118 protein-coding genes (2 of these 118 running past the window's edge) are annotated in these 115,343 nt (G+C 29.6%); 74 read left to right on the forward strand and 44 right to left on the reverse strand.

Translation table 11 applies throughout. From position 1 onward, the window contains the following. From ACTT9P_RS01520 to ACTT9P_RS01550, 7 genes are all read left to right on the forward strand, one after another. Positions 1-570: the 3' portion of a TRAP transporter substrate-binding protein gene (locus ACTT9P_RS01520; RefSeq protein WP_440908930.1), read on the forward strand. 591 nt of this gene lie to the left of the window's left edge; 570 of the gene's 1,161 nt are visible here — the last part of the coding sequence; the start codon falls outside the window, past its left edge; the stop codon is at positions 568-570. Between the two features lie 94 nt (positions 571-664). Then, the gene (locus tag ACTT9P_RS01525; protein WP_440909960.1) at positions 665-1,255 is read left to right on the forward strand and encodes a TRAP transporter small permease subunit; all 591 of its coding nucleotides are present in this window, start codon (positions 665-667) and stop codon (positions 1,253-1,255) included. After that, positions 1,245-2,606, forward strand: coding sequence for a TRAP transporter large permease (locus ACTT9P_RS01530; protein WP_440908931.1), 1,362 nt, complete (start codon positions 1,245-1,247; stop codon positions 2,604-2,606). The genes ACTT9P_RS01525 and ACTT9P_RS01530 overlap by 11 nt, the downstream gene beginning before the upstream one ends. 11 nt (positions 2,607-2,617) lie before the next feature. Beyond that, positions 2,618-3,946 (forward strand): amidase, encoded by a 1,329-nt coding sequence (locus ACTT9P_RS01535; RefSeq protein ID WP_440908932.1) that lies wholly within the window; start codon positions 2,618-2,620, stop codon positions 3,944-3,946. 2 nt (positions 3,947-3,948) lie between these two features. Beyond that, a complete protein-coding gene (locus tag ACTT9P_RS01540) occupies positions 3,949-4,125 on the forward strand; it encodes a hypothetical protein (RefSeq protein ID WP_440908933.1) in 177 nt (58 codons plus the stop codon). An 11-nt stretch (positions 4,126-4,136) separates the two neighbouring features. Beyond that, positions 4,137-5,042 (forward strand): DMT family transporter, encoded by a 906-nt coding sequence (locus ACTT9P_RS01545; protein ID WP_440908934.1) that lies wholly within the window; start codon positions 4,137-4,139, stop codon positions 5,040-5,042. After that, positions 5,026-5,844 (forward strand): alpha/beta hydrolase, encoded by an 819-nt coding sequence (locus tag ACTT9P_RS01550; protein WP_440908935.1) that lies wholly within the window; start codon positions 5,026-5,028, stop codon positions 5,842-5,844. Before ACTT9P_RS01545 ends, ACTT9P_RS01550 begins: the two co-directional genes overlap by 17 nt. A gap of 1 nt (position 5,845) precedes the next feature. Here ACTT9P_RS01550 and ftsY read toward each other — a convergent pair whose 3' ends face one another. Both ftsY and dapF read right to left on the reverse strand, forming a co-directional pair. After that, entirely contained in the window at positions 5,846-6,763 is a 918-nt protein-coding gene (gene ftsY / locus ACTT9P_RS01555) for a signal recognition particle-docking protein FtsY (protein WP_440908936.1), read from the reverse strand. Then, on the reverse strand, positions 6,763-7,587 hold the full coding sequence (gene dapF, locus ACTT9P_RS01560) for a diaminopimelate epimerase (RefSeq protein WP_440908937.1): 825 nt from the start codon (positions 7,585-7,587) through the stop codon (positions 6,763-6,765). The genes ftsY and dapF overlap by 1 nt, the downstream gene beginning before the upstream one ends. 160 nt (positions 7,588-7,747) lie before the next feature. Here dapF and ffh point away from each other — a divergent pair, with 160 nt between their 5' ends. The 30 genes from ffh (at position 7,748) to atpC (ending at position 41,191) form a co-directional block, all read left to right on the forward strand. Further along, positions 7,748-9,109: a signal recognition particle protein gene (ffh, locus tag ACTT9P_RS01565; protein WP_440908938.1), complete on the forward strand. Its 1,362-nt coding sequence runs from the start codon at positions 7,748-7,750 to the stop codon at positions 9,107-9,109. Positions 9,110-9,119: 10 nt separating this feature from the next. Continuing rightward, on the forward strand, positions 9,120-9,536 hold the full coding sequence (gene rpsP, locus ACTT9P_RS01570) for a 30S ribosomal protein S16 (RefSeq protein WP_440908939.1): 417 nt from the start codon (positions 9,120-9,122) through the stop codon (positions 9,534-9,536). A gap of 14 nt (positions 9,537-9,550) precedes the next feature. Beyond that, a complete protein-coding gene (gene trmD / locus ACTT9P_RS01575) occupies positions 9,551-10,240 on the forward strand; it encodes a tRNA (guanosine(37)-N1)-methyltransferase TrmD (protein ID WP_440908940.1) in 690 nt (229 codons plus the stop codon). Positions 10,241-10,255: 15 nt separating this feature from the next. Further along, positions 10,256-10,804 carry a 50S ribosomal protein L19 gene (rplS, locus tag ACTT9P_RS01580; protein ID WP_440908941.1) on the forward strand — a complete coding sequence of 183 codons (549 nt, stop codon included), beginning with the start codon at positions 10,256-10,258 and terminating at the stop codon, positions 10,802-10,804. 10 nt (positions 10,805-10,814) lie between these two features. Then, positions 10,815-12,218 carry a 3-isopropylmalate dehydratase large subunit gene (leuC, locus tag ACTT9P_RS01585; RefSeq protein ID WP_440908942.1) on the forward strand — a complete coding sequence of 468 codons (1,404 nt, stop codon included), beginning with the start codon at positions 10,815-10,817 and terminating at the stop codon, positions 12,216-12,218. Next, positions 12,218-12,823 carry a 3-isopropylmalate dehydratase small subunit gene (gene leuD / locus ACTT9P_RS01590; protein WP_440908943.1) on the forward strand — a complete coding sequence of 202 codons (606 nt, stop codon included), beginning with the start codon at positions 12,218-12,220 and terminating at the stop codon, positions 12,821-12,823. Before leuC ends, leuD begins: the two co-directional genes overlap by 1 nt. Next, positions 12,816-13,922 (forward strand): 3-isopropylmalate dehydrogenase, encoded by a 1,107-nt coding sequence (leuB, locus tag ACTT9P_RS01595; RefSeq protein ID WP_440908944.1) that lies wholly within the window; start codon positions 12,816-12,818, stop codon positions 13,920-13,922. Before leuD ends, leuB begins: the two co-directional genes overlap by 8 nt. A 26-nt stretch (positions 13,923-13,948) precedes the next feature. After that, positions 13,949-15,712, forward strand: coding sequence for an acyl-CoA dehydrogenase family protein (locus ACTT9P_RS01600; RefSeq protein WP_440908945.1), 1,764 nt, complete (start codon positions 13,949-13,951; stop codon positions 15,710-15,712). A gap of 1 nt (position 15,713) precedes the next feature. Next, positions 15,714-17,330 carry a long-chain-fatty-acid--CoA ligase gene (locus ACTT9P_RS01605; protein WP_440908946.1) on the forward strand — a complete coding sequence of 539 codons (1,617 nt, stop codon included), beginning with the start codon at positions 15,714-15,716 and terminating at the stop codon, positions 17,328-17,330. A 7-nt stretch (positions 17,331-17,337) separates the two neighbouring features. Next, positions 17,338-18,114 (forward strand): alpha/beta fold hydrolase, encoded by a 777-nt coding sequence (locus tag ACTT9P_RS01610; RefSeq protein ID WP_440908947.1) that lies wholly within the window; start codon positions 17,338-17,340, stop codon positions 18,112-18,114. After that, positions 18,111-19,217, forward strand: coding sequence for a dimethylsulfoniopropionate demethylase (locus ACTT9P_RS01615; RefSeq protein ID WP_440908948.1), 1,107 nt, complete (start codon positions 18,111-18,113; stop codon positions 19,215-19,217). Before ACTT9P_RS01610 ends, ACTT9P_RS01615 begins: the two co-directional genes overlap by 4 nt. An 18-nt stretch (positions 19,218-19,235) precedes the next feature. Further along, on the forward strand, positions 19,236-20,243 hold the full coding sequence (locus ACTT9P_RS01620) for an aspartate-semialdehyde dehydrogenase (RefSeq protein ID WP_440908949.1): 1,008 nt from the start codon (positions 19,236-19,238) through the stop codon (positions 20,241-20,243). Continuing rightward, positions 20,233-20,616: a succinate dehydrogenase, cytochrome b556 subunit gene (sdhC, locus tag ACTT9P_RS01625; RefSeq protein WP_440908950.1), complete on the forward strand. Its 384-nt coding sequence runs from the start codon at positions 20,233-20,235 to the stop codon at positions 20,614-20,616. The genes ACTT9P_RS01620 and sdhC overlap by 11 nt, the downstream gene beginning before the upstream one ends. After that, positions 20,617-20,940, forward strand: coding sequence for a succinate dehydrogenase, hydrophobic membrane anchor protein (sdhD, locus tag ACTT9P_RS01630; RefSeq protein ID WP_440908951.1), 324 nt, complete (start codon positions 20,617-20,619; stop codon positions 20,938-20,940). It begins immediately after the preceding gene. Next, complete coding sequence (sdhA, locus tag ACTT9P_RS01635) at positions 20,937-22,712, forward strand: succinate dehydrogenase flavoprotein subunit (protein WP_440908952.1); 1,776 nt, start codon at positions 20,937-20,939, stop codon at positions 22,710-22,712. Before sdhD ends, sdhA begins: the two co-directional genes overlap by 4 nt. Then, positions 22,712-23,491: a succinate dehydrogenase iron-sulfur subunit gene (locus ACTT9P_RS01640; protein WP_440908953.1), complete on the forward strand. Its 780-nt coding sequence runs from the start codon at positions 22,712-22,714 to the stop codon at positions 23,489-23,491. The genes sdhA and ACTT9P_RS01640 overlap by 1 nt, the downstream gene beginning before the upstream one ends. Before the next feature lie 42 nt (positions 23,492-23,533). After that, positions 23,534-25,027 (forward strand): CoA-acylating methylmalonate-semialdehyde dehydrogenase, encoded by a 1,494-nt coding sequence (locus tag ACTT9P_RS01645; protein ID WP_440908954.1) that lies wholly within the window; start codon positions 23,534-23,536, stop codon positions 25,025-25,027. Between the two features lie 14 nt (positions 25,028-25,041). After that, positions 25,042-26,004, forward strand: coding sequence for a malate dehydrogenase (gene mdh / locus ACTT9P_RS01650; RefSeq protein WP_440908955.1), 963 nt, complete (start codon positions 25,042-25,044; stop codon positions 26,002-26,004). Next, complete coding sequence (sucC, locus tag ACTT9P_RS01655) at positions 26,004-27,164, forward strand: ADP-forming succinate--CoA ligase subunit beta (RefSeq protein WP_440908956.1); 1,161 nt, start codon at positions 26,004-26,006, stop codon at positions 27,162-27,164. Before mdh ends, sucC begins: the two co-directional genes overlap by 1 nt. After that, positions 27,164-28,039: a succinate--CoA ligase subunit alpha gene (sucD, locus tag ACTT9P_RS01660; RefSeq protein WP_440908957.1), complete on the forward strand. Its 876-nt coding sequence runs from the start codon at positions 27,164-27,166 to the stop codon at positions 28,037-28,039. The genes sucC and sucD overlap by 1 nt, the downstream gene beginning before the upstream one ends. 34 nt (positions 28,040-28,073) lie before the next feature. Then, positions 28,074-30,965: a 2-oxoglutarate dehydrogenase E1 component gene (locus ACTT9P_RS01665; RefSeq protein ID WP_440908958.1), complete on the forward strand. Its 2,892-nt coding sequence runs from the start codon at positions 28,074-28,076 to the stop codon at positions 30,963-30,965. A gap of 6 nt (positions 30,966-30,971) precedes the next feature. Continuing rightward, entirely contained in the window at positions 30,972-32,276 is a 1,305-nt protein-coding gene (gene odhB, locus ACTT9P_RS01670; RefSeq protein ID WP_440908959.1) for a 2-oxoglutarate dehydrogenase complex dihydrolipoyllysine-residue succinyltransferase, read from the forward strand. 1 nt (position 32,277) lies between these two features. Then, positions 32,278-33,678 (forward strand): dihydrolipoyl dehydrogenase, encoded by a 1,401-nt coding sequence (lpdA, locus tag ACTT9P_RS01675; RefSeq protein ID WP_440908960.1) that lies wholly within the window; start codon positions 32,278-32,280, stop codon positions 33,676-33,678. Positions 33,679-33,743: 65 nt separating this feature from the next. Beyond that, complete coding sequence (locus ACTT9P_RS01680; RefSeq protein WP_440908961.1) at positions 33,744-34,328, forward strand: dimethylsulfonioproprionate lyase family protein; 585 nt, start codon at positions 33,744-33,746, stop codon at positions 34,326-34,328. A 13-nt stretch (positions 34,329-34,341) separates the two neighbouring features. After that, positions 34,342-36,297 carry a replication restart helicase PriA gene (gene priA / locus ACTT9P_RS01685; protein WP_440908962.1) on the forward strand — a complete coding sequence of 652 codons (1,956 nt, stop codon included), beginning with the start codon at positions 34,342-34,344 and terminating at the stop codon, positions 36,295-36,297. A gap of 108 nt (positions 36,298-36,405) precedes the next feature. Further along, a complete protein-coding gene (atpH, locus tag ACTT9P_RS01690) occupies positions 36,406-36,963 on the forward strand; it encodes an ATP synthase F1 subunit delta (protein ID WP_440908963.1) in 558 nt (185 codons plus the stop codon). After that, entirely contained in the window at positions 36,964-38,496 is a 1,533-nt protein-coding gene (gene atpA / locus ACTT9P_RS01695) for a F0F1 ATP synthase subunit alpha (RefSeq protein WP_440908964.1), read from the forward strand. Between the two features lie 6 nt (positions 38,497-38,502). Beyond that, the gene (locus ACTT9P_RS01700) at positions 38,503-39,378 is read left to right on the forward strand and encodes a F0F1 ATP synthase subunit gamma (RefSeq protein ID WP_440908965.1); all 876 of its coding nucleotides are present in this window, start codon (positions 38,503-38,505) and stop codon (positions 39,376-39,378) included. 2 nt (positions 39,379-39,380) lie between these two features. Beyond that, positions 39,381-40,799 (forward strand): F0F1 ATP synthase subunit beta, encoded by a 1,419-nt coding sequence (gene atpD / locus ACTT9P_RS01705; protein WP_440908966.1) that lies wholly within the window; start codon positions 39,381-39,383, stop codon positions 40,797-40,799. Then, entirely contained in the window at positions 40,799-41,191 is a 393-nt protein-coding gene (atpC, locus tag ACTT9P_RS01710; protein WP_440908967.1) for an ATP synthase F1 subunit epsilon, read from the forward strand. The genes atpD and atpC overlap by 1 nt, the downstream gene beginning before the upstream one ends. Here atpC and ACTT9P_RS01715 read toward each other — a convergent pair. From ACTT9P_RS01715 to metX, 12 genes are read right to left on the reverse strand one after another with little or no spacing between them, the layout of a single operon-like run. After that, entirely contained in the window at positions 41,184-41,660 is a 477-nt protein-coding gene (locus ACTT9P_RS01715) for an RNA pyrophosphohydrolase (protein ID WP_440908968.1), read from the reverse strand. The two genes, atpC and ACTT9P_RS01715, sit on opposite strands and share 8 nt — an antisense overlap. Further along, positions 41,661-42,797 (reverse strand): S41 family peptidase, encoded by a 1,137-nt coding sequence (locus ACTT9P_RS01720; protein ID WP_440908969.1) that lies wholly within the window; start codon positions 42,795-42,797, stop codon positions 41,661-41,663. Further along, positions 42,794-43,144 (reverse strand): ribosome silencing factor, encoded by a 351-nt coding sequence (rsfS, locus tag ACTT9P_RS01725; RefSeq protein WP_440908970.1) that lies wholly within the window; start codon positions 43,142-43,144, stop codon positions 42,794-42,796. Before rsfS ends, ACTT9P_RS01720 begins: the two co-directional genes overlap by 4 nt. Positions 43,145-43,161: 17 nt before the next feature. Beyond that, the gene (nadD, locus tag ACTT9P_RS01730) at positions 43,162-43,689 is read right to left on the reverse strand and encodes a nicotinate (nicotinamide) nucleotide adenylyltransferase (RefSeq protein ID WP_440908971.1); all 528 of its coding nucleotides are present in this window, start codon (positions 43,687-43,689) and stop codon (positions 43,162-43,164) included. Continuing rightward, positions 43,670-44,920 carry a glutamate-5-semialdehyde dehydrogenase gene (locus ACTT9P_RS01735; protein ID WP_440908972.1) on the reverse strand — a complete coding sequence of 417 codons (1,251 nt, stop codon included), beginning with the start codon at positions 44,918-44,920 and terminating at the stop codon, positions 43,670-43,672. Before ACTT9P_RS01735 ends, nadD begins: the two co-directional genes overlap by 20 nt. Next, entirely contained in the window at positions 44,920-46,026 is a 1,107-nt protein-coding gene (gene proB / locus ACTT9P_RS01740; RefSeq protein WP_440908973.1) for a glutamate 5-kinase, read from the reverse strand. Before proB ends, ACTT9P_RS01735 begins: the two co-directional genes overlap by 1 nt. Then, positions 46,016-46,999 carry an Obg family GTPase CgtA gene (gene cgtA, locus ACTT9P_RS01745; protein ID WP_440908974.1) on the reverse strand — a complete coding sequence of 328 codons (984 nt, stop codon included), beginning with the start codon at positions 46,997-46,999 and terminating at the stop codon, positions 46,016-46,018. The genes proB and cgtA overlap by 11 nt, the downstream gene beginning before the upstream one ends. A gap of 28 nt (positions 47,000-47,027) precedes the next feature. Beyond that, a complete protein-coding gene (gene rpmA / locus ACTT9P_RS01750; protein WP_014952642.1) occupies positions 47,028-47,282 on the reverse strand; it encodes a 50S ribosomal protein L27 in 255 nt (84 codons plus the stop codon). Positions 47,283-47,290: 8 nt separating this feature from the next. Next, entirely contained in the window at positions 47,291-47,686 is a 396-nt protein-coding gene (gene rplU, locus ACTT9P_RS01755) for a 50S ribosomal protein L21 (protein WP_440908975.1), read from the reverse strand. A gap of 59 nt (positions 47,687-47,745) precedes the next feature. Continuing rightward, entirely contained in the window at positions 47,746-48,465 is a 720-nt protein-coding gene (gene gloB / locus ACTT9P_RS01760; protein WP_440908976.1) for a hydroxyacylglutathione hydrolase, read from the reverse strand. Position 48,466: 1 nt separating this feature from the next. Further along, complete coding sequence (metW, locus tag ACTT9P_RS01765; RefSeq protein ID WP_440908977.1) at positions 48,467-49,063, reverse strand: methionine biosynthesis protein MetW; 597 nt, start codon at positions 49,061-49,063, stop codon at positions 48,467-48,469. Continuing rightward, positions 49,060-50,184 (reverse strand): homoserine O-acetyltransferase MetX, encoded by a 1,125-nt coding sequence (metX, locus tag ACTT9P_RS01770; RefSeq protein ID WP_440908978.1) that lies wholly within the window; start codon positions 50,182-50,184, stop codon positions 49,060-49,062. Before metX ends, metW begins: the two co-directional genes overlap by 4 nt. Positions 50,185-50,363: 179 nt before the next feature. Between metX and hisC the strand changes: the two genes are divergently transcribed. After that, positions 50,364-51,446 (forward strand): histidinol-phosphate transaminase, encoded by a 1,083-nt coding sequence (gene hisC / locus ACTT9P_RS01775; protein WP_440908979.1) that lies wholly within the window; start codon positions 50,364-50,366, stop codon positions 51,444-51,446. Next, on the forward strand, positions 51,446-52,342 hold the full coding sequence (locus ACTT9P_RS01780; RefSeq protein ID WP_440908980.1) for a prephenate dehydrogenase: 897 nt from the start codon (positions 51,446-51,448) through the stop codon (positions 52,340-52,342). Before hisC ends, ACTT9P_RS01780 begins: the two co-directional genes overlap by 1 nt. Here the strand turns inward: ACTT9P_RS01780 and ACTT9P_RS01785 are convergent. From ACTT9P_RS01785 to ACTT9P_RS01795, 3 genes are read right to left on the reverse strand one after another with little or no spacing between them, the layout of a single operon-like run. Then, positions 52,339-53,094, reverse strand: coding sequence for a C40 family peptidase (locus ACTT9P_RS01785; protein WP_440908981.1), 756 nt, complete (start codon positions 53,092-53,094; stop codon positions 52,339-52,341). The genes ACTT9P_RS01780 and ACTT9P_RS01785 overlap by 4 nt on opposite strands. Further along, positions 53,084-54,460: an AmpG family muropeptide MFS transporter gene (locus tag ACTT9P_RS01790; RefSeq protein WP_440908982.1), complete on the reverse strand. Its 1,377-nt coding sequence runs from the start codon at positions 54,458-54,460 to the stop codon at positions 53,084-53,086. The genes ACTT9P_RS01785 and ACTT9P_RS01790 overlap by 11 nt, the downstream gene beginning before the upstream one ends. Continuing rightward, a complete protein-coding gene (locus ACTT9P_RS01795; RefSeq protein ID WP_440908983.1) occupies positions 54,461-55,900 on the reverse strand; it encodes a TrkH family potassium uptake protein in 1,440 nt (479 codons plus the stop codon). 88 nt (positions 55,901-55,988) lie between these two features. On the opposite strand from ACTT9P_RS01795, the gene ACTT9P_RS01800 reads away from it, so the two are divergent. From ACTT9P_RS01800 to ACTT9P_RS01815, 4 genes are read left to right on the forward strand one after another with little or no spacing between them, the layout of a single operon-like run. Then, the gene (locus ACTT9P_RS01800; RefSeq protein WP_440908984.1) at positions 55,989-57,551 is read left to right on the forward strand and encodes a lysine--tRNA ligase; all 1,563 of its coding nucleotides are present in this window, start codon (positions 55,989-55,991) and stop codon (positions 57,549-57,551) included. Next, a complete protein-coding gene (locus ACTT9P_RS01805) occupies positions 57,551-58,597 on the forward strand; it encodes a quinone-dependent dihydroorotate dehydrogenase (protein WP_440908985.1) in 1,047 nt (348 codons plus the stop codon). Before ACTT9P_RS01800 ends, ACTT9P_RS01805 begins: the two co-directional genes overlap by 1 nt. Before the next feature lie 60 nt (positions 58,598-58,657). Then, on the forward strand, positions 58,658-58,975 hold the full coding sequence (rpmB, locus tag ACTT9P_RS01810) for a 50S ribosomal protein L28 (RefSeq protein WP_440908986.1): 318 nt from the start codon (positions 58,658-58,660) through the stop codon (positions 58,973-58,975). Continuing rightward, the gene (locus tag ACTT9P_RS01815; protein ID WP_440908987.1) at positions 58,975-59,529 is read left to right on the forward strand and encodes a queuosine precursor transporter; all 555 of its coding nucleotides are present in this window, start codon (positions 58,975-58,977) and stop codon (positions 59,527-59,529) included. Before rpmB ends, ACTT9P_RS01815 begins: the two co-directional genes overlap by 1 nt. Here the strand turns inward: ACTT9P_RS01815 and speB are convergent. From speB to ACTT9P_RS01830, 3 genes are read right to left on the reverse strand one after another with little or no spacing between them, the layout of a single operon-like run. Further along, positions 59,526-60,401: an agmatinase gene (speB, locus tag ACTT9P_RS01820; protein ID WP_440909961.1), complete on the reverse strand. Its 876-nt coding sequence runs from the start codon at positions 60,399-60,401 to the stop codon at positions 59,526-59,528. The genes ACTT9P_RS01815 and speB overlap by 4 nt on opposite strands. 1 nt (position 60,402) lies before the next feature. Continuing rightward, positions 60,403-61,446 (reverse strand): 1,9-bis(guanidino)-5-aza-nonane synthase, encoded by a 1,044-nt coding sequence (locus ACTT9P_RS01825; RefSeq protein ID WP_440908988.1) that lies wholly within the window; start codon positions 61,444-61,446, stop codon positions 60,403-60,405. Continuing rightward, complete coding sequence (locus ACTT9P_RS01830) at positions 61,446-62,630, reverse strand: type III PLP-dependent enzyme (protein ID WP_440908989.1); 1,185 nt, start codon at positions 62,628-62,630, stop codon at positions 61,446-61,448. The genes ACTT9P_RS01825 and ACTT9P_RS01830 overlap by 1 nt, the downstream gene beginning before the upstream one ends. A 150-nt stretch (positions 62,631-62,780) precedes the next feature. On the opposite strand from ACTT9P_RS01830, the gene ACTT9P_RS01835 reads away from it, so the two are divergent. Continuing rightward, complete coding sequence (locus ACTT9P_RS01835) at positions 62,781-63,344, forward strand: ActR/PrrA/RegA family redox response regulator transcription factor (RefSeq protein WP_440908990.1); 564 nt, start codon at positions 62,781-62,783, stop codon at positions 63,342-63,344. Here the strand turns inward: ACTT9P_RS01835 and ACTT9P_RS01840 are convergent. Next, on the reverse strand, positions 63,337-63,888 hold the full coding sequence (locus ACTT9P_RS01840) for a biotin transporter BioY (RefSeq protein WP_440908991.1): 552 nt from the start codon (positions 63,886-63,888) through the stop codon (positions 63,337-63,339). The two genes, ACTT9P_RS01835 and ACTT9P_RS01840, sit on opposite strands and share 8 nt — an antisense overlap. 106 nt (positions 63,889-63,994) lie before the next feature. Between ACTT9P_RS01840 and polA the strand changes: the two genes are divergently transcribed. Genes polA through ACTT9P_RS01875 form a run of 7 tightly spaced genes read left to right on the forward strand, consistent with a single transcriptional unit; the run spans position 63,995 to position 72,473 of the window. Next, positions 63,995-66,766, forward strand: a complete 2,772-nt coding sequence (gene polA / locus ACTT9P_RS01845; RefSeq protein ID WP_440908992.1) for a DNA polymerase I — start codon at positions 63,995-63,997, stop codon at positions 66,764-66,766. Between the two features lie 49 nt (positions 66,767-66,815). After that, the gene (locus tag ACTT9P_RS01850; RefSeq protein ID WP_440908993.1) at positions 66,816-67,523 is read left to right on the forward strand and encodes a response regulator transcription factor; all 708 of its coding nucleotides are present in this window, start codon (positions 66,816-66,818) and stop codon (positions 67,521-67,523) included. Then, positions 67,523-69,064, forward strand: coding sequence for an ATP-binding protein (locus ACTT9P_RS01855; protein ID WP_440908994.1), 1,542 nt, complete (start codon positions 67,523-67,525; stop codon positions 69,062-69,064). Before ACTT9P_RS01850 ends, ACTT9P_RS01855 begins: the two co-directional genes overlap by 1 nt. Positions 69,065-69,106: 42 nt before the next feature. Further along, on the forward strand, positions 69,107-70,393 hold the full coding sequence (ahcY, locus tag ACTT9P_RS01860) for an adenosylhomocysteinase (protein ID WP_440908995.1): 1,287 nt from the start codon (positions 69,107-69,109) through the stop codon (positions 70,391-70,393). Further along, positions 70,377-70,847 carry a tRNA (adenosine(37)-N6)-threonylcarbamoyltransferase complex ATPase subunit type 1 TsaE gene (gene tsaE / locus ACTT9P_RS01865; RefSeq protein ID WP_440908996.1) on the forward strand — a complete coding sequence of 157 codons (471 nt, stop codon included), beginning with the start codon at positions 70,377-70,379 and terminating at the stop codon, positions 70,845-70,847. The genes ahcY and tsaE overlap by 17 nt, the downstream gene beginning before the upstream one ends. After that, positions 70,837-71,787 (forward strand): phosphotransferase, encoded by a 951-nt coding sequence (locus ACTT9P_RS01870; RefSeq protein ID WP_440908997.1) that lies wholly within the window; start codon positions 70,837-70,839, stop codon positions 71,785-71,787. The genes tsaE and ACTT9P_RS01870 overlap by 11 nt, the downstream gene beginning before the upstream one ends. Then, a complete protein-coding gene (locus ACTT9P_RS01875) occupies positions 71,784-72,473 on the forward strand; it encodes a sugar phosphate nucleotidyltransferase (protein WP_440908998.1) in 690 nt (229 codons plus the stop codon). The genes ACTT9P_RS01870 and ACTT9P_RS01875 overlap by 4 nt, the downstream gene beginning before the upstream one ends. On the opposite strand, the gene ACTT9P_RS01880 is transcribed toward ACTT9P_RS01875, so the two are convergent. After that, complete coding sequence (locus ACTT9P_RS01880; RefSeq protein ID WP_440908999.1) at positions 72,451-73,164, reverse strand: 2,3-bisphosphoglycerate-dependent phosphoglycerate mutase; 714 nt, start codon at positions 73,162-73,164, stop codon at positions 72,451-72,453. The two genes, ACTT9P_RS01875 and ACTT9P_RS01880, sit on opposite strands and share 23 nt — an antisense overlap. Positions 73,165-73,208: 44 nt before the next feature. Here ACTT9P_RS01880 and ACTT9P_RS01885 point away from each other — a divergent pair, with 44 nt between their 5' ends. Next, a complete protein-coding gene (locus ACTT9P_RS01885; protein ID WP_440909000.1) occupies positions 73,209-73,604 on the forward strand; it encodes a hypothetical protein in 396 nt (131 codons plus the stop codon). Further along, positions 73,588-74,187 carry a transglycosylase SLT domain-containing protein gene (locus ACTT9P_RS01890; RefSeq protein ID WP_440909001.1) on the forward strand — a complete coding sequence of 200 codons (600 nt, stop codon included), beginning with the start codon at positions 73,588-73,590 and terminating at the stop codon, positions 74,185-74,187. Before ACTT9P_RS01885 ends, ACTT9P_RS01890 begins: the two co-directional genes overlap by 17 nt. Here the strand turns inward: ACTT9P_RS01890 and ACTT9P_RS01895 are convergent. From ACTT9P_RS01895 to msrA, 4 genes are read right to left on the reverse strand one after another with little or no spacing between them, the layout of a single operon-like run. Continuing rightward, positions 74,177-77,305, reverse strand: coding sequence for an efflux RND transporter permease subunit (locus tag ACTT9P_RS01895; RefSeq protein ID WP_440909002.1), 3,129 nt, complete (start codon positions 77,303-77,305; stop codon positions 74,177-74,179). The genes ACTT9P_RS01890 and ACTT9P_RS01895 overlap by 11 nt on opposite strands. After that, complete coding sequence (locus ACTT9P_RS01900; RefSeq protein ID WP_440909003.1) at positions 77,306-78,175, reverse strand: efflux RND transporter periplasmic adaptor subunit; 870 nt, start codon at positions 78,173-78,175, stop codon at positions 77,306-77,308. It abuts the gene before it with no gap. Beyond that, positions 78,175-78,990, reverse strand: a complete 816-nt coding sequence (locus ACTT9P_RS01905) for a sulfurtransferase (RefSeq protein ID WP_440909004.1) — start codon at positions 78,988-78,990, stop codon at positions 78,175-78,177. Before ACTT9P_RS01905 ends, ACTT9P_RS01900 begins: the two co-directional genes overlap by 1 nt. After that, on the reverse strand, positions 78,990-79,433 hold the full coding sequence (msrA, locus tag ACTT9P_RS01910) for a peptide-methionine (S)-S-oxide reductase MsrA (RefSeq protein ID WP_440909005.1): 444 nt from the start codon (positions 79,431-79,433) through the stop codon (positions 78,990-78,992). The genes ACTT9P_RS01905 and msrA overlap by 1 nt, the downstream gene beginning before the upstream one ends. A gap of 35 nt (positions 79,434-79,468) precedes the next feature. Between msrA and ACTT9P_RS01915 the strand changes: the two genes are divergently transcribed. Then, a complete protein-coding gene (locus tag ACTT9P_RS01915) occupies positions 79,469-80,353 on the forward strand; it encodes a DMT family transporter (protein ID WP_440909006.1) in 885 nt (294 codons plus the stop codon). Beyond that, positions 80,346-80,981, forward strand: coding sequence for a DNA-3-methyladenine glycosylase family protein (locus ACTT9P_RS01920; RefSeq protein WP_440909007.1), 636 nt, complete (start codon positions 80,346-80,348; stop codon positions 80,979-80,981). The genes ACTT9P_RS01915 and ACTT9P_RS01920 overlap by 8 nt, the downstream gene beginning before the upstream one ends. Here the strand turns inward: ACTT9P_RS01920 and ACTT9P_RS01925 are convergent. Then, positions 80,978-81,265, reverse strand: coding sequence for a DUF1330 domain-containing protein (locus tag ACTT9P_RS01925; protein WP_440909008.1), 288 nt, complete (start codon positions 81,263-81,265; stop codon positions 80,978-80,980). The genes ACTT9P_RS01920 and ACTT9P_RS01925 overlap by 4 nt on opposite strands. Positions 81,266-81,292: 27 nt before the next feature. On the opposite strand from ACTT9P_RS01925, the gene ACTT9P_RS01930 reads away from it, so the two are divergent. Further along, entirely contained in the window at positions 81,293-81,835 is a 543-nt protein-coding gene (locus ACTT9P_RS01930; protein ID WP_440909009.1) for a phosphoribosyltransferase, read from the forward strand. A gap of 24 nt (positions 81,836-81,859) precedes the next feature. Here the strand turns inward: ACTT9P_RS01930 and ACTT9P_RS01935 are convergent, their stop codons facing one another. Next, on the reverse strand, positions 81,860-83,170 hold the full coding sequence (locus ACTT9P_RS01935; RefSeq protein ID WP_440909010.1) for an NCS2 family permease: 1,311 nt from the start codon (positions 83,168-83,170) through the stop codon (positions 81,860-81,862). A 126-nt stretch (positions 83,171-83,296) separates the two neighbouring features. Between ACTT9P_RS01935 and ACTT9P_RS01940 the strand changes: the two genes are divergently transcribed. Next, complete coding sequence (locus ACTT9P_RS01940; protein ID WP_440909011.1) at positions 83,297-83,602, forward strand: hypothetical protein; 306 nt, start codon at positions 83,297-83,299, stop codon at positions 83,600-83,602. Between the two features lie 38 nt (positions 83,603-83,640). On the opposite strand, the gene ACTT9P_RS01945 is transcribed toward ACTT9P_RS01940, so the two are convergent. Further along, positions 83,641-84,087 (reverse strand): Hsp20 family protein, encoded by a 447-nt coding sequence (locus tag ACTT9P_RS01945; RefSeq protein WP_440909012.1) that lies wholly within the window; start codon positions 84,085-84,087, stop codon positions 83,641-83,643. A 99-nt stretch (positions 84,088-84,186) separates the two neighbouring features. Next, positions 84,187-86,262 (reverse strand): S9 family peptidase, encoded by a 2,076-nt coding sequence (locus tag ACTT9P_RS01950; protein ID WP_440909013.1) that lies wholly within the window; start codon positions 86,260-86,262, stop codon positions 84,187-84,189. 15 nt (positions 86,263-86,277) lie between these two features. Here ACTT9P_RS01950 and ACTT9P_RS01955 point away from each other — a divergent pair, with 15 nt between their 5' ends. From ACTT9P_RS01955 to ACTT9P_RS01975, 5 genes are read left to right on the forward strand one after another with little or no spacing between them, the layout of a single operon-like run. After that, positions 86,278-86,781 carry a DnaJ domain-containing protein gene (locus ACTT9P_RS01955; protein ID WP_440909014.1) on the forward strand — a complete coding sequence of 168 codons (504 nt, stop codon included), beginning with the start codon at positions 86,278-86,280 and terminating at the stop codon, positions 86,779-86,781. 53 nt (positions 86,782-86,834) lie between these two features. Next, positions 86,835-87,719 (forward strand): dihydrodipicolinate synthase family protein, encoded by an 885-nt coding sequence (locus ACTT9P_RS01960; RefSeq protein ID WP_440909015.1) that lies wholly within the window; start codon positions 86,835-86,837, stop codon positions 87,717-87,719. Position 87,720: 1 nt separating this feature from the next. After that, a complete protein-coding gene (locus ACTT9P_RS01965; RefSeq protein WP_440909016.1) occupies positions 87,721-88,911 on the forward strand; it encodes a class I SAM-dependent methyltransferase in 1,191 nt (396 codons plus the stop codon). 26 nt (positions 88,912-88,937) lie between these two features. After that, a complete protein-coding gene (locus ACTT9P_RS01970; RefSeq protein ID WP_440909017.1) occupies positions 88,938-90,116 on the forward strand; it encodes a hypothetical protein in 1,179 nt (392 codons plus the stop codon). A gap of 5 nt (positions 90,117-90,121) precedes the next feature. After that, positions 90,122-90,415, forward strand: coding sequence for a hypothetical protein (locus tag ACTT9P_RS01975; protein ID WP_440909018.1), 294 nt, complete (start codon positions 90,122-90,124; stop codon positions 90,413-90,415). On the opposite strand, the gene ACTT9P_RS01980 is transcribed toward ACTT9P_RS01975, so the two are convergent. Next, positions 90,412-90,759 carry a DCC1-like thiol-disulfide oxidoreductase family protein gene (locus tag ACTT9P_RS01980; RefSeq protein WP_440909019.1) on the reverse strand — a complete coding sequence of 116 codons (348 nt, stop codon included), beginning with the start codon at positions 90,757-90,759 and terminating at the stop codon, positions 90,412-90,414. The genes ACTT9P_RS01975 and ACTT9P_RS01980 overlap by 4 nt on opposite strands. An 87-nt stretch (positions 90,760-90,846) precedes the next feature. Here ACTT9P_RS01980 and tldD point away from each other — a divergent pair, with 87 nt between their 5' ends. Genes tldD through ACTT9P_RS01995 form a run of 3 tightly spaced genes read left to right on the forward strand, consistent with a single transcriptional unit; the run spans position 90,847 to position 94,552 of the window. Next, entirely contained in the window at positions 90,847-92,259 is a 1,413-nt protein-coding gene (gene tldD, locus ACTT9P_RS01985) for a metalloprotease TldD (protein WP_440909020.1), read from the forward strand. A gap of 2 nt (positions 92,260-92,261) precedes the next feature. Next, positions 92,262-93,578, forward strand: a complete 1,317-nt coding sequence (locus tag ACTT9P_RS01990) for a TldD/PmbA family protein (protein WP_440909021.1) — start codon at positions 92,262-92,264, stop codon at positions 93,576-93,578. Beyond that, the gene (locus ACTT9P_RS01995) at positions 93,575-94,552 is read left to right on the forward strand and encodes an NAD(P)-binding protein (RefSeq protein WP_440909022.1); all 978 of its coding nucleotides are present in this window, start codon (positions 93,575-93,577) and stop codon (positions 94,550-94,552) included. Before ACTT9P_RS01990 ends, ACTT9P_RS01995 begins: the two co-directional genes overlap by 4 nt. On the opposite strand, the gene ACTT9P_RS02000 is transcribed toward ACTT9P_RS01995, so the two are convergent. Beyond that, the gene (locus ACTT9P_RS02000; RefSeq protein ID WP_440909023.1) at positions 94,545-95,225 is read right to left on the reverse strand and encodes a DUF6134 family protein; all 681 of its coding nucleotides are present in this window, start codon (positions 95,223-95,225) and stop codon (positions 94,545-94,547) included. The genes ACTT9P_RS01995 and ACTT9P_RS02000 overlap by 8 nt on opposite strands. A 48-nt stretch (positions 95,226-95,273) precedes the next feature. Here ACTT9P_RS02000 and yczE point away from each other — a divergent pair, with 48 nt between their 5' ends. Continuing rightward, positions 95,274-95,921, forward strand: coding sequence for a membrane protein YczE (gene yczE / locus ACTT9P_RS02005; RefSeq protein ID WP_440909024.1), 648 nt, complete (start codon positions 95,274-95,276; stop codon positions 95,919-95,921). On the opposite strand, the gene typA is transcribed toward yczE, so the two are convergent. From typA to groES, 4 genes are all read right to left on the reverse strand, one after another. Beyond that, positions 95,918-97,741, reverse strand: coding sequence for a translational GTPase TypA (gene typA / locus ACTT9P_RS02010; protein WP_440909025.1), 1,824 nt, complete (start codon positions 97,739-97,741; stop codon positions 95,918-95,920). The two genes, yczE and typA, sit on opposite strands and share 4 nt — an antisense overlap. Positions 97,742-97,972: 231 nt before the next feature. Then, a complete protein-coding gene (locus tag ACTT9P_RS02015; protein WP_440909026.1) occupies positions 97,973-98,560 on the reverse strand; it encodes a HupE/UreJ family protein in 588 nt (195 codons plus the stop codon). Between the two features lie 80 nt (positions 98,561-98,640). Further along, a complete protein-coding gene (gene groL, locus ACTT9P_RS02020; RefSeq protein ID WP_440909027.1) occupies positions 98,641-100,305 on the reverse strand; it encodes a chaperonin GroEL in 1,665 nt (554 codons plus the stop codon). Between the two features lie 22 nt (positions 100,306-100,327). Then, on the reverse strand, positions 100,328-100,618 hold the full coding sequence (gene groES / locus ACTT9P_RS02025) for a co-chaperone GroES (protein WP_014952699.1): 291 nt from the start codon (positions 100,616-100,618) through the stop codon (positions 100,328-100,330). Positions 100,619-100,743: 125 nt separating this feature from the next. On the opposite strand from groES, the gene ACTT9P_RS02030 reads away from it, so the two are divergent. The 6 genes from ACTT9P_RS02030 to ACTT9P_RS02055 are packed head-to-tail and all read left to right on the forward strand — an operon-like array spanning position 100,744 to position 107,164. Next, positions 100,744-101,562 carry a TIGR01459 family HAD-type hydrolase gene (locus tag ACTT9P_RS02030; protein WP_440909028.1) on the forward strand — a complete coding sequence of 273 codons (819 nt, stop codon included), beginning with the start codon at positions 100,744-100,746 and terminating at the stop codon, positions 101,560-101,562. A 2-nt stretch (positions 101,563-101,564) separates the two neighbouring features. Next, a complete protein-coding gene (locus tag ACTT9P_RS02035; RefSeq protein ID WP_440909029.1) occupies positions 101,565-102,482 on the forward strand; it encodes a bifunctional riboflavin kinase/FAD synthetase in 918 nt (305 codons plus the stop codon). Continuing rightward, positions 102,475-105,201 carry an isoleucine--tRNA ligase gene (gene ileS / locus ACTT9P_RS02040; protein WP_440909030.1) on the forward strand — a complete coding sequence of 909 codons (2,727 nt, stop codon included), beginning with the start codon at positions 102,475-102,477 and terminating at the stop codon, positions 105,199-105,201. Before ACTT9P_RS02035 ends, ileS begins: the two co-directional genes overlap by 8 nt. After that, a complete protein-coding gene (gene lspA, locus ACTT9P_RS02045) occupies positions 105,194-105,691 on the forward strand; it encodes a signal peptidase II (RefSeq protein ID WP_440909031.1) in 498 nt (165 codons plus the stop codon). Before ileS ends, lspA begins: the two co-directional genes overlap by 8 nt. Continuing rightward, complete coding sequence (locus ACTT9P_RS02050; RefSeq protein WP_440909032.1) at positions 105,684-106,001, forward strand: DUF3035 domain-containing protein; 318 nt, start codon at positions 105,684-105,686, stop codon at positions 105,999-106,001. Before lspA ends, ACTT9P_RS02050 begins: the two co-directional genes overlap by 8 nt. Further along, positions 106,001-107,164, forward strand: a complete 1,164-nt coding sequence (locus tag ACTT9P_RS02055) for a glucose-6-phosphate isomerase (RefSeq protein WP_440909033.1) — start codon at positions 106,001-106,003, stop codon at positions 107,162-107,164. The genes ACTT9P_RS02050 and ACTT9P_RS02055 overlap by 1 nt, the downstream gene beginning before the upstream one ends. Here the strand turns inward: ACTT9P_RS02055 and rsmD are convergent. After that, positions 107,153-107,719, reverse strand: coding sequence for a 16S rRNA (guanine(966)-N(2))-methyltransferase RsmD (gene rsmD, locus ACTT9P_RS02060; protein WP_440909034.1), 567 nt, complete (start codon positions 107,717-107,719; stop codon positions 107,153-107,155). The two genes, ACTT9P_RS02055 and rsmD, sit on opposite strands and share 12 nt — an antisense overlap. After that, positions 107,719-108,981, reverse strand: a complete 1,263-nt coding sequence (purD, locus tag ACTT9P_RS02065) for a phosphoribosylamine--glycine ligase (RefSeq protein ID WP_440909035.1) — start codon at positions 108,979-108,981, stop codon at positions 107,719-107,721. Before purD ends, rsmD begins: the two co-directional genes overlap by 1 nt. 21 nt (positions 108,982-109,002) lie before the next feature. Here purD and ACTT9P_RS02070 point away from each other — a divergent pair, with 21 nt between their 5' ends. Continuing rightward, positions 109,003-109,200, forward strand: a complete 198-nt coding sequence (locus tag ACTT9P_RS02070) for a DUF2093 domain-containing protein (RefSeq protein ID WP_440909036.1) — start codon at positions 109,003-109,005, stop codon at positions 109,198-109,200. 3 nt (positions 109,201-109,203) lie between these two features. Here ACTT9P_RS02070 and ACTT9P_RS02075 read toward each other — a convergent pair whose 3' ends face one another. From ACTT9P_RS02075 to ubiA, 5 genes are read right to left on the reverse strand one after another with little or no spacing between them, the layout of a single operon-like run. Further along, positions 109,204-110,064 (reverse strand): lysophospholipid acyltransferase family protein, encoded by an 861-nt coding sequence (locus ACTT9P_RS02075; protein WP_440909037.1) that lies wholly within the window; start codon positions 110,062-110,064, stop codon positions 109,204-109,206. Then, the gene (lpxK, locus tag ACTT9P_RS02080) at positions 110,061-110,993 is read right to left on the reverse strand and encodes a tetraacyldisaccharide 4'-kinase (RefSeq protein WP_440909038.1); all 933 of its coding nucleotides are present in this window, start codon (positions 110,991-110,993) and stop codon (positions 110,061-110,063) included. Before lpxK ends, ACTT9P_RS02075 begins: the two co-directional genes overlap by 4 nt. Further along, positions 110,962-112,224 carry a 3-deoxy-D-manno-octulosonic acid transferase gene (locus ACTT9P_RS02085; protein WP_440909039.1) on the reverse strand — a complete coding sequence of 421 codons (1,263 nt, stop codon included), beginning with the start codon at positions 112,222-112,224 and terminating at the stop codon, positions 110,962-110,964. The genes lpxK and ACTT9P_RS02085 overlap by 32 nt, the downstream gene beginning before the upstream one ends. A gap of 2 nt (positions 112,225-112,226) precedes the next feature. After that, positions 112,227-113,963 (reverse strand): ABC transporter ATP-binding protein, encoded by a 1,737-nt coding sequence (locus tag ACTT9P_RS02090; protein ID WP_440909040.1) that lies wholly within the window; start codon positions 113,961-113,963, stop codon positions 112,227-112,229. Next, positions 113,960-114,829 (reverse strand): 4-hydroxybenzoate octaprenyltransferase, encoded by an 870-nt coding sequence (gene ubiA / locus ACTT9P_RS02095; protein ID WP_440909041.1) that lies wholly within the window; start codon positions 114,827-114,829, stop codon positions 113,960-113,962. Before ubiA ends, ACTT9P_RS02090 begins: the two co-directional genes overlap by 4 nt. Positions 114,830-114,881: 52 nt before the next feature. Between ubiA and ACTT9P_RS02100 the strand changes: the two genes are divergently transcribed. Further along, a complete protein-coding gene (locus tag ACTT9P_RS02100; RefSeq protein WP_440909042.1) occupies positions 114,882-115,286 on the forward strand; it encodes a DUF2721 domain-containing protein in 405 nt (134 codons plus the stop codon). On the opposite strand, the gene ACTT9P_RS02105 is transcribed toward ACTT9P_RS02100, so the two are convergent. Continuing rightward, a protein-coding gene (locus tag ACTT9P_RS02105; RefSeq protein ID WP_440909043.1) for a quinone oxidoreductase family protein crosses the window boundary here: on the reverse strand, positions 115,283-115,343 show its end. The gene runs 911 nt beyond the window's last position; 61 of the gene's 972 nt are visible here — the last part of the coding sequence; its start codon lies off the right edge, out of view; it ends in the stop codon at positions 115,283-115,285. The two genes, ACTT9P_RS02100 and ACTT9P_RS02105, sit on opposite strands and share 4 nt — an antisense overlap.

Here is a 115,343-nt window from a genome sequence, read left to right on the forward strand (position 1 = left end):
CTTGCAACTAACGTTCTTACTGCAATGGGAATGGTAGTTAGACAATTACCAGGTGGTGAAATTCAGCCAGCTATGAAAACTGGTTTGATTGAAGCTGCTGAGTTTAACAACCCTACTTCAGACTCTCAGTTTGGTATGCAAGACGTTTCTAAGCATTATCACTTAGGAAGCTTCCACCAATCACAAGAGATGTTTGAAATTCCAGTTAACAAAAAAACATACAATAGCTTATCACCTGCACACCAAGCAATATTGAAAAATGCTGCTTACGCTGCAAACAGTGATAACTACTTTAAAGCTCTTGTAAGATACTCAGCTGACTTAGCTAAGTTAATGAACGAGCACAAAGTAAATGTTTATCAAACATCGGACGAGATCCTAGCTGAGCAATTAAAAGGTTGGGATAAAGTAATTGGTGATTTCAATAAGAAAGATCCATTCTTTAAGAAGATCGTTGATTCACAAAAAGCTTACGCTAAGAGAGTAATGAAATACTTACTGATGAATCAGCCGAACTACAAACTTGCGTATGAAAATGAGTTTGGTCCAATTGGAAAAGTTAAACTGTAGTTAGTTTAATTAAACTGATTTAAAGAGAGGGGGGCATTTGCCCCCCTTTTTTATTTGATTATTAAGAACAATACTTTATTAATTACAATTTATGATGAGATCCTACATTAAATTTGCTGACCGTTTGAGTGTTTCAATGGGGAAAGCATTTTCTTGGTGTATTGTGATTTTAATGGGTGGAACCTGCTATGAAGTTTTCATGGCATATGTTTTAAATGCACCTACTTTATGGAATTTTGATTTTAGTCTTCAAATGTATGGAGCAATATTTATGATGGCTGGTGCATATACTTTATGTACAGAGGCACATGTAAGAGGAGATGTCATTTACAGATTGTTTTCACAACGAACTCAGGCGTGGATTGACTTAGTATTATTTATAATCTTCTTTTTTCCAGGTGTATTAGCTTTAGCGTTTTATGGTTATGAATATGCAGCACTTGCCTGGAAGATAAAAGAAACGAGCTGGAACAGTCCTGCTCAAATTCAAATTTATATGGCAAAATCATTAATACCTTTATCAGGCGCACTTCTGTCTCTGCAGGGTGTTGCAGAAGTCTTCAGATGTATTATTTGTATTCAAACAGGATCTTGGCCTGAAAGATCTACACAAGGTGATGCTGAAGAAACAGAAAAATTATTAATGAGAACTTCTCAGGAAGGAAATAACAAAGATGTTGTTTAGTTTAACAAATCCTGAAATCGCAATCATGATGATGGGATTATTTCTGTTTGCGGTATTATTAGGCTTTCCAATTGCTTTCACATTAATGGCAATGGGATTAGGCTTTGGTTATTACGCTTATTTTGATCCAACTAAAATGGAACATCTTTTTGATAACAGGATATTCCAACTTTTTGTTCAAAACACCTATACAGTGATGGACAATAATGTATTGACTGCAGTCCCCTTATTTTTATTTATGGGTTATCTTGTTGAAAGAGCAGGAATTGTAGCCAAGTTGTTTTTTGCAATTAGATTAGCATCTCACAAACTACCAGCTTCAATGGCTGTAGCTGCACTTATTACATGTGCACTTTTTTCAACAGCAACAGGGATCATCGGTGCTGTTGTAACTTTAATGGGATTGTTAGCCTGGCCTGCAATGGTCAAAGCAGGTTATGATAAAAAATTTGCATCCGGAATAATTTGTTCAGGAGGATGTCTTGGTATTTTAATTCCACCAAGTATAATGCTTATTGTTTATTCTGTAATTGCACAATTATCACCACTAAGACTTTTTGCGGCAGCTATCTTTCCAGGACTAATGTTAGCTGGTCTTTATATTATTTATGCAATAACACGAGCTTACTTTAATCCTTCAATTGCACCAAAACCAAAGGCTGAAGAGATACCCCCAACGGCAGTTATTATGAAAGAAGTTTTAGTTTCTTTCTTACCGTTGTTTTCATTAATAATTTTAGTTTTAGGAACTATCTTAGCTGGTATAGCAACACCCGCAGAAGCAGCAGCTGTAGGAGCATTTGGTTCATTAGTACTCTCTTATTTTTACAAAACTTTAAAGTGGAAAAATTTTAAAGAGTCTGTGTTTTTAACTGCAAAAACAACTGCTATGATTATGTGGCTGTTTATTGGATCTTGGACTTTTGCATCAGTATTTTCTTATCTGGGAGGTCATGAAGTTTTTGAACATTTCTTTAAATCTCTTAACTTACAACCTTGGCAGTTCTTAATTATTACTCAATTGATAATATTTTTATTAGGATGGCCTTTAGAATGGACAGAAATTTTAATTATATTTGTACCTATATTTTTACCACTAGTAGAATTTTTTGGGGTAAATCCATATTTCTTTGCAATGTTGATTGCTTTAAATCTTCAAACTTCATTTTTAACTCCACCGATGGCGATGTCCGCATATTATTTGAAAGGTGTTCAGTCCAAAAATGTTGAATTGATGGATATTTTTAGAGGGATTATGCCTTTTTTAGCAATTGTTATTTTTGCTATGGTCTTAATGTATATTTTCCCAGGTATTGCCCTATGGTTACCAGAAACATTATTCGCAAATTAAGTCGTTTTTAAATGTCAGAAATTATTTCTTTAAGCTTAGAACAATTAGCATCTAAAATAAAAGACGCTCACTTATCTTCAGTGGATGTTTGTAAAGCTTTTATAGAAAGAATTGAAAAATTTGACAAAGAAATAAAAGCTTGGGCCCATTTTGATAAAAAAGTTTTATTAGAAAAAGCAGAAGAAGCTGACGAACATAGAAAATCCGGAAAACCATTGGGTTCTCTTCATGGGGTGCCTGTTGCAGTAAAAGATATTATCGGAACAATTGATATGCCTACTGAATGTGGAACTGTAATTAGGAAAGGTAAGTCTTATTCTCAAAATGCTGAAATAATTGATATGCTGCATTCAGCAGGCGCATTAGTGATGGGCAAAACTGCAACTTCAGAACTAGCATTTTTAGGACCATCAAACACGACTAATCCTCATGACAATTCAAGAACACCAGGTGGTTCATCAAGCGGTTCAGCAGCAGCTGTAGCATCTTTTATGGCACCAGTTTCAATTGGATCTCAAACAGGTGGTTCAATAATTAGACCGGCTTCTTATTGTGGTGTGGTTGGTTATAAGCCAACTTATGGATTGATCTCTCGAAATGGAGTTTTGCGAACATCTTATAATCTTGATCATATGGGTGTATTTGGAAGATCGGTCGAAGATGTTGCTATGTTGGCAAAAGTATTAATTAAAAAGGATAAATATGATCCTGCAACAATTCATTATTCAGCTTCTAATTTTGTAGAAGAGACAAAAAAGGGACCTTTATTTGAACCAAAATTTATTTTTTATAAAACTGAACATTGGAAATTAATTGATAAAAAATCCCAAGGGGCATTTGAATATTTTATAAAGTCATTTCCAAAAAATATTGAAGTATTTGATACTCCTTCTTATTTTAAAGATATTCATAAATACCATCAGATAATTCATGAAACTGATCTAGCAAATAATTTTTCTGTTTATTATAAAAAATATAAAAAGAAACTTTCTAAATATATGCAAGATGCAATTGCTAATGGCAACAAACATTCAGCTAAAGAATACGCAGAAGCTATCGATTTTATGAAAAGAAGTTATGAATCTTACCAGGAAGTATTTGAGGATTATCACGGCATCTTGTCACCATCTAGTCCTGGCGTTGCACCTAAAGGATTAAAGAGTACAGGCACAGCTGAGTTTAACAAAGTTTGGTCTTATATGGGCACGCCATGTATATCTCTTCCTTTACTTGAAGGAGAAAATAATTTACCATTGGGCGTACAAATGATTGGTGATAAATATGACGATCACCGATTTTTAGGTGTAGCGAACTGGTTAGAAAAGGAGTGTAAAGAATAATTATGAATAAAATAACAACAATAATTGGATTATCTTTTGCTGTATTTTTTTTAGTTGGATTAGCAACTACGCTTACAAGATCAATGATGATTGGTTTTTTAGATGTATTACCAGTTTATATTTTGATGGTTGCCGCAATCATTATGATGGTCTACGAAGCTTTTTTTGATAAAAGTTAATTTTCTTTAAATTGAAAGAGAAAAGTCAAAATTTTTTTGCATATTCACTTTTATTAATTCAGCCAATTTTTATGGCTAGCAATCTAGTTGTTGCAAGAGGTGGTGTGGAATATGTTCCACCAATTTCATTAGCATTTTGGAGATGGATATCGGTAGTGTTAATTCTTTTACCTTTTACTGCTCCTTTGTTGATAAAAAATTTTCAAACGATTAAGAAAGAGTTTAAGCAACTATTTTTTTTAGGTGCCATGGGATGCGGTGTTTGTGGAGCATTCCCTTTTTTAGCTGGTGAAACAACTACAATCACAAATATGGGAATTATTTATACATCCTCGCCAGTATTTATAATTATAATTTCATATTTTTTTTTTAATGAAAAAATTAATTCTTTAAGATTTGTTGGTCTCGTATCTTGTTTAATTGGTGTTTTTGCTATCATCATCAAAGGTGATTTTAATCTACTTGTTAATTTAAAATTCACCGTAGGAGACTTGTGGATGCTGGGAGCCGCTATTGGTTGGGCACTTTATTCTATCTATTTATTTTATTGGAAAACCGAGCTAGCAATTTTTCAAAGATTTACATTAGTTGCTTTATTTGGCGCATTTAGTTTAATGCCATTCTATTTGATTGAGCAATTTATATTTGAGACCACTAAATTTAATTCAGATTTTTTTGTGTGGGTAATTTTCGCTGCTATCTCTCCAGGCATAATAGCTTTTACTTTATATACGATGGCACAAAAAAAATTAGGTGCATCAATTACAGGATTTACTTTATATATTTTTACTGTTTACGGAGCGGTATATGGCTATTTTTTATTTGATGAAGAATTTGAATTTTATCATTTAATAGGGACTATATTAGTATTTTTTGGAGTTTTCTTAGCAAAGAGAAATAATGAAAAAAAAACTTAAGGATATTTTTTTGTATTTTTTAATTGTAATACCAACTGTTTATATTTTGTTGTTATTGTTTCTATATTTTTATCAAAGAAACTTATTATATCACCCAAATGAAAATAATTATTTTGGAGAAAATTTAAAAATAAAGATTGAAAAAATTAAAATACCAACATCTGATAATTTAAATCTTAATGCTTGGTATTATGAGAAAGATAAAAATAATTTTAAAACACTGCTATTTTTTCATGGAAATGCAGGCTTGTTGGAAAACAGAATATATAAATTAAATGCCCTTGATAATTTGGATTTGAACATTTTGATAATTGCTTGGCGTGGTTTTAGTGAAAATCAAGGCAGACCAAATGAGCAAGGTTTATATGAAGATGGTTTGAGTGCAATAAAATGGTTAATAGAACAAAATATTAAGGAAGAAGATATAATTCTTTATGGAGAGTCTTTAGGAACAGGTATAGCAACGCATCTTGCACAAGATAGAAATTTTGCAGCAGTAATCTTAGAAACTCCTTTTACTTCAATGGTTAATGCAGCCAAGATATTTTATCCATATGTGCCTGTTAACCTTCTCTTGAAGGATAAATATAAAAATGAAGATAAAATCAAAAACATTAATTCACCTATATTAATAATGCATGGAGAAAAAGATAATATTGTACCTCATTGGATGGGTAAAAAATTATATGAAATGGCAAATGAGCCTAAGTTTTTTTATTCTACAAAAACAGATGATCACATGATGGAATATGATCAAAACTTACTAGATACTTTAAATAAATTTATTAAAACTCTTAAATAAATTATTGAATATTTGTGAATGCTTCAGCAAATTTATCAGACTCAAATATTTGAAGATCGTCCTCTTGTTCACCAAGACCTAAAGCAATAATTGGTAGTTTAAATTTTTTAGACACTGCAAGGAGTATCCCACCTTTTGCTGTTCCATCTAATTTTGTCATAATAAGACCAGTGACAGGAATTATTTTATTAAATTCTTCTACTTGATTAATTACATTTTGACCAGAAGTAGCATCGAGAACCAAAATTACCTCATTAGGTGCATCAGGTTCAATTTTTTTAACTACATTGGCAATTTTTTTATATTCTTCCATTAAGTTTTTTTTATTTTGAAGTCTTCCAGCGGTATCAATTATCACTTGATTAAAATTCTCTGCTTTTGCTTTTTCTACCGCTTTATAAGCTATAGATGCAGGATCAGATCCTTGAGAGGATTTAGTAATGTCGACATCAATTCTATTTGCCCAATTATCTAATTGTTCTATTGCCGCTGCTCTAAACGTATCAGCTGCTGCTAGCATTACTTTATTATCCTTAGATTTTAAGATTTTACTTATTTTTCCTATAGTAGTTGTTTTACCCACACCATTTACACCAGAAATTAAAACAATATTAATTTTTTCTTTTTTCTCAAAAAAGACTTGGCTTTCAAGAGGCTTCATTAAATCAATAATATAATCTTTAAGTATTTTATTTATTTCAGAAGAAATTTCTTTACCCGGATCAATTTTTTTTTGAGAAATAATTTCCCTAATTTCTGACGCAGCTACAGTTCCTACATCTGATGAAATTAAATAATCTTCAATTTGATTAAGTGTTTTGTCATCTATTTCTTTTTTTACTACTATTTCTTTTAGACCAGATGTAAATGCATCTGCACTTTTTTTAAAACCACTTTTAAATTTTTCAAATAAACCCATTAAATTTCAAAATTAATCTCTTGAATATCAGAGACCGGTCCTTTCATATGAATACTATCTTTTTTATCAATAGATATTGAAAGAATCCCGCTAGTAAATTCAATATCAGTTTCATCGTTGGTAAGATTATTTATTTTACTAGCATAAGCGGTTGCACAAGCTGCTGTGCCACATGCTTTAGTAAGACCTGCTCCTCTTTCCCAAACATTAACTTTAAGGTGACGATCATTGATTTTCTGAGCAATTGTTACATTGCACTTTTCGGGAAACAAATTTGAAGTTTCTAATTCAGGCCCAATTTTAGATATGTCAAAATTTGTTAAATCATTTACAAAAAAAATTACATGTGGATTTCCAACATTTACCGAAGTTCCTCCAAAAAACTCTTCTTTATTGTTATCTAAAATTTTGATGTTTAGATTTTTAGTATCCATTTCTTTTGACAAAGGGATTTCTTGCCATTTTGTTTTTGGGATACCAATTTCTGTACTTACCATTTTTTTTCCTAAAATTTTTGAGGATAAATTGCCAGATGAAGTTGTTAAAACGATTGTTTCTTTATTGTTTTCTTTATTAATAAATTCTGCGATACATCTTGTGCCATTTCCACAAGCGCCAGAAATACTGCCATCAGAATTATAAAAGATTAAAGAAGCGTCTGTTTTTTGATTTTTTTGAATAATAATTAGTTGATCACAACCAATAAAATTTCTATCACAAATCTTGACTATTTGATCTTTGTTTAGTTCAACATTTTTTTCTCTTGCATCTATAATTACAAAATCATTGCCTAAACCATCCATTTTATAAGCTTTAATCTTCATATTTCTTTTTTAACTTATTTATTGACTTTTTGAACCTCTATTATAGGTTGCGGGAGTTTCCGCAAAAACATTAAATTTGCGGTGTCTTTGGTAACAAAGAGATCGACACTAGTCAGCGAGGGTTCGCCCACTAGTGCGGTTACTGCTGTGCGTAATAAATATGTTTGAAAATTTAACAAATAAATTTGAAGAAATTTTTTCTTCTTTAAAAAAAGCACCCTCACTTGATGAAAAACAAGTGGATGAGGGACTAAGAAGTATTAGACAAGCTCTTTTAGAAGCAGATGTTTCATTGGAAGTTGCAAAACAATTTGTAGAAACAGTTAAACCAAAAGCTCTAGGTCAAGAAATTATCAGATCAACTTCACCTGGAGATATGGTCGTAAAAATTGTTTATGATGAATTGGTTAACTTTCTAGGTGATAGCAACCAAGATTTAAATCTTAATGCTGTACCACCGGTACCGATGATGTTGGTTGGGTTACAAGGATCTGGAAAAACTACAACAACTGCCAAACTTGCAAAATTTATTGAGGAAAATAAGAAGAAAAAAGTAATGATGGTCAGCTTGGATATCTATCGACCTGCAGCTCAAGAACAATTAAGAACATTAGGTGAGCAAAATAATATTTTAACATTACCAATTATTGAAGGCCAACAACCTGCAGATATATGTAGAAGAGCTATTAGTGCTGCGAACCTAAATGGTGCAGAGGTAATCCTTTTCGATACAGCTGGGAGAACCCAAATAGATCTACAAATGATGTCTGAAATAAAACAAATTGAAAGTATTGTAAGTCCTTCAGAAACTATATTAGTTGCAGATTCTCTTACAGGACAAGTTGCGGCATCAGTTGCAAAAGAATTTAAAAGCACAGTAAATCTATCTGGAATTATCCTTACTAGAGCAGACGGTGATGCAAGAGGTGGAGCAGCAGTAAGTATGAAATATGTCTCTGAAGTGCCAATAAAATTTTTAGGGATTGGTGAAAAAATTGAAAATTTTGAGGTATTTCATCCTGACCGTATTGCTAACAGGATACTTGGAATGGGAGATATTGTTTCTCTTGTTGAAAAAGCGGCACAGGATCTAGGTGAAGAAAATATAAAAAAAGCAGAAGAAAATTTAAGAAAAGGTCAATTTTCTATGGAAGATTACTTATCACAATTAAGACAAATGAAAAAAATGGGAGGCATTGAAGGAATAATGTCTTTTATGCCTGGTGTTTCAAAGATGAAATCACAGATGGATGCTGCTGGAATAGATGAAAGTATAATTACAAAAAATGAAGCTATCATTTTATCAATGACAAGAAAAGAAAGAGAGAATCCAAAAATAATTAATGGTTCTCGAAAAAAAAGAATTGCTAATGGTTCTGGAACTGATCCAGCCACTATCAATAAGTTGCTAAAGCAATTTAAGATGATGTCTGAAATGATGAAAAAGATGTCAAAAGGAAATCTGAAAGGAATGTCTGACAAAGGAATTCCACCAGAATTATTTAATCAACTTAAACAATAAAGGAGTATAAATGTTAAAACTTAGATTATCTAGAGGAGGAACAAAGAAAAGACCTGTTTACAAAGTTGTTGTAGCAGATAGTCGTTTCGCAAGAGATGGAAGATTTATTGAAAAAGTAGGTTTCTTTAATCCGTTACTTCCAAAAGAAAAAAAAGAGAGAATTGGTCTTGAAGCTGAAAGAATAAAGTATTGGCTTGGACAAGGAGCTCAACCAACAACAAGAGTTGCAAGAATTCTTGGTGAAAATGAAATTATCCCAATGCCAGCTAATGGAAATAATCCAAATAAAGCTGTTCCAAAAAAAGATAGAAAAAAAGATGGTGAGTCAGCAGAAGCTCCTAAAGTAGATGCAGCACCAGCAGCAGAAGCTCCAAAAGAAGAAGCTCCTAAAGTAGATGCAGCACCAGCAGCAGAAGAAAAAAAATAATAAGATAAAATATTATGTGGCAAGCTCAAATATTTACACTTTACCCAGAGTTTTTCCCTGGTCCTTTATCTAAAGGGCTTTATGGAAAAGCAATGTCTAAAAATCTTTGGGATTTAAAAGTTGTAAATATAAGAGACTCTGCAACTGATAAACACAAAACAGTTGATGATACTCCATATGGTGGAGGCTCAGGCATGTTGATGAAACCAGACGTTCTAGCAAAATCGATTGATGATAATAAAAAAGATGGGGAAAGAATTTTTTATCTTTCTCCAAAAGGAAAGCTATTTGATCAAAATTTTGCAAAAGATCTTTCTATGGAAAAATCTATTTCATTGATATGTGGACATTTTGAAGGTGTGGACGAAAGAATACTTTCAACTAGAAACATCGAAGAGATAAGTTTAGGTGATTTTGTTTTATCTGGAGGTGAAACAGCTGCTATGGTGGTTTTAGACAGTGTTCTAAGGTTGTTGCCTGGAGTACTTGGCAATGAACAATCTACCGATGATGAAAGCTTTGAAAATGGACTTTTAGAGTATCCTCAATATACAAAACCTCAAATTTGGGAGGAAAAATCAGTGCCAAATGTCTTATTATCAGGAGATCACGCTAAAATTAAAGACTGGCGTTTATCTCAATCTGAGGCTATAACACGCGTCCGAAGACCGGATTTGTGGGAAAAATATAACAAGAAAAACTAAACAAGAATTATTAAAATGAAAACAATAGAAGAGATAAATCAAAGTAATGTTAAAAAAATTCTTTCTGAAAAGAAAATTCCAGCATTTTATCCAGGAGATGTTGTAAAAGTTGGAGTAAGAATTACAGAAGGTAAAAAAGAGAGAATTCAATATTTTGAAGGTGTTTGTATTGCTAAAAAAAGCAGAGACATCAATTCTTCGTTTACAGTAAGAAAGATTTCATTTGGAGAAGGTGTTGAAAGAACATTTCCATTATATGGTCCAGTGATTGATTCAATCAAAGTAATAAGATCAGGAAAAGTAAGAAGAGCAAAACTTTATTACTTAAGAGACAGAACAGGTAAATCAGCAAGGATCGCTGAGAAGATTAGAAAAAAAATTGGTATAGACGTAGATGTTAAACCAGAAACTGTAACTGAAGAGAATGTAGCACCACCGGCAGTAGAAGCTGAAGCTCCTACAAAAGACAATGTCGAAGCTACAGCAGCAGCTTCAGAAACAAAAGCCCAAGAAGTTAAGCAAGAAGCTGACGCAAAGCCAGAAAGCACTGAAGAAAAAAAATAATTCTGTCTAAATGGCACTAACACTTTACGATAAAATTTGGAGAGACCATCTTGTTGATATTCAAGATGATGGAACAGCATTACTATTTGTTGATAGACATTTAGTACATGAAGTTACTAGCCCACAAGCATTTGAAGGGTTAAGAAACTCTAATAGAAAAGTAAGACATCCTTCTCTAACATTAGCTGTAGCTGATCATAATGTTCCAACAACAGATAGAACAAAAGGTATTGCAGATGAAGATTCTAAAATTCAAGTTGAGACTTTAGAAAAAAATTGCAAAGAATTTGGTGTTCAATTATTTGGGATGGACGATAAAAGACAAGGGATAGTTCACATAATTGGACCAGAACAAGGTTTTACTCAACCAGGTACAGTCATTGTTTGTGGAGATAGTCATACAGCAACTCACGGAGCGTTTGGTGCATTAGCTTTTGGAATTGGTACATCTGAGGTAGAACACGTTTTGGCTACTCAAACTTTAGTACAAAAAAAGGCGAAGAATTTTAGAATTAATGTGAATGGAAAACTTCCTTTAGGAGTAACTTCCAAGGATGTTATTTTGCAAATAATTGGAAAAATTGGAACCGCAGGTGGAACAGGCTGCGTTGTTGAATATGCGGGTGATTTGATTAGTTCATTAAGTGTCGAACAAAGAATGACAATTTGTAATATGACTATTGAAGGTGGTGCGAGAGCTGGATTAATAGCTCCTGATCAAAAAATATTTGATTATTTAAAAGGAAAACCAATGTCGCCTTCAGGAACTAATTGGGATAAAGCAATTGAGAATTGGCAAAACTTAAAATCTGATGATGGAGCTTCTTTTGATAAAGAAATCAATCTTAATGCAAATGATATTAAACCAATGATTACTTGGGGCACTTCTCCACAGGATGTAATTACAATAGATGGTAAGGTTCCAAATCCAACCAACGAACAGGATGAAGATAAAAAAAATTCAATAGAAAGAGCTTTAAAATATATGGGTTTAAAACCTGATATGTCTGCTACAGACATTAAAATAGACAAAGTTTTTATAGGTAGTTGTACCAATGGCCGTATTGAAGATCTTCGAGAAGCTGCACAAGTATTGAAAGATAAGAAAAAAGCCAATCATGTTCATGCAATGGTGGTGCCAGGTTCTGGATTAGTAAAAGAACAAGCTGAACAAGAAGGTTTAGATAAGATTTTTATTAACTCAGGATTTGAGTGGAGAGAACCAGGATGTTCAATGTGTTTAGCTATGAATGCAGATAAATTAAAACCTGAAGAAAGATGTGCTTCAACTTCAAATCGAAACTTCGAAGGAAGACAAGGTCGAGGTGGAAGAACACACTTAGTTAGCCCAGGCATGGCAGCTGCAGCAGCAATATCTGGAAATCTTGATGATGTAAGAAAGTATAAAAATTAATGCAAAAATTTAACAAATTAAAAAGTATTCCTGCTTATTTACCAATAGTAAATATTGATACTGACATGATCATTCCAAAACAATTTTTAAAAACAATTAAAAGAACTGGTCTTGGTAAAAACTTATTTTTTGAAATGAGATATGATGAAAATGGTAAAATCATCAGTGATTTTATTTTAAACAAAGACCCACATTCAGATTCTAAAATTTTAATAGCTGGTAAAAATTTTGGATGTGGATCTTCAAGAGAGCACGCGCCGTGGGCTTTATTAGATTTTGGCATTACTTGTGTGATAAGCTCAAGCTTTGCTGATATTTTTTATAATAATTGTTTTAAAAATGGAATTTTACCAATTATTGTTGAAGAGGAAAAAATAAAAGAACTATCTGAATATTCAAATAGAAAAGAAGAAATTTCAATTAATCTTGAAGATGAAAAAATAATTTATGGAAATAACGAAATTAACTTTGAGATTGATCCCTTTAAAAAAAAATGTTTGTTAGAAGGTTTAGATGACATAGCTTTGTCATTAAAGAAATCTGATAAAATAGAAACATTCGAAAAAAATTTAAAAAGCCAGAAACCTTGGATTTTTAATGATTAAAGTTAAAAAAAGAAAAATTTTATTATTAGCAGGTGACGGAATAGGGCCTGAAGTAATCAGTGAAGTAAAAAAAATTATAAATTGGTTCAATTCAAAAAAATCTCTTGATTTTGAAATAGATGAGGATTTAGCTGGTGGTTGTTCTTATGACAAACATGGAATTCCATTAACAGATGAAGTTTTCTATAAAGCTCAGGAAAGTGCTGTTGTTATGTTAGGCGCTGTGGGTGGACCAAAATGGGATAATGTTGACTTTTCTAAAAAACCAGAAAGAGCATTATTGAAATTAAGAAAGGAATTAAAATTATTTGCAAATTTAAGACCTGCAATATGTTTTAAACAGCTTGTAGATGCATCTACATTAAAACCAGAGATAGTTTCTGGTTTAGATATAATGATTGTTAGAGAGCTTACTGGTGGAATATATTTTGGTGAACCAAGAGGAATTAAGCCAATTGAAAATGGCGAAAGAAAAGGAATTAATACCCACACTTATACAACAAGTGAGATAACACGTGTTGCAAGAATTGCTTTTGATTTAGCTAGAAAGAGATCAAACAGAGTAACATCATGTGAAAAATCTAATGTTATGGAAGCAGGTCAACTTTGGAAAGAAGAAGTTCAAACTTTACATGATAATGAATATAAAGATGTAGAATTAAGTCATATGTTGGCTGATAATTGTGCCATGCAGTTACTCAGAAACCCAAAACAATTTGATGTTATCGTAACTGACAATTTATTTGGAGATATGTTATCAGACCAAGCTTCAATGTTAACTGGGTCTTTAGGATTATTACCTTCTGCTTCATTAGGAGCGAAAAATAAAGATGGAGAAATGAGAGCAATGTATGAACCAATTCATGGTTCAGCCCCAGATATTGCTGGAAAAGGTATTGCAAATCCAATTGCAACTATTTTAAGTTTTGCTATGGCATTAAGGTATTCATTAGACCTGGATAAAGAGGCAGATTCTTTGGAAAATGCAGTTCAAGAGGTACTAAATGACGGATTAAGAACTAAAGATATTTTGTCTGAAGGAACTAAAGAAGTTTCTACATCTCAAATGGGTGACGCGATAATTTCGAAATTGAATTAATCATATTATTCCCCTAAGATTAAATTATGCCAAGTTATAATGCACCTGTAGAAGACATGATGTTTCTCTATGAAAAAATGAGAAATAATAAAAACTACAATGAGCTTGAAAAATATAAAGAAGTAACATCAGATTTAGTAAAAGATATTTTAGAAGAGGCTGCAAAGATTAATCAAAATTTAATTTTACCATTAGCAAAAGCTGGGGATGAAAGTCCAGCAGTTTTAGAAAATGGTGTAGTTAGAACACCACCAGGTTATAAAGAAGCTTATCAAAAATATATTGAAGATGGTTGGACGTCTCTTTCTTGTGATCCAAAGTATGGAGGACAAGGAATGCCAAAAACAGTAAGCGCTTTCTTCGATGAGATGCTATCATCAGCAAGCTTATCTTTTAAATTATATAGTGAGCTAAGTATTGGTGCCTATAATTGTATTAATCATCATGCAACTGATGAAATGAAGAATAAATATTTGCCAAAAATAGTTGAAGGTAAATGGAGTGGCACTATGTGTTTAACAGAACCAGTTTGTGGAACCGACTTAGGCCTTTTAAAGACAAAAGCAGTTAAACAAGAAAATGGTACTTATAAAATTTCAGGACAAAAAATATTTATTACTTCAGGAGATCATGATTTAACTGAAAATATTATTCAATTAGTTTTAGCAAGGGTAAGTGACTCTCCAGCAGGAACAAAAGGTATAAGTTTATTTTTAGTGCCTAAATTCCTTGTAAAAGAAGACGGCACCCTTGGTCAAAGAAACGGAATATCAACTGGTTCGATAGAAAGTAAAATGGGAATTAAGGGTTCAGCTACTTGTGTTTTGAATTTTGATGAAGCCGAAGGCTACATGATAGGCCAAAAAGATAAAGGTTTGAATGCAATGTTTACTATGATGAACTTAGAGAGAATAGTAGTTGGGATACAAGGTCTTGGAATTTCTGAAATTGCATATCAAAATTCATTAGCTTACGCCAAAGAACGTAAACAAGGAAAGACAAATAATTCTAAATCTTCTAATGGTGCAGATTTTATCATTGAGCATGCTGACATAAGAAGATCATTACTTAACATGAAATCAATTATTGAAGGTGAGAGAGCATTATGTTTTTGGTTATCACAACAAACAGAAGTTAGTTTGTATCATGATAATAATGAAATTAAACAAAGAGCTTCAAATTTTGTTTCATTAATGACGCCAGTTGTAAAATCTTTATTTACAGATTTAGGAATGGAAATAACAAATGATGCTATGCAAATATTCGGTGGATATGGTTATACAAAAGATCAAGGTATTGAACAGTTATACAGAGACAACAGAATTACACCAATTTATGAAGGAACAAATTCAGTCCAAGCGGCTGATTTAGTTTTTAGAAAATTAGTCAATAAAAATGGCGATATTATTGACGACTATTTAGATATGATAGAAAAGGAATGTGATATTGAGGAAAACAAGATGAAACTGTTTGTTGGTGATTTTAAAAAATCATTAACAACTCTTAAAGATTTTACATCTTGGATTAAAGATAAGATTAAAAATTCAAAGGATGACGCTAGTGCAGCATGTAATGATTATCTAAAAGCATTGGGGTATGTGTCAGTTGCTTTTGCATGGATAAAAGTTTTAGAAGTGTGTTTTAAAGAATACGATGAAAATAAAAAACTTTACGATGACAAGATTCAAACAGCGCAATTTTATTTTAACAGGATTTTACCAAGAGCAGAGGCACATTTTAATAGTGTCAAAACAGGCAGTGACTACATAATGAATTTTGATTTCAATTAATATGAATAATTACGAAAAAAATTTGGATAAAAATGATGCTAATTTTTTACCATTAACTCCACTTACTTTCTTAGAAAGATCAAAGGATATTTATCCTAATTACGAAGCATTGGTATACGAATCTAGAAGCTATACTTGGAGCGAGGTTTACAAAAGATGCACTAAGTTTGCCAGTGCTTTGGAAAAAATTGGTGTGACCACTGGGGACACGGTCTCAGTAATGGCAATGAATACCCCAGAAATTTTTGAAGCTCATTATTCTGTACCAATGACCGGTGCAATCCTAAATACTATAAATGTAAGATTAGACGCAAAAACTGTGCAATACATTTTAGAGCACAGTGAAGCAAAAGTTTTTATAGTTGATAGACAATTTCATTCAGTAATAGAAAAAGTAATAAATCAATTAAAAAACAAACCAATAATAATTGATATTCAAGATGATTTTGCAGATCAAAATTTATTAAAAAAAATTGGTGAGTATGAATATGAAGAATTTTTAAAATCAGGTGATGACAACTATGAATGGAAAAGACCAAAAGATGAGTGGCAAGCCATATCTTTAAATTATACCTCGGGCACAACTGGTAATCCGAAAGGTGTAGTTTATCATCATAGAGGCTCATATTTAATGTCAACAGGAAGTGCTGTTGCATGGAATATGCCTAATAGATTAAGTTTTTTAACGATCGTTCCTATGTTTCATTGTAATGGATGGGGATATCCTTGGACTATACCTATGTTAAACGGAAAAACGGTATGCTTACGTAATATAGATGTAAAAAAGATTTTTGAGTTGATTGTTAAACATAAGGTTACCCACTTTGGGGGAGCACCAATAGTTTTAAATATGATAACTGGAGCTTCTGAAAAAGATCAAAAAAAATTAGATCACAAAGTTTATGTTTTAACAGCTGGTGCTCCTCCACCAAGCATCATCTTTAAAAAGATGGAAGCTTTAGGTTTTGAAGTTATGCATGTTTATGGGCTTACGGAAACTTATGGTCATGTTTCACAATGTGCTTGGAATGAAGAATGGAATTCATTTGATGAAGATAAAAAAAATGAAATTAAAGCAAGACAAGGGGTAAGATACCCAAATACAGAAGACATTAAAGTTATGGATCCAGACAACATGAAGCCCGTACCGCAAGACGGAAAAACTATGGGTGAAATAATGATAAGAGGAAATGTTGTAATGAAAGGTTATTTTAAGGATAAGGCAGCTACAGAAAAAGCTATGGCGTCAGGTTGGTTTCACTCTGGTGATTTAGCAGTAGTTCATCCTGACGGCTATATTAAGATACAAGATAGATCTAAAGATATTATTATTTCTGGAGGAGAAAATATTTCATCTATAGAGATTGAAAACACATTATCAAAACATCCAGCAGTATCGATAGCAGCAGTTGTTGCAAAACCAGATGAAAAATGGGGAGAAGTCCCAGCTGCTTTTATTGAAAAAGTAAAAGATAAAGATGTTACAGACAAAGAATTAATTGATTTTTGTAGAGAAACTCTAGCAGGTTTTAAAATTCCAAAACATATAGAGTTTTGTGAATTACCAAAAACGTCTACTGGTAAAATTCAAAAATTTGAATTGAGAAAAAAATTTTAGGTTTTCCTTGATATTAGAAATTGAAAATAAAAAAGTACATGCATCAGATGCAGGACAAAATATTGACCCTAAAAAACAAACAGTAGTTTTTATCCACGGCAGTGGTTTATCTCATATAGTTTGGTCATTATCAGAACAGTTTTTATCAAACAAAGATTTTAATGTTTTGTCTGTTGATTTGCCTGGTCATGGTATTTCTGATGGACCATGTTTAAATTCAATAGAGGAAATTGCTGACTGGTTAGAAAAATTTTTCTCAGCTTTAAATTTAGAAAATGTAAATTTGATTGGTCATTCGCAAGGTTGTTTGGATATACTAGAATACGCTTATAAATATTCAAACAGGATCAACAAAATAGTATTTATAGGTGGATCTTACAAAATGCCTGTACATCCAGATTTAATTGATTTAGCAGAAAATGGGAACTCTGATGCAGTAAAATTAATGATGAAATGGGGATATGAGGGTTCAAAAAAATTTATTGGAGGAAATCCCGTAGAAAGAATAATTAAATCACCAAGAGATATTAGTGAAGTTTTAGCTGTTGATCTAAAAGCCTGCAATAATTACTCAAATGGATTAAATGCAGTTAATGCAATTAAGTGTTCAACTTTATTTATTTTCGGAAGCTTAGACAAAATGGTTAATGTAGAGAATGGAAAGAAGTTTTCTAATTTAATCAAAAATAACGAAGTTCATATAATAGAAAATTGTGGTCACATGATTATGATTGAAAAAGCATTTGAAATGAGAGAAAAGGTTCTGGAATTTTTAAAACAATGAAAAACTACTTTATTGCTAAATCAAGAAGATTGAGAAGTACCCCTTACACTTCAAGAATAGAAAACCAAGGTGTGACCGCTTATACAGTTTATAATCATATGCTTTTACCAGCTGCATTTGGCCCTCTTGAGGAAACATGCGATCATCTAAAAAAAGATGTTCAAGTATGGGATGTTGCAGCTGAAAGACAAGTAGAAATAATAGGTAACGATGCAGCAGAACTTGTTCAACTAATGACATGTAGAGATCTGAGCAAATCTAAAATTGGCAGATGTTATTATTGTCCAATCATTGATCAAGATGGAAAGATGGTAAATGATCCGGTTGTTTTAAAATTAGCAGAAAACAGATTTTGGATTTCAATTGCAGATTCTGATGTAATATTTTTTGCCAAAGGACTAGCACATGGGCATAATTTTGATGTTAAAATTTTTGAACCCAATGTTGATATTATTGCTGTACAAGGACCTAAATCATTTGATCTAATGAAAAAAATTTTTGGAAAAGAAATATTAGATCTAAAATTTTTTGGATTTGATTATTATGATTTTGAAAGCACTAAGCATTTAATTGCAAGATCTGGGTGGTCAAAGCAAGGAGGTTTTGAAATTTATGTTGAAAATACTAATTCAGGAGTTCAATTATATGACAAACTGTTTGAGCAAGGAAAAGACTTAAACGTTAAAGCGGGCTGCCCTAATTTAATTGAGAGAATTGAAAGTGGGTTACTATCATATGGTAATGATTTTGATAATAATGATAACCCGTTTGAATGCGGTTTTGATAAATATGTTAACATTGAAAGTAATGTTAATTTTTTAGGCAAAGAAAAATTAAAAGAAATTAAATCCCAAGGGATTGAGAGAAAATTAATGGGAGTTATTTTAGATATTAATAGTCTTTCAGTAACTAAATCTTTAGATATTAATTCTGATAAAGAATTAGTGGGTGAATTACGTTCGGCATGTTTTTCTCCTCATTTTAAAAAGGTAATTGGTATCGCAATGATCAATGAACCTTTTTGTAAGGCTTCACAAACAATTTCTATCAATATTGATAATAAAAAAGTTGAGGGAAAAGTTTGTGATTTGCCATTCATCTAGTATAAAACTCACATAATTATGAATATCGCAATTGTAGGTGCAACAGGAAATGTTGGAAGAAAAGTTCTAGAGGTATTAGAGAGAAAAAATTTACCTTTCACTGAAATTTATTTAGTTGCTTCACCTCGTAGTGCAGGTTCAAAGATTAATTTCAAAGGAAAAGATATTACAGTTGAGAATTTAGAAACTTTTGATTTTTCAAAATCAAAAATAACTTTTTTTGCTGCTGGAGGAAAGATATCGGAAAAATATGCGCCAGAAGCCGCCAAACATAGTTTTGTCATTGATAATTCAAGCTTTTATAGAATGGATCCAGACGTTCCATTAATAGTACCCCAGGTTAATGCAGATGATTTAAAGAATATAAAAAAAAATATTATAGCAAATCCAAATTGTTCAACAGCACAATTGGTTTTGCCTTTAAAAGCGATACATGATCTGTTTAAAATAAAGAGAATTATTGTATCAACATATCAATCAGTTTCAGGAGGTGGAAAAAGCCCGATGGATGAGCTCATGGAACAAACAAAATTAGCTTTAGAAAATAAAGAAATAAATTCAAAAAATTTTACCAAACAGATTTCTTTTAATTTAATTCCTCATATCGATGTATTTGCTGACGATGGTTACACTAAAGAAGAATTAAAAATGACAAATGAAACAAAAAAAATATTAGATCAAAATATAGAATTATCTGCCACATGTGTGAGAGTTCCGGTAATGGTATCTCATTCTGAGGCTGTAAATTTAGAATTAGAAAAAAATTTTACTTTAGACCAGATAAGAGAGTGCATTGAAAAAACTGAAAGTTGCAAAGTTATAGATGAAAGAGCAGATGGTGGATATTCAACACCACTTGAGGCTGCTGGAAAAGATGAAACATTTGTTTCAAGAATCAGAGAAGATAAAACAAAAAAAAATTGTTTAAATATGTGGATTGTTTCTGATAATTTACTTAGAGGCGCGGCCTTGAATGCAGTAGAAATTGCAGAAACTTTAATTAAAAATGATTTCTATGGAAAATAACAGACCTCTATCACCACATATTCAAATTTATAGATGGCATGTTTCATCACTCGTATCTATTTCACACAGAATTACAGGAATAATCAATATACTCGCAATAACATTGATTTGTTTATGGGCTTGCTCTCTTCTTTTAGGTGAAAATAATTACGAAATTACAAAATCTTTTTTAAACACTGTTATAGGTAAATTTATAATCATAGGTATTACCTGGTCTTTTAGTTTTCAGATATTAAGCGAAATAAGACATTTAATAATGGACTTAGGTTATGGTTTTGAACTTCAAACAACTAAAATTACAGGCCTGTTAGTTATTTTTGGATCAATTATTTTAACAATTTTATTTTACATATTAGGAAGAAATTTTTTTTAAATGATTAGTGCAACTAAAAAATGGTTATTCTTAAAAGTAAGTGGAGCAATACTAGTTCCACTAATGATTTGGTTTATTATTAATTTTGTATCAATTTATGATCAAGGTTATTTAGAAATAGTTAGTTTTTTTACATCCAAAACATCAAAGATATTGTTTAGTGTATTTATCATTACTGCTTTTTTCTTCTCAGCGATTAGTATTAGTGAGGTTTTTGAGGATTACATTGGGAATGATAAAATGAAAAATGTCGCAAACAAGCTTTTATATTTTTCTGCGGTAGTAATTCCATTATTTACAATTATATTAATAAATAGTTTATGAGTTCATACGAAATAATTGATCACGAATATGACGTAGTTGTACTAGGTGCGGGTGGATCTGGTTTGCGAGCTGCAGTTGGTTTAAGTGAAGCTGGTCTTAAAACTGCTTGTATTTCAAAAGTGTTCCCTACAAGAAGTCATACATCAGCTGCTCAAGGTGGTATTTCTGCTGCCCTAGGTAATATGGGTGAGGATGATTGGAGATGGCATATGTATGATACCGTTAAAGGCGCAGATTGGCTTGGTGATCAAGATAGTATTGAATACTTATGTAAAGAAGCTCCAAAGGCAGTAATAGAATTAGAAAAATATGGAGTTCCATTTAGTAGAACAGAGGATGGTAAAATTTATCAAAGACCTTTTGGTGGAATGACAAAAAATTATGGTAATGGAATTGTTCAAAGAACTTGTGCTGCAGCTGATAGAACAGGTCATGCAATATTACATACTTTATACGGACAAGCTTTAAAACATAAAACAGAATTTTTTATTGAATATTTTGCATTAGATTTATTAATGAAAGATGGCCAGTGCAAAGGATTAATTGCCTGGAATTTAAATGACGGAACCATTCATAGATTCAGAGCTCATACAGTAATTATTGCAACTGGTGGATATGGAAAAGTTTATTATTCTGCAACGTCAGCTCACACTTGTACAGGTGATGGAAATGCGATGGTTTTAAGAGCAGGTTTACCACTTCAAGATATGGAGTTTGTTCAGTTTCATCCAACAGGTATTTATGGACATGGAACACTTATTACAGAGGGCGCAAGAGGTGAAGGTGGATATCTTACAAACTCTAAAGGTGAAAGATTTATGGAACGATATGCTCCAAAAGCAAAAGATCTTGCTTCTAGAGATGTTGTTAGTAGATCAATGTCGATTGAAATTAATGAAGGTAGAGGTGTTGGTAAAGATCAAGACCATGTTCATTTAAATTTAAGTCATTTAGATAAAGATATTATTGAAAGTAGATTGCCAGGTATTACAGATGCTGCAAGATTATTTGCAGACGTAGACGTTACTAAAGAACCAATTCCAGTTGTACCAACGGTACACTATAACATGGGCGGTATACCAACTAATTACAAGGGTGAAGTATTAACTGTTAATGGTTCAGAAAAAACAGTCCCAGGTTTAATGGCAATTGGTGAAGCAGCTTGTGTTTCAGTTCATGGAGCAAATAGATTAGGATCAAATTCATTAATTGACCTTGTTGTATTTGGAAGAGCTGCTGCAAAAAGAGCAGCCGAAGTAGTAAAACCAGGAACACCACATGAAGAAATTCCAGAATCTGAAACTCAAAAATGTTTAGATAGATTTGATAAGCTAAGAAATGCTGATGGAGATACTGGTACGGCTGAATTAAGATTGGCAATGCAAAAAACAATGCAATCAAAGTGTGCGGTATTCAGAACTGACAAAACTTTAAAAGAAGGCGTTGATGAGATAAGAAAAACATATGATGGTTTAGGTTCAATTTCAGTTAAAGATAAATCTTTAATATTTAACACTGACTTAGTTGAAACATTAGAATTTGATAACTTAATAAGACAAGCTGTAACAACAGTTGATTCAGCTTATAACAGAAAAGAAAGTAGAGGAGCTCACGCTAGAGAAGATTATCCTAAAAGAGATGATGAAAACTTTATGCAACACACATTGATTTGGTGTGATGGCAAAGATACAAAAATTTCATATAGACCAGTTCATAAAACAACATTAACAAATGAAGTACAATATTTTCCACCGCAGGAAAGAGTGTATTAATGGTTCAGATAAATTTACCAGAAAATTCAAAAGTCAAAAAAGGTAAATATTTTAAAGATAAAACTGGCTCTAAAAATTTAAGAAAAGTAAATGTTTACAGATGGGATCCATCAACTGGTGAAAATCCAAGGGTGGATACATATGAAGTTGATATGGACAATTGCCCTTCAAAAGTCTTGGATGTTTTAAATAAAATTAAAAATGAAATTGACCCAACATTAGCTTACAGAAGATCGTGTGCTCATGGAGTTTGTGGCTCTTGTGCAATGAATATGGGTGGAAAGAATGGATTGGCTTGCACAAAACCTCATGCAGAAATTGATGGTGATATTGATATTTATCCACTGCCACACCTAAAAGTTAAGCGAGATTTAATTGGTGATTTAGATGATCTTTATAAACAATATCAATCTATAGAACCTTGGTTGCAATCTAATTCGAAGTCAGAATCAAAAGAAATATTTCAATCTCAAAAAGATAGAGAAAAACTTGATGGTGCTTATGAATGTATAATGTGTGCTTGTTGTTCAACATCTTGCCCAAGTTATTGGTGGAACGGTGATAAATATTTAGGACCTGCAGTATTGCTTCAAGCTTACAGATGGATAGTTGATAGCAGAGATGAGGAAAGAGAGAAAAGATTAAAAAAAGTTGCAGATGAACTAAAACTTTACAGATGTCATACAATTCTAAACTGCACTAACGCTTGTCCAAAAGGTTTAAATCCAGCAAAGGCAATTGCAGAAATTAAAAAAATGCTAGCTACGGCTAACATATAATTAATAGACTATTAAACTTTTTTGCTCTAAAAGATCGTATTCATGAAAATTATTGAACATTATGTTGGCGGTAAGCTAATATCTGGTAAATCAGATAGAAAAGGCAAAGTTTTTAATCCTGCAACAGGTGAACAAGAAAAAGAAGTTGTTTTAGCATCTAAAGCAGATCTTGATGATGCTGTAAAAGTTGCACAAAAAGCTTTTGAGACGTGGTCATTAAAACCAGCTCTTCAAAGAGCAAGAATAATTTTCAAGTTTAAAGAATTGATTGAAAAAAACTCAGACGAACTAGCCGAGTTAATTGTTGCAGAACATGGAAAAGTTTATGAAGATGCAAAAGGATCTTTAACTAGAGGTTTAGAGGTTGTTGAATTTGCTTGTGGCATCCCTCATTTATTAAAAGGAGAATTTTCTGAAAATGTTGGAACTAATGTAGATAGTTATTCAATGCGCCAATCTTTGGGTGTTGTTGCTGGTATTACACCTTTCAACTTTCCAGCTATGGTTCCAATGTGGATGTTTCCTATAGCTATTGCATGTGGAAATACCTTTATATTAAAACCATCAGAAAAAGATCCGTCTTGTTCAGTTAGATTAGCTGAATTATTTAAAGAAGCCGGTCTACCAGATGGAGTTTTAAATGTTGTACATGGAGATAAAGAATCTGTAGATGCAATTTTAACAAATCCGGATATCAAAGCTGTAAGTTTTGTAGGATCTACTCCAATAGCAAAATATATCTATGAAAACTCTGCTAAAAATGAAAAAAGAGTTCAAGCACTAGGCGGTGCTAAAAATCACTTAGTTGTAATGCCAGATTGTGATCTAGATGGTGCAGTTAATGGTTTAATGGGTGCAGCTTATGGTTCAGCAGGTGAAAGATGTATGGCTCAGTCTGTAGCTGTAGCAGTTGGTGATATTGGTGATGAGTTAGTTTCTAGATTAGCTAAAAAAGCTGAAGCTTTAAAAGTTGGTCCTGGTATGGATAAAACATCTGAGATGGGTCCTTTGGTTACTAAAGAGCATTTAGCAAAAGTAAAAAGTTATGTAGACCTTGGAGTAGAAGAGGGAGCTAAACTTGTTGTAGATGGAAGAAATTTAAAATTACAAGGTTACGAAAATGGATTTTTTATTGGTGGTTGTTTATTTGATCATGTCGAAAAAAATATGAGAATATACAAAGAAGAAATATTTGGTCCAGTGTTATCAGTTGTAAGAGTAAAAACTTTTGAGGAAGCGACACAATTAATTAATGATCATGAATATGGAAATGGAGTTAGTATTTATACAAGAGATGGCGATGCTGGAAGAACGTTTGCGAGCAAGATTCAAGTTGGAATGGTAGGAATTAATGTTCCAATCCCAGTGCCAATGGCTTTTCACAGTTTTGGTGGATGGAAAAGATCTTTGTTTGGAGATAGTGCAATGCACGGGATGGAAGGTGTTAAATTTTACACAAAATTAAAAACCATAACATCAAGATGGCCATCAGGAATTAGATCTAATGCAGAATTTATAATGCCAACAATGAAATAGAAGGAAAAGAAATAATGAAAAAAATATCTTTAATTGGAGCAGGTCAAATAGGTGGAACACTAGCGCACTTAATTGGAATAAAAGAACTAGTTGATGAAGTTGTTTTATTTGATGTAGCAAGTGGCGTTGCAAAAGGTAAAGCTTTAGATATTGCTCAATCATCTTCAGTAGATGGTTTTAATGTAAAATTATCTGGTACAGATGATTATAAAGATATCAAAGATTCTGATGTAGTAATTATAACCGCAGGTGTTCCGAGAAAACCAGGCATGAGTAGAGATGACCTTTTAGGAATTAATTTAAAAATAATTAAACAAGTTGCCGAAGGAGTTAAAAATAATGCTCCTAATGCTTTTGTTATTTGTATTACAAATCCTCTAGATGTGATGGTGATGGCATTTCAAAAATTTTCAGGTTTACCAGCTAATAAAGTAGTTGGAATGGCTGGAATTTTAGACAGTTCAAGATTTAAATTGTTCTTATCATTAGAATTTAATGTGCCAGTAAGAGAGATCGAAGCTATGGTGATGGGAGGTCATGGTGATACTATGGTCCCACTTCCAAGATTTACAAAAATTTCAGGAAAACCTTTATTAGATTTAGTTAAAGAGGGTAAAATTTCTGAAGAAAGAGTTGAAAATATTAATCAACGAACAAGAGATGGTGGAGCGGAGATTGTAAAATTTTTAGAAAAAGGATCAGCTTTTTATGCGCCTGCAGCATCAGGCGTACAAATGGCTGAAGCTTATTTAAATGATGAAAAAAAACTTTTACCATGCGCTGTTCATTTGGATGGAGAATATGGTGTAAATAATGTTTATGCCGGTGTTCCAGTAATCATTGGAAAAAATGGCGTAGAAAAAATTGAGGAAATAGACTTAGACGAAAAAGAAAAAAAAGAGTTTATGCATTCTGTAGACGCTGTTAAAAAATTGTGGGAAGCAGCATCAGCAATTGATGGTGATCTAGCAAAATAATGAATATCCACGAACACCAAGCAAAACAAATACTTGAAAAGTATGGGGCACCAGTTCCAAGAGGAGTTTACGGGTTAAGCGTAAGTGAAGCTTTAGAGAAAGCAAAAACTCTTAAAACAAAAAAATATGTTTTAAAAGCACAAATTCATGCTGGTGGCAGAGGAAAAGCTGGAGGAGTAAAAATACTTGATACTTTAGATGAGTTAGAAAAATCTGCTAATGAATTATTTGGAAAAGTATTAGTGACACATCAAACTGGTCCAGAAGGAAGAGAAGTAAAAAGACTTTATATTGAGGAATCTTCTGAAATAGATAAAGAATTTTATCTTTCTTGTTTGGTTGATAGAGCAAGTTCAAAAATTGCATTTATTTCAAGTGATCAAGGCGGTATGGATATTGAAGAAGTAGCAAGCAAAACTCCAGAAAAAATCATTACAACTAAAGTTGAATTTAAAGATGAAATTTCAGATAAAGAATGTGAAGAAATAATAAGTATCTTTAATTTAAGTGGTGATGCCAAAACTCAAGCAGTAAATTTAATTAAATCAATTTACAAAATGTTTATAAGTACAGATGCAAACATGGTTGAAATAAACCCACTAATTTTAACAAAAGATAATAAAATTATCTGCTTAGATGCAAAAGTAAATTTTGATGATAATGCATTATTCAGGCATCCAGAAATTTTAGAACTAAGAGATTTAAATGAGGAAGATCCAACAGAAATCGAAGCTAGCAAACATGAGTTAGCATACATTAAGCTAGATGGCAGCATTGGCTGCATGGTTAATGGCGCAGGTCTTGCAATGGCCACAATGGATATAATAAAATTATATGGAAAAGAACCGGCAAATTTTTTAGATGTTGGTGGTGGTGCTTCAAAAGAGAAGGTGGCTGCAGCTTTTAAAATAATTTTATCTGATAAAAATGTAAAAGGGATCCTGATCAATATTTTTGGTGGGATAATGAGATGTGATGTCTTAGCTCAAGGTGTAGTAGATGCTGCTAAAGAAATTAATATTTCAGTACCTTTAGTTGTTAGATTGGCTGGTACAAATTTTAAGGAAGGAAAGGAAATACTAGACAATTCAGGTTTAAAAATAATTTCTGCAAATGATTTAGATGATGCAGCCCAAAAAATAGTTGAGGCAATAAAATAATGTCTGTTTTAGTTAATAAAAACACAAAATTAATTTGTCAGGGTTTCACGGGTGCACATGGTACGTTTCACTCTGAGCAAGCAATAAAATATGGAACCAATTTAGTGGGTGGTGTTACTCCCAAAAAAGGTGGACAACAACATTTAGACAGACCAGTATTTAATACAGTTGCTGAAGCTAAAAAAACTGTTGGGGCTGATGCAACAATGATTTATGTTCCTGCAAAATTTGCAGCTGCTGCTATAATTGAAGCGATCGAAGCAGAAGTAGAGTTAATTGTTTGTATTACTGAAGGTATTCCTATCCAAGACATGCTTAAAGTTAGACAGATTTTGGATAGTTCCAAAAGTAGATTAATAGGACCTAACTGTCCTGGAATAATTACCCCAGACGAATGCAAGATTGGAATTATGCCAGGAAACATTCATAAAAAAGGTTCAGTTGGAATTGTTTCAAGATCTGGAACTTTAACATATGAAGCTGTAGCACAAACAACAGTAAATGGCTTGGGTCAATCAACTTGTATTGGTATTGGTGGTGATCCAATTAATGGAACAAACTTTATTGATTGTTTAGATTTATTTTTAAATGACCCAGAAACGGAATCAATATTGATGATAGGAGAAATAGGAGGCACAGCAGAAGAAGAAGCGGCTGAGTTTATTAAAAATCATAAAGTTAAAAAGCCAATTGTTGGGTTTATTGCTGGTATTACAGCTCCTCCAGGAAGAAGAATGGGACATGCAGGCGCAATAATTTCAGGCGGCAAAGGTGGTGCTCAAGATAAAATAAAAAAAATGGAAGAATGTGGAATAACAATGGCTAATTCTCCATCAAAAATAGGTGAAACTTTATTTAATAAATTGTCCAATTGAAAATTAGTTATTCAGGAATATACTAATTTAAAAGATGTCACTTACAAAAAATCTGGAATTTGAAAAAACTTCATTTTTAACAAAAACTAATAGCGCATTTATTGAACAGATGTATTTAAGATACATCAATAATGATCCTGAGTTGCCTGAAAGTTGGAAAGGATATTTCCAAGAACTTGGGGAAGAAATTGATATTATTGCAAATGAATTAAAAGGACCCACTTGGTCACCAATAAGAAAAGAAATTATTATTGATCCACAAATAAGCGAACCTAAAGAAGAAGAGGTAGATGACAATAAAAGTGTTGGATCAAAAAATCAAATTCAGAACAATATCGACTCAATCAAAGCAGTTGAGTTAATAAGAGCTTATCGATTAAGAGGACATTTATTAGCCAGATTAGATCCATTAGGTTTAAAAGAAACAGAATACTTAGAAGAACTACATCCAGAGTTTTATGGTTTTAAAAAAAGTGACTACAAACGAAACATTTATCTAAACGGAGTAACCAACAAAAAGAATTCAAATATTTCTGAGATTCTAAAATTTGTTAATGAAACTTATTGTGGCCCGATAGGTTATGAATACATGCATATTTCAAACCCAGAAGAAAGAATATGGTTAAGAAAAAGAATTGAAGAAGAAAAAGATCCAATAAGTTTCACTAAAAATGGAAAAGATGCAATTTTAAATAAGTTAATCCAAGCAGAAGGTTTTGAAAAATTTTTAGCAAAAAAATATGTAGGAACTAAAAGGTTTGGTCTTGATGGTGCAGAAAGTTTAATACCAGCACTAGAACAAATAATTAAAATAGGTGGCCAAAATGATGTGAAAGAAGTTAAAATTGGAATGCCACACAGAGGTAGGTTAAATGTTTTAGCTAATGTGCTTCAAAAATCTTATAAAAGAATATTTAATGAATTTGCTGGTGATATTTTATCATCTAAAGAATCGGCGGGTGATGTTAAGTATCATTTGGGAGCGTCATCAGATAGAGAATTTGATGGAAATTCAGTTCATGTAAGTTTGACTGATAATCCATCTCACTTAGAAGCTGTTAATCCAGTAGTTTTGGGTCAAACAAGAGCAAAACAATTTTTTCACAAAGATAAAAAAAGAAATCAAGTTATCCCAATACTTATTCACGGAGATGCAGCTTTTGCTGGACAGGGAGTTGTAGCAGAATGTTTTGCAATGTCAGGCTTACCAGGTCATAATACTGGAGGAACAATACACATAATTGCAAACAACCAAATAGGTTTTACAACTAGCCCAAGATTTGCAAGATCATCACCTTATCCATCTGATGTAGCTAAAATGGTTGAAGCACCTATACTTCATGTTAATGGAGATAATCCAGAAGCAGTTGTTTATGCAACAAGAGTTGCTACAGAATTTAGGTTAAAGTTCAATAGAGATGTCGTAATAGACTTATGGTGTTATAGAAGGTTTGGTCATAACGAAGGAGATGAACCATCTTTCACACAACCATTAATGTATAAAAAGATTAAATCGCATCCTTCAAGTGTGAAAATTTATGGAGATCAACTTGTTAGCGAAGGTATGTATTCAGAAGATGAATTAAAACAAAAGATTAATAATTTCAAAGATCTTTTAGATGAACAATTTAAGAGCGCTAAAGATTATAACCCTAAAATTACTTGGTTTGAGGGAACTTGGTCTAGATATAAACCTGAGCCAGGAAAAGATAAAAGAGGTGTAAGTGGCGTACATATTGAACAACTAAAGGCAATCTCAGATAGAATAAACGTAATTCCTCAAGAAATTAATCCTCATAAAACAATTTCAAAAATTTTTGAGTTAAGAAAAAAATCTATAGATGAAGGTTCTGGAATTGATTGGGCTACTGCAGAATCACTTGCTTTTGGCTCATTACTTCAAGAAGGTTTTCCAGTTAGATTAGTTGGTCAAGATTCAGGAAGGGGAACTTTTAGTCAAAGACATTCAGTTTTAAGAAATCAGGTTGATAATAGTAGATACATACCATTAAATCATATTTCTGAAGAGCAAAAACAATATGAAGTAGTAGACAGTTTTTTATCTGAAGAGGCAGTACTAGGTTTTGAATATGGATATTCACTTGTAGAACCTAATACCCTTACTTTGTGGGAAGCTCAGTTTGGAGATTTTGCTAATGGTGCACAGGTAATCATTGATCAATTTATTGCTTCAGGCGAAAGAAAATGGTCAAGAGCCTCTGGATTAGTTATGTTGTTACCTCATGGATATGAGGGACAAGGCCCAGAACATTCGTCTGCACGATTAGAGAGATATTTACAACTTTGTTCTAATGACAATATGCAAGTTCTAAATTGTACAACTCCAGCAAATTACTTTCATGCACTTAGAAGACAAATTAATCGGGACTTTAGAAAACCTTTGATAATTATGACTCCAAAATCTTTACTAAGAAATAAACATTGTGTTTCTAATTTAGTTGATTTTACAAGAAATAATTCATTTCATAGAGTTTTATGGGATCACGCCATAGACCCAGAGACAACAGGATTTATAAAATTAAAAGATCCTTCTAAAATGAGAAAAGTAATCATGTGTTCTGGTAAAGTTTATTTCGATCTTTTAGAGGCTAGAGAAAAATTGAAAGTTGACGATGTGGTAATTTATAGAATCGAACAACTTTATCCTTTCCCAGCAAAAACATTAGTAAATGAATTAAAACCTTACGCAAAATCAGCTAAATTTTATTGGTGCCAAGAAGAACCTAAAAATATGGGCGCGTGGTTTTCGGTTAGAGATTATATTCAATGGACATTAGATAATATTAGAGCTAATAATAACCAAATTTCTTATATTGGAAGAAGTCCAGACGCATCCCCTGCAACAGGATATGCAAAAAGACATATTGCACAACAACAAGAAATAATTAAGAAAGTTTTTGAATAAAAATAAATGAGTGAAAAAATCGTTGTTCCAGTCTTAGGTGAAAGTATCACTGAAGCCACAGTAGCAAAATGGTTAAAAAAAGAAGGTGATCAAGTAGAGTCTGATGAGCCGATTGTGGAGCTTGAAACTGATAAAGTAAATTTAGAGGTGCCATCCCCTATAGACGGTGTTTTGAGTGAAATAGTTTCAAAAGATGGCTCAGTAGTTGAAGTAGGAGCATTACTTGGATCAATAAGTCAGGAAGGTATTCCTTCTCCAAAAAAAGTAAAGACTCAACCAGTCAAGGCTCCAGAAAAAAAACCTGAACCTAAACCTGAACCAAAACCAGAACCAAAAAAAGTTGTAACTTTAGAAACTAGCTTAAGAAGAGAAGAACCAACTCAATTAAATGAGGAGAAACAAATAGAACCGATAGAAAAAAATATTGAAGAAACACCTCTAAAATTAGTTAAAGAAGTTCAGTTATCACCAGCAGTAAGAAAGATTGTTGAAGAGAAAAAAATTGATCTTAATAAAGTAAGAGGCACCGGTAAAAATGGCAGAGTCTTAAAAGGTGATCTAATAAGTTTAATGGGAGCGAACCCACCTCCATCTGAAAGAAAAATTCAATATGGCGAAGAAGAAAGAATAAAGATGAGCAGACTTCGTCTAACTATTGCAAAGAGATTAAAACAAGCTCAAGAAAGTGCTGCATTATTAACTACATTTAATGAAGTTGACATGACTGGCATAATGGAGATGAGAAAAGAAAATCAAGAGGATTTCCAAAGCAGATATGGAATTAAACTTGGTTTTATGTCTTTTTTCGTCAAAGCGTGTGTGGCTGCTTTAAAAACATACCCAGCTGTAAATGCAGAAATAGACGGTGAAGAAATTATATATAAAAACTATTATAATATAAGTTTTGCTGTTGGAACCGACAAAGGTTTAGTTGTACCAGTGCTAAGAAATGCTGATGAACTATCGTTTGCTGATATTGAAAAAAATATCAAAGTCATTTCTGAAAAAGCTAGAGATGGCAAGCTGACTATAGAGGATCTTCAAGGCGGTACTTTTACTATAAGCAATGGTGGAGTTTATGGCTCTATGTTATCAACGCCTATACTTAACCTGCCTCAATCTGGTGTATTAGGAATGCATAATATTGTTGAAAGACCCGCTGTAGTAGATGGTGAGATTAAAATAAGACCAATTATGTATTTAGCACTTTCTTATGATCATAGAATTATTGATGGTAAAGAATCAGTTTCATTTTTAAAGATGGTTAAAGAAAACTTAGAAGATCCAAGAAGGTTATTTTTAGATATTTAAAATGGCAGAAAAATTTCAAGTAGTTGTTATAGGTGGAGGTCCAGGTGGATATGTTTGTGCAATTAGGTTGGCTCAATTAGGACTAAAAACTGCATGCATAGAATCTAGAGGTGCTTTAGGTGGCACATGTTTGAATGTAGGATGTATACCTTCAAAAAGTTTGCTTAATCTTTCAGAAGAATTCCACAAAGTTAAATTTCTATCGAACAAGGGTATTGAAGTAGGAGATGTGAAATTAAACTTAGAAAAAATGATGAAAAGTAAAGATAAAGCCGTTACGGTTTTAACAAAAGGTGTCGAGTTTTTACTTAAAAAAAATAAAGTTACTTATTTCAAAGGTCATGGGAGCTTTAAATCCGCGAACGAAATTTTAATTAAAAATGAAAAAGGTGAAGAAACTTTAATTGAGTCTGAAAAAACAATTATTGCAACAGGCTCTGTACCAGTATCACTTCCAGGAATAGAATTCGATGAAGGAATAATAGTTTCTTCAACAGGTGCGCTTAAACTTAATAAAGTTCCAAAAAAATTAGTAGTTGTAGGTGGAGGCTATATAGGTTTAGAGATGGGATCAGTTTGGTCAAGACTTGGAGCAGAAGTTCATGTAGTTGAGTTTCTTGATCATATTACACCTGGCATGGATAAAGAGATTTCAAAAGAATTTATGAAAATACTTAAAAAACAAGGAATTAATTTTCATATGCAACACAAAGTAGAAGAGATTAAAAAAAATAATTCTGGAGCATTAGTATCAACTACAGACAAAGATGGTAATACAAAAGATTTTGATTGCGATGTTGTTTTAATTTCAGTGGGAAGAAAAGCTAACACTAATGGATTAAATTTAGAAATGACTGGTGTAGAGTTAGATGAGAGAAATAGAGTTATTACAGACAAGAATTTCAAAACTAATATCGAAAATATATATGCAATTGGTGATGTTATTCAGGGTCCGATGTTAGCTCATAAAGCAGAAGACGAAGGTATAGCTGTTGCAGAAATAATTGCAGGTCAATCAGGCCACGTAAATTATGATACTATTCCAGGAGTTGTTTATACAACACCAGAAGTTGCATCAATTGGTAAAACTGAGGAACAATTAAAAGATAAAAATGTGAGTTACAAAATTGGCAAATTTTCTTTTATGGCAAACTCAAGAGCTAAAGCAATCGATGATGCAGAAGGATTTGTTAAAATTTTAGCTGATGAAAAATCAGACAAAGTTTTAGGTGCACATATTATTGGTCCACATGCAGGCGAGTTAATAGCTGAGATTGGAATTGCTATGGAGTTTGGAGCTAGTTCAGAGGATATTGCAAGAACTTGTCATGCACACCCAACCTTTTCTGAAGCAGTAAAAGAAGCAGCCTTGTCTGTTGATAAAAGAGCAATACACTCTTAATAATCATTAAGTTTAATCATTACCTTTTAATTAAATTATTAATAAGATAATTTAATTAAAACAGTATGAATGAGAATTTATTTAAAAATTTATATGATGAATTAATAAAGTTATGGAAAAATAATACCTCATTATCAAGTTTTGTTAAACTTCCTGAAAATTTAAACTTTAAAGATTTGCCTCCAAACTACATTAAACCAGCAATGAAGTTATCAAATTGGGAAACAAATTCTGAAAAAAATATTACAATACACAATTTAGTTAAAGAGCTCTCACCTAAAATATCTTGGAAACAAACATATAACGAAGAAGATGTAGGAAAAAAATTCTTAGAAAATTTTTGTTATTTTGAATTAATTGGTCCAGAAGGATATTTTTTTTCAAATGAAATGAGTGTTTATTTAATATATTTCGATAAGAATACATTTTACACTTGGCATAATCATGAAGCAGAAGAGATATATTTTGTACTAAATGGTAACGCAAAATTTGAGAGCATTGGAGACACACCAGAAATATTAAGCTCAAATCAATCGAGATTTCATAAAAGTTTTCAACCGCACTCTTTATCCACAGAGAAGGAGATGTGTTTATCTTTAGTTGTTTGGAGAGATAAACTTAGTTCAGAGGTCTCTGTTGTAAAAATATAGTTTAATTGTCAAAATGAAGTTTCCAATTTTATTACCCAATATATTCAATCATCCTTTCACATATGAAAGTGATATTAAACTTTTTCCTGGAGATTACGTTTTAGTTCCATTCGGTAAATCTAATATGACAGGTGTGGTTTGGGATGAGTTTGAAAAAAAAAATAATAAAATATTTAAGACTAAAAAGATAATAAGAAAATTAGATCTCCCTCGATTAAATCAAAACTATATTAAATTTCTTAATTGGTTTTCAGAATACAATTTAATTCCAAAGGGTATGACTTTAAAATTGCTTTTATTAAGCAGTAAAGTTGTTGAAAAAATTGATAAAAAGAACTTTGAGGAATTTGATAAAAAAGAGCTGCCTTTAGATTTTGTCCTTAATGAAGAACAATCTAAGTCTTTAAAAGAATTAAATAAAACTAATGAAAAATTTAGAGTACACGTTTTGCAAGGAACAACGGGCTCAGGTAAGACAATAGTTTATTTTAATGCTTTAAAAGAAATTCTTAAAAAAGATAATCAAGGTCTCATATTGCTACCAGAGATAGGCTTAACAAATCAATTTGAAAAAAAATTTTATGAATTTTTTGGATTTAAACCAGCTGTTTGGCATTCTGGAATTTCAAAGAAAAAAAAGGAAACAATATGGAATGGTGTAACAAACGGTAAAATAAAGGTCGTGATAGGAGCAAGGTCATCTATGTTTTTACCCTTTAAAAATTTGAAAATGATAATCATTGATGAAGAACATGATCAGTCATTTAAACAGGATGAAGGAGTAGTTTATCATGCAAGAGATATGGCTATCTCAAGAGCTTCTTTTGAAGATATTCCTGTAAATTTGATTACAGCAGTTCCATCAGTTGAAACTTTTGAAAATATTAAAAAGAAAAAATATTCGGTTTCAAAATTAATTAGTAGATATAAAAATGCTGCTCTCCCTAATTTTGAAATAATTAATTTGAATAATACAAAGTTAGAAAAACAATCTTGGCTTTCAAATGAAATCATAACAAAAGTAAATGAGCATTTAGAAAAAAAAAATCAGATATTATTTTTTTTAAACAGAAGAGGATTCTCGCCTAGTGTAATATGTAAAAAATGTTTTAAAAAATTTGAGTGCCCATATTGTTCAATAAATCTTGTTTATCATAAATCAAAAAATAATTTGTTATGTCATTATTGTGGACACAAATCATCATTAGATAGAAAATGTTCAGAGGATAGCAAATGTGATTATTATTTTAGTGGACCTGGTGTTGAAAGAATTTTTGAAGAAGTAAAAAAAAAATTTCCTAATAGATCAATTGAAATCTTTTCAAGTGATACGATGAATAAAAAAGGATCAAAAGAGAAATTAAATAAGATAATAAATAATGAAACAGAAATTTTAATTGGTACTCAATTAATTTCTAAAGGATTTCATTTTCCAAGTTTAAATTGTATAGTTGTAGTCGATATTGATTTTTCTACACAGGGACATGATTTAAGAGGTGCAGAAAAAAATTTACAGTTATATCATCAATTAGCAGGAAGAGCTGGTAGAGCTGGAAAACCTGCAACAGTATATTTTCAAACATATAATAAAAATATGAAAATGGTTTCAGAGCTGACTAATGAAAATCCCGAAATTTTTCTTGAAAGAGAAATACAAATAAGAAAATCAAATAATTTGCCACCTTTTCAGCGATTTATATCTTTAATTTTATCCAGTAGTGACCAATCAAAATTAAAAAAAGAGTCACATAAACTAAAAGAATATTTGATGAATAAAATTTCAGGCAAAATTTTAGGCCCTGTGGATGCACCTATCTATAAGATTCAAGGAAAATTTAGAGTAAGATTTTTAATTAGAGGAGCAAAAAACATTAAATTACAGAATTCATTATCTGAGATAATTTCTAATTATAAGTTTTTAAATGGAATAAAACTTTCAGTTGATGTTGACCCTATTACGTTCAATTAATCCCATAAAAAAAGGGATTTTTGCATAATGTGCAGCTTGAAGATATGTCGACCATATGTTAATTAGACCGTGATTTTTATAAAATTGCTTTCATTATAGGTAAATAAATTGAGTTCAAACAACGAATTTTCTGGAACTTCATCTAAAAGATACGCCCTAGCTTTGTTTGAATTATCCGATGAATCAAAAAAATTAGAGGCAGTAGAGGAGCAGGTAACAGCGCTGTTAAAACTTGTTTCAGATAGTAAAGATTTTAGTAATTTAATCAAAGACCCAACTAGCAATCAAGATGATTTGATTAAAGTAATAACAAAAATTTCTGACAGTTTTAATTTAGATAATTTGATAAAAAATTTCTTAATCTTTTTAGTAAATAAAAGAAGATTCTTTTATGTTGAACAAATAATGAAAAGCTTTGTTGAAATTTGTTCAGAAAAAAGAGGTGAACTCAAAGCAGAATTAAAATCTGCTAAAGAACTTTCTAGTGATGAAATAAATAAAATTACAGATGAACTAACTAAGAATTTTAGTTCTAAAATAAAATTAAACTACAAATATGATAAAAGTTTAATTGGAGGATTAATCGTACAAGTTGGCAGCACAATGGTTGATACTTCCATAAAAAACAAACTACAACAAATCGAAAATAGAATGATAGAGGCATAAATGGAAATAAATCCTTCAGAAGTAACAAAGATATTAAAAGAACAAATAAAAGATTTTGGAGATAAAGCAGAGGTATCAGAAGTTGGTCAAGTTTTATCTGTAGGAGATGGTATTGCTAGAATATATGGACTAGATAATGTTCAAGCTGGTGAGATGGTAGAATTCTCTGATGGATCAAAAGGTATGGCCTTGAACTTAGAAAGCGAAAATGTTGGTGTTGTAATTTTTGGTGACGATAGAAACGTTAAAGAAGGAGACGTTGTTAAAAGAACTGGAAATATTGTTGATACACCAGTTGGAAAAGAATTATTAGGAAGAGTTGTTGATGGTTTAGGGAATCCAATCGATGGTAAGGGTGCATTTGATAAAAGTGTTAAGAAGAGCAGGGTTGAAGTAAAAGCACCAGGAATTATTCCAAGAAAATCAGTAAGTGAACCTATGCAAACAGGATTAAAATCAATTGATAGTTTGGTTCCAATTGGAAGAGGTCAAAGGGAGTTAATTATTGGTGATAGACAAACTGGTAAAACAGCTGTTGCGATTGATGCAATTATCAACCAGAAAAAAATTAATGAGTCTGGCGATGAAAAACAAAAATTGTATTGTATTTATGTTGCAGTAGGTCAAAAAAGATCAACTGTAAGACAAATTCAAAAAACTTTAGAAGAAGCTGGTGCAATGGAATATACAACTATTGTTGCAGCAACTGCCTCAGACTCTGCGCCATTACAGTTTTTAGCTCCATATACTGGATGTGCAATGGGTGAATTTTTTAGAGACAATGGCATGCATGCATTAATAATTTACGATGATTTATCAAAACAAGCTGTTGCTTATAGACAAATGTCTCTTCTATTAAGAAGACCTCCAGGAAGGGAAGCTTATCCTGGTGATGTATTTTATCTTCACAGTAGATTATTAGAAAGAGCAGCAAAATTAAGCGATGAACATGGTGGTGGATCACTAACTGCATTGCCAATAATTGAAACACAAGGTGGTGACGTTTCAGCTTTTATTCCAACAAACGTTATATCAATTACAGATGGTCAAATTTTCTTGGAAACAGAATTATTTAACCAAGGTATTAGACCTGCTATTAACGTAGGACTTTCTGTATCAAGGGTTGGTTCATCAGCACAAACAAAAGCAATGAAAAAAGTTTCAGGATCAATGAAATTAGAATTAGCTCAATACAGAGAAATGGCAGCATTTGCTCAATTTGGATCTGATTTAGATGCTTCAACACAGCAATTATTGAATAGAGGCTCAAAATTAACTGAATTGCTTAAGCAAAGACAATACTCTCCTATGACAGTAGCAGAGCAGGTAATATCAGTTTTCTGTGGTGTAAAAGGTTATCTTGATGATATTGAACTTAAAGATATCGCAAGTTTTGAGTCGAAAATAATTGAAAAATGCAAATCTGAAAAACCAGAGATTATTGATGGTATTCAAAGTTCAGGAAAACTTGAGGAAGATACTGAAAAATCATTAGTTGATCTAATCAAACAATTAAAAGAAAGCTTAAAATAAAAAATAATGGCAAGTTTAGATGATCTTAAAAAAAGGATAGCCAGCGTTAAATCTACGCAAAAGATTACTAAGGCTATGAAGATGGTTGCAGCAGCTAAGTTAAGAAGAGCTCAAGAAAGTGCTGAAAAAGGCAGACCATATTCAGAAAAGATGAATAATGTCATTTTAAATTTGTCGAGTGGTATCTCAGATAAAGAAAATGCTCCAAGACTACTTGCAGGAACTGGTAATGATAAAGTTCATTTATGTGTTGTTATGACATCTGATAGAGGATTATGTGGAGGTTTTAACACTAATATAATTAAAAAAGCAAAAGCATATTTTTCTAAAATCAGTGAACAAGGCAAAGAGCTTAAAATAATTACAGTTGGTTCTAAAGGTAATGACCAATTAAAAAGAGCTTTTGGTGATAAAATAATTGAGAATATTTCTTTTAAAAATTCAAAAAACGTTAATTATTTTGATGCTGATAAAGTTGGAAAAATAATAATTGAAAAATTTGAAAAAGAAGAATTTGATGTTTGCACAATTTTTTATAACCAATTTAAAAATGTAATAACTCAAATACCTCAAGCTCAACAAATAATACCTTTAGAGGCAGAAAAGAATGATCAAGATCAAGAAGGTGGAAGCTATGAGTTTGAACCAGATGAAGATGAAATTTTAAGCAATTTATTGCCAAAAAATATTTCAACACAAATATTTAAGGCAATGTTAGAGAATTCAGCTAGCGAACAGGGCTCAAGAATGAGTGCGATGGATAATGCAACCCGAAACGCAGGTGAAATGGTTGATAAGCTTACTATTGAGTATAATAGAAGCCGTCAAGCAGCAATTACAAAAGAACTAATAGAAATCATATCAGGAGCAGAAAGTTTATAATTATGAGCAAAGGAATAATTACACAGGTTATTGGAGCCGTAGTCGACGTTAAATTTGAAGGTGAATTACCAGAAATTTTAACTGCATTAGAATGTAAAAATGGAGATAACAGACTTGTTTTAGAGGTAGCACAGCACTTAGGAGAAACTACTGTTAGAACAATCGCTATGGATGCTACTGAAGGATTAAAAAGAGGTGATGAAGTAGTAAATACAAATGCTCCAATTCAAGTGCCTGTTGGTCCAGAGACTTTAGGAAGAATTATAAATGTTATTGGTGAACCTATTGATGAAAGAGGAGATGTTAAAACAAAAGAAACATGGCCTATTCATAGAGCAGCTCCAGAGTTCAATGATCAATCAACTGAAACAGAAATTTTAGTTACAGGAATTAAAGTAATTGATTTGCTAGCACCTTATGCCAAAGGGGGAAAGATTGGTTTATTTGGTGGAGCAGGCGTTGGTAAAACTGTACTTATCATGGAATTAATTAACAACGTCGCAAAAGCCCACGGTGGTTTTTCAGTTTTTGCCGGGGTTGGAGAAAGAACTAGAGAAGGAAATGATCTTTATCACGAAATGATAGATTCAGGAGTAATTAAAAAAGATGGTGCCGGATCTAAAGCAGCATTAGTTTATGGTCAAATGAATGAACCTCCAGGAGCAAGAGCAAGAGTTGCTTTAACAGGTTTAACAGTAGCTGAATATTTTAGAGATCAAGAAGGTCAAGATGTGTTATTTTTCGTAGATAACATATTCAGATTTACCCAAGCTGGTTCAGAGGTATCTGCCCTTTTAGGAAGAATCCCTTCAGCAGTAGGTTATCAGCCAACTTTGGCAACAGATATGGGTAATCTTCAAGAGAGAATTACTACAACTAACAAAGGATCAATTACATCTGTACAAGCTATTTATGTACCAGCAGATGACTTAACTGACCCAGCGCCAGCAACTTCATTTGCTCACCTTGATGCAACAACAGTATTATCAAGACAGATAGCGGAAATTGGTATTTATCCAGCAGTAGATCCACTAGACTCTACATCTAGAATTCTGGATCCAAGAATTGTTGGTGACGAACATTATAGAGTTGCAAGAGAAGTGCAAAAAGTTCTCCAAACCTATAAATCATTGCAAGATATTATTGCAATCTTAGGTATGGATGAGCTTTCTGAAGAAGATAAATTAATTGTAGCAAGAGCAAGAAAAATACAAAGATTTTTATCTCAACCTTTCTTTGTTGCCGAAGTGTTTACTGGATCACCAGGTAAACTAGTTGATTTAGAATCTACAATTAAAGGATTTGCGGCTATTTGCAGAGGTGAGTACGATCATCTTCCTGAAGCAGCCTTTTATATGGTTGGTACAATAGAAGAAGCTGTAGAAAAAGCTGAAAAAATGGCTAAAGAAGCAGCAGCTTAATGAGTGAAGAATTTAAAATAGAGATAGTAAATCCCGAGAAATCTTTTTTTTCAAAAGAAGATGTAACTGAGGTAATGGTTCCAGCTTACGAAGGAGAGATGGGTCTTTTAAAAGATCATATTTCAATTATCTCATTTTTAAAACCAGGAATTATAAAAGTTAATTCTAAATCAGGTGAAGAAAATTTTTATGTTGAAGATGGGATTGTTGAATTTAAAGATAATAATCTTTCAATTTTGACAAGCTCCATCTTTAATATGAAAGAGATGAGCAAAGATAAAACTAGTGAAATGCTGAAATCTGCTGAAGAAGCGTCTGCTAGAGATGACTTAACCGATCAAAATAGATTTATACTTGATCAAAAAATTGAAGTTCTAAAAACAATTAATTAAGTATCTTTTTAACTTTATCTTTCACTTCTTTGTAAAGTTCTAACTTAAACTTAACAACCAAGTCAGTTATTTGGTCTAACTCAACCCATTTCCACTCTAAAAATTCTGGATGTTTAGTTTTGATGTTTATTTCTTCTTCATTTCCAGTAAATCTCATTAAATACCATTTTTGTGTTTGGCCTTTGTATTTTCCTTTCCAAATAATACCCAACAAATGATCAGGCAAATCATAAGTGATAAGCCCATCCAATTCACTAATTAGCTCTACAGATTTTATGCTAGTTTCTTCTTCAAGTTCTCTATAAGCCGCTGATAAATAATCTTCATTTTTATCGACACCCCCTTGAGGCATTTGCCAAAAATTTTTTGGATTATCTATTCTTTTAGCAACAAAAACTTTATTATCCTTATTTAATACAACTATTCCCACACCACTTCTATATGGCAAATTTTTAAACTCATCTTTCATTTATCCATTCAGAAGTTTAATTGCGTAATTTAATTGATTGTCTGTTTCTGTTTTTATTTTAAAGTCGTCATTCTCTTCATCTACTTGAATATCAGGTGTAACCCCAACCTCCGAAATTGATGTACCAGATGGAAGATAGTATTTTGCAATTGTAAGTCTAATAGCACCATCATTTCTTAAAGGAATTATTGATTGAACTGAACCCTTGCCATAGCTTCTATCACCTAGAATAATTGCTCTTTTATGGTCTTTGAGTGCACCTGCAACTATCTCAGAAGCAGAAGCAGATCCATAATTAATTAAAACTATTATTGGTTTTCCATCTGTTAAATCACCTTCTTTAGCGAACCATCTTCTATTTTCAGAACTTTTTCTTCCCTTTGTTGAAACTATTTCTCCATTATCAAGAAAAAAATCTGTTATCTTAATTGCTTGTGATAACAATCCTCCAGGATTATTTCTTAAGTCTAGAATATAACCTTTTAAATTTTTTTCCTTGTCAAAATCAGTAATTCTTTTTTTTATCTGTTGTGAGCTATTTTCATTAAATGAAGTAAGTCTTAAGTACCCAATATTTTTATCAAGTAAATCAGATTTAACTGATTGAATTTCTATGATTTCTCTTGTTAGGTTAAACGTTAATGCTTTTCTTTCTCCTCTTCTTCTAACTGTCAATTCTATATCTGAACCTACTGGACCTCGCATTAATTCAACTGCTTCTGTTAGACTTTTGCCTTGTACCTGAATATTGTTTATTTTAACAATGTAGTCCCCAGCTTTAAGGCCAGCTCTTGATGCGGGCGTATCATCTATTGGAGAGATAACTTTAACAACACCAGATTCCATACTTACTTCGATACCCAAACCCCCAAATTCTCCACTTGTTTCTGTTTGCATTTCTTGAAAATTATCAGGAGATAAATATGAAGAGTAGGGATCTAAAGATTGTAATAAACCATTGATAGCAGAGTCCATACTTTCTGATTGATTGATTTCATCAACATATTCTTCATTGATTTTTTCTAGCACCTCACCAAATAAATCTATTTTTTTATAAATATTGCTTTCACTACACAATGCTACAGAGGAAAAAAAAGACACAATTATAGCCAGCAAAAATAATTTACTTTTTTTCATATCATTACTTTTTCTTTTGGAATTAACTCAGACCACATTTTTTCAAGTTCATAAAATTTCCTTTTTTCAGGATGAAAAATATGAACTATTAAATCAATACCATCAACAAGTTTCCACTCAGTACTATCTTTCCCTTCGATTCTGGAGTCTGCTAATCCATTTTTTTTAAACTTATCTAATACTTGTTCAGATAGCGCCTGTATATGTCTAGAAGAGGTTCCGCTCGCTATTATCATATATTCAGCCATTGAGCTTTTATCTTTAAGGTCAATACTTATTATGTCTTGGGCTTTGTTTTGATCAAGTGTATCTAGAACCACTTGTTTTAGAGAATCAATTTTATCCATTAATTACTTTTAGATTATCAAATTTTTCTTAATTGAGAAGATGAAATGTTAACTTTTTTAAACTCCACAAAAGTGAGTTGGTCAGGTTTTTTGTTAATGTAAGTCTTTGATTTTAATGATTTTCTTTTATAACCCTGTCGATCGAATACCAGTATGTTACATTTTTTTGAAATTTCTTTTGATTTATACCATTTGTGAAAATTTATTAAGTTATCTGCTCCCATAATAAAATAAATATCAATTTTATCATTTTTTTTTAAATAGTTAATCAAATCAATAGTTTTATTTGATTTTATTATTTTTTCGTAAAATTTTATTTTTATATATTTCTTATCTTTTGTTACTTTTTTACATTCTTTAATTCTTTTAGATAAAGAGTTTTGACTTTTATTTTTAAGTGGGTTCTTTTCAGTGATAGCCCATATGATTTCTTTAAGACGAAATCTTTTTTTAGCTTCAATAGATATTGCTAAATGACCTTTGTGAGCAGGATCAAAAGAACCACCTAGTATACCTACTTTTTTTTTAGTCTCTGATCGAACCATTACTTTTAATTTGGTATTTATATGAAACTAATTGGTTTAGACCAACAGGCCCTCTTGGTGGTAATTTATTAGTAGAAATGCCGACTTCACCACCATAACCAAATTCCCCTCCATCAGCAAATTGAGTAGATGTATTATGCATTGCAATTGAGCTTTTTACATTATTTAAAAATCTTTGTGCTTTGATTTTATTTTTTGTAATTATCGCATCTGTATGCATTGTTCCAAATTTATTGATATGTCTGATCGCTTCATCTAAATTCTTGACAGTTTTAACTGAAACAATTGGAGCAAGATATTCAGTTGTCCAATCTTTATCTTTTGCAATTTGAACATTTCCTTTAAATTTTTTTTTAAACTTTAAATCACCTATTAATTTACAATTTTTTTTATAAATTTTTTCAAAGATTAAATTAATATTTTTTTGTGAAATTTTATCATTAACCAAAATAGTTTCAGTAGCACCACAAATTGCCGTATTTCTCATTTTGCTATTAAAAATTATTTTTGCTGCCATATTCATATCTGCTTCACTATCTATGTAAGTATGACAAATACCTTCTAGATGTCCAATTGTTGGTACTTTTGAAAATTTTTGAACTTTCTCAACAAGGCCTTTTCCTCCTCTTGGTATGATGACATCAATGTAGTTTTGCATTTCAGACAACATCAAATCTACAAAATTTCTTTTTTTAGAGTTGATAAATTGAATGTAATCTTTGTTAATATTATTTCTTTGTAATGCTAAACGAAATAAATCTGAAAAAACTTTATTAGTATTAATTGCCTCAGATCCTCCTCTGAGTATTACGGCATTTCCTGATTTAAAACACAGCGCTGAAACATCTGATGTTACATTAGGCCTGCTTTCATATATTACACCAATGACACCTAAAGGAATTGTAACTTTAGAAATATTAAGACCATTAGGTCTTTTCCAACTTTCTAAAATTTTGTTACAAGGATCTTTAAGTTTAATAATATTATTAATTGAAATTAAAATTTCATTAATCTTCTTTTCATTAATTTTTAAACGTTCAATTAGATTATCTTTAATTTTTTTACTTTTTGCGAAATTTAAGTCTTTATCGTTAGATTTCAAAATTTTGCTTTTATTTTTCTTAATTAAGTAACAATAATCTTTTAAAACTTTATTTTTAATTTTTTCGCTTATATTTTCTTGCAGAGCTAATTTTGATTTTTGTCCAATATTAAAAAGAGTTTTTTTCACTATAGACTCACCATATCATCTTTATGAATTACTTCAGATTTAGATACATATCCTAAAATTTTTACTATTTCAGTAGAATGCCTTCCTAATATTTTATTTATTTCCTCTGAAGAAAAAGATGTAAGACCTCTTGCAATTTCATTATTTTTTTTATTTAAAACTTTTATATGATCGCCTTTGTTGAATTTTCCTATAACCTTTTTTATACCAGCAGCCAATAAACTCTTTCCATTAGCTAAAGCTTTATTTGCCCCATTATCTATCACAACGGAACCTTTTGGTGAAATTGAACTTAAAATCCATTTTTTTCTAGCATCCAATTTAGAAATTTTCGGTTCGAATAAAGTATAATTATCGGTGTTCAATATATTTTTAATAGGATCATCTTTTAAGCCGTTTGTGATAATCATGTTGCATCCTGAAAGTTGACAAATTTTTGCAGCTTCGATTTTTGTTTTCATTCCACCACTTCCGTACTCATTTATGCCTTTTATATTTATTCCTTTTAAATCTTTATCAATATCTTTTATGATTTTAATTAACTTTGCTTTAGTGTTCTTTTTTGGGTTATCAGTATAAAGACCATCTACATCTGAAAAAATTATTAGATTATCAGCATTGACTATTTGAGCAACTCGCGAAGCAAGCCTGTCATTATCACCATATTTTATTTCACTTGTTGCTGTTGTGTCATTTTCGTTAACAATTGGCATATAATCAAGATTGAATAAGTTTTCAAAAGTTCGTCTTGCATTTAAAGACCTTCTCCTTTGTTCTGTATCTTCCAAAGTTAATAGTATCTGTGAAATATTAATTTTATATTTCTTAAATATTTCACTAAACAAATTCATTAATTCAATTTGGCCTATAGATGCCATTGCTTGACTTTTATCAAGTTTTAGATTTCTTTTTATAATATTCATTTTTTTACAACCCATAGCGATGGCACCAGAGCTGACTATAACAATTTTTTGATTTAATCTTTTTAATTCATTTACATTCTTAGCAAAGTTTGACAGCCATTTTTTTCTTATCTTTCTATTCTCATCAATTAATAAAGATGACCCAATTTTAAGAACTGTTATTTTTGAATCTTTAAGATGCATAATTTATAATTTTAGATTTTAATTTTGCTACTGAGTCTTTATTTAATGTAGACAAAGTTATGATTTCACAATCTATATTTTTAGAAAATTCCGAAATAATTTCATTCTGAATATCTTCATCAATTAAGTCTATTTTATTTAAAACAATTATTTCTTTTTTTTTTAACATTTCTGAACTGTAGCTTCCCAACTCTTTTTTCACTTGATCATAGGATTCTTTGATATCTAAATTAGTTATATCAATTAAGTGTAATAAAGACTTACATCTCTCTATGTGTTTAAGAAACTGAATTCCTAAACCAACTCCTTCATGAGCTCCTTCTACTAAACCAGGTATGTCCGCAAGAACTACTTCTTTATCATCGTAATTAGCAACACCTAAATTTGGGTTAAGAGTTGTAAATTTATAGTTTGCAATTTTAGGATTTGCATTAGTTATCGCAGCAAGCAAACTTGATTTGCCTGCATTAGGCAGTCCAATTATTCCAATATCGGCTATGGTTTTTAATTGTAACCAAATAGTAAACTCTTCTCCTTTAGTGCCTTTTGTTATTTTTTTTGGTGCTCGATTAGTTGAGCTTTTGAATCTTGTATTTCCTAAACCACCTTTGCCACCAGAGGCTGCAACAAATTGTTCGCCCTCTTTTTTAAAATCAAAAATTAATGTTTTGTTATCCTCTTCAAAAACTTGGGTACCAATTGGAACCTTTAAAAATAAGTCTTCTCCACTTTTTCCAGTTCTATTTTGACCAGCACCATTATCACCTCTTTGTGCTTTATGATGTTGCTGATATCTATAATCAATTAATGTGTTAAGATTTCTTTCAGAAGTTAAAATGATGGATCCACCATTTCCTCCATCTCCACCATCAGGTCCACCAAATTCAATAAACTTTTCTCTTCTAAAACTCGGTGATCCATCACCACCATTACCAGCTTTTATATATATCTTAACTTGATCTAAGAATTTCATAATACAACCTGTTTAAGTAGTTGTACTATTAATTGGGTTTTACTGAAACAAATGTTCTGTCTGATTTTGTTTTTTTGAATACAACTTTACCCTTGATCACTGAAAATATTGAATGATCTTTACCCATTCCAACATTTTCTCCTGGAAAAATTTTTGTACCTCTTTGTCTAACAATAATGTTTCCTGGGATTACAGACTCGCCACCATATTTTTTTACACCAAGTCTTCGACCAGCACTATCTCGGCCGTTTCTAGATGATCCACCTGCTTTTTTTGTTGCCATAATTTACCTTACTTTGAAGCCTCTTTATTATCAGTTTTCTTTTCAGTCTTCACCACTTTTTCAGCTTCAGATAAAACTTTTCCATCTTTTGAAAAGATTTTATTAATTCTTATTTTTGAAAACTCTTGTCTATGACCGTTTTTTCTTCTTGAGTTGTGTCTCCTTCTTTTTTTGAAGATTAAGATTGTTCTATTTTTACTATTTTCAATTAATTCAGCTTCTACTTTAGCGCCAGATACTATTGGAGCTCCCAATTCAATACTTTTGTCATCGCCATATGCAAGAATTTCATTAAATTCTATTTTAGAATTAGGTTTAGAATCTTGTAATTTTTCAATTTTTAAGATTTCACCAGCTTTTACTTTGTACTGTTTTCCACCTGTTTTAATTACTGCGTAAGACATATTCTGAATTTTTTTTAAGGCAATATAGTCTGAGAAGCCTTTTAGTCAAGCTGAATAACTTAAAAATTATCCTTTAAATCTCGAAGTTTTGAGAAATTTTCAATATCTTTAGCTCTTAGAAATATGTTGGTTGCAATTTCATCTTCTAAAGTAGTTGGAATCGTAGGCTTACCTTCAGAGCGCAACTTTTTGATTTTGATAATTTTTTCTTTTAAATCATTATTGGTTGGATCATGTTTCAAACAAAATTCTGAATTTTTTAATGTATATTCATGACCACAATAGATTAAAGTTTCCAAAGGTAGTTTTTTTATAATGTTTAATGAATTAAACATCTGTTCGTAAGTTCCTTCAAAAATTCTTCCACATCCTAGGGAGAACAGTGTATCACCAGTGAATAGACAATTCTCTTTTTCAAAGTAATAACAAATATGACCAGATGTATGACCTGGAATATGAAAAATTTTAGCTTTAAAGTTTCCAGCGCTCCAAATTTCATGGTCATTGAGCTTGATGTCTATTTGAGGAATTCTATCTTTATCACCTTCAAATCCAATTATTTGTGAATTAAATTTTTTTTTCAATTCTTCATTCCCACCAACATGGTCATAATGGTGATGAGTGTTTAAAATATATTTAAGATTAAACGCTTTTTTTTCTATAAAATCTATAATTGGATTAGCTTCACTTGGATCAACAACGCATGCTGTATTATTTGCTTCATCATACAAAATGTAGCTATAGTTATCGTTCAAACAAGGAATTGTAAAAATTTCCATTTTATTTTTCTAATATGAATATTCCAAGATTTGCCATTAAATTTTTAAAATTTAAATTAGCTTTACTAATTGAAGAAAAGCTATTTTCATTTAAGGCCAAAGACTCATTTAATTTAAAGTTATTTTTTTCACAAAATTGTACAAAATCTTTAATTGAACACATATGCAAGTTTGGCGTATTATACCATTCATCTGGTAAAGTTTCCGTGATTGGCATTGTTCCTTTGAATAATAAATGTAATCTAATTTTCCAGTAGCCAAAATTTGGGATTGTTACAACAGCTTTTTTTCCTACTCTTAAAAGTTCATTGATTACTTTTTCAGGATTTAAAAATGCTTGTAAAGTTTGACTTAGTATAACGTAGTCAAATGATTTGTCCGGAAATTGAATTAAATCTTTTTCTGCATCACCTTCTATTGTAGTAAGACCTTTTGATATACAAATTCTTACATTCTGTTTTGAAATTTCTAATCCTCTTATATCAATATGTTTTTCTTTTTTTAAATATTGCATCAACTCACCATCACCACACCCAACATCTAATACACGACTTTGATCTTTGATAAGCTTAGTTATAGTTTGGAATTCAAATTTCATTTAGTTAATTCCTCATAAGATTTATCCACAAAGTTTTTTAATACATTTAAAAAATCAGGCACATCTAATAGAAATGAGTCATGCCCTTTGTCAGACTCAATTTCAGCAAAACCTACATCTGCACCTATAGAATTCAATGCTATAACTATTTCTTTATTTTCTTGGGTTGGATAAAGCCAATCAGAAGTAAACGAAATTATGAAAAATTTTGTTTTTGTATTATTAAATGCCTTTGATAAGCTGCCCTCAAATTTCCTTGGCAAATCAAAGTAATCCATAGCTCTCGTAATATAAAGATAACTGTTTGCATCAAATCTATCTACAAAAACACTTCCTTGATACCGCAAATAACTTTCAATTTGAAAATCTGCATCAAATCCAAACTTTAAGTCATCTCTTTCTTGAAGTTTTCTGCCAAATTTATTTTCCAAACCTTTTTTTGATAGATAAGTTATATGTGCCGCCATTCTTGCAACTGACAAACCATTAGAAGGGTTTTTATTTTCTTTTTGATAGTCTCCATTTATCCAATTAGGATCAGCCATTATTGATTGTCTACCTAATTCATTAAAGGCTATATTTTGAGCTGAGTGACTTGACGTACAAGCAATTGGGACAGCTGTTTTTGCTTTATCTGGAAAATTACTTACAAATTGTAAAACTTGCATACCACCCATAGAACCACCTATTACAGAAAAAAGTTTATCAATACCAAAATGATCTAGTAGGTTAACTTGAGCATTAACCATATCATTGATAGTAATCACTGGAAAGTTTGTACCATAAGAATTATTAGTTTCTGGATCGATATGACTAGGACCAAACGAGCCCATACAACCACTTATTACATTAGCGCAAATTAAAAAATATTTATCTGAGTCAATTGATTTGCCTGGCCCAACTGCATAAGACCACCATCCATCTTTATTTGTGACAGGATTTTTGCCTGTAACAAATTGATCGCCTGTTAAAGCGTGAAATATAAGAATTGCATTATCTTTTTTTTCATTAAGTTTGCCATAAGTTTCATATGCTATTGGAAAATTATTAATTACTCTTCCACAGTCTAAAGTGAGCGGTTTTTTTACAATCAGCGTTTTAAAATCTTTAATCTTATTCATAAAATATAGCTGATTTGAATTGTGAGAAAAAAACTTTTTTAGCGGTTTTTTTATAGCGCTCGCAATTCAGTTAAATCAGCGCAAAAGTTTTGTACTAGAAGAGTATTATTATGTCAATTTTTAAAAAATAGCTTAAGTAGCTGTATATTCTATAAAATATACATATAAATATTAAAATAATGAGTTTACCAAAATTTAAAAATTTTAATTTAGATGTTTATAGACCAGGTAAATCTAAATTAGGAAACATTAAAAATATAATAAAGTTATCTGCTAATGAATCTGCGCTTGGCACAAGTCCAAAAGTAAAAAAAATATTAAATTCAAAAAATTTAAAAATTTTTAAATATCCAGATCCACTAAGTAATTCTTTAAAAAAAGAAATTTCAAAAAAATTTAGATGTGATGAGACAAAATTAATATGTGGCTCAGGTTCAGATGAAGTTATTCAAATGATTTGTCAACTTTTTCTTAATTCAAAAGATGAAGTAATTATTCCTAGATATAGTTTTTTAATGTATAGAATATATTCTGCTATTGTAGGAGCAAAAGTAGTCTTAGCTGAAGAAAAAAATTTTAAAGTAGATGTTAATAATATTTTAAAAAAAGTTAGCAAAAATACTAAAATTGTTTTTATTGCTAATCCAAATAATCCTACAGGTACTTATTTAAATTACAAAGAGCTAATACAGTTAAGAAAAAAATTAAGGCAAAACATTCTATTAGTTATAGATGACGCTTATTTTGAGTATATGAAAAATAATGATTATAAATCTGGTTTAGATATATTTAGATCTAAAGAAAATGTTTTTGTTTTAAGAACTTTTTCTAAGATTTATGGTTTGGCCTCTTTAAGAATAGGATGGGGTTATGGGTCAAAAAAAATTATTTCTGCACTAAATAGAATTAGACCTCCATTTAATGTTAATGCAATTGCTCAAACTGCAGCAGTAGAGGCATTAAAGGATACAAAATTTATTGTTAAATCAGTTAGACATAATTTAAGAGAAGCAAATAAGTTAAAATCATTTTTAAGTACATTAAATATTTCAACAAATCCTATTTCAGCAAATTTTTTACTACTTAATTTTGATGAGTGCAAGCTAGCAGCTAGGAGTGTTTATAAAAAATTACAGTCTAAAGGAGTTATTTTAAGAAATGTTGAAGTAGGTTATAAAATTAAAAATAAGTTAAGATTAACTATCGGATCAACAAAAGAAAATGCTGCTTTCATGAAAGCAATGAAAAGTTTGTTTAATTAATGAAAAATATTTTAATTATTGGCTGTGGTTTACTGGGATCTTCTTTGGTTAGAAAAATAAAACAAAAAAAAATTTCTAAGAAAATTTTTGTCTATGAAAAATCAAAAAAATACCTGAGTCAGATTAAGAAACTTAAACTTCCATGTAAAATTGTTAAGAATCCTAATGAAGTTATAGATTTATGTGATTTAATAATTTTTTGCACACCTATGAGTGAATATCAAAATATTATTAAAAAGATTAATCCTAAACTAAATTCAAAGAATATTGTTACAGATATAGGATCATCTAAAATTGAGTCTCAAAAAATTATAAATAAATATTTAACAAAAAAAACAAATTGGTTATCTAGTCACCCAATTGCAGGATCAGAAGTAAGCGGACCAACAAATGGATATGCATCTATATTTGATAATAAGTGGTGTGTATTAATTAAGGACAAAAATACAAAACTTAATACTCTTAAAGTTTTGAAAAATTTTTGGAAAAAAATTGGATCAAAAGTAGTTGTTATGAATGCTGATCAACACGATAAAATTTTTTCAATTACAAGTCACTTACCTCACTTGATTGCATACAATTTAGTTAAATCGGCACAAGATTTTGAAAAACAGCAAAGTTATAATTTGATACAATACAGCGCTGGTGGTCTGAGAGATTTTTCTCGTATAGCAGCTTCCAACGAAATAATGTGGAGAGATATTTTTTTTAATAACAAAGGAAATGTATCTAAAGCAATAGATTTATTTGTCAAAAATTTATTAGACTTTAAAAAAGATATTTTGAAACAAAATAATAAAAATATTTTGTTAAAATTAAAAAATACAAAAAAAGTAAGAGCCAAGATAATTAAGCTTAAACATGATATAAATAAACCTGATTTTGGTAGAGATTAATATTTTGATATATTAGTAATTTTTTTAACTTTAAGATTTGCAGTTTTTTCAATTAATTTAATAGTTTTCAAAGTATTCATTATTAGCACTTTTTTTCTTGGCCCATAAGCATGCAAGAAATCATTTTTGTTAGTACATATTCCTACATGACCTTTCCAAAAAATTATATCTCCTTTATTGAATTTTTTATTTCTCTTAGCTTTACAGAATTTTATCTGATCTTTTGTATCTCTTGGAAAAAATTTATTATTATAAAAAAAGAAAATTTGCATCAAAGCTGAACAATCTATACCGTCTGCGCTTCGTCCACCCCATAAATATTTAGTATTTAAGAAAAGTTTTAAAATTTTGATGTAATTTTTTTCTATATGATCTTTTATGATTAAGTCTTTTTTATTGATCCATTTATTTTTTTCAAATTCAAAATAATTTCCATATTTTTTCAAAATCATTATTTTTGAACCAAAAAATATTTTCTGTTTTAATCTTGTAAATCTTCCTTTTTTTAATTGAAAAGTTTTTGCGCTTAAATTCTTTACTTTTAATGTTGGATAAAATGTTTCCTTAAAACTGGATTTTTTAATGTAACCCACATAGTTATCAAAATTCAGTTTTATTTTTAACCACTCTTTTTGTTTTTTTATTATTGTAAATTTTTCTCCATAAAGAATTTGAGAAATTATTTCTGATTTTAAGGAAGGTTTTAAATAAATATTTCCTAATGATTTATTGTAATAAAGTTTATTTTTCACTGATCTTTAATTTATCTTTTATATAATAAAGAATTATTAATGAAGGTATAACCATAATAGCCGTTATAATAAAAAATATTCCCCAGTCGCCTTGTAGCCAATCAACTAACGCGCCAGATGATGAAGCAAGTGTAGTTCTTCCTGCGGTACCTATCGAAGCTAATAATGCGTATTGTGTAGCTGTGTAGGTTCTATCAACAAGAAGAGAAATAAATGCAACAAAAGCAACTGTTGCAAAAGCAGCGGCAATATCATCAAAAATAACAGCGACTGCAAATAATACTTCTGATTTTCCACTCCAAGCCAAAACACTAAATAATAAATTTGTTCCAGCCATTAAAATTCCCGCTAAAAACATTGCTTTTAGTACTCCAGATCTAATAACAAACAATCCTCCGAGCAGTGTAAATATTACAGTTGTAATCCAACCTAATGTTTTTGAGTAAATTGCAATATCAGATTTGCTAAAACCTATTTCTTTGTAAAAAATAATGGACATCCGGCCAAGAAAAGCCTCACCAATTTTAAATAAAAAAACAAAACCCAGAATACCTATAGCAATTGAGAAGCCATTTTTTTTAAAAAAACTAATTAAAGGGCCACTTATTGTTCCACTAATCCATGCAAGAGATTTAGAAAAAATATTACCTTTTCCAAGTTTGTTAGAAATTAAATCATCATTATTTTTTTGAATAACATCTCTATCATTGTTAATAGGTTCATTTACAAACATTAAGCCAATATTCATTAAAATTATCAAAGTGCCTAAAATGAGAAAAGTAAGTTGCCAATAGTTTTGAAACCCAGAATTTTCCAGAATATCAGCAGTGAATAATGAAATTACTCCTCCAAGTTTATATCCAGTCCACCACCCAACAACAACCATTGCTGCACCAGCAGCCATTGATTTTCCCTCTTGTTCACCTATTTGCTCAATTCTTAAAGCGTCAACAGTTATATCTTGAGTGGCTGATGCAATTGCTATCAATAAGCCTACCGAGATAACTAATGCTAAGCTTTCACTTGGGTTAAGCATGCTCCATAAAACTAATGACGATAAAATTATAATTTGCATTGAAACAATCCAGGCTCTTCTGTGTCCTATTTTTTTTGTTAAAAAAGGAATGTGAATTCGATCAATTAATGGAGCCCATAGATAATTAAAAGCGTATACTCCAAAAATAAGTCCTGCCCAACCTATGGTAGATCTATCAAGACCATCTTCTTTCAACCATAGACTTAAACTACTACCAATTAAAACCCAGGGGAAACCTTGGATAGCACCTAATAACAAAATCTTTAACATTCTTATGTCAAAATAAACAGAAAACGTCTCTGAAAGGTTTTGTTTTCTAAATTCAATCATTTAATTCCTCCAAAATGCTGGCACAAATAGAATTAGAATTGCAAATAATTCTAGTCTACCAAGTATCATGCCAACAGTAAGTATCCATTTGGAAATATCTGGTAAAGAAGAAAAGTTTCCATTCGGACCAATTGTTGATCCTAATCCTGGACCAACATTTGAAATAGATGTTGCTGCACCTGAGATAGCAGTAATAAAATCTAATCCTGTAAGTGATAATAATGCAGATAAACAAAAAAAGATTAAAAAGTAAAAAAATATAAATGAGATTATTGATGCAATAAATTTTTCATTTATTGAGTTTTCTGCATATTTTATTACAAAAACACCTTTGGGATATATTATCTTCTTTATTTGGTTCATGATAAAAAGATATAAAATTTGGAATCTAAAAACTTTTACACCACAAGTAGTTGATCCAGCGCAGCCACCTATAAACATTAACATTAAAAACAAAACTATCGTGAAACTGCCCCAACTATCAAATTGATCGTTAACATAACCAGTACCAGTAATGATAGAAATTACATTGAATAATATTGATCTCAGGTCAAAAGACTGAATATTATTAAAACTCAAATAAATTCCCAATATAACTATTGAAAAAAATATAATCTTAAAAAAAGTTCTGATTTGACTATCATTTTTGAAAATTTGCTTATCGCCATTCAGAAATTTTATGTATGCAATGAAAGGTAAACTTCCTAAAATAATAAATACCATTGATACAGACTCTATATAAGCGCTATCAAAATAACCAATCGAGTCGTTGTAATTTGAAAAACCACCTGTTGCTATTGTAGTCATTGAGTGTGTTAAACTATCAAAATAATTCATTCCAAAAACTTTATAAAAAAAAGCACATAAAAGCGTTAAAATTGAGTAAATATAAATTAATCTTAAAGCTATCTCTTTAGACTTAGGGAGAATTTTTTCTGAGGAATCGTTATTGGAAATTTTAAAAAGCTGCATTCCACCCACGTTCATTATAGGCATTAAAGTGATTGCCATTACTATTATTCCAATCCCACCTAACCACTGCAATATAGCTCGCCATAATAATATTGCTTTAGGTGTATTCTCTAAGTTGCCAATAATAGTTGAGCCAGTAGTTGTGATACCTGACATGCTTTCAAAAAATGAGTCTGTTACTGAAAATTCCATTGAAGAAAAAATAAAGGGAAGTGACCCAAATATTGCAATACTTAACCAAGACAATGCTGTTAAAAGAAAGGCCTGTTGTAGATTTAATTTTTTATCATGGTCTAGATTTGACAAAAAAAATAAAGTACCAAATATTATTGTTGCTATAGAAGCCCCAATAAATGATGAGTCTAATTCAGAAAATAGGATTTGAGCAAATACAGGTATGATCATTGATATACCAAGAATTATCTGAAGTATTCCTAGTGTGAAAAAAACAGTTTTATAATTACTCATTTTGAAAGAATCATATTTTATGGTAAATAAATTTCAACACTTTAAGAATTAGCAATTACTTCTTTAAATAGTTAAATTTAATTTATTAATGATTAAAAAAGAAAATTTAGACAAAACAAATGCATGGCCAATAGTAGAAGCTAAAAAAATGCTTCGTGAAAGAAAGTCATTAATCGAAAAAAAGGGCAAGATAACACTTCAAACGGGATATGGTCCAAGTGGATTACCTCACATTGGCACATTTGGAGAAGTCGCTAGAACTTCAATGATGGTTAATGCTCTGAAGTGTTTAACAGATTTGCCAACAGAGATAATTACTTTCTCTGATGATATGGATGGTTTGAGAAAAGTGCCAGATAATGTGCCGAACCAAGATCTTTTAAAAAATAATTTAAATAAACCACTTACTCAAGTTCCCGACCCTTTTGAAAAATTCAATAGCTTTGGTGAGCATAATAATGAAAAACTTAAATCGTTCTTAGATAGTTTTAATTTTAATTACAATTTTAAAAGTTCAACAGAGCTTTATAAAGCGGGATATTTTAATGAAACATTGAAATTAATTCTTGAAAATTATGAAGGTATAATGGAAATTATATTGCCAACTCTAGGCCAAGAACGACAAAAAACTTATAGCCCATTTTTACCTATATGTCCTGACACAGGAAAAGTTTTAGAAATACCAGTTATAGAGTTTGATAAAAAAAATTCAAAAATCATTTTTGACAATAATGGAAAAAAACTTGAAACAAACATATTAGATGGTGCTTGTAAATTGCAGTGGAAAGTTGATTGGGCTATGCGATGGTATGCTTTAGATATTGATTTTGAAATGTATGGAAAAGATCTAATTGAAAGTGCAATTTTATCTACAAAAATAATTAAATTACTTGGTAAAAAAAATCCGTCTGGTTTTGCGTACGAATTATTCTTAGATGAGAAAGGTGAAAAAATATCTAAATCAAAAGGGAACGGGATAACAATTGAACAGTGGTTAGAATATGCATCACCTGAAAGTTTATCTTTGTACATGTATCAAAATCCAAAAAGAGCAAAAAAATTATATAAAGAGATAGTACCAAAAGCAGTAGATGAATACTTAGATTTTATTGAAAAAGCAAAAAATCAAAATGAACTTCAGATATTAATGAATCCAGTTTGGCATGTTCATAATGGAATGATTCCAAAAGAAAATATGATTATGTCATTTTCAATGCTACTAAATTTAGTTGAAACAAGTAATGCAGATACAAAAGAATTACTTTGGAAGTTTGTTAAAAAATACAAAAAAGATATTAATGAAACTGAACATCCAATATTTGATAACTTAGTTGGTTACGCGATCAAATATTTTAATGATGTAATAAAATCACAAAAAAAATATAAAAAACCAAATGAGGCAGAGAGCAATGCATTGAGAGCTCTTATATCGAAACTAGACAATTGTAATGATGATATGAAACCAGAGGATATACAAACAGAAATATATTCTACAGGTAAAGAAAATGGTTATGCTGAAAATTTAAGGGATTGGTTCAAACTTATTTATGAAGTTGTATTTGGTGTAGAAAATGGACCAAGGATGGGATTTTTTATTAGTTTTTTTGGTGTTAATGAAACAAAAGAACTTATAAAAAGTAAAATAGAATAATGTTTTCAAATTTTCGATCTTTATTATTTAAAATTGATCCAGAAACTGCACACACACTAGCAATTAAAAGTTTAAAATTTAATTTTATTCCAGATATATTTGATGAAAATTCTAGTGATCCTCTCTTTTCAACAAATCTTTTAAATAATGATATTTCAAATCCGATTGGTATGGCAGCTGGTTTTGATAAAAATGCAGAGGTTTATAACTCTTTATTTAAGTTGGGTTTTGGGTTTGTAGAAGTTGGAACAATTACTCCCTTGCCTCAATATGGAAACCCTAAACCAAGAGTTTTTAGATTAGTAGAAGATGAAGCTCTTATAAATAGATTAGGATTTAACAATAAGGGATCTGATAGCGCATATGATAGAATTAACAATAATCCTAAAAAAGGAATTTTAGGAATTAATATTGGACCAAATAAAGATACTACTGATAGATTAAATGATTACTTACTTGGCTTGGAAAAGTTTCATAATTTAGCAGATTATATAACGATCAATATTTCTTCGCCAAATACCGAAAATTTAAGAAATTTTCATGACGAGTCAAAATTAGATGATTTATTAAGTAAGATTAATTCTAAAAAAAAAGAACTTAATTCAAAAGTTCCGTTAGTGGTTAAAATATCTCCTGATTTAAAAGATGTACAAATTGAAGAAATAGCAAATATTCTATTATCAAATAAAATAGAAGCAGCGATAATTTCTAATACATCAGACTCTACTAGAGAAGGTTTAAATGATATTCAAAAACATCAAAAGGGAGGGCTTTCAGGAAAGCCAATTGAAAAAAAATCAAATAACGTGATTAAAAAATTCTATAAATATTTTGATAAAAAAATAAAAATAATTGGAGTGGGAGGAGTGGATTCTGGCGAAAGCGCTTATCAAAAGTTTTTAGCTGGAGCTGATTATGTCCAACTTTATACAGGTATGGTTTATCAAGGACCAAATATTGTAAGTAAAATTAAAAATGAGTTAAAAGAAATACTTACCAAAAAGGGAGTTAAAAATTATTCTGAAATTGTTGGAAATCATTCATAATTTGCGTTGTATTAAACTTGACGCATGAAGGATCTCCCCTTATATAGTGCCGTAAATATTATGTCTAAAAAATGTGAATTAACCGGCAAAATCCCTATGAAGGGTCATAATGTTAGTCACGCTAACAATAAAACAAAAAGAAGGTTTTTGCCAAATTTAAAAAAAGTTAAATTTACAAGTGAGCTATTAAAAAGAAGTTTAAAAGTGACTGTAAGTAATGCTGGAGTGAGAACAGTTGATAAAAAAGGTAGTTTTGATGAATTTTTAAAAACTGTTAAAAATAAAAACTTATCTCCTAGATTAAAAAAACTTAAAAAAAGTATTTTAATCAAATCACCGTACGTAAAAAAAGCTACTCCGTCATCTAAATCAGCTTAATGAAAAAACCGTTTTTATTACTTTCACTTCTGATGGGAGTGATTGTTCTTCTTTCAAATTATTTAGTTCAATTTCCAATAAATAAGTTTGGTTTAGAAAATATACTTACTTATGGTGCTTTTAGTTATCCCGTTGCTTTCTTGATTACTGATCTAGCAAATAGATCTTATGGAAAAAATGGCGCAAAAAAAGTTGTTTATTTTGGTTTTTCAATAGGAATTTTATTTACATTAATCTTCTCAACTAATTTTGGAGATATGATCTCAATTCGAATAGCAATTGGATCAGGAACAGCTTTTATTGTTGCTCAACTATTAGATGTTCAAATTTTTGATAAACTTAGAGAAAAAAAATGGTTTATTGCACCTTTAGCATCATCAATGATTGGTTCTATCATCGATACCTTTCTTTTTTTCTCTATTTCATTTTATGGAACAGGAATACCATGGTTTTCTTTAGCTTTAGGAGATTTAGCTGTAAAAATATTTGTAGCATTAATAATGCTAATTCCATTTAGATTATTATTTGGTGTTTTAAAACCAGTTAAGGCTTAGTACATAAATTTATAAGACAGTATTTTGTAAGCTAATTTAGCTACTAAAAAATTATATGAATTAAAACCTTTAATTGGTGCTAATTCATTTATATCAGCACCAACTATATTAGAATTTTTGGCAGCTATTCGTATGATATTTAAAGTTTCATCCCACAATAAACCACCAGGCTCAGGTGTTCCAGTCGCAGGCATAATACTGGAGTCTAATCCATCTACATCAAATGTAAGATAAACTGTTTTGTTCTTAATTAATTTTTTAAACTTTTTTAAATCCCATCTAGGTTTATCTTTTGCCCAAAATATATTTATTCTAGATTTATTTTTTTTCAAAAAGGGTATTTCACTTTCTGAAATATTTCGAATTCCAAACGAAATAGTAGATACATTTTTATGATCTAAACAACGTCTGATTGCTGAAGCATGAGAAAATTTTTCTCCGTTATAACTGTCACGAAGATCAGCATGTGCATCAAAATGTAATAAACAAATATCTTTATATCTTTTAACAAATGGATCTATACATCCAGGAGTAATTGAATGCTCACCACCAAATGTCATAGGAAAAAGTTTTTTACTCAGTATTTCTTTATTAACAGCAGCCATTTTTTTTAAGGCTTTATTTATATTTTTATCAATCTTAAAAGGCTCTAAGGTTTTAATACCAATTTTTTTGTAAGGCTCACAATTAAGCTCTTCATCGTAAAGCTCTACTTGATGAGATGCTTTAATTATTTCTTTAGGACCATTCTTGGTACCACCACCATAGCTTACAGTTTTTTCAAGTCCAAACGGAACTATGACCACTTTTTCTTTGAAATTGAATTTGTTATCAATTCCTAAAAACCCTTTTTTATTTGAAAGATATCTCAACTTAACTAAATATTTTTGAGAAATTTTTTCTTTCTCTGTTTTTCCATTCACCTTTGTGATACGCATCACTTGCAATCAAAGGTAGAACACTAGTTGCTTCTGCAAATACCATTTGCTCTTGAGTGACATCAACTTTACCCCATGAACTAGCTTCTTTAAGAGTTGAGCTGCTACACGCTCCATCTCTTGAATCGGCAACTGTTATTTGAACGGCATATTTATGCATTTCAACTTCTTTTCCAAGAAGTTCAGCACAAATAACAGTATCTTGAATAAAGTTTTTAGGAACACCACCACCAATCATAAATAATCCAGAACCTTTTGATCTAATTTTAATTTCAGTCAGTTCTCTAAATTCTCTTATTGAATCGATAGTCATATGTTTTTTTGGATTTTTTTCTTGATGTATCACCAATCCAAAACCAGCACTAGAATCTGTGAAGGCTGGGCAAAATATAGGTAAATTGTTGTCAAATGCTGTTTCAATTAAAGAATCTTTTTTAACTGAATTTTTTTTTAGATATTTCCCCATTTCATGAATGAATTCTCTAGAAGTATAACTTCTTGGTTCTAAAGTATCTGCAATTTCACAAATTTTTTTATCACAGATTTGAAGTTCATCTTCATCAATATAAGTATCATAAATTCTATCGATATAATTTTTTCTTAGTTCTGTATCATCTTGAAATTGTGAACCTTGATAATGTTTAAAACCTAACGCTTCAAAAAAATCCATATCAATTATAGATGCACCGGTAGCAACAATTGCATCTACCATGTTGTATTTTACTAAATCTTTATAAATATTCATACATCCAGCAGCAGATGTTGATCCTGCCAATGTTAAAAAAATTGTGCAATCTTTATCCTTCAACATTTGATTATAAATGTTTGCTGCATTAGCGGTTTCTCTCGAAACAAAAGACATTTTCTCCATTGAAGATATTATTTTTCTAGAGTCGAAAGATGTAATATCTATATGCTCGACTGGGTTTTTTAGGAAATCTTTTTTACTATTATGTCCTAAAGGTTTGTTATCTGACATTAAGCAACCAATATACCTTGATTGCTATTTTTATCATACATGCTCATGATTGGTTTATCTTCTACCTCATAGATAAGGTCTGAAAAAAAACCATTAAATTGAGTTCTAAAAGTTAAACCATAAGCTCCAAGTTGTCCTAATTCTATATAATCATTTTCTTTTACATTGTTTGGCAATAAGAAAGGACCTTTCATATAATCCATGCTATCACAAGTTGGACCATAAAAATCAAAAGCTGTAAGTTTTTTTGAGATAATCTTATTTGATTGATCTTTAATCATTTTTGAAGGGTAAACAATATTTGGAGTGCCAGCATCAAATAAAGTTCCATAAGTTCCATCATTTATATAAAGTTTTTGTTTTTTTCTTAAATTTACCCTTACAATTGTTGAACCACTTTCAGCAACCAAGGCTCTTCCAGGTTCACAGATAATTTCAGGAAGTTTTTCTAATTTTAAATTTGCCAAACCTTTTTTAATTTCATCAAAATAACTATCTAAACTTCGAGGAATTAAATCAGGATATATAGTGGGGAAGCCACCACCCACATTTATGTAATCAGGTAAAATTTTTGTCTTTTTTATAATATTTCCTATTTCAGAAATACCTTTTGAATATGAAATCGGATGCATGCATTGAGAACCTACATGAAAACTTATACCAAGTTTTGACGCATATTGTTTTGCTAGTCGCAACAATCCAATCGCCTCTGCACTAATTGCTCCAAATTTTTTTGATAAATCTATTTCCGCGTGTTCATTTGATACTGCTACTCTTACAAATAATTCTAAATCTTTTGCATTTTTTGTACTTTCAATAATTTTAATTAATTCATCTTTTGTATCTAATGAAAATGTTTTTACGCCGTATTTAAAGTAAGCTTTTTCTATGCTCTCTCTTGATTTCACTGTATGCATGAATGAGCATTTAATATTTGGATTAATCTCTTTTATGTTTTTAATTTCTTCAATTGAAGCAACATCAAATTGGTCAATACCACTTTCTACGATAGTTTTTAGAACCTCAGGATGAGGGTTTGTTTTTACTGCAAATAGTATTTTTCCTGGAAATTTATCTTGAAAGAATTTTGAGGCAGTTTTAATCGATTCTTTTCTGATACAGTATACTGGCTGCTCAGGACGTAGTTGACTTATAAGCTCTTCAACAGTTTTAAATTTTTGCATTTCATATGCCTCCAAAAAAAATTTAATAAAAAAAAGCTTTAAATTCTTAAAACTTTAACAATAAACGTGCAATTAGAGCAATATAGACTTGATGTAAAGCAAATAATTAAGTGTTGTAATCCAGGAATAAATCACCATATTACCCTTGTTATGAAAGAACAAGCTGTACTAAAAAACATCAATGATTTTGAGAATAAGTCATTACTTTTAGTGGATGATGATAATCCATTTAGAGAGAGACTTGCGAGAGCTATGGAAAAAAAAGGTTTCTCGGTTGTACAAGCTGAAGGTGTACAAAAAGGAATTGATACAGTTAAAACTTCGAAGCCAGGTTTTGCAGTTGTTGATTTAAGATTAAACGACGGGAATGGTTTAGATGTTGTAAAAGAAATTCAGAATTCAAATTCAGATAGTAGAGTAATTATGTTAACTGGTTATGGTAATATTCCAACAGCAGTAGCGGCAATTAAAGAAGGCGCTATTGATTATTTAGCAAAACCTGCTGATGCTGAGGATGTGGAAAAAGCTTTATTAGCTGATCCATTAAAAAAGGCTGCACCACCAGAAAATCCAATGTCAGCTGACAGAGTGAAGTGGGAACATATACATAGAGTATTCGAATTATGTAACAGAAATGTTTCTGAAACAGCTAGAAGATTAAAGATGCATAGAAGAACTCTTCAAAGAATTCTTTCTAAAAGATCTCCTAAATAAATTTTCTAAAACTTAAAATTTTTTTTGAAATAATTACTAGCAAAGCTAGTTTGAATAATTCTGCAAGTAGAAAAGGATAAACTCCAAATTCTAATATTGGCTTATCCCATCCTATAAGTGTGCCTAACCATAAAACACCCAAAATATATATCGTTGAGACGGATATTAATAATTTTAAAATTGTTTTTAATAAATTATCTTTAGAACTTATCATTCCAGCGATTACTGTTGCTGATAAGAAACCAATTAAATATCCCATAGTAGGACCAGTGAAGTAAACTAAACCAATACCTTTCTCAGGCGAATTTGAAAAAACTGGTAATCCAGCAATACCTTCGAGTAGGTATAAGCTAACTGTAGCTAAACCTATTTTATATCCAAAAGCTAAACCCAAAAACATTACAACAAAAGTCTGCATTGTCATTGGTACAGGATAAAATGGAATCTTAATTTTAGCTGAAATGGTCAAAGCTAATGATCCTAGAATTACTATTAAAAAAGTTTTTACAATTGATGATTGATTTAAGTTTTTAACAAGTTCCATTTGTTATCTTTACAATTATTTTATTTAATAATCTACTTTTTTTAATATCCAAAAATTAATTATTATATAGAATAATTCTAAAAAAAATCTTTAAAACCTTAATTTAATGACAAAAAAATCTGAAGAACATTACTATCTAGTTGATGGATCTGGATATATTTTTAGAGCTTATTACGCTTTGCCTCCGCTAACAAGAAAAAGTGACGGTCTTCCTACAGGTGCAGTGAGTGGTTTTTGTAGCATGTTATTTAAGTTGTTAGAAGATTCTAAATCAGATCAAAATTTACAAAAGCCTACACACTTTGCTGTTATTTTTGACTCTGCTAGAAAAACTTTTAGAAATGAAATTTATAGTGATTATAAAGCAAATAGATCAGAAGCGCCTGATGACTTAGCTCCACAATTTGAATACATTAGAAAATCTGTTTTAGCTTTTAATCTACCTTCAGTGGATCTAATTAATTATGAAGCAGATGATTTAATAGCTACATATGTTGAGCAAATATTAAAAAAAGGCTCAAAAGTTACAATTATTTCTTCTGATAAAGATTTAATGCAACTCTATAAAAAAGGAGTTCGAATTTATGATCCTATGAAAAATAAATTTATTTCAGAAGAAGATGTAAAAAATAAATTTGGTGTTGATGCTAGCAAGGTAATAGATGTTCAATCACTTGCTGGAGACAGTAGTGATAATGTACCTGGTGTGCCTGGAATTGGAGTAAAAACAGCAGCAGAATTAATAAATAAATATGGAAATTTAGAAGAGTTACTTAAAAATGCTCATGAAATTAAACAGAATAAAAGACGTGAAACTCTTATCGAAAACAAAGATAAAGCCATAATTAGTAAAAAATTAGTAACTTTAGATAATAAAGCGCCTGTAAAAAACAAATTAGAAGAATTTAAACTCACAGATATTGATAAAGAGAAATTATATACTTTTTTAAGAGAGATGGAATTTAATAGACTTTTAAGTTCCGCAATATCTGCTTATGGAGAAGCTGGATTTAAGGATGATAAAGCTGAGCCTGAACAAAAGAAAGATAATAATCCAATAACTAATAAGAATTATAAATTAGTCACAAAACTAGATGAAATAGATAAACTTGTTAATGAAGCTGAAGAGGCCGGAGAATTTGCAGTAGATACAGAGACAAACTCATTAGATCCGCATCAAGCTGAGCTAGTAGGAATATCAATAAGCACAAAGATTGGAAAAGCTAGCTACATTCCAATTGGTCATAAATCAAAAAAATATTTCAAAAAAGATGATGTTTTAAAAAAATTAAAACCAATTTTAGAAGACAGCAGTATTAAAAAAATTGGTCAAAATATTAAGTTTGATTTTATCATTTTTTACCATCAAGGAATTACGCTCAATTCGATGGAAGACACTATGTTAATGTCATATGTACTAGATGCTGGGAAAAATAGACATAATATGGATATTTTATCCGAATTACATTTGGGTCACAAAACAATCTCATTTAAAGAGATTGTAGGCACTGGAAAAAAAGAGATTAATTTTAGTGAGGTGGAAATAGAAAAAGCCAAAGATTATGCAGCTGAAGATGCTGATATTACTTACAGACTTTATAAAAAATTTAACAAAAGTTTAAAAAGTGAAAAATTAGTAAATATTTATGAGAACTTTGAAAAACCTCTCATAAAAATTTTAGCTTTCATGGAAATTGAAGGTATTAAAATTGATAGTAAATTTTTAAAGACTTTATCTACAAAATTCGAGAAAAAAATTAGTAAGCTTGAGAAAGATGTATTTAAAATTTCAAAAAAAGAATTCAATATTGCGTCTCCTAAACAACTTGGTGAAATTATTTATAATGATTTAAAAATAGCAAATTTAAAGAAAACAAAAAAAGGTAGTTTTGCAACTAGTGCTGCAGTTCTTGAGGATTTAGCATTTAAAGGACACAAGTTTCCACAACTAGTTCTTGATTGGAGGCAAGTATCAAAATTAAAAAATACCTATTCAGATACTTTACCTGAACATATCAACAATAAGACTAATAGAGTTCACACTTCGTTTTTGTTAGCTGCAACCACAACTGGTCGTTTAGCTTCTAGTGATCCAAACTTACAAAACATCCCAATTAAAACAGAAGATGGCAGAGATATAAGGAAAGCTTTTATTGCAGATGAAAACAAAACTTTAATTTCTGCTGATTATAATCAAGTTGAAATGAGAATTTTGGCCGACTTAGCAGATGTCAAAGAATTAAAAAAAGCTTTTAAAAATGATGTTGATATTCATTCATTAACAGCAAGTCAGATATTTAATGTCGATATTAAAAAAGTAAATTCTGATCAAAGAAGAAAAGCTAAAGCAATCAATTTTGGAATCATCTATGGGATTTCACAATATGGTTTAGCAAAACAAATCAATGTTTCTAACCATGAAGCCGAAGAATTTTTAAATGCTTATTTTTTAAAGTTTCCAGAAATAAAAATTTACATGGATAGCACAATAAAATTTTGTAGAAAAAGTGGATTTGTAAATAATATTTTTGGCAGAAGATCTCATTTCAATGCGATTAATGATAAAAATTATAATGTAAGAAATTTTCAAGAAAGAGCAGCAATTAATGCTCCTATTCAAGGATCAGCTTCTGAAATAATGAGATTAGCTATGATTAGATTAAATGAAAAATTATCAGAAACTAAATATAAAGATTGCAAAATACTTTTACAAATTCACGATGAATTAATTTTTGAGACACCAAAGAAAGATGTAGATAAAATTTGTAAGTTAATAAGACAAGAAATGTCAAGCGTATCAGAAAGTGAGTTCCATTCATTTTCAACACCATTAACTGTAGACGTAAATGTTGGTGATAATTGGGGCGTATTACATTAATTTTGTTATTTGCCCAAATTAGAACAATTTAGTATTTTTAAAAGAGTGTATGCAAAAACAAACTATTGCTCTTATAGATGATGATAGAAATATACTTACAAGCTTAAGTATAGCCTTAGAAAAAGAAGGTTTTAAGGTTCAAACCTATATTGATGGTGAGAGCGCTTTAATAGGATTAACAAGAACACCACCAGATTTGGCTGTGGTTGATATTAAAATGCCAAAAATGGATGGTGAAGAGCTTTTAAAAAAACTTAGAAAAAAAACTTCTTTACCTTTTATTTTTTTGACTTCAAAAGATGATGAGATCGACGAATTATTAGGATTAAAACTTGGAGCTGATGATTTTATAAAAAAATCAGGTGGTTTTTCCATTAAGGTTCTTATTGAGAGAATAAGAGTTCAATTAAGAAAAAAGGACACAAATATTACAATAGAAGAAAATAAAAGTATTATTTCACATGGCAAATTAAAATTAGATCCTTCACAATTAGAATGTGAATGGGATGGCAAACAACTTCCAGATAAACTTACAACAACAGAATTTTTGATTGTTAAAGAGTTAGCTAAAAGACCAGGAATTATTAAAGAGAGAGCACAACTAATGGATATTGCTTATAGAGAAGATACTGACATTGAAGATCGAACAATCGATAGCCATGTAAAACGTATCAGAAAAAAGTTTAAGAAGGTTGATCCAGAATTTTCAGCTATAGAAACCAGATATGGTAGTGGCTATAGGTGGAATGTTGGCTAATGTTAAATAATGTAATAAAAAATTTATCAATTTTAAAAAAATTTTTATTCATTAATTTTTTATTTTTTTTAGTAATAGGAATATTAACAATATTTTATCTAAAAAATGTTCAACCAAATTTGATAAAAAAAAAATCTGCTAATCACATTAACGTAATAAATAATACTATAGACAATATCTTAAGATTAGATGTAAATTTGAATAAAAGAGATATTCAAAAATTTTTAACATCAACGCGTTTTCTATTTCAAAACCTAGATAGAGTTATATTTTTTGATAATGAACTGAATCTTATAGGAGATACAGATACTTTAGATTTAGATCCAAGAGCATTTTCTCAAAGGTTAAATATAATTGAGTTTGAAGTATTAAGTGAAGAAAAAACAAAAGAAATAGTTGAAAAAAAAAATATTAATATAAATAAAAAAAACTCGATTTCTTTGAAGGATGTTCTTTTTATTTACATTGATTCAAGAAATTTTGGAAAACCATATACTTTTTCTGAGGAAACTTATGAACAATTTAAGTTAACGACAATTAAGAATATTAATAAAGATGGTAACAATGTTGGGTATGTTGCAATTACAGAAAACGCTAATGATGTTAGAGCTGCAATACAAGAAAGAGAAACATTTATCATACGAACGGCAATAGTAGTTGCAGTTGTAATTTTGATTTTTTCATTTGTTTTGAATAGGTATTTTTTAAAACCAATTCAAAATCTTGTTAGTTATACAAAAAATATTAAAGCAAAAAGAAAAGAAAAAACAAATATTGAAAGTTTGAAAATAAGGAATGATGAATTAGGACTTTTATCACAGTCGTTGGATGATATGACTTTAGAACTTCAAAAAAGGATCTCTAATGCAGAAAACTTTTCAACAGACTTGGTTCACGAAATTAGAAACCCCTTAGCATCTTTGAAAAGTGCCTCAGAAATTTTACAAGACACAGATAATGGGGATCAAAGAGAAAAACTAGTTAATATTTTAAGTCATGATGTTGAAAGAATTGAAAGATTAATAACTGATTATTCACAAATACTAAAAGATGAAGTTGCTTTAAGTAAAGAGAAGATGAAAAAAATTAATCTTGAACCAATAATAAAATCTGTTGTTGACGATTTTAATAATATCTATTCTGCAAAAAGAGGAATAAATATTTCTTTTAAAGATGATGGAAATAAGGATTATTTTATTAATGGTATTGAAAATAGAATTGAGCAGATTATTGCAAATTTATTAGACAACTCTATTTCTTTTAGTGATGACAATACTAATATTTTTGTAGAATTGATCAAAAATAATCAAAATAACATTTCAATAAAAGTGATTGATGAAGGAAGAGGTTTTAAGGAAAAAGATACAAACAAAATATTTAAAAGATTTTACAGCAATAGACCTGACAAATTTGGAAAACACTCAGGTTTAGGATTAAATATTGTTAAAAATTTAGTAGATTTACACGATGCAACAATTTCTGCCTCAAATAATCTTAATAAAAAAGGTGCTTCAATAGAAATTAATTTTATAAAAGCCTAATGATTGTTGATTATTTTTTATTTTATTGTTAGAAGCCTCGCCATGGATGATTTTAAAGTAAAAGATATTACAGAAGCAGAATTTGGCAGAAAAGAAATTCAAATAGCTGAAAGTGAAATGCCAGGATTAATGGCATTAAGAGAAGAATATAAAGATAAGCAACCGCTTAAAGGAGCAAAGATTATAGGTTGTTTACATATGACTATTCAAACTGCAGTACTTATTGAAACTTTAGTAGATTTAGGAGCTGAAGTAAGATGGTCTTCATGCAATATTTTTTCAACACAAGATCATGCCGCTGCAGCCATCGCAAAAGCTGGAATACCAGTTTATGCATGGAAAGGTGAAACAGAAGAAGAATATATTTGGTGTATTAAACAAACAATCGAAGGAAAAAAAGATTGGAAACCTAATATGTTACTTGACGATGGTGGTGATCTTACAGCTATGATGCATAAAGAGTACAAAGATTTATTGAAAGATATCAAAGGTGTTTCTGAAGAAACAACAACTGGAATAAAAGCATTAAACAAGATGGAAAAAGATAAAACTCTTATGGTTCCAGCAATAAACGTTAATGACTCTGTTACAAAATCTAAATTTGATAACCTTTACGGATGTAGAGAAAGTTTAGTTGATGGAATTAGAAGAGCTACAGATGTTATGATGTCTGGAAAAGTTGCTATAGTTGCAGGCTTTGGTGATGTTGGAAAAGGAAGTGCTGCATCATTAAGACAAAGTGGTGCAAGAGTTCTTGTTACAGAAGCAGATCCTATTTGTGCATTACAGGCGGCTATGGAAGGTTATGAAGTTGTTTTAATGGAAGAAGCTATAAGTAAAGCGGATATAGTGGTTACCGCAACTGGAAATAAAGACATAGTTACAGCAGACCATATGAGAGAAATGAAAGATAGAGCAATCTTATGTAATATTGGTCACTTTGATAATGAAATACAAGTTGAGGCATTAAAAAATTATAAGTGGACAGAAGTAAAACCACAAGTTCATGAAATTGAATTACCAAGTGGAAAAAGAATTATCCTTTTGGCGGAAGGTAGATTAGTTAATTTAGGCTGTGCTACTGGTCATCCTAGTTTTGTAATGAGTGCATCATTTACAAACCAAGTAATAGCGCAAATAGAACTTTGGAATAATCATAAAAATTATGAAAATAAAGTTTATGTTTTACCCAAACACTTAGATGAAAAAGTTGCAATGCTGCATTTAAAAAAAGTTGGAGCTAAATTAACTAAACTTTCTAAAGACCAAGCTGATTATATAAGCGTTGGCGTAGAAGGGCCGTTTAAACCAAATGCATATCGCTACTAATACTAGCAGTGGTAAAATAAATATTTCTTCAGAAAAAATTACAGCAGAAATTGCAAAAGAATTTACAAATATACTTGTTAATGGAGATATTGTATTCTTGATAGGAGAAATGGGAGTAGGTAAGACTACTTTCGTAAGATATCTAATTAATGAATTTCAGAAAAAAAATAATTTAGATCTAACAGAAGTAACTAGTCCAACCTTTAATATTCTTAATGAATATAAAATTGAACACATAAATATTAAGCACTATGATCTGTATAGGTTAAAAGAATTTAATGAAATTAATAACCTAGGTATTCTAGAAGATACTGAAAATTCTTTAATATTAATAGAATGGCCAACTCTTTTATTTGATAATCTGAATAATTTTATAAAGTTAAGTTTTAGTTATTCCAAAGATTATCTAAATAGAGAATTAAGTTATGAAAATTTAATCAAAAATGTCTCTTAAAGAATATAGATTAAAAAAAATTAAAGGAGATGCATCCTTTAGACAATTTTATAGAAAATCATTTTATAAAAAAAATTCAATAATTGTTTATGCAGATAAAGAAAAAGAAAAAAATTTGCTTGTCTATGATTGTATTAATAAAATTTTGAATAAAAATAATGTTAAAGCTCCAAAATTAATAAATGAGAATTATGAGCTGAATTATATTGAAATAGAAGATTTAGGTGAGAAAACAATGTTCAACTTTTTGAAAAATAATTCTAAAGATTTAAAATATTTCAGACAGGCAATTGACTTATTATTAAAAATCCAAAAAATTAAAGATAGAAAAATTAAAAATTTTAAAGGCAAAACTTACAATATATCAGAGTATAACAAGAAAACTTTATTTGAAGAGGCTGAACTTTTTTGCAAATGGTACGTCCCATCAAATTTGAACAAAAATAAAAAAGATTTATTTAATAAAAAGATAAAAGGTGAAATAAAAAAATTAATTAGCAAATTAAAATTAAAAAACGATACATTTGTTCATAGAGATTTTCATGTTTCAAATATTATTTTAAATAAAGATAGGACTTCATTAATCGATAGCCAGGATGCATTGATTGGAAATCAAGCCTATGATTTAGCTTCAATTATTGATGATGTGAGATTCAAAACATCTATAACAACAAAGAATAAAATTTTTGATTATTTTTTAAAAAAAAATAAAAAAATAAATTTCTTTTATTTGAAGAATGATTTTGAAATCCTATCAGTTCTAAGAAATTTAAAAATAATAGGAATATTTACAAGATTAGCTGTAAGAGATAAAAAGTATAATTATCTTAAAATGATACCATATGCTTGGAAATTAATTGAACTAAGAGTTAAGCAAAATATTCATTTAAAAATGCTTAATAAATTACTAAGTGATAATTTCCCAAAACAAATAAAATGAAAATAGAAACTGCATTAATTCTTTGTGCTGGATATGGTAAACGAGTAAAGCCTTTAACAGATGTTACGCCTAAACCACTTTTAAAAATCAATGATTTAACATTGCTTCAAAGATGTATAAACTTAATCGAAAGCTTAGATATAAATCATATTTTATTAAATACTTTTTACCTACAAGATGAAATTAAAAATTATATAAAAAATAATAATTTTAAAGCTAAGATTTCCATCATTGAGGATGGAGATGAAATCCTCGACACAGGAGGTGGTATATTAAATTTGATGAATGCATCATCATCAGTAGATTTCTTTATTTTTAATCCAGATACTTTATGGAATAAAGATTACATAATTGAGTTGAAAGAAATGGAAAGTTTTTATTTTAAAAAAAAATTAAACAATATTTTAATGTTAGTAAATCAGAGTCTGAGTTTTGATGAAAATCTAAAAGGCGATTTTAGTCTCAATGAAAATTCAATTTCAAAAAATAATGTAAACAATTATATTTATACAGGATGTCAAATTTTGAATAAAAATTCATTTAAAAATTTGAATGTAGAAACTTTTTCAATAAGAAATATATGGAATGATTTCATTAAGAAAAACCAATTATATGGATATGAGAGTAAAAAAAAATTTTTACACGTAACTAATTTAGATATTTTTAAAAAACTACAAGGTCTTTAGCACGCTCATTATCCAAATATCTGCATTCAGATATATTTTCATTATTATCAAATCTTATATACAGAGGATTTCCTGTAGGAATTTCTAATTTTGAAATTTGATCTTCATCTAATTTAAATAAGAATTTACATAAAGCTCTAATGGAATTACCGTGTGCAGAAATTAGTACATTATTTTTTTTAACTAATTGCCTTATATGCTTGTCATAAATCTTTATTACTCGATTATAGGTATCTTCTAAAGATTCTGTGTCAGGAATTAAATCTTCAGGAATATTTTTATAGATATCTAAATTTCTTGGATGATGTGAATTATTTCGGTCAAGTTTATCTGGTCTTAAGTTCCAAGATCTTCGAAATTCATGAACCTTTTGTTCCCCAAGTTTTGCTTTCATTTCATCTTTATTTAAACCTGTTAATGCACCATAATGTCTTTCATTAAGTTCCCAAAATTCCTGAACTTCTTTATTGTCGCTTAAAATTTCTTTTATTATTAATAACGTTCGCTTTGCCCGTAATTGAAAAGAAGTGAAATAATAATCAATATCAAGTTTTTCTTTTAACAACAAATTTCCAGCTTTTTTTGCTTCTTCTTCACCTTTTTCTGTAATGTCAACATCTACCCATCCTGTAAATCTATTTTCAAGATTCCAAATGCTTTGACCATGTCTGACTAATATAATTGAACTCATAAGTTTAAATTATTTTAAATTTTGCTAAAAAATAGTTTCTATAGATGATTCATTTTTTTTCAAATTATAAAATTATTTTTAAATTAACAAACTTAATATTACTTATTTTTTATTTATATCCAGGAAGCTTAGCTGGTTTTTTTTTATATAATGATTTTACAAAACAACCTCAACTCACGCCTGATTTTTTTAATATTTCTTCAAATCATTTTTATGTATTTATAATCATATCTATCTTAGGAGTTTTAACTTATTTTAGATTAAAAAAATTAAATTACTTGTTTGGATTTTTGATTTTTTATTCAATAATACTTGAAGTATTGCACGTTTTAATTCCTAATAGAGCGTTTCAGTATGAAGACCTATTTGGAAATTTGTATGGCGTTTTAATTGTTATAATTTTTTGGAATATCTTTAAATTTTATGAAAAAAATAAATAAGATTATCTTAATATTATCCATGCTAAGCATTTCTGCTTGTTCGTCTATTCCATCAAATACTGCAGATGGATGTTCAATATTCGATGAGAGATATCTTTGGTATAAATTTGCAAAAAAAACTGAAAAAAAATGGGGTACACCGATTTATATTCAATTAGCGATTATCAGAATGGAATCCGATTTTGATTGGTTAGCAAGGCCTGAGAGACAAAAAATATTTAAAGTAATCCCTTACAAAAGACCATCAAGCTCGCTAGGCTATTCTCAAGCAGTAAAAGGTACTTGGAAACAATACAAAGAGGAGACTGGTAATAAATTAGCTTCAAGAATTTTATTTAAAGACAGTGTTGATTTTATTGGTTGGTATACGACTAAGTCTTCTCAAATATTAAAAATTTCAAAAAAAGATGCTTTTAAACAGTATCTCGCTTATCATGAGGGTTGGGGAAATTATAAACACTACAAAAAAAATAAAAAAGTAATTGGGCTTGCAAAAAAAGTAGAAAAACAATCAAAAATTTATCGAAAACAACTTGCTAAATGTTCTAATAAGTTAAACAGAAATAAATATATTATTTTTTAGATAACTGATTTTTTAATTCTAAATCAACTGCATCTATTCTCTTAGTATTTCTAGCTAAAGCTAAATACATTGTTGGTGTTACATATAATGTAAAGAAAGTTGAAATAATCATACCACCAAGTATTGTTGAGCCTACTGCTAACCTAGAGCCTTCACCTGCGCCAGGGCCTATATTTCCAATAACTAAAGGTATCATTGCAATCATAGTACTCAATGATGTCATTATAATTGGTCTAAATCTTACACTACAAGCATCTTTAACAGCTGTCTCAATATTTTTACCAGTTGTTCTTATTTGATTTGCGTAATCAACTATCAATATGCTGTTTTTTGTAGAGATACCTATCAGTATAATTAGAGCAATTTGTGAAAAAATATTTATTGAGCTATTTAAAAATAATATAAATATTAAGCCACCAAATATTGCCAAAGGTACAGTTAAAACAATAATAAAAGGATGAACAAACGAATTAAATGTTGCTGCCATAACTAGATAAGCAGTCAATAAAGCTAAAGCGAATATTAAAAATAATTCATTACTTGTCTCTTTTACCTCTTCTGATTTGCCTTTCCATGTAATTTGGTTTTGAGGCGCAACTTCAGCCATAACATTTTCAAAGTAGTTAATTGCTTCAGTTAATGTATAGTTTTCACTAATATTAGCGGAAATAGTCACTGCTCGTTGCCTGTTGTATCGAGCTAGCTCTTTCGCAGCACCTTCTTGTTTAAAATTAACTAAGTTAGCAAGTGAAATTAATTTACCATTTGTTTCTGATCTAACAAAAATTTTTGATATACCATCTTTATCTCTTCTGTCTGCTAAATATTGTTGAATTATTATTGGATACTCTTTTCCTAATCTATTAAATGTTGTAACTCTCTTTCCACCATATAATGTTTCAAGAGTTTTTCCAATTGATTGTGTAGATATTCCAAGATCTTTTGCTTTATTTTTATTTATGATTAATTTTACCTCAGGTTTATTTCTATTGTAATCAGACTCAATTCTTGAGAGATTTTTATTAGATCTTAATTTTCTGATCACCAGATTTTGAATATTTTCTAGTTCGTCGTAAGTTGATCCATAAATAACCATTTGAACTGGTTTATTATAATTAGATACTCTTATAGATTGAGGAGAAATTGGAAATGCCACTGCTTGAGGAACAGTTACTATTTTTCCAATAGCTTGCCTCATTACAGTTTGTGAATTTTTACCTCTATTTTTCCAATCATCTAATAAAGCAATTATAATAAAGCTATTGTAAGAATTTGCTGAACTACCAAAACCTGGAACTCTCATAATAAATCTTGAATAGGGGCTATCCTCTGCTTGAAGAAGAGGTATTAATCTTTTCTCAACTTCTTGTGCTTTTTCTTGTGTATATTCAAAAGAGCTGCCTTCATCAGTAAATCCAATAACTAAATAGGCGCCTCTATCTTCTAATGGCAAAAGCTCTTTTTTAGCAAATGAAAATAATCCTATAGATACGAAAACAATAAAAATTATAAATAGAGAAACTATTCTTGTTTTATTCAATAAGATATTAAGAGTATCTCTGTAAAAATTTGCACATGCTTGAAAAATTTTCTCAAATTTTTTCAAAAAAACATTTTTATCAGTTCGCTTATTTAAAAATTTACTAGCTAACATTGGTGATAAAGTTAAAGCTACAAATGAAGATATAACTATTGAAAATGATAATGCGATAGCTGTTTCTCTAAATAGAGAGCCTGAAATTCCATCTATAAATATTAATGGTAAAAAGACAGCTATTAATATTAAAGTTGTTGCTATAATTGCAAATGAAATTTGTTTAGATCCTTTGTAGGCAGCTACTAGTGGGGTTTCTCCATTCTCTATTCTTCTATAGATCGCATCAGTCATGATTACTGAGTCATCAGTAATAATTCCTATGGCGAGTATAAAACTTAATAATACAAAGATATTAATTGAAAGACCAAACAAATATAAACCGAGGAATGAAGCAACTAAACTTACTGGTAAAGCAATTGCCGGTACAATCACAGCTTTTAAATTACCTAAAAATAAATAAATTATTATTACTACTAAAATGAAAGCTATTATTAGTGTTTTGTATACCTCTTCAATAGCAGCTTCCACATAGTTAGCTCTATTAAATGCTATTTCTAAATTTAGGTCATTAGGTAATGATTTTTTTACCTCTTTAATTTTTTCTTTAATTTGATCAGAAAGTTCAACGGTAGATGCACCACTTCTAGCATAAATACCAATACCTACAGTTTTTAGGTTAAGCTGATCCTTAGTTTGAGCTTTAAATAATGTCTTTTCAGAAACTGGTCCAAATTCAACATTTGCGATATCCGATAGTAAAACAATTTTATTTGGTGTTTTTTTGATTGGCAGTTGTTTAATTGTATCTATGTCATTATAGGATTTATCCAAATTTAATGTTAAGTCTATATTTGCAGCTTCTAATGTTCCAGCTGGCAATCTAATATTTTCTTTTCTTAATGCATTTTCAAACTCTTGAATTGTAAGGTCATTCGCAGCTAATTTAATTGGATCAACCCATACTCTAATACTTAATTCTCTTAAACCACCAACTCTAATTCTACCCACATTTTTAACACTTGAAAAAGTATCAACTAAAAATCTTTCAGCATAATCTCCAAGTTCTAGATCAGTCCAAGTTTTGGATGATAACGCAAGCCACATTGTGGTAGTAAACCCTGCTGCTCTTTTAAGGATTTGAGGTGGGTCTGATTCTGATGGTAGATTGTCTACTACCCTCGCAACTCTTTCCCTAATATCGTTTGCTGCATTGTCGAGATCAATACTGGTATCGAATTCTACATTAATTGTACTTCTTCCATTTTCCGATTTGGAGTCGATGTTTTTAATTCCTTCTGCTCCACCAATAACGTCCTCAATAACTTGAGTTACTTCTTGATCAACTATGTCTGAGGCTGCTGACTTATAATCTACTTGTATTTGAACAACAGGTGGCTGAATACCATCAGGTAATTCTCTTACGGGCAGTTTCCAAAACACAAATAATCCAAAGATTATTAGTATTAAGGACATCACCCATGATACTGTAGGTCTCTTTATGCTTAATTCAGTAATATACATTTAGTTTTTAATAGGTTTAATTTTACCCATTGGTCTTATTTTTTTAAGGCCCTCTGCTGCAACTATGTCTCCAACATTTAACCCTGATAAAATTTCTACATCTCCACTTTTTCTAGCTCCAATTTTAACTTCAGTTTTTTCTGCAACATTTTCTTTAGAAATTTTATAAACATAAGATTTCTCACCTTCCATTATTATGCTGGTATCAGGGATACTTATGCCATCTCTTGAATTCACTTTAACATTTACCTCTAAAAGTGAACCAGACATTAAACTCAATTCATTATTTTCAATTCTTACTCTTGATAACAAGCTTCTAGTATCAGCGTTAATTCTACTTGAAACAAAATCTATAGTTCCATTAAAAACTTTATCTTTGTAGCTAGATACTTTTGCCTCAATCGGTAAATCTTTTTTAATCAAGGCTGAATAATTTTCAGGAATTTTAATATCAGAATAAATTATAGAATTATCATCTAAAGTAATAATAATTGTACTATCAGAAACAAGAATGTCTTCAGTTAAACCCGTGTAACCCAAAACACCATCGAATGGTGCAATTATATTTCTGTCATTTAATTTAACAATAGTCTCTCCTTTTTTAATAAAACTATTTAATTTTAATTCACCCTGAAGTTCGTTTTTTTTAATTCTAAATGATTTAGTCTTATTTGATACAGCAGTCCCAAATGTATCAATGCTTTCATAAAATTGTTTATTTGTTACCTCAGTAACAATAATTCCTGGGGGAGGTCTTTTGCTGAATTTCTTTTTGAAATGATTACCAATCATGGTTCTGCCAATGATCACGATTGCGATTATTAAAAAAAATGTAAATACTGTTAAAATTATTTTATTTTTTCTTTTCATTAAATTTTTCCATATTCAGCCCAAGAGCCGTCATATATTTTGGGCTCATATTTATCACTTATTAGATAATATGCAAAAGCCAAAACACAAGCTGTTACACCTGAACCACAAGAAAATACTACATTATCATTTTTTAAATCATTTAAATTAGAATTAAATAGTTGTTCCAAATCAGATTTGTTCTTAAAGGTTTTATCTTCATTTAATACTTGGTTAAAGGGTATGCATTGAGAATTAGGAATTGAACCACTTCTTAATCCAGGTCTAGGTTCACTTACTTTTCCTTCAAACCTATCTTTGCTTCTAGCATCAATCACAGAGAATTTATTTTTTGTTATGTTATCATCAATTTGTTTTTTATCTTTTACTAAATCTGTTCTAGATGTAGCCTTATAATTAGTTTTAGTTATTTTAGTTACCTCTGACGTAATTTCTTTATTTTCTAATATCCATTTTTTTAATCCACCATCTAAAACATTAACTAAATTAATATCGTGTCCATAATATATAAAGTTGTACCAACATCTGCATGAACTTATCACATCCGAATTATCATAAATAACAATCTCATCATCATTATTAATTCCTAAATTTGAAATTATATTTTCCCATGTTTTTGAATCTACTAACATATGTGGCAAATCAATATCTGTTCTTGAATTTTTATCTAAGTCAAAAAAGATACTATTAGGAATATGTTTTAGTTTATATTCGTTTTCAGAATTTCTATTTACATTTGGCATGTGCCATGAGCAGTCAATAATTTTTAATCTATTTTGATTTTCTTGTAAGTAGGTTGTTGTAACCAGAGGCATTAGTTTTTATCTAAATAATTTTGATGATATTCTTCTGCTTTACAATAATTATTAATTTTTGAAATTTTTGTTACGACTTTTCCATTTAATTGACTGTTTACTTTTTCTAAAACTTCTTGTGCAATTTTTTTTTGCTCGTCATTGTCGTAAAATATTTCACTTCTATATTGTGTGCCAAAGTCAGGCCCTTGTGAATTTAAAGTTGTGGGATCATGAATATCAAAAAAAATTTCTAATATATTTTTGTATTCAATCTTATTTGGATCATATTCTAGTTTTACCACTTCTGCATGACCTGTTGATCCACTACAAACTTCTCTATAATTAGTTGTTGAATTATTTCCACCACAATATCCAACTTCTGTTTTAGTTATCCCATCAATCAGACTAAATTTTTTTTCAGGACCCCAAAAACAACCAAGTGCTAAAACTGCTATTTCCATTGATTAAACCTTAAATTGAATTACAAGTTATTATTATGCTCACTAAAAATCAATTAGGATTTTTATACATGTTTATGTCCATTTGTGCATTTTCAATAATGGATTTAATTGTGAAATGGTCTGAGCATTATCCTTTAGGTCAAGTTTTATTCTTTAGAGGATTTTTTGGTGTGTTATTTTATTTTTTAATCATTCCAAAAGAAAGATTGCATAACTTTTATTATACGAAAAGAGCAGGATTACATTTTCTAAGATCATTTTCTGGTTTGATTGCATTAGTTGCAATTTTTATTGCTTTAAGAAGTTTACCTCTAGCCACAGTGGTCAGTATTTCTTTTGCGGCTCCAATATTTACAACAATTTTTTCTATTTTTTTACTCAATGAAAAAGTGGGGGTTTATAGATGGCTTGCTGTGATTGTAGGATTTATAGGTATATTAATTATAACTGAGCCTGGCATTTCTTCTTTAAATATTTTTTATATTTTTCCTATAATTTTTTGTATTGGATTATCTTATGTTGCTATTACAATTAGAAAATTATCAACCACTGAACCTGTCTGGTTAATTTCATTATATTTTTCTATTTCTATTACTCTTTTAAGTTTATTTTCTTTGCCATTAGGTTGGATTATGCCTTCGATAAATGATTTTATGATTTTAGCAATGATTGGAATTTTTGGTGGGGTTGCTAACTTATGGTTAAGTCAGTCATACAAATATTCTGAAGTATCTCTTGTTACACCTTTAAAATATTTAGCCTTAGTTTTTGCTATAATTTTTGGATATTTAATTTGGAACGAAATACCAACAATAAAGAGTTTATTTGGTGCAGCTTTAGTTATTATTTCTACATTGATCATTTTTCGAAGAGAAATTTACAAAAAAAAAACTATTTCATCTAAAACCTTAAATGACTAAAAAACCTAAGTATTGGACAGAAGCTAAAAGGTATCTTTCAAAAAAAGATAGGGTTATGGGAAAATTGATTAAATCTTATAAATCCCCTTCAGAGGTAGTTTTGACATCTCGAAAAGATGTATTTTTTTCACTTTGTAAAAGTATTATTGGTCAGCAGATTAGTGTTGCTGCAGCAAATTCAGTTTTTTTAAAATTTAAAAAAACTTGCAAAGGAAAAATAAATCCGAAAGTAATATCTAAATTAACAAATACTCAACTTCGAAAATGTGGTTTAAGTAGACAAAAGATATTGGGTATAAAAAGTTTATCCAAACAAATGATTGATAAATCTTTTAATCCAAAATTAATTGCAAAAATGAATGATGAAGAAGCAATAGAGTATTTATCACAATTAAGACAAATAGGTAGATGGTCAGCTGAAATGATATTGCTATTCACTTTTAATAGACCTAATATTTGGCCAATTCAAGACATAGGTTTGTTGAGAGCTATTTCAAAAAATTATAATAAAAAATATCTTCCACCAGAAAAGTTTGTAAATTTATTAAATAAAAGATTTACTCCTTTTTGTTCAGTTGCTACCTGGTACCTATGGAGAAGTATTGATCCCGAACCAATACAATATTAAGCACCTTCGATAATTTGATGGTTTCTAATTACGCTATCTCCAAGAATTGCATGCGCTGCTTGATACTCTTCTGAGTAAAAAAAATTTTTTGTTATCTCAAATGATTCAAATTCTATTACAACTGTTCTTATAAATTCTTTTCCTTCAGTTGTTACATTATTTCCACCTCTAACTAAAAATTTACCTTTAAATTTATCAACTGCATCTTTAGCTTTCACGGCATATTTTTTTAATACTTCTTGATCATTTATTTTTTCATAAACACAAACTACGTAGCCTTTCATTAATTCTCCTTTTAAAAATAGATTATTATGATATTAAATTTTATGGCTGAAAAATTAATTATTTCTTTTGAGGATTACAATAAAATTGTAGAAAAACTTGCAATAGAAATACATAAAAAATTTAAACCTACTGTTCTAGTAGGCATTATGAGAGGTGCAGCACCTATTTTAGATATTTTATCTCGAATATTAAAATTACCAATAGCTTACATTGTTATACAAAGTTACTCAGGTGACGGCATGGAAGATAAACAAGGAGAACTAATGTTTGCAAGAGAAATAAGCTCGTTAGCCAAAGAAGATGATTTCAAAAAAGTTTTGTTAATAGATGATTTATCTGACACTGGTTTAACTTTAAATAAAAGTATTGAGTGGCTTAAAAATTATGAACCTACAAAAAACTATATAAAAGAAATAAAAACAGCTTGTTTATGGAAGAAAAAATCATCAACTTTTGAACCAGATTTTTGTCCGGTAAAATTAGAATCAGATCCTTGGATTGTTCAACCAACTGAACATTATGAGGAGTTAAGTATTGAAGATATAATTAAAAAGAATAATCAGGGCTAGTAAAAATACTAGCCCTGAAAAAATTTAGCCTACAATAAAGCTTATTGCACTAAGACCTGCAATTACCCAGATAGCAGGTGAAGTTTCTGAAAATTTACCAGTAAACAATTTAATTAAAGCATATGATACAAATGCTAAAGCTATACCATTACTAATACTATAAGTTAATGGCATCGATATCATTGCAAGTATAGCAGGAGCAGACTCGGCTATATCATCCCACTCTATATCAGTAATATTTCTTACAAATAATACCGAAACAAATAATAACGCAGCCCCATCAATTTGTTTTGGTAAACTAGTCGCTAAAGGAGCAAAAAATATACATGCCAAAAACAATAGACCAATTACAAGAGATGTCATTCCTGTTTTACCACCAGCTTTTACACCAGCGCCAGACTCTACATAACTAGTCACTGTCGTTGTTCCCATCATTGCACCAGCAACTGTACCAACACTATCTGAAAGCATTGCTTTATTTATATCTTGAACTTTTCCATTTTTATCAACTTTACCAGCCACATTAGCCACTGAAGTTAAAGTTCCTGCAGTATCAAAAAAGTCAATGAACAATAAAGTAAATATTACTGTAGACATTCCAGCAGTCATTGCAGCAGACAAGTCAAACTCAAACAAATATGTCATTGGTGGAGGAGAACTTACTATTCCATTAAATTTAGCAAGACCTGATGCCCAAGCTATTATACTAAAAGCTAAAATTCCAATTATAATATTTCCTTTTACATTCATTTTTTCTAAGACAATAATTGCAATGAATGTTGCACATCCAAGTAAAACAATTGGATCACCTAAGTTTCCTAATTTTACAAGTGTAACAGGATCATCAACAACTACTTCCATTATTTGTAAACCAATAATAGCTAAAAATAATCCAATACCAGCTCCAATTCCTAATTTTAAACTTCTTGGTATTGAGTTGATTAGCCAAGCTCTAATTGGTGTTAATGAAATTATTAAGAATAAAACTCCAGCAACTAATACAGCTCCTAAAGCTTCTTGAGGAGTGTACCCCATTCCAGCACAAACACCAAAAGCTACAAAAGCATTAATACCCATGCCCGGCGCTAATCCTATCGGCCATGTTTTTCCGTAGAAAGCCATTATGAAACAAGCAAGAGCAGTTGCTAATATTGTAGCCGTGTAGACAGCACCAAAATCAAAAAATCCTTTTTCTGGACCGGCGAACTCTCCTGACAAGATAAATGGATTTAAAAACATTATATAAGCCATTGTTAAAAAGGTCGTTGTTCCGGCTATTACTTCTGTTTTAAAATCTGTTTTATGTTTTTTATAATTAAAATAATTATCAAGCATTTTTCCTCCTAAACTTAATATCTAAGTGATTCTTTTTTGAATTACTCTGTAAAACTGTAATTTATTCACATATTACAACTTACAAGTTTATATTTTAGATTTTATTGAGTGCTAAAGTTAATCTTTATGAAAATTTTAAAAAATTTAACTCTTCTGGTCACATTTTTATTTTTGCTGTCAAACTGTCAAACTGTAAAAGATAAAACAGATCAGATTGTTAAAAAAGAAAATGAAAAATTAAGTACTTTTATAGGCAAACCTGTGTCAGTTCTTAAAATTGAACTTGGAAATCCTAATGAGGATTACTTAGATGAAAGTGGCAATAAAATTCTAATCTTTAAAACCAAAAAATACGGAATTCCTTGCGAAAGAAAATTCGAGATAAACGAAGCGGAAATAGTAATAGGCTTTGTGTCTAAAGGATGTTTTTAATTAACTTGCGGAGACAATATCTCCGCAAGTAAGGTTGATTACTTAATTTCAATAAGCTTTTTCTTTTTGTGCTCTGGAATTATTCTTTCACAAGAAATTGTTAAAAGACCATCTTTTAATTCAGCACCATTTACTTTGACATCATCAGCAATAGTAAACGATCTTGCAAATTGTCTTTGAGATATTCCTTTGTGAATGATTTCTCCATCAACAGTTTTATCTTCGTTTTTATTAACTTGTTTCGTTCTTACAGTTAATAAATTATCTTCAAACTCAACCTCAACATCATTTTTATTGAAACCAGCTAGAGCAACTTCAATTGCGTAGTTATCCTTGCCAGTTCTTCTGATGTTGTATGGTGGATAGTTTGATTGCATTGTCAAACCTCCATTCCCTAACATAGTTTCAAATTGGTCAAACATATCGTCGAAGCCAATTGAAAACGGTCTTAGTGAGTTAAATATAGATAGATCCTTACTTGTCATAGTTATCCTCCTTTTAATAAGCAAGTTTATTTATGTAAGCCCCATTAGGCGACCTACTGGAGATAAGTGGTAAGTAATTTTATAATTTCAAGATGACGTCTAAATTTTTTTCGCAATTTTTAAAGCAAATGCATAATCTACTGCTATCTCTTCTATTGCTCCATCTCTGCCAGATTTTCCACCATGTCCTGCATTCATCTCGGTCTTTAGTAAAAGTAAATTATTGTCTGTTTTGTAATCTCTAAGTTTAGCAGTAAACTTTGCGGGCTCATCGAACAAAACTCTGTTATCACTTAAACTGGTTGTAATTAAAATATTGGGATAATCCATTTTTTTTATATTGTTATAAGGAGCATAAGAATAAATATAATCAAAGTGCTCTTTAATATCTTTTGCATTACCAAATTCATCAAATTCTCCAATTGTAAGAGGAAGTGAATGATCTAAGTTCGTTGTTAAAGAGTCAACGAATGGGACTGCCATGATGATACCTAAAAATAATTCAGGTGCGCTATTAACAACAGCTCCCATTAATAATCCTCCTGCTGAGCCACCCATACCTATAATATTACCTTTAGATGTATAGTTATTTTCAATTAAAAATTTTGCTGCAAAAATATAGTCTTCAAAAGTATTTTTTTTATTTGTAAGCTTACCTTCCTTCCACCATTTCATTCCTTTTTCCATTCCACCTCTAATATGTGCGGTAGCCCAAATTATATCTCTATTTATTAGACTTAATCTTGTTGAGGAAAAAATTGGACTCATTGAGCTTCCATAGGATCCATAACCATATAATAATAAATTGGCTGAACCATCTAACTTAGTTTTTTTGTGTCTTGTAATAGTTAAAGGGACCAGTCTTCCATCGTGTGACTTATATTCAACTCTTTCAACAATATAATCATCTGGATTGTGTCCAGAAGGAATTTCCTGTTCTTTAACCAAAGATTTTTCCTTAGTTGCTAAGTTATACTTATATACCTGTGAAGGAGTTTTTGGTGAGGAGTAACTTAAATACACAGTGTCAGTATTTTTATCTTTTTGTATCAAAGAAATATTTGGAACTATTACTTTTTCGTCAGTAAAATTTATCTCTTCTTCGACTCCAGTGTTTATATTTTTAGCAAATATTTTATCTAGAGCATCTGATGTTTCAGATCTCAAAATCCAATTATTTAGAAAAGTACATCCTCCTATCAATACTTCATCTTTAGCAGGCACAAAATCCTTCCAATTCTGATTTTCTAAACTGTCAGCTATCTCAATTTTAAAATCTTCAGCATCTTCGTTAGTATGATTATAAAATTTATTTTTCCATGAATTAACTGAATACAAGACACCTTTTTTTCGTTTTTTTATTAACTTTGGATTTGGTTTATTTTCTTTTGCCTCGAAATAATATTGTTCAGAAGTGTTATGATCAGAAGTTGTAATAAAAAAATATTTTTCGTCTGAACTTAAACCTATGCTTACAGTAAATGCATCACTTTCTTCTTTAAATATAAGCTCATCTTTCTCGATAGATGTTCCTAGTTTATGTCTGTAAATTGTCCTTGCTCTATGATTTTCATCAAGCTTAGAATAAAATATATATCTGTCATCTAAGCTAAAAGTTATACTTCCAGATGTATCAGGAATTTCAGATGAAACTAATGTGCTTTTTTCTATATCTCTTATACTTATTGTGTAATATTCAGAGCCCTTAACATCTAGTGAATATCCTAAATACTTATCGTTAAAACTTACCTCAAGATCACCAACTCCAAAATACTCAACTCCAAGTTTTTCTTTTTCTTTATCTCCATTCCAAATTTCTTCAATTGAGTTTGTATCAATTTTTTTTCTTAATTTGATGGAGTAGTTTCCTTCAGTTGTTGTTTTAGTCCAATACTGGTAGGTATGATCTTTGTAAGGTAATGACTCATCGTCCAGTTTTATTCTGCCTTTTATTTCATTGAAAAGATCTTTTTGAATTTTTTTTGTATCTTCAAGATGATGATTGGCGTAATCATTTTCATTATCTAAATACTCTTTTACCTCTGGATTTAATTTATTTTTATCTTTTAAAACTTCTAGAATATCATCTTGATGTATCCAGCTATAATTGTCTTCCCATGTAACATTATGACATGATTTTAATTCTGGTTTTTTTTTAAGATATGGTATTTTCATCTAAGGACGAGATACATGAATATCATTATTTATACATTGGTAATTTTGACTTTATTTTATTTTATCCTTAAGTTCTTCAGTAGTATTTCTCCCAAAAAAATATCTAAAAGTTTAAGATTGTTAATAATTATAGGATCAATTTTATTAGCAATACTATTTGCTATTGGAGGAAAGTATTTATTATCTCTCCCATTAACTTTAGTTAGTCTAGGTTTAATGAAATTGAAAGGGCTTTCATTATTTCAATTGCTGTCGTTATACAGATTAATTCAAACTTTAAGAAATTCAGGTAGATACAATTTTAATCAATCGGTAACTCCAAATAATTCCGCTATGTCAGTAGAGGAAGCATATAAAATTTTAAATTTAGATATGAATAAAAAAGTTTCAAAAGAAGAAGTAAATAAAGCATATCAAAAAATACAAAAAAAAATTCATCCTGATATTTCACCAGAAACAGCAAGGTTATCTTCAATTGTAAATGAAGCAAAAGAAATAGTTCTAAGAAATATAGAGTAGTTTTAGATTTAATGAACTTTACTATCTGCAAAAGATTTGATTAAATTTTAATTATGAAAAATTTAAAAGGTATATACGCAGCTACAATTTCAGTTTTTAATGACGACTTGAGTCTTAATATTGATAAGACAATCAAGCATTCAGAAAAAATTATAGATGACGGTTGTCACGGTGTTGTTATGTTTGGCAGCACAGGTCAAGCTCAATATATATCAGTAGGTGAAAAAATTAATTTATTAAATCAATTATCAAAAAGTAAACATCATGAAAAATTTGTGATTGGAACAGGTTTAAATTCATTAGTTGAAATTATAAATTTTATGAAAACTGCACAATCTTTAAATTTTGATAAGTTTCTTATAATGCCACCAGCCTTTTATTCATATGATGATTATGGGGTAGAGAATTTTTATAAAAAAATTATTGAAGCTGTACCGGCATCTAAAATAATTTTATATAACTTTGAAAAATTGTGTGGTTTCAAATTTAGTGAAAATTTTGTTTTAGATTTAGTTAAAAAATTTCCAGATCAAATTGTTGGAATAAAAGATACGACTGGAAATTTGTTTGGCAAATTAAAAATAAAAGATTTTTCATATTTTTCAGGTACTGAGTTGAATTTATTGGAAGGTTTAAAAATTGGATATGCAGGAATTATTACTGCAAATTCAAATGTGACAGCAGAATTATCAAGAAAAGTTTTTGATGACTATTTTAATAAAAATCAACAAACAGTTAATGATCAGCTTTGTGCTATTAGAAAAGAATTTGATAAATACAATACAATAACTGGGTTGCACTCTTATTTAAGCCAATTCGACAATATGCTTGAGAATGTATTGCCTCCTTTATCTTTATTAAAAGAGGGAGATAAAGAAAATCTAATAAAAAACTTAAAGGAGCTAAATTTTGAACTAAAATTTAAATCCGTTGCTTAAAATGATACTTGCAAGATTTTTAAACAAAGTTTTCAAAAAAAATGGTTTTATATTAGTAGATGCCGATCAAAAGAAATACATCATAGGTACACCAATTAAAAAAAATCCTATTGTTGTAAAATTATTAGATAAAAAACTTCATTATAAATTGTTATTTAATCCTGATCTATATTTTGGAGAAGCTTATACAAATGGAACACTTGTTATAGAAAATTCAAATATATCTGAATTCCTAGATATAGCACTTTCAAATATTGGGAGAAATGAAATTAATTATTTTAGTTACATAATTAATAAATTCAGAGGTTCATATCGTTATTTAACTAATTTTAATTTTATAAAAAAATCAAGAATGAACGTTTCTCATCATTATAATATTAAGGATGACCTCTATGATTTATTTTTAGATCCAAAAAGACAATATTCTTGTGCATATTTTAAAAATGAAAGCGACAGTTTAGAAGAAGCGCAAAATAATAAAATTAAACATATTATAAAAAAACTTAATATAAAAAAAAATCAAAAAGTGCTTGATATAGGTTGTGGATGGGGTGGCTTAGCTATTGATATTGCTAAAAATTCTGAATGTGAAGTTACTGGAATTACTTTGTCTGAAAATCAATTTCACTACGCAAATAATAAAGCCAAGGAATTGAAAATAGATAACCAATTAAAATTTAAATTAATTGATTATAGAGAATTAAATGAAAAATTTGATCGGATTGTAAGTGTTGGTATGTTTGAGCATGTTGGAAGGAAGTTTTATAAAACATTTTTCAAACAAGTAGAAAAATTACTTAAAGATGATGGAATTTCACTGATACATACAATTGGCTCCGTTATGCCCCCAAGAGACCCGCATCCTTGGATAACAAAATATATTTTTCCAGGCGGATATACGCCAAGTTTAAGTGAGGTAACTAAACCAGTTGAAAAAGCTGGGCTAGTTGTTTCTGACATAGAGGTATTAAAATTGCATTATTCATACACATTAAAAAATTGGAAATTAAATTGTTTAAAAAATAAAGAAAAAATCATCAAAATGTTTGATGAAAGATTTTATAGAATGTGGGAATTTTATCTTGCAGGTTGTGAAATGGCATTTAAATGGGGCGATCAAGTTGTTTATCAATTTCAATTAACTAAAAATTATACTTCAACTCCTGCTACAAGAGACTATATTTACAGTTAAATTGTTGTTAGATATTTGACTTCTCTATGAAAAAATCAAAAAAAAAGAAAAATAAAAAGCAAAGTAAAAAGAAGAAGTCCAAAAAAAAGAAAAATTCTAAAATATTTGTTAAAAACAAAAAGAAAAACAATAGAAGATCTGTTGGTAAAAAGACAAAAAAAAAGAAGTCAAAAAAAACAAAAAAAAAACAAACCAAAATTAAATCAAAAACAAGTATTGTAAAAAAACTTGTCAAACTTCAACTTTCTTTAAAACCAAATATTAGTTTTAGTTTTTTATTTAATATTGAAAAATATATTCAATCATTTTTTGATAAAATAGATTCAACTATTGAAGATTATAAAAATTTTAAAGCAGAGGAAAAAAGACGCATACAACTTGAAAAGATCAAAAGAATTGAAGATGAAAAAAAAAAGGAAGAGAGAGAGAAAAAAGAGCAGGCTCAACTAGAAATTAAATTCAAGAAACAAGCAATCAAAGAAGAAATTAGATTGGAGAAAGAAAGAACAAGAGAAATAAAAGCTTTTTTACGAAAAGAACAAGCTCTAATCAGACTAGAGCAAGCTGAAAAACAAAAACAATTTCTTCAAAAAATTAAATTAGATAAACAAATAGAAAAATTTAGAATTAGAGAAGTCAAAGAGCTTGAGAAATTAGAGAGAATTTCATTAAAAGAAGAAAGGGAAGATTACGCGGAACTTCAGCAAAGAATTGACAAGCTCAAGGAAAAATATCGAATAATCCGTGATCAAAAAATTAGAGAAAGAGTAGAGGCACTAGGTGTAAAATTAGTTGGAGATGAGGATAGAGAAACACTACTTCAAAAAGAAAAAGAATTTACATTAGCAAGACAAAAAGTCGAGATTGCACTTGAAAGTTTTTATAGAAGCGCCACAAGCTTAGTTTTCCAATTGAATAAGAGACACATCACTAGACACATGTCTATTTTAAGATGTATTGACAGAAGATTTGAAACTGGAGAAATATTCATTCGATGGGATGAGTCGAGCGATGATGAATGGCTATTGCTTATTTATATAAAAAATAATTCTCCAGATGAAGGTATTGTAATAGAAGATAAAACAAATCCAGAGAAAAATAATTCTCATGAATATAAAAGCAATGAAATATTTAAAGCTTCAGACATGATGGTAGATTCATTAACTCAGTTAATTGGAAGAATGAGATCAAAGCCTGAAAATTAAAATAAATGTTTTCTAGTTTTATTACCTTAGTAATTTTATTTATAATTCTTAAATATATTTTAGCTTGGATCGATTACTTTAATAAATTAGATGATAGGTTGGGTGACTCGTTATGGAGATGGAGCTATGATTATCATGTTTTGGGTGAAAGAGACATATCCGATCTTGATGATAAAAAGTTTGTACGGTTAAGACGAAAGAGAAATGAAGTTGTAACTTATATGTATATTATATTTTTTATAATGTTTTTCATTTCTATGTGGTTTTTAAGTGAAATATTAATTTTCTTTTTTGATTAATTTTTAAGCTGATTTTTATTTTTTAAGTAAAGCAAGTAAGCAACACATTCATATCCAAAACTAAATATTTGAAAAATTATTGGTAGTTTAAAAAATTTATATAAAAATCTATATTTTGGAATTTTACTCCATAAAATTAAAAAAGCTTCAGCGCCACCTATAATTTTTTCTCCATCCTTAACATGTAGCCTTCTTAATAAATCTTTATTTGATTTTGATGTTTCCTTACACGCATTTTCATTATTTGTAATATCTACCCAATCTATTTCTTTACAATTTTCTTTTTTATAAAGATCAATTTCAGCCTTACAAATTCTGCAGGAATTGTTAAAAAATACTTTCATTGATTTACAGGTAATAGCTAAATTTTTACTTACAAGTGAGATGAATCTATTAGTTGAAATATCATCTTAACTGATTAAATAACCCCCATGTCTAAATTCTTTAATAATACAGATATTTCTAAAAATGATGTGGATGAAATTGTTTCTGAGACTTTAAATTCTTGTGATGATGGAGAATTATATTTAGAAGACTCTAAAACAGAATCGATCATGTTAGATGATAATAAGATTAAAAGTTCTAGTTATGCAACAGATCTTGGTTTTGGATTTAGAGCAATTTCAGGTGAGGTAATTGCTTATTCGCATTCTAACGAAATTTCAAAGGACTCGTTAAAACAATCTTCAGCCAATCTTAAATCAACTCTTAAATCAATTAGAGGCACTTATAATCACTCAATCCCAAAAACTAACAAAAAATTTTATGAAGAAATAAATCCTATAGAAGACAAAGATTTAAACTCTAAAATTAAATTACTTAATGATGTTAATAATTATATCAGGTCAAAAAATTCAAATACCAAACAAGTTACTGCTAATTTTAGTGGAGAACAAAAATCAATAGAAATAATAAGATCAGGAGGCGAAACCTTAAATGACGTAAGACCTCTGGTTAGGTTTAATGTATCTGTAATGCTTGAAAAAGATGGGAGAAAAGAGTCGGGAGTTTATGGAATTGGTGGAAGACAATCTTATGATGCCTATTTGAAAGATGATAATTGGAAGAATGTTTGTGATGAAGCTTTAAGAATAGCTTCAGTAAATTTAGAGAGCAAACCTGCGCCCGCTGGTGAAATGCCAGTTGTATTGGGACCAGGATGGCCTGCAATTTTAATTCATGAAGCAATTGGTCACGGTTTAGAAGGAGATTTTAATAGAAAGAAAACATCAGCCTTTCATAACTTGATGGGTGAAAAAGTTGCTAGTGAAGGGGTTACTATTGTAGATGATGGAACGATCGATAATCGAAGAGGAAGTTTAACAATTGATGATGAGGGAACTCCAACCGAAAAAACAGTTTTGATTGAAAACGGAATTCTCAAAAATTATATGCAAGATAGATTAAACGCGAGGTTGATGAAAACAAAATCTACAGGAAGTGGAAGAAGAGAAAGTTATAAGCACGTTGTTCTTCCTCGTATGAGAAATACAATGATGTTAAGTGGAAAAAATACTCAAGAAGAGATGATAGCCTCTGTTAAAAAGGGAATTTTTGCAGTTAGTTTTGGAGGAGGTCAAGTTGATATTACCTCAGGCAAATTTGTTTTTAATTGTACAGAAGCATATGAAATTGTTGATGGAAAGATTGGTTCACCAATTAAAGGAGCTACTTTAATAGGAGATGGTCCATCAATATTAAGAAAAGTTTCAATGGTTGGAGATGATATGATGTTAGATCCAGGAATAGGAACATGTGGAAAAGCAGGTCAAGGTGTTCCTGTCGGTGTAGCACAACCATCAATTTTGATTGATCAGATGACAGTAGGTGGAACTAAGCTGTAAAAATGATTAAAGATAAAAAATATCTAGAGAATAAAGGTTCTCAGTGTCTGGATTTAGCAAAAAAATTTGGAGCAACAGATTGTGAAGTTTTAGTATCAAATTCAATTGAAGAAACTGTTAGTTTTAGGAATAAAATTTTAGATGAGTCTAATCGATCAGATAGCTTAGTTGCTAGCATAACAACCTTTATTGGAAAAAAAAAATCTTCGATAGCTTCATCAAATTTATTGGATGAAAATCTTAAAACATTAATTGAAAGATGTGTAGAAACAACAAAACTTACACCAGAGGATGAATACAATTCTCTACCGGATAAAGACCTGTATTCAAAATCAAATCTTAATTTAGAACTTTACGATGAACAGAATTATGAAAATGATAAGAAAATAGATTATCTTAAAGAGCTAGATGAAAAAGTTTTTGAGGAAAAAAAAGTTATAAATACAGAATCTGGTTTTTCTCAAAATAAATCTAATTTTATATTAATGAATAGTGATGGATTTCAAGGAAGTCAAAACGCATCCTCTTTTTCTGCTTCTTGTGTTGTCGTCGCTAAGAGCCAAGATGGGATGGAAAGAGATTATGAATATACAAACAAATGTTATCTTAACGATATAAAAAAACCTTCAGAATTAGCAAAACTAGCAATTGACAGAACCATTAAAAAATTAAACCCTAAAAAAATTGGAAGTGAAAAAATAAATCTTATTTTTGATAAAAGGATTGCTAAAGGATTTTTAGGAGCATTCACAGGCGCAATTTCATCTTCTGCTATTTCAAGAGGCACTTCTTTTTTGAAAGATAAAATCGATCAAGAAGTTTTTTCTAATAGCATTAATATAATTGATAAACCTGATATTAAAAGAGGACTGGGCTCACAGATTTTTGATAGAGAGGGAGTTCAATCTAATGAACTTAAATTAATAGATAATGGAGTTTTAAAAAATTATTTAGTTGATACTTATAATGGTAAAAAATTAAATCTTAAATCTAACGGTAGAGCAGGTGGATCAACAAATTTGTATTTTGAAAAAGGTAAAAAATCATTTGATGAATTGTTAAATCTAACCTCAAGAGCGCTTTATATAACTGAAACAATTGGCCATGGCACAAACTTAATTACTGGTGATTATTCAGTTGGAGCAGCAGGATATATTGTTGAAAATGGTGAAATTAAAGAACCTGTGAACGAAATCACGATAGCTGGAAACTTTAAGGAAATGTTTAAAAATATTACTTTAGCAGATGATTTAGAGTTTGATTATGCAACAAACTCTCCAACAATGATGATTGAGGGGATGGTTGTTGCTGGAAAATGATTGAATATTGTGTGATTGGCTCAGGAATATCAGGAGCAACAATTGCTAATTTTTTATATAAAAAACATAAAGTAAAAATTTTCGATAAAGCACGAGGGCCAGGTGGCAGATCATCATTTAAAAGATTTGAAAATGAAATAGGTTATGACCATGGAACGCAATATATTTCACCAAAAAGTATTAAATTCAAAAGATTTATAAATGAACTTATTAAGAAAAGAGTTTTAAAAGTTTGGAGAGGGAAACATCTCTATTTTAAAGATAAAAAAAAAGAAATTAAAAATCATCAAAAAATTATTGGGTTAAGAGGAAATAATGATATTAGCAAATACCTGATTAAAAATATTGAAAGTCATTTTCAAAGTGAACTTAAAAATATTAAAAGAGTTAAAAACTATTGGGAATTGAAATTTTTAGATAACAGTAAAATTTATTGTAAAAATTTGATCTTAACCTGCCCATACCCACAGACTAAAAAATTATTAAGAAGATATTTGAACAAATCATTCTTTAAAAACAAAGTAAGTATGGATGCTAATATTACCGCAATGTTTACGTTGAAAAGAAAACAAAACAAAGTATGCAGCTATTTATTTGATGATCCTATCTTGGGATGGGCGTCATTTGAAAATAGTAAAGGAAGATTTAAAAGTAAATATAATCATTGGACTTTGCAAAGCACATATTCTTGGGCAAATAAAAATATCAATAAAAATAAAGATAATAAAATTAAAAATGCAAAAATATTGATTAAAAGATTCTTTGAACTCACGAAGTTTGAAAAAGAATTTCCAAAAAATATTTTAAATCATGGTTGGAAATATTCGTCTAATTCAAAACCATTTTTGATGAAAAGTTATTGGGACCCAAAAAAAAGAATAGGAATTTGTGGAGATTGGTTCGTTGGGCCAAGATTAGAATCTGGCTGGATAAGTGCTAGTGATTTATTTACTAAGATAAAAAAATCTAATTAAAATTTTTTATCCTATATTCCCAATCACCCATCCGCTGATATGAAACTTTCATAATTAATGAATTTTTTTTGTCATACCATATGTCAAAATCTAATCTTTTATCTTCTGGAATACTCATGTCTTTAGATTGCAATTTAAAATGCTCAACATCATATTCTTTTCCATATAGATTAATTTTTTCTTTACCGATGAAAGTCACAACTTGTTCTTTTATACTCCCTGATATTGGGCTTATTTGAGAATTTGCTTGTAGCACTTTATGACTCCACCAATTTCCTATCACATTATCTAGGCTTGCCTCACCTTTGTATGAAGATCCTTTAATATCATATAATTTTTTTTCTGGGATATATGTTAATTCAACAAATTTATTTTTTTTGTTTTGTTTGGTCTTCGACTCGTAGGAAATGAGCTGATCTTTCTCATATTTTTCTTCTCCATATCCTTCCACCTCAAAAATTGTGGCACCCAATAATTTAACAACAAATTTAAACTGATTAGTTACAGTTATTTTATTTTCATTTCTTTTGAAAAAATAAAAGTTATATCCTATGACTTCGCCATTTCTTAAAATTTCCATTTCAATTTTATTAAATTTTTTATAATGACCCATGTGGGCATAACAATTATGAGATATAAGAAAACATAATATAAATACTGTTATTTTTTTCATGGTAAGAATAAGCTTTAATTAAAAAAAAATTTAACGTATCAAGCAAAAATGTTTTTATCTATAAAAAAAATTCCAGTCAAAAGTTGGAGCTCAAAAGAAATCTTTAATTTTAAACCTCGTCTCAATACTTTTTTCTACTTGTGCTCTGGATTAACATTATTTGGATTTGGTGAAGCTTTACTGGTAGTGTCAACTACAGGAAATTCACCCTGGACAGTTTTGGCTGAAGGTGTCTCTATCATTGCAGATATTTCTATAGGAGTTGCTACTTTTTTTATTAGCATAGCAGTTTTATCTTTGTGGTTCTTTCTTAAACAAAAACCTGGTTTAGGAACAATAATGAATATTATTATTATAGCTATTGTGTTGGATATAACTATTAGTTCAATCAATCCACCTTCTTTAATTATTTCACAGTATTTCACTGCGGTATTGGGAGTATTTTTAGTTGGTTTAGGTAGTGGTTTTTATTTAACAGCAAATTTAGGACCAGGCCCAAGAGACGGCTTGATGACAGGTTTAACCAAAAGAACTAATCTACCAATTGCTCTGGTCAGAGGATGTATAGAAGTTAGTGCTGTTGCAGTTGGTTGGTATTTAGGTGGTAATGTAGGAATAGGGACACTAATTTACGCATTTGGCATAGGTCCATGTGTTGCTTTAGGTTTGTTTATTGTAGATAAAGTTTTTAATTAAGCAGCAGAAGCTTTTTCGCTTCTTTTTCTTTCGTGCGGATCTAAAATAGCTTTTCTAAGTCTACAAGACTCTGGAGTAATTTCTAAAGCTTCATCGCTGTTAAGCATACTTAATTGCTCTGCAATAGACATTTTTCTAACAGGTGTTAAGACTACGTTTTCATCTGTACCTTGTGTCCTCATATTAGTAAGCTTTTTACCTTTCATGACATTAATTATCATGTCGCCTGGTTTTGGAGAAAGCCCAACTATCATACCAGTATAGACAGGATCATTATGAGTAACAAACATCTCACCTCTTGCTTGAAGGTTAAAAATTGCAAATGCCACAGCTTTACCTTGCTCCATAGAAATTAATGCACCATTTCTTCTTCCCTCCATATCTCCTTCGTATGGACCATATTCATGGAAAATTCTATTAATAACACCGTTACCTTTTGTTAGGGTTAAAAATCTACTCGTGTATCCCATCAGGCCTCGAGTTGGTGCGTGAAAAATTAATCTCTTTTTATCTTTACCGGTATCTTTAAGTTCTATTAATTTACCTTTTCTTCTATTCATGGAATCTATTACTTTTGATGAATGCTCTTCATCCAAATCCATAGTAATCTCTTCAATTGGTTCTAATCTATTGCCATTTTCATCTTTTTGATAAAGAACTTTTGGAGGACTTACTGTCATCTCAAATCCCTCTCTTCTCATTTGAGTAAGTAAAATTTCTAACATTAACTCACCTCTCCCGCTTACAACAAAAGAGTCATTTCCATCATTTTCTTCAAATGTAATCCCAACATTATTTTGCGCTTCTTGAATAAGTCTATCTCTGATTTGCGTACTTGTTAATTTTGTACCTTCTGTTCCAGCTAATGGAGATGTGTTTACTGTAATTGTAATTGACATTGTAGGAGGGTCAATTGGTGTTGCAGCTATAGGTTCATTTACCTCTAAATCACAAATTGTATCTGCAACATTTGTTTTTTCTAATCCCGCAACAACAACAATGTCTCCAGCTTCACCAACTTCGATTGGCACTTTCTTAGTGCCTTCATATCTAAAAATTTTTGTTAGTCTTCCTTCATCAACTTTTTCACCATTTAAATTTAATGCTTTTATGGCTTGATTTGCTTTAGCTGTTCCTTGCGCAATTCTACCAACTAAACTTCTACCTAAAAAACTATCTGCATAAAGAAGTGTAGATAGCATTGCAAAAGGTTTTGTTTTGTCTAATTTAGCAGGCTCAACATGCTCTACTATCATATCTAAAAGAGGTTTTAAATTTTCTCTTGGTCCATCAACTTCTTTTGATGCCCATCCAGATCTTCCACTAGCATAAAGCACTGGGAAATCTAATTGTTCTTCATTTGCATCTAAGCTAACAAACAAATCAAATGTTTCATCTAAAACTTCATCTGCCCTTTGATCGGGTTTATCAAGTTTATTAATTACTACTATTGGCTTTAAACCCTGTTTAAGTGCTTTTGATAAAACAAACTTTGTTTGAGGCATTACACCTTCAGCTGAGTCGATTAATAGTAATGCACCATCAGCCATACTTAAAACTCTTTCAACTTCAGCAGCAAAATCTCTGTGACCTGGAGTATCAATAATATTTATTCTTGAATCTTTCCAATTAATTGAAGCTGGTTTTGCAAGAATAGTAATTCCTCTTTCTTTTTCTAGTTCACCAGAGTCCATTAATCTTTCATCAACAACCTCATTCTCTCTGAATGATCCACTTTGTTTCATTAAGTTGTCGATTAAGGTAGTTTTGCCATGATCGACGTGGGCTATGATTGTGATGTTTCTAATATTATTACTCATAAATTGAGGCCCTTATACTGATTTAAATCGATTTGAAAACTTAAAAAAAAGCATACCTGGCTTGAATAATATGAGAACTTTAAGACTAATTTGTCTTTTTTTGTTTTTCTTTTTTTAATTTTCTTTTTTCTTTTAAAGATAATTTTGGTTTTTTTTTCACACTAGAATCTTTAAAAGATTTACCACTATATCTTTTTGACATTTTTTTAAAAATATCCTTCTGTAAATTTTTTATATTCCAATAAATAGATAAATTCCATAGATTGCAAAAGTAACACCTGTCAGTCTTAAAATTTTTAAAGATATTGATGTTTTGATAGCATAATGACCAATCGCAACTCCAAACAAATGAAGTCCTGTTGTTCCTATTATAAATCCTAAAATAAATAAAATAGGACTTGCAGCTGCTGGAATTTCTAAGCCATGAGCAATACCATGAAACAAACCAAATATACCAACGAACACTATAATAAAATTAGTTGGAATTTTTTTTTCAATACTTATGGCTATTCCCAACAGTATAACAGAAAATATAATTCCAATTTCAACAAAATAAAAATTATCAATAATTAATGAAAAACCAAATATTCCTCCAATTATCATCAATACCACAAATGCAGATGGGACAGTCCAGATAGCTTTGCCTCCAATTTGAGCAGATATAATTCCAACACTTATCATTGCCAATAAATGATCTAAACCTAAAACTGGATGTGATAAACCATCAAGGAAACCAATTCTTCCAATGATCATATGAGCGAAAGCTGAAGTAGGAAAAAGAAACGATAAAAAAAGAAAAATAATTAAATTTTTGGTCATTTTTTTCTTTTACAAAGAATAAAAAAAAAGGCCATCTAAAAAGATGGCCTTTTTTAAATCTCGTCTTAGAGAGTGGGGTATTACATTCCCATACCACCCATTCCTCCCATGCCGCCCATGCCGCCCATTCCTCCAGGCATTCCACCAGCTGCACCAGAATCTTTTTCTTCTGGTTTGTCAGCAATCATAGCTTCTGTAGTTACTAATAACCCAGAAATTGATGCTGCATCTTGTAAAGCTGTTCTTACAACTTTAACAGGGTCTATGATACCTTTTGCAAACATATCGCAATATTCTTCACTTTGAGCATCATATCCATGAGTTTTTTTATTTTGCTCTAACAACTTACCAACAACTACTGAACCATCTACGCCAGCATTTTTCGTAATTTGTCTAATTGGTGCTTCAAGTGCTTTTCTTACTAAGTCTACACCTGCTTTTTGATCTTCACCTTTTACTTTAACTTTGCTTAGATCTTGAGAAGCGTATAATAAAGCACATCCGCCACCAGTTACGATACCTTCTTCAACAGCAGCTCTAGTTGCATTTAAAGCATCTTCAACTCTGTCTTTTCTTTCTTTAACTTCAACTTCTGTTGCACCACCAACTTTGATTACCGCAACACCGCCAGCTAGTTTAGCTAATCTTTCTTGAAGTTTTTCTTTATCATAATCTGATGTTGTTTCATCAATTTGTTGTTTAATTGAACCACATCTTGCTTCAATGTCAGCTTTTTTACCACTTCCATTAACAATTGTACTGTTATCTTTATCAACTTTAATTTTCTTACATGAACCAAGATCATCAAGTTTTACGTTCTCAAGTTTAATACCTAAGTCTTCAGAAATAACCTGACCGCCAGTTAAGATAGCAATATCCTCAAGCATTGCTTTTCTTCTATCACCGAAACCAGGTGCTTTCACAGCAACAACTTTTAAACCACCTCTTAGTTTGTTTACAACTAAAGTAGCTAAAGCTTCACCTTCCACATCTTCTGATATGATCATTAAAGGTCTGCCAGCTTGAACAACTGCTTCTAAAAGTGGAACCATTGGTTGTAAGTTAGTTAATTTTTTTTCATGAAGAAGAATAAATGGATTATCTAACTCTGTAGTCATTTTATCACTGTTAGTGATGAAGTATGGAGATAGATATCCTCTATCAAACTGCATACCTTCAACTACGTCTAACTCTGTTTCGATACCTTTATTTTCTTCAACAGTGATAACACCTTCATTACCAACTTTTTGCATCGCTTTTGCAATCATTGTTCCAATTTCTTTATCACCATTTGCTGAAATTGTTCCAACTTGAGCAATTTCATCACTGTCTTTAACTTTTTTTGCAGATGAAACTAGGTTTTCTTTTACTGTTTCTACAGCAGCATCTATTCCTCTTTTAACATCCATTGGATTCATGCCTGCAGTTACATATTTAACACCTTCTTTTACTATCGCTTGTGCAAGGATAGTTGCAGTAGTTGTTCCATCACCAGCTTCATCATTAGTTTTGCTGGCAACTTCTTTAACCATCTGTGCGCCCATGTTTTCAAATTTATCTTCAAGGTCTATTTCTTTAGCTACTGATACACCGTCCTTTGTTATTCTTGGAGCACCATAAGATTTATCCATTACTACATTTCTTCCTTTTGGTCCTAAAGTAACTTTAACAGTGTCAGCTAAGATGTTTACACCTCTTATCATTGCTGCTCTTGCTTCAGCATCAAATTTTACTACTTTTGCCATTGTATCTCTCCTTTATAATTATTTACTTACTTGAAATACCCATAATGTCTGACTCTTTCATTATGCTGTATTCTTTACCATCAATTTTAACTTCAGTGCCTGACCATTTACCGAATAAAACTTTATCTCCAACTTTGACATCCATTGGTATAGTTTTTCCATCTTCAGTTTTTGCACCACCACCTACAGCTACAACTTTTCCTTCTTGAGGCTTTTCTTGAGCTGAATCTGGTATGATAATCCCACCCGCAGTTTTCTCACTACTGTCTAAAACTTCTATTAAAACTCTATCGTGTAACGGTTTAAACTTCATAAATTCTCCTTTAAATAAATATGCTGGTCATATAGATATTTGACTTTGTATTTCAAGATCTCTTTAAATTCTCAAAGGCTAAAAAACTTAGAAAAATTGAGTTTTTAGGGTTATATCTAATTCGTATGACTAAAAATTTAGACAATGAGGGACTAAAATCAATAGTTAACAATTATGATCTTTTTTATATTGATTTGTGGGGGGTCGTTCATAATGGGATTTCACTTCATCAAGGAGCAATAGAAGTTTTATCAAATTTAGATAACTTAAAAAAAGATTACATACTTTTAACAAATGCCCCAAGACCCAATGAAACTGTAAAAGTATTTCTAAAAAAATTAAAAATGAATAGTCAACAAATTAACCATGTTTACACTTCTGGTCAGGCAGCTTTGAATTATCTATCAAAAAATTTAAAAGATAAATTGTTTTATCATATTGGACCACCAAGAGATTTTGATTTGTTTATTAATTTCAAAAAAAAAAGAATAGAAAACATAAATGAATGTGAATATATTTTATGCACAGGATTGTTTGATGATAAAAGTGAAGACCTAAATTATTACAAAGATTTATTTGAGAACAACTTAAATAAAATTATGGTTTGCACTAATCCAGATTTAATAGTTGATCGTGGAGAAAAAAGAGAATTTTGTGCAGGATCAGTAGCAATGGTTTTTGAAAAAATGGGAGGTAAAGTTATATATTTTGGCAAACCTTATCCTGAAGTTTACAATCAAGCTTATAATAATATTGGTAAGAAAATATTATGTATTGGAGATAATTTAAACACTGATATTAAGGGTGCAAATCTTCTAAACTTTGATTCATTAATTGTTTCAAATGGTATTCATAAATCAGAAATAGAAAATGAAGGTATTGATAAAGTATCAAAATCTTACGAGTCAATTCCAAACTACATTCAATCTAATTTAAAATGGTAAAAATGAAAGTTTATAAAAGTTTTAATATCCCTAAAAATATCACAGGATCAATAATATTAATTGGTAATTTTGATGGTGTGCATTTGGGACATCAAAAACTTTTTAAAGAGGCAAAAAAATACAAAAAAAAATTTAAGCTTAAAATTGGAGTTTTGACGTTTGAGCCAATGCCAAAAATGTTTTTTAATAAATCTTTAAAAAATTTTAGAATATCCTCATTAAGTCAAAAAATAAATTTAATGGAAAATTTGAAGATAGATTTTTTAATAACTAAAAAATTCAACAAAAAATTTTCCTCAACAAATTCTGTAAATTTTATAAAAAATATTATTTCAAAAAAATTAAAAGCCAAGTTTATTTTTGTAAGTGATAATTTTAAATTTGGAAAAAATAGAGAGGGAGATGTTAAACAATTATTAAATTTTGAAAAAGAATTAGGTTATAAACTGATTAAACCCAAACCTTTAAAAATAAAAAATAAGATTGCATCCTCAACATCAATTAGAAAATTTATTGGAAGTGGCAAATTAGACTTAGCAAATAAATTTTTAGATAGAAAATGGTCTATAGAGGGGAAGGTTGAAAAAGGTAGACAACTTGGACGTAAAATTGGTTTTCCAACATGCAACATTGATATTAACGATTATATAATTCCAAAATTAGGTGTTTACGCTGTAAGAGTGTTTATTAAGAATAGAATCTTTAAAGGAATAGCTAATATTGGTTATAGACCAACATTTAATCAAAAAAAATTGTTATTAGAGGTGCATCTATTTAATTTTTCTGGAAATCTTTATAATAAGTATTTAAGAGTAGATTTTTTAAAATTTATTCGAAAAGAAAAAAAATTTACAAATATTGATAAACTAAAAAAACAAATAAAAATTGATTTAAGAATTGCAAAAAAAAATTATGTCTAAATCAGATATTAACCTTCCAAAAACTTCCTTTTCAATGAAGGCAAATCTTTCAACAAGAGAACCTGAAACGCTTAATTATTGGAAGGAAATAAATCTTTACGAAACAATTAGAAAATCAAGCAAAGGCAAGGAAAAGTTTGTACTGCATGATGGCCCTCCATATGCCAATGGAAATATTCATATGGGTACTGCACTTAATAAAATTCTTAAAGATATAATAGTAAAATTTCATCAAATGGATGGCAAAGACTCTATATATGTTCCTGGCTGGGATTGTCATGGACTTCCAATTGAATGGAAGATTGAGGAACAGTATAAAAAAAATAAAAAGAATAAAAATGATGTTCCGATAGTAGAATTTAGGAAGGAGTGCAGAGAGTTTGCTGAAAAATGGATTGAGGTTCATAAAGGACAATTCAAAAGACTTGGTGTTGTAGGAGATTGGGAAAATTATTACTCAACAATGAGTTATGAAGCAGAAGCTCAAATTGTTAGAGAACTTGGCAAATTTTTGAAAGAAGGAAGTCTTTATAGAGGATTTAAGCCAGTTTTATGGTCTACAGTTGAAAAAACAGCTTTAGCTGATGCAGAAGTTGAATATCAAGATCATAAATCAGATACGATCTATACAGCTTTCAATGTAAAAAGTTCAAAACTTAAAGATATTGAGGGTTCTGACATTATTATTTGGACAACAACTCCATGGACTATTCCAGCAAATAAAGCTTTAGCTTACAATCAAGCTCTCGAGTATCTCTTGATAAAAATAAATGACGAGGGTGATTTTCAAGGTAAACAAATAATTATTGCAAAAGCATTATTAGAGTCTGTTGTTAAAGAGTGCGATTTAAAAAACTATGAAATATTAAATACTTTTTTAGGAAAAGAATTAGAGGACACAATTTGTAAACATCCATTTTTCGAACTAGGTTATGATTTTGATATTCCAATGCTTGAGGCAAGATTTGTTACCACAGAGCAAGGAACAGGCATTGTTCACTGTGCGCCAAGTCATGGTCCAGATGATTTTAATTTATGTCTTAACAATGGAATTAAAGCAATTGAAACAGTAGATGGAGATGGAAAATATACCAATAATGTAAAAGGTTTTGAAGGTCTACACATATTCAAATCTAACTCAATTGTAATTGAAAAGTTAAAAGAGTTTAAAAGATTACTTATAAATGGAGAATTAGTTCATTCCTATCCTCACTCTTGGAGATCTAAAGCACCGTTAGTACATAGAGCAACACCGCAATGGTTTATATCTATGGAAAGTCATCAACTAAGAGACAAAGCTTTAAAGGCTATTGATGAAACAAACTTTTATCCAAAAAAAGGAAAAGAAAGATTAAAAGCGATGATTGAAACAAGACCAGATTGGTGCGTTTCAAGGCAAAGAGTTTGGGGTGTTCCACTACCTATTTTTGTTCATAAAGAAACAAAGAAAATTTTAGTTGATGATGAAGTAATTGAAAACATTGCAAAGATTTATGAAAAAGAAGGTTCAGATTGTTGGTTCTCTGATGACCCTCAGAGATTTTTAGGAGAAAAATATCAATCTAAAGATTATGAAAAATTAAGTGATATCGTGGAAGTATGGTTTGATAGTGGTTCAACGCATACTTTTGTTTTGGAAAAAAGAGAAGATTTAAAATGGCCTGCATCAATGTATTTAGAAGGTTCAGATCAACATAGAGGTTGGTTTCATTCTTCTCTTCTTGAATCTTGTGGAACGAGAGGAAGAGCTCCGTTCGAATCTATTTTATCTCATGGTTTTGTTGTTGATGGAAAAGGGTTGAAAATGTCAAAGTCACTAGGAAATGTAATTGCTCCAGAAGATATTTTAAAAAAATATGGAGCTGACATATTAAGAATATGGGTTGCATCATCAAATTATGCAGAAGATTTAAGAATTGATTATGCAATTTTAGATCAACATGCTGACTCTTATAGAAAAATTCGAAATACATTTAGGTATTTATTAGGAAATATAAACGATGAATTTAATTCGATAAAACCTGAAAATTTAGATCTTAAAAAACTACCCGAGCTTGAACAATATATTTTAAATAGAGTTTTTGAAGTTGATAAAATATTTCATGAAAATTTTAAAAAATATGATTTTCATAATTTATATAAAGAGCTATTAAATTTTTGCACAGTGGATTTGTCTGCTTTTTATTTTGATATTAGAAAAGACTCTCTTTATTGCGATTTAAAAGATTCTGAAAAAAGAAAAAATTGTGTTTTAGTATTAAATATAATTTTAGATTATTTATTGAAATGGTTCGCGCCAATACTTTCATTTACTACGGAAGAAATCTTTAAACTAATCCAAAAAGATAAACAAAGTATACATTTAGAACTCTTTAATAAAGAATCCAAAGTTTTTGAAAATAAAGAAATTTATGAAAAATGGGAACAGTTAAAAAAAATCAGAGAAACATGCAACTCAAGCATCGAAGAAAAAAGAGCAAGCAAAGAAATTGGATCTAGTTTAGAGGCAGAAATCAATATTAGTTTAGATCAAGATTTGTTTGAGAAGTTTAAGAACATAGATTTTGCTGAATTATGTATTACTTCTAGTGCAACGGTCACAAAAGGAGATAAAGAAATTGAAGTTGAAACAAAGAAAGCAAGTGGCTCAAAATGCTCATTGTGTTGGAAGATTAGTTCAAAACCTTGTTCAAGGCAGAATTGTTCTTTAAATGGCTAAATTAAATATCTTTAAAAATAAAATTTTTGTCAGTTGTCTAATAATTTTTATTTTTTTTCTAATTGATAGAATTACAAAAGAACTTGTAATCAGATATGTAGAAAATAATTTTGATTACGAAATATTCACATCAAATTACCTAAATATAATATTGACTTGGAATGATGGTATAGCATTTGGGCTGTTGTCTCAGAATGATAGCTTAATTTATAATCTAATTTCTCTATTAATATTTTCTATTATTTTAGTATTAGTTTGGATGTTAAAAAGTAATTATGGAATAAGTTTTTTAGCGTTGCTTTTGATAATTGGAGGTGCGGTAGGTAATTTTTATGATCGAATTGTAAATAAATCGGTGCCTGATTTTATAGATTTTCATGTTGGAGAATTTCATTGGTTTGTATTTAATTTTGCAGATGTATTTATATCAATTGGTGTGATAATAATGATATTTATAGAAATATTTTTTAATAAAAAATCTAATGAATAAAAATATAATTTTAATACTTTTTGTTTCGCTTTTGTTTTCATCCTGCAAAGCTGTGAAAGATACTTTTGTTCCAAAAAAAAATTTAGGTAGCGATGAGTTTTTAGTTGAAAAGAAATCACCGCTAGTAATGCCACCTGATTTTAATGATTTACCATTACCCAAAGAAGAAATTATTGAAACAAATACAGTATCTCAAAAAAATAAAATACAATCATTAATTAAAGGATCAAAAAACACTCAAACCAAAACAGAAAATACCGGTGTAAATAAATCTCTTGAAAGTCTAGTTCTAGAAAAAATTAAGAAATAATGAAAAAAATTACATCTGGAATAAAATTTAAAAATTTTTTTCCTCAAAAAAAAAATTTATATTTAACCAATTATTTAACTAAATTAATTAATCAGCCTAACGAAGTAATTAATTCTTTAAAGAAAGATTATAAAGACAGTTATAGTTCTAAAGAAATTAAAAAATTTAAATCCATGGAGTTATTCAATGTGATAGGTATGGGAGGCTCATCTCTGGGTGCTCATGCAATTTATAGTTTCCTAAACAAAAACATTAGAAAAAAATTTCTATTTTACAAAAATCTACAAAGCAATTTCAAAAATAAAAAATCTAAAAAAGCCATAAATCTTATAATTTCAAAATCAGGCAACACTGATGAAACAATAGTAAACTCAAATGTGCTAATTCAAAAAAAAGACAAAAATATATTTATTACAGAAAATAGTAACAATTATTTACGAGCATTAGCTGCAAAATTAAAATCAGAAATAATTGACCACAACAATTATATTGGAGGGAGATACTCAGTTTTATCAGAGGTAGGAATGTTACCAGCGGAATTAATGGGTTTAAATCCCAAAAATTTTCGACAACTAAATAGTCTTATTAAAAATAAAGTATTTTTAGAAAATTTAATAAACAACGTTTCAGCAATTCACAAACTTTATAAAAGAAAAAAATATAATTCTATTATTTTGAATTATGATGAGAGTTCAAAAGATCTTTTTGAGTGGTATAGGCAACTAGTTGCTGAAAGTTTAGGAAAAAAAGGAAAAGGCATTTTACCAATCATATCAAATGTACCTAAAGATAATCACAGTGTTATGCAACTGTTTCTTGATGGTTTTAAAAATAATTTTTTTACTTTCTTTTTTGTCAAAAATTCTTCATCTTTAAGAATAAACAATACTTCTATTTTAACAGCCAAAAAATATTTGAAAAATAAATCTTTAGAACAAATTATCTTTGCACAAAAAAATGCTACAGAAAAAGTTTTTTATACAAAGCAAATATCTTTTAGAAGTTTTGAAATAATTCAAAAAAATGAAAAAAGTCTTGGTGAACTATTTTGTTTTTTCATTCTGGAAACTATTCTTTTAGGAAAATTATTAAAGGTTAATCCTTACGATCAACCTTCTGTAGAATTAATTAAAAAAGAAACAAAAAAAAATTTAATTTTTTAACTTTCCAAAAATAATTTTTGCAATACCATATTTTTTTTCTTCAATAATTTGAAAATTATCAGGGAATGCATCTATTTCTTTTTTGTGCCTGTGTATAATAAAAATTGTATTTGATTTTGTGATTTCTTTATTTTTAATCTTAATGATTAAATTAGTTAAATCTTTTTCCTTATAAGGAGGGTCAAGAAAAATAATATCATATTTGTAATTGAAATTTGTTTTTGAAATATTTTTGAATATATCTGTTTCTATAATTTCATAATCAAAATCGGCTTTGAGATTAGAGAGATTTTTTTTTAATATTGGTAAAACTTCTTTATAATTTTCTACGAATGTAACAGATTTAGCTTTTCTAGATATACATTCTAATCCAAAAGAACCAACGCCAGAAAATAAATCTAAAACATGTGAATTTTCAATTTCCAAATTGAACTTTGAAGAATGATGGAGAATGTTAAAAATTGATTCTTTTGTAAGATCTTTAAGGGGCCTGGTTTCTTTATCATTTGGTTGAAGTAATTTTTTACCTTTAAATTGTCCACCTATAATCCTCATTATTTGATCACTTTATGAGCTATATCTTTTCTATAGAAACCATTTTCCCAATTTAAATTATTTAAATTTTCTAAAATTTCTTTTCGTGCACTGCTAAAATTTTCAGATAAAGAAACAAAATTTAATACACGACCACCTGTAGCACATATTTTACTCTGAATTTTTTTTGTACCTGCATGAAAAATGTAACTATTGTTTCTTAGTTTTAATTTTTCTAAATTTTTTATTTCAACATTTTTTTCAAATTTTTCTGGATATCCTTTAGAACATAATACTATGCAAACACTATTTTCATCTTTCCATTCTATGTTAGAATTTTTTAAATCTTCATTCACACAAGAATTAATTATTTCAAATAAATCAGTTTTTACTCTTGGCAAGATCGTCTGACATTCTGGATCACCCATTCTTACATTATATTCAATTAAGTAAGGATTATTATTTACTATCATCAAACCCGCATACAAAAAACCTTGGTATGATGTGCCTAAATCTTTTAATCCCTTAAGCGTTGGTTTTATTATTCTATCTAAAATTTTTTTCTCAATCTCTGATGAGTATAATCTTGATGGTGAATAGGCACCCATACCACCAGTATTTTTGCCTTTGTCTCCCTCTAATACTCTCTTGTGATCTTGAGCTGTCCCAAAGTTTTTTATTGTAGTTCCATCAGTAATTATAAAGAAACTCATTTCTTCACCATTAAGAAATTCTTCTAATAATATATTTTTAGCTTCACCAAATTTTCCATCAAATATTTCTTCAACAGCAACAATTGCTTCATCTTGTGTATTACAAATGTAAACCCCTTTACCTGATGCTAAATTGTCTGCTTTGATAACAATGGGGTAGTTTACTTGACCAAGGTAGTTCAGAGTATCTTTTGAATTTGTGAAAATACCAAATTTTGCTGTTGGTATATTATATTTTTCACATAGTTTTTTTGTAAAAATTTTTGATCCCTCTAATTGTGAGGCAATTTTATTTGGGCCAAAAACTTTTATATTAAATTTTTGTAAATAGTCAGTTATGCCATCAACTAACGGTTGCTCAGGCCCTACAATAACTAAATCAATTTTATTTTCATCTATGAAATTTTTTAATTTTTCAAAATTATTCAGATCAATTTGAATGTTAGTTGCAATATTTTCTGTTCCAGCATTACCTGGGAAACAATAAATTTTATTTACTTTTTTTGAAAAAGATAAAAATTTTGTTATGGCATGTTCTCTTCCACCACTTCCTATTACTCCAATAATCATATATAGCTATATAGACTATAAATGAGTGAAAAATTAGCAAAATTAAAATATTTACCAAATAATTTTGAAATAATAGAGAATGGAACTCACGTTAAATGTGCTATTTCTGGTAAACTCATTAGACTTGAAGATCTTAATTATTGGAATGTAGAATTGCAAGAAGCTTATTATTCCTACAAAGAAGCACAACAAAAAAGAGAAGAACTTAGTAAAAGTTAGTATCTACTTCCACCTATCATGTGACCATATCCATTGGTGAGGTTTTGAAAGTATCATTTTTTCTAATATTTTATTAAGTTTTAAAGTTATTTCTTCGATACTTAGATTTTTATCAAAAGTTATTGGATCACTTACAATCATTTTAAATTTGATATCATCTATACGTTCAATAAAAATTGGGACTAATTGAGATTTAAATTTTTTTACTAATTGAGCTGGTATTGATGTTGTTAGAGCTTCTTTCTCAAAAAAACTAACTTTTACTCCTTCACTTACTCTTTGATCTATCATCAAAGCTGTTGAATAACCTTGTTTATAAAATTTAAGTAAATCTCTTAAACCCCCAGTTCCCTTTTTGATCTGATTTTTACAAATATGTCTTTGTCTAATATTCTCCATAATCTTATTTAAAAAAATATTGTTTAAAGGTCTATATATTGCTGAAAGTTTAATTCCTGATTTTTCAATTTGCATTGCCATAAGTTCAAAATTATCAAAATGACCTGACACAAAAACAACAGGAGTTTTATTTTTCTCAATTTCTTTTAAAATTTTTAATCCTTGAATTTCGATATTGTTTTGTAAATTTCCATTTCGGAAGTTTTTTATATACATATATTCTGCAAAAATTTTTCCATATGTGCTCCACATATTTTTGGTAAACTTATTAATTTGATCTTCATTAATATCTTTAATTGCTAACTTTAAATTTGAGGAAATTGTTTTTTTTGATCTAAAAGATGGCCCGATAAGTTCAAATAATTTACTGCTTAAAAATATTGAAAGTTTGTGACCTAAAATTTTAAATAATAGAAATAAAAAAACTATAAAAATAAATTGAATAAAGTATCTAATTATTTTCATTTACCAATCACTGCTTTAATTAGAATTTCTTCATTTAAAATTTCTAGCTCAGATTTTATATATTTGATATTTTGATAAATATCTTTGTCAATTCTTAAAATATCTTTTTCAGTTGTAATTATTTCACATTTATTTTTCTCCGCTATGGAAGTGATTTCTTCTAAGTCATTTTTATTGTATTCATAGTGATCAGGGTATTCGATATGATGAATTATATCGAAGTCGTTTTTCTTCATCATGTGAATAAATGATAAGTGATTACCTATTCCTGAAAAAGCTAAATATTTCTTATTTAAATCAAAATCATTAATGTTTATTGGAATATATTTTCCTAAATGAATATTTAAGTTTGGATTAATTTTTTGAAGTTGAGATTTTATCTTATCTAAATTTTCTAAATTTCCATTTATAACGATATCTTTATAGTTCCTTAAATTAGAAAAACTTTCTCTAAGAGGACCTGCTGGGAGAGTCAATCCATTTCCAATCCAATTTAAATCGTTAAAACATATTAATTTGATTTCATAGTTTATAGATCTATCTTGTAGACCGTCATCGAAAATTGCAACATCATAATTATTTTTTTGTGCTTCTTCTAAAGCTTTCGATCTATCTTTATTTAATATCAGATTACCATTATTGCTTAGTAAATTTTGCTCATCTTTTTGATTCACATAATCTTTTTTTATTAAACATGTTTTTAATTTTTTTTCATTTAAGAGTTTATTTAACTTTAGAGCTAAAGAAGTTTTTCCAGTTCCACCTATATAAATATTGCCTACGCATATAGTTTTTATATTTTTAATTTTATTTTTATTTCTTGGTAATATTGAAATTATTAATTGTATTAAAAGTGCAAATGGATTTAATAAGTATGCAATTAGATTAGGCTTTGATTTATCCCAAAATTTTGGTTTTTTTAATTTCATTTAAAATTATTTTATTTAGATCTCTAATTGTATCTCTAAATATTTTTTCTCCAAAACTTTTAATTTTTTTAGCAGCACCCATGTTTCTCACGAATGAAATATTAGAAATCAAATCCCTTGGAGATTTAATTATTGTAGATATCCTCATTTTATTAAGTAATTTATAAATATCATTAAAGTTTTGATAATTAGGTCCGTGTAATATTTTGGATCCATGCCTAACCGGTTCAAGAGGATTTTGCCCTCCTTTTGAAACAATTGATCCACCTAAAAAAACTGTAGGTGATATTTTATAGAATTTTTCCGCCTCACCATATGTATCAACTAAATATATATCAGTTTTATCATTTATTTTTTTTTTGGAACTATGAACCACAACATTAAGGCCCATTTGTTCGAGTTGACTGATAATATTATTTACTCTCTCAATATGCCGTGGAATAATTACAGATATTATTTTTTTAAATTTAACTTTTAAAATTTTGTGAACTTCACCAATAAAAGTTTCCTCACTTGGGTGTGTGCTCGCAGATGTCCACAATCGGTTTTTTTGAAACTGATTAATTAAATTTTGGTCTAATGTATTTTTTTTATTAAAAGGATTTTGAATAAATTTTAGGTTGCCGATAGTTTTTATTTTTTTAACATTTAATTTATTTAGATATTTTTTAGTTTCTAAATTTTGCGGATAGGCAACATCAATAAGCTTAAATATCTTTTTTGAAAAATTATTGAATTTTTTCCAACGTAAAAAAGACTTTTTTGTAATTCTAGCATTTAAAAGAATTAATTTAATTTTATTTTTTTTTATTGATTTAAACATACTGGGCCAAATTTCTGACTCGATAAAAATTGCAACAGTTGGTTTCCAAAAATTTAAAAACTTTTCTGAAAAAAAGAAATAGTCAATTGGAAAAAATTGATGAACTACTTTTTTAAAATTATATTTTTTTAATATTCTTGAAGAACTTAAGGTGCTTGAAGTTATTAATATTTGGTCGATATTTTTATAACTTTCATATTCCTTTATAAGTGGAATTATACTCATAATTTCACCTACACTAGAGCCATGAAACCAAATTAATTTGCCTTTAGCTCTTCTTCTAGAAAAAAAACAAAACTTTTCTCTAAATCTTAAAACATCTTCTTTTTTTTTTAGAATTCTAAAAAAAATTATTATTGGGGATAGGATAATTAAAATTGTTATTAAAATTTGGTATATAAAAAACATAGTTATTTTTGAATTTGCTTGTCATAGAAATTTTTATAATGGGTAGATTTTTTTAATAAATCTTCATGTTTTCCATGGTCAACTATTTTTCCTGAATCTATCACATAAATCATATTTGAATTTAATATTGTTGAAAGTCGATGTGCAATAACAATTGTAGTTTTTGACTCTGTTAAAATTTTTAGCGCATTTTGAATTTTTGACTCTGTTTCTGTATCCAAAGCGGAGGTTGCCTCATCCAATAAAATAATGGAACTTCTTTTAATCATTGCTCTTGCGATAGAGACTCTTTGCTTTTCACCACCTGACAGTCTAATTCCATTTTCTCCAATTATAGTATCGTATTTATTTGGAAGTTTTTCTATAAATTCATCACAGGAAGAAAGTTTTGCTACATGTAATAGCTCTTCATCAGTTGCATCTGGATTAGCGTATTTAATATTATTTTTTATCGTGTCGTCAAACAATGTAGTTTCTTGACTTACTAATGAAATTTTTTCTCTTAAAGATTTTAAACTTGATTTATAAATTGATTGATTATCAATTAATATATCTCCTGTGTGTGGATCATAAAATCTTGGAATAAGGTTTAATATTGTTGTTTTACCAGATCCGCTATGGCCAACTAATGAAGTCATTTTTCCACCAGCAAAATTTAAGTTTATAGATTTTAAAACATCACCTTCATTATTTTCGTATGCAAAACTTATGTCTTTTAATTCAACTTCTGCATTATGAATTTCTAAATTTGTTGGATTTTCAACTTCGTTAATCAAATTTTTGTTATCAATAATTGGCAATATTCTTGAAGCAGCTGATAAGCCTTGATTAACTGCCATATTTATAACTGATAATGACCTAACTGGCTGATAAGCCAACATCATGGCTGCAAGAAAAGAAAAAAAATTGTTTATATTTAATTCATTTTTAGCAATCAAATTTCCTGAGTAAAAAATTAAAAAAGCGATCATTATTCCGGTAAACACTTCCATAATTGGTGACATTCTTAGAAATACTGTTTGTATTTTTTTATTTTTCTCTTTTAAGTCATCTAAACGAATACTTGCTCTTTTTGATTCATATTCTTCTTTTTGAAATATTTTAATTAATTTATGGTTTTTAAAAATTTCAATAAGGTATGAAGTTAAGAAGCCTGATTTTTCTTGAGCTTGTGTAACAACTTTGCTTATCCTTTTTCCTAAAATTTTAGAAGCTGTACCCGCAAGAGGAATCATTATAATTGAAACAATAGCTAGTTTCCAATTTTGATAAAACATCACTATTAATAAACCTATTAAAGTTAATGAGTCTTTAAATAAAACAAGTATAGCGTTAGAGAGTAAGTTTGTTATATGTGTCACATCATATGTGAGATTAGATATAAAATTTCCAGTATGTTTTTTATCAATTAATTGTGTGTCAGCTCTAATTAATGATTCTGTCATATCTAGCTGAAGTTTTTTTTTTACTTCTTCTGCAATGCTGACCATTATGACTTTTGCTAAATATAAAGAAATTCCTTTTGTCGCGAATGCAAAAACTATCAAAAAAGGAATGATTAATATAAGAGATTTATCTTTTTCAATAAATAATTTCTCGATAGCTGGGTCAAGTAGCCAGGCTATTGAGGATGTGCTACCAGCTACTAGTATTGAAAAAAAAACTGATAATAAAATTTTATTTAAATACTCTTTTGAATAGTCTGTAAAAAGTCTCTTAAATATTTCAGATCTCTTCATAGGTAAATTTTTCCAATTAGGATATTTATTATTATAATTAATCCAAAAATATTATTACTCTTAAAAATTTTTAGACAATTTGATGAATCACTTTGATTGAAATTTGATATTTGATAAAAAAATAAATGCAAAAATGGAACTAAAGCAAAAACAAAAAAATATAATTTAAAATTCATTAAATACCCAACTATGAGCAAAGACAGTAAAGTTATACAATAACATCCAATCAAAAACTTTTTTGCATTTCCTTTGAATTTAATTGATGTTGATTTAAGACCAATAATTTCATCATCTTTAATATCTTGAAATCCATAGATAGTGTCATAGCCAAGTGTCCAAAATATGGCTCCAAAATAAAATATAATTGGAATTAAATTGATTTCATTTTGAATAGCAGTCCAGCCTAAAATTAATCCATAATTAAAAGTAATTCCTAAAAAAAGCTGAGGCCAATATGTATATCTTTTCATAAGAGGATATGAAAATGCAAGTGGCATTGAACCTAATGCCAGTATTATTGTAAAAAAATTAAAGTTAATTAAAACAAAAAAAGCAAGTCCACACAGTATAGCTGAATATACAAAACCTAACTTTACAGAAATTTCACCAGTTGCTATTGGTCTATTTTTAGTTCTTGAAACTTGTTTATCAAAGTCTCTATCAGCGATATCATTAATTATACACCCAGCTGATCTCATTAAAACTGAACCAAGAAAAAACAAAATTAAATAAAATATATAATTATTTAAACTTTGATTAAAATCATAAGCTATTGTTAAACCCCATGCACATGGCCAAAATAATAACATATAACCAATAGGTCGTTTTAAACGTGTTAGTTCAATAAAAAGATTTAATTGTTTCATGATATTTTAGTTGTAAATAGCAAAGGCTAGATTCATAATCAAACTGATTCGTATGAATATCGATTATACTGTTACTGCTCTGATGTTTCCGGCAATTCCATTATTGATGAGCGTTTATAGTAACAGATTTCATTCACTCAGTATTCTTATCAGACAACTGCATGACGAACATGTTTATGAGAAGCACATTCCTCATGAATGGAAAAAACAATTTTTAAATCTTAGCAGAAGAATTACTTTGCTGAGATGGACAATTCTTTTTGCGGCATTTGGTTTTTTATTTAATATGCTAACCGTATTTGGTCTTTATTTAGATAGATTGTTTTTAGCACGAATTATATTTGGTTCATGTTGTCTATCCATGATTATTTCTATTCTCTTTTTTATAAGAGAAATACATATCTCAACAAATGCATTAAGACTTCATATGGCAGATATGGATGTGGAAGTAGATTAAGGAATAATTACTGCTGGACCAGTTAAAATTCTACTCTCTAAATCTTTGTGAGCTTGT

It is taken from the genome of Candidatus Pelagibacter sp. (genome assembly GCF_052048095.1).
GTDB lineage: Bacteria > Pseudomonadota > Alphaproteobacteria > Pelagibacterales > Pelagibacteraceae > Pelagibacter.

Excerpts from the sequence above, each read along its gene's own strand:
- ACTT9P_RS02050 (WP_440909032.1), top strand. The coding sequence starts at position 105,684 with ATGAATAAAAATATAATTTTAATACTTTTTGTTTCGCTTTTGTTTTCA.
- ACTT9P_RS01680 (WP_440908961.1), top strand. The coding sequence starts at position 33,744 with ATGAATGAGAATTTATTTAAAAATTTATATGATGAATTAATAAAGTTA.
- ACTT9P_RS02015 (WP_440909026.1), bottom strand. The coding sequence starts at position 98,560 with ATGACCAAAAATTTAATTATTTTTCTTTTTTTATCGTTTCTTTTTCCT.
- groES (WP_014952699.1), bottom strand. The coding sequence starts at position 100,618 with ATGAAGTTTAAACCGTTACACGATAGAGTTTTAATAGAAGTTTTAGAC.
- rsfS (WP_440908970.1), bottom strand. The coding sequence starts at position 43,144 with ATGGATAAAATTGATTCTCTAAAACAAGTGGTTCTAGATACACTTGAT.
- sucD (WP_440908957.1), top strand. The coding sequence starts at position 27,164 with ATGTCTGTTTTAGTTAATAAAAACACAAAATTAATTTGTCAGGGTTTC.
- ACTT9P_RS01965 (WP_440909016.1), top strand. The coding sequence starts at position 87,721 with ATGATACTTGCAAGATTTTTAAACAAAGTTTTCAAAAAAAATGGTTTT.
- sucC (WP_440908956.1), top strand. The coding sequence starts at position 26,004 with ATGAATATCCACGAACACCAAGCAAAACAAATACTTGAAAAGTATGGG.
- ACTT9P_RS02090 (WP_440909040.1), bottom strand. The coding sequence starts at position 113,963 with ATGAAGAGATCTGAAATATTTAAGAGACTTTTTACAGACTATTCAAAA.
- ACTT9P_RS01920 (WP_440909007.1), top strand. The coding sequence starts at position 80,346 with ATGACTAAAAAACCTAAGTATTGGACAGAAGCTAAAAGGTATCTTTCA.
- metX (WP_440908978.1), bottom strand. The coding sequence starts at position 50,184 with ATGAATAAGATTAAAGATTTTAAAACGCTGATTGTAAAAAAACCGCTC.
- ACTT9P_RS01980 (WP_440909019.1), bottom strand. The coding sequence starts at position 90,759 with ATGAAAGTATTTTTTAACAATTCCTGCAGAATTTGTAAGGCTGAAATT.
- ACTT9P_RS01945 (WP_440909012.1), bottom strand. The coding sequence starts at position 84,087 with ATGACAAGTAAGGATCTATCTATATTTAACTCACTAAGACCGTTTTCA.
- ACTT9P_RS01875 (WP_440908998.1), top strand. The coding sequence starts at position 71,784 with ATGAAAATAGAAACTGCATTAATTCTTTGTGCTGGATATGGTAAACGA.
- ACTT9P_RS01800 (WP_440908984.1), top strand. The coding sequence starts at position 55,989 with ATGATTAAAAAAGAAAATTTAGACAAAACAAATGCATGGCCAATAGTA.
- rplU (WP_440908975.1), bottom strand. The coding sequence starts at position 47,686 with ATGTCTTACGCAGTAATTAAAACAGGTGGAAAACAGTACAAAGTAAAA.
- ACTT9P_RS02030 (WP_440909028.1), top strand. The coding sequence starts at position 100,744 with ATGACTAAAAATTTAGACAATGAGGGACTAAAATCAATAGTTAACAAT.
- rpmA (WP_014952642.1), bottom strand. The coding sequence starts at position 47,282 with ATGGCAACAAAAAAAGCAGGTGGATCATCTAGAAACGGCCGAGATAGT.
- ACTT9P_RS01530 (WP_440908931.1), top strand. The coding sequence starts at position 1,245 with ATGTTGTTTAGTTTAACAAATCCTGAAATCGCAATCATGATGATGGGA.
- proB (WP_440908973.1), bottom strand. The coding sequence starts at position 46,026 with ATGCATCTTAAAGATTCAAAAATAACAGTTCTTAAAATTGGGTCATCT.
- ACTT9P_RS01825 (WP_440908988.1), bottom strand. The coding sequence starts at position 61,446 with ATGTCAGATAACAAACCTTTAGGACATAATAGTAAAAAAGATTTCCTA.
- ACTT9P_RS02100 (WP_440909042.1), top strand. The coding sequence starts at position 114,882 with ATGAATATCGATTATACTGTTACTGCTCTGATGTTTCCGGCAATTCCA.
- atpD (WP_440908966.1), top strand. The coding sequence starts at position 39,381 with ATGAGCAAAGGAATAATTACACAGGTTATTGGAGCCGTAGTCGACGTT.
- ACTT9P_RS01835 (WP_440908990.1), top strand. The coding sequence starts at position 62,781 with ATGAAAGAACAAGCTGTACTAAAAAACATCAATGATTTTGAGAATAAG.
- ACTT9P_RS01645 (WP_440908954.1), top strand. The coding sequence starts at position 23,534 with ATGAAAATTATTGAACATTATGTTGGCGGTAAGCTAATATCTGGTAAA.
- ACTT9P_RS01620 (WP_440908949.1), top strand. The coding sequence starts at position 19,236 with ATGAATATCGCAATTGTAGGTGCAACAGGAAATGTTGGAAGAAAAGTT.
- rsmD (WP_440909034.1), bottom strand. The coding sequence starts at position 107,719 with ATGAGGATTATAGGTGGACAATTTAAAGGTAAAAAATTACTTCAACCA.
- ACTT9P_RS01935 (WP_440909010.1), bottom strand. The coding sequence starts at position 83,170 with ATGCTTGATAATTATTTTAATTATAAAAAACATAAAACAGATTTTAAA.
- ACTT9P_RS01535 (WP_440908932.1), top strand. The coding sequence starts at position 2,618 with ATGTCAGAAATTATTTCTTTAAGCTTAGAACAATTAGCATCTAAAATA.
- ACTT9P_RS01970 (WP_440909017.1), top strand. The coding sequence starts at position 88,938 with ATGAAAAAATCAAAAAAAAAGAAAAATAAAAAGCAAAGTAAAAAGAAG.
- ACTT9P_RS01885 (WP_440909000.1), top strand. The coding sequence starts at position 73,209 with ATGATTCATTTTTTTTCAAATTATAAAATTATTTTTAAATTAACAAAC.
- ACTT9P_RS01605 (WP_440908946.1), top strand. The coding sequence starts at position 15,714 with ATGAATAATTACGAAAAAAATTTGGATAAAAATGATGCTAATTTTTTA.
- tldD (WP_440909020.1), top strand. The coding sequence starts at position 90,847 with ATGTCTAAATTCTTTAATAATACAGATATTTCTAAAAATGATGTGGAT.
- ACTT9P_RS01925 (WP_440909008.1), bottom strand. The coding sequence starts at position 81,265 with ATGAAAGGCTACGTAGTTTGTGTTTATGAAAAAATAAATGATCAAGAA.
- ileS (WP_440909030.1), top strand. The coding sequence starts at position 102,475 with ATGTCTAAATCAGATATTAACCTTCCAAAAACTTCCTTTTCAATGAAG.
- priA (WP_440908962.1), top strand. The coding sequence starts at position 34,342 with ATGAAGTTTCCAATTTTATTACCCAATATATTCAATCATCCTTTCACA.
- ACTT9P_RS01880 (WP_440908999.1), bottom strand. The coding sequence starts at position 73,164 with ATGAGTTCAATTATATTAGTCAGACATGGTCAAAGCATTTGGAATCTT.
- ACTT9P_RS02085 (WP_440909039.1), bottom strand. The coding sequence starts at position 112,224 with ATGTTTTTTATATACCAAATTTTAATAACAATTTTAATTATCCTATCC.
- ACTT9P_RS01780 (WP_440908980.1), top strand. The coding sequence starts at position 51,446 with ATGAAAAATATTTTAATTATTGGCTGTGGTTTACTGGGATCTTCTTTG.
- trmD (WP_440908940.1), top strand. The coding sequence starts at position 9,551 with ATGTGGCAAGCTCAAATATTTACACTTTACCCAGAGTTTTTCCCTGGT.
- metW (WP_440908977.1), bottom strand. The coding sequence starts at position 49,063 with ATGAAATTTGAATTCCAAACTATAACTAAGCTTATCAAAGATCAAAGT.
- ACTT9P_RS01805 (WP_440908985.1), top strand. The coding sequence starts at position 57,551 with ATGTTTTCAAATTTTCGATCTTTATTATTTAAAATTGATCCAGAAACT.
- rpsP (WP_440908939.1), top strand. The coding sequence starts at position 9,120 with ATGTTAAAACTTAGATTATCTAGAGGAGGAACAAAGAAAAGACCTGTT.
- msrA (WP_440909005.1), bottom strand. The coding sequence starts at position 79,433 with ATGGAAATAGCAGTTTTAGCACTTGGTTGTTTTTGGGGTCCTGAAAAA.
- polA (WP_440908992.1), top strand. The coding sequence starts at position 63,995 with ATGACAAAAAAATCTGAAGAACATTACTATCTAGTTGATGGATCTGGA.
- purD (WP_440909035.1), bottom strand. The coding sequence starts at position 108,981 with ATGATTATTGGAGTAATAGGAAGTGGTGGAAGAGAACATGCCATAACA.
- ACTT9P_RS01870 (WP_440908997.1), top strand. The coding sequence starts at position 70,837 with ATGTCTCTTAAAGAATATAGATTAAAAAAAATTAAAGGAGATGCATCC.
- ACTT9P_RS01640 (WP_440908953.1), top strand. The coding sequence starts at position 22,712 with ATGGTTCAGATAAATTTACCAGAAAATTCAAAAGTCAAAAAAGGTAAA.
- rplS (WP_440908941.1), top strand. The coding sequence starts at position 10,256 with ATGAAAACAATAGAAGAGATAAATCAAAGTAATGTTAAAAAAATTCTT.
- ahcY (WP_440908995.1), top strand. The coding sequence starts at position 69,107 with ATGGATGATTTTAAAGTAAAAGATATTACAGAAGCAGAATTTGGCAGA.
- ACTT9P_RS01830 (WP_440908989.1), bottom strand. The coding sequence starts at position 62,630 with ATGCAAAAATTTAAAACTGTTGAAGAGCTTATAAGTCAACTACGTCCT.
- yczE (WP_440909024.1), top strand. The coding sequence starts at position 95,274 with ATGTTTTTATCTATAAAAAAAATTCCAGTCAAAAGTTGGAGCTCAAAA.
- leuB (WP_440908944.1), top strand. The coding sequence starts at position 12,816 with ATGATTAAAGTTAAAAAAAGAAAAATTTTATTATTAGCAGGTGACGGA.
- ACTT9P_RS01855 (WP_440908994.1), top strand. The coding sequence starts at position 67,523 with ATGTTAAATAATGTAATAAAAAATTTATCAATTTTAAAAAAATTTTTA.
- dapF (WP_440908937.1), bottom strand. The coding sequence starts at position 7,587 with ATGAAGATTAAAGCTTATAAAATGGATGGTTTAGGCAATGATTTTGTA.
- ACTT9P_RS01550 (WP_440908935.1), top strand. The coding sequence starts at position 5,026 with ATGAAAAAAAAACTTAAGGATATTTTTTTGTATTTTTTAATTGTAATA.
- ftsY (WP_440908936.1), bottom strand. The coding sequence starts at position 6,763 with ATGGGTTTATTTGAAAAATTTAAAAGTGGTTTTAAAAAAAGTGCAGAT.
- ubiA (WP_440909041.1), bottom strand. The coding sequence starts at position 114,829 with ATGAAACAATTAAATCTTTTTATTGAACTAACACGTTTAAAACGACCT.
- mdh (WP_440908955.1), top strand. The coding sequence starts at position 25,042 with ATGAAAAAAATATCTTTAATTGGAGCAGGTCAAATAGGTGGAACACTA.
- ACTT9P_RS01795 (WP_440908983.1), bottom strand. The coding sequence starts at position 55,900 with ATGAGTAATTATAAAACTGTTTTTTTCACACTAGGAATACTTCAGATA.
- ACTT9P_RS01790 (WP_440908982.1), bottom strand. The coding sequence starts at position 54,460 with ATGATTGAATTTAGAAAACAAAACCTTTCAGAGACGTTTTCTGTTTAT.
- ffh (WP_440908938.1), top strand. The coding sequence starts at position 7,748 with ATGTTTGAAAATTTAACAAATAAATTTGAAGAAATTTTTTCTTCTTTA.
- lpdA (WP_440908960.1), top strand. The coding sequence starts at position 32,278 with ATGGCAGAAAAATTTCAAGTAGTTGTTATAGGTGGAGGTCCAGGTGGA.
- ACTT9P_RS02000 (WP_440909023.1), bottom strand. The coding sequence starts at position 95,225 with ATGAAAAAAATAACAGTATTTATATTATGTTTTCTTATATCTCATAAT.
- sdhD (WP_440908951.1), top strand. The coding sequence starts at position 20,617 with ATGATTAGTGCAACTAAAAAATGGTTATTCTTAAAAGTAAGTGGAGCA.
- nadD (WP_440908971.1), bottom strand. The coding sequence starts at position 43,689 with ATGGTTCGATCAGAGACTAAAAAAAAAGTAGGTATACTAGGTGGTTCT.
- atpC (WP_440908967.1), top strand. The coding sequence starts at position 40,799 with ATGAGTGAAGAATTTAAAATAGAGATAGTAAATCCCGAGAAATCTTTT.
- ACTT9P_RS01615 (WP_440908948.1), top strand. The coding sequence starts at position 18,111 with ATGAAAAACTACTTTATTGCTAAATCAAGAAGATTGAGAAGTACCCCT.
- lspA (WP_440909031.1), top strand. The coding sequence starts at position 105,194 with ATGGCTAAATTAAATATCTTTAAAAATAAAATTTTTGTCAGTTGTCTA.
- ACTT9P_RS01950 (WP_440909013.1), bottom strand. The coding sequence starts at position 86,262 with ATGAAAATACCATATCTTAAAAAAAAACCAGAATTAAAATCATGTCAT.
- sdhA (WP_440908952.1), top strand. The coding sequence starts at position 20,937 with ATGAGTTCATACGAAATAATTGATCACGAATATGACGTAGTTGTACTA.
- ACTT9P_RS01815 (WP_440908987.1), top strand. The coding sequence starts at position 58,975 with ATGAAAAAACCGTTTTTATTACTTTCACTTCTGATGGGAGTGATTGTT.
- ACTT9P_RS01665 (WP_440908958.1), top strand. The coding sequence starts at position 28,074 with ATGTCACTTACAAAAAATCTGGAATTTGAAAAAACTTCATTTTTAACA.
- ACTT9P_RS01900 (WP_440909003.1), bottom strand. The coding sequence starts at position 78,175 with ATGAAAAGAAAAAATAAAATAATTTTAACAGTATTTACATTTTTTTTA.
- leuD (WP_440908943.1), top strand. The coding sequence starts at position 12,218 with ATGCAAAAATTTAACAAATTAAAAAGTATTCCTGCTTATTTACCAATA.
- ACTT9P_RS01995 (WP_440909022.1), top strand. The coding sequence starts at position 93,575 with ATGATTGAATATTGTGTGATTGGCTCAGGAATATCAGGAGCAACAATT.
- ACTT9P_RS01890 (WP_440909001.1), top strand. The coding sequence starts at position 73,588 with ATGAAAAAAATAAATAAGATTATCTTAATATTATCCATGCTAAGCATT.
- ACTT9P_RS01700 (WP_440908965.1), top strand. The coding sequence starts at position 38,503 with ATGGCAAGTTTAGATGATCTTAAAAAAAGGATAGCCAGCGTTAAATCT.
- ACTT9P_RS01540 (WP_440908933.1), top strand. The coding sequence starts at position 3,949 with ATGAATAAAATAACAACAATAATTGGATTATCTTTTGCTGTATTTTTT.
- ACTT9P_RS02070 (WP_440909036.1), top strand. The coding sequence starts at position 109,003 with ATGAGTGAAAAATTAGCAAAATTAAAATATTTACCAAATAATTTTGAA.
- ACTT9P_RS01850 (WP_440908993.1), top strand. The coding sequence starts at position 66,816 with ATGCAAAAACAAACTATTGCTCTTATAGATGATGATAGAAATATACTT.
- tsaE (WP_440908996.1), top strand. The coding sequence starts at position 70,377 with ATGCATATCGCTACTAATACTAGCAGTGGTAAAATAAATATTTCTTCA.
- sdhC (WP_440908950.1), top strand. The coding sequence starts at position 20,233 with ATGGAAAATAACAGACCTCTATCACCACATATTCAAATTTATAGATGG.
- ACTT9P_RS01990 (WP_440909021.1), top strand. The coding sequence starts at position 92,262 with ATGATTAAAGATAAAAAATATCTAGAGAATAAAGGTTCTCAGTGTCTG.
- ACTT9P_RS01840 (WP_440908991.1), bottom strand. The coding sequence starts at position 63,888 with ATGGAACTTGTTAAAAACTTAAATCAATCATCAATTGTAAAAACTTTT.
- leuC (WP_440908942.1), top strand. The coding sequence starts at position 10,815 with ATGGCACTAACACTTTACGATAAAATTTGGAGAGACCATCTTGTTGAT.
- gloB (WP_440908976.1), bottom strand. The coding sequence starts at position 48,465 with ATGGAAATTTTTACAATTCCTTGTTTGAACGATAACTATAGCTACATT.
- ACTT9P_RS01905 (WP_440909004.1), bottom strand. The coding sequence starts at position 78,990 with ATGCCTCTGGTTACAACAACCTACTTACAAGAAAATCAAAATAGATTA.
- atpA (WP_440908964.1), top strand. The coding sequence starts at position 36,964 with ATGGAAATAAATCCTTCAGAAGTAACAAAGATATTAAAAGAACAAATA.
- ACTT9P_RS01715 (WP_440908968.1), bottom strand. The coding sequence starts at position 41,660 with ATGAAAGATGAGTTTAAAAATTTGCCATATAGAAGTGGTGTGGGAATA.
- lpxK (WP_440909038.1), bottom strand. The coding sequence starts at position 110,993 with ATGAAATTAAAAAAACCAAAATTTTGGGATAAATCAAAGCCTAATCTA.
- ACTT9P_RS01940 (WP_440909011.1), top strand. The coding sequence starts at position 83,297 with ATGAAAATTTTAAAAAATTTAACTCTTCTGGTCACATTTTTATTTTTG.
- ACTT9P_RS01975 (WP_440909018.1), top strand. The coding sequence starts at position 90,122 with ATGTTTTCTAGTTTTATTACCTTAGTAATTTTATTTATAATTCTTAAA.
- ACTT9P_RS01915 (WP_440909006.1), top strand. The coding sequence starts at position 79,469 with ATGCTCACTAAAAATCAATTAGGATTTTTATACATGTTTATGTCCATT.
- typA (WP_440909025.1), bottom strand. The coding sequence starts at position 97,741 with ATGAGTAATAATATTAGAAACATCACAATCATAGCCCACGTCGATCAT.
- ACTT9P_RS01600 (WP_440908945.1), top strand. The coding sequence starts at position 13,949 with ATGCCAAGTTATAATGCACCTGTAGAAGACATGATGTTTCTCTATGAA.
- ACTT9P_RS01930 (WP_440909009.1), top strand. The coding sequence starts at position 81,293 with ATGATATTAAATTTTATGGCTGAAAAATTAATTATTTCTTTTGAGGAT.
- odhB (WP_440908959.1), top strand. The coding sequence starts at position 30,972 with ATGAGTGAAAAAATCGTTGTTCCAGTCTTAGGTGAAAGTATCACTGAA.
- ACTT9P_RS02075 (WP_440909037.1), bottom strand. The coding sequence starts at position 110,064 with ATGAAAATAATTAGATACTTTATTCAATTTATTTTTATAGTTTTTTTA.
- ACTT9P_RS01960 (WP_440909015.1), top strand. The coding sequence starts at position 86,835 with ATGAAAAATTTAAAAGGTATATACGCAGCTACAATTTCAGTTTTTAAT.
- hisC (WP_440908979.1), top strand. The coding sequence starts at position 50,364 with ATGAGTTTACCAAAATTTAAAAATTTTAATTTAGATGTTTATAGACCA.
- ACTT9P_RS01955 (WP_440909014.1), top strand. The coding sequence starts at position 86,278 with ATGAATATCATTATTTATACATTGGTAATTTTGACTTTATTTTATTTT.
- ACTT9P_RS01525 (WP_440909960.1), top strand. The coding sequence starts at position 665 with ATGAGATCCTACATTAAATTTGCTGACCGTTTGAGTGTTTCAATGGGG.
- ACTT9P_RS01895 (WP_440909002.1), bottom strand. The coding sequence starts at position 77,305 with ATGTATATTACTGAATTAAGCATAAAGAGACCTACAGTATCATGGGTG.
- ACTT9P_RS02035 (WP_440909029.1), top strand. The coding sequence starts at position 101,565 with ATGAAAGTTTATAAAAGTTTTAATATCCCTAAAAATATCACAGGATCA.
- groL (WP_440909027.1), bottom strand. The coding sequence starts at position 100,305 with ATGGCAAAAGTAGTAAAATTTGATGCTGAAGCAAGAGCAGCAATGATA.
- rpmB (WP_440908986.1), top strand. The coding sequence starts at position 58,658 with ATGTCTAAAAAATGTGAATTAACCGGCAAAATCCCTATGAAGGGTCAT.
- ACTT9P_RS02055 (WP_440909033.1), top strand. The coding sequence starts at position 106,001 with ATGAAAAAAATTACATCTGGAATAAAATTTAAAAATTTTTTTCCTCAA.
- ACTT9P_RS01720 (WP_440908969.1), bottom strand. The coding sequence starts at position 42,797 with ATGAAAAAAAGTAAATTATTTTTGCTGGCTATAATTGTGTCTTTTTTT.
- cgtA (WP_440908974.1), bottom strand. The coding sequence starts at position 46,999 with ATGAAATTCTTAGATCAAGTTAAGATATATATAAAAGCTGGTAATGGT.